Source organism: Algibacter sp., assembly GCF_039977455.1.
In the GTDB taxonomy this organism is placed as follows: domain Bacteria; phylum Bacteroidota; class Bacteroidia; order Flavobacteriales; family Flavobacteriaceae; genus Algibacter_B.
Map to the genome: position 1 here is coordinate 1 of NZ_JBDWDG010000012.1, position 115,343 is coordinate 115,343.

The following is a 115,343-nucleotide window of genomic DNA, read 5'->3' on the forward strand; positions in this document are numbered from 1 at the left end:
TCTTAGTTGCTTTGTTTTACTAGTTCGAGATCCTCCTAACGGAATATATAAATAATCTCTAAACCATGTAGAGAGCGATATGTGCCATCGCCTCCAAAACTCTGCTACATCCCTAGAGAAATAAGGATAATTAAAATTTTGCATTAAATTAAATCCAAAAAGTCTAGAAGTACCAATAGCTATATCACTATAACCGGAAAAATCGCCATAAATTTGAAAGGCAAAATAAATAGCTCCTAAGATTAAGGTTAACGTATTTAAATCCTCATAGTTATCAAAAATCACATTTACATAATTTGCACAACTATCTGCAATAACTACTTTTTTAAATAATCCCCAAATAATTAAGTGAATACCTGATTTAGCTTTTTCAAAATTAAAAACACGTGGTATTGAAAATTGCGGAAGTAAATTAGTAGCTCTTTCAATAGGCCCAGCTACAAGCTGAGGAAAGAAAGCAACAAAAGTAGCAAAATTGACAAAATCATGAGTGGGTTTTAATTTTTTACGATATACATCAATAGTATAACTTAAGGTTTGAAAGGTATAAAAAGAGATACCAACTGGTAATATAATTTGCATGGTAGATGCATGCATTTTTACACCTATAAGTTCCCAGCTATTTATCCAACTCTCAACAAAGAAATTATAGTATTTAAAAAAGCCTAACATCCCTAAATTAAATACTAAACTTATTCCTAATAAAACTTTTCGTTTTTTAAATACAGTTTCATTTTTAAGGGTAATGCCAATTACAAAATCCATAATAGTACTAAGTGCAATAAGTATTAGAAAACGATAATCCCACCAGCCATAAAAAAAATAACTTGCTACTAATAAAAGTATATTTTGAGATATAACACGTTTTTTAAGTACAAACCAATACAAAAAGAACACCGTTGGCAGAAATATTAAAAAAGCAATAGAATTAAAAAACATAAGTAGTCCTGATTATTAATGTTTTATTAATAATTTACTAATATTTTGCAAGATGCGATTGGATGCATTTTCTGGTAATTCATGGTTTATAACATTAAACCAGTCTTGAGCAGCTTTAATGGTTCTTTCAGGAGCTTTTAAAAGATTTTCAATTTTTATAGCAATCTCTTCTGGATTATTTAGCCACACCACAGCCTCCTCGGATGGTTTAGATCTAAAATGCACATAATTGTACACGTAAACTCCTTTTTCTGGTTTTTCTTCAGCATTAAAATAATTATAGTTCATATACATACATGGCTTTTTATGTATGGCATAGTCAAAAACCATTGATGACCCTAAATTAATAACAATTGCTGTATGAGCGGCCAATGTTGCCAACAATTTAGAATCTTGAACAGTTGGAAAAATGGTATTCCAAACGTGTCCTTCTTTTTTCCAAATTGGCGCTATTGGAGTAATTATATCATTAAATTCTTTAATAACTACATCATATCTTTTAGATACATCTACAGGGCATCTTCTAAAAATTAACCCTAAATTATATCCTTTTAAATTTAACAATCTTAAAGCTAAAGCTACATCTCTTAGATATAATGGGTCTTTAGGTGAGGTTGTAACATCATCTCCACTATAACATAAATATGTAATATTTAAATTTAAGTCATGGTGTTTATAAAACGTATTCTTAGACACAATGTTATTTGCTTTAAAATGAGGCTCAAATTGCGGAGTTCCAGTAACTTGCACTTGATTATCTACTACAAATGGCTGGTACTTTAAAAGTTCATTTTTCATGTATTTACTCCACACATGGTAGAAATCTGTTTGAACATCTACAGTAGCCTTAGGTAAATTATCCCAAGAATAAATAAAGCCAATAGTTGGTATTTGCAACGATTTTGCTGCTAAAATCGGTGCGATAGCCAAAGCAGAACGCTGACTTGTACAATAAACTACATCCGGCTTATAACTTTCCAATAGTGCAATACAAGATTGGTAATAGGCCGTACTAGATTCTAATTTATTTATTTGATTTCTTACAAGTTGTAATCCTTTTTCTGAATTGAATAGAAATATTAAAAGTTTAGTGATAAGGCTTTTAAAACTATTTTTTAAGCCGTTAAATGGTAACGAAAAAGAATACTTTAAATAAATAGGATCGTTAAACCTTTTCTTATAACAATTAAGTTCGATACGCTTACGTACATTTTTTAAAATGGTGGTGTATTTGTGTAATCGAGAATTAGATAATTCTATTTGGTTAATACCTAAATCATTTAAATTGAAGGATGTGTTGTTCCAAAAAACAATATCAAAATTATTCTGTTCTCCATATTTATAAAAATTTGTATAAGCAAAATTCCTTAAGCTTACACCATCGGTTAAAAGAACTAATATTTTGGTTTTTGGTTTGGTCACACTTTTATTTTTTATTGCTTTTTAAATAATTTTCTGCTTTTACCCAATCGGCCATAGTATCTATATTAACATCAACATGTAATGGAGATTGTATATATGTCAAGGTATTGCCATACAAAGAGTCTTGCTCTAAAACCACATCCGTTTTTGTTAAATAAATTATACCATCTCTATGATATGTTACTGGTAAATCTTGGCGTCTAGGAATAATATTATTTTCTCCTGTTGAAATTATTAAGTTACCAGTATCATTAACTTTAAAGGTCCAATGTGGATTATATTCGTCTGGCACTTTTTTTACAGATACTAGTGCATCTGTATCACTTTCAATAAATTTTTTAATAGCCTCATCTAAAAATCTTGTTGTTTTAAAAGGACTTGTAACTTGTAATAAACATACAGCATCAAATTGAATACCTTGCTTCTTATAAAAATTTAAAGCATGCTGTATAACTGGTAATGTAGGTGAATTATCCTGTGCTAAATCTGATGGTCTTTTAAATGGCACCTCCAAATTTAATTTCTGAGCTACTTTTATTATAGCATCATCATCTGAGCTTAAAATTAATTTGGACAGATATTCCGACTTATTTGCTACATCCACGGTATATTGCAGTAAAGGCTTTCCGTCTAAAAGTTTAATATTTTTTCCAGGAACCGTTTTAGATCCTCCACGTGCTGGTATAATTCCTAAAATCCTCATTAGTAGGTAATAGTTTTATGAAAACGAAGTTTAACTGTAGCCAAAATATCAGCAATTTTCATTCCCGAATCTCCTACTCCATAAATATCACTTTGCTTAATATTTTCAGCCTTTTCTAGTCTATTTTCAATACCTTTTAAAATACCTTCACTGTTATAAGAAACATCCATAACATTTTCTCCGCGTGCTCTTCCATTTTGCCGTGTTCCAATATTTACTACTGGCACTCCTAAAAAAGCGCACTCCCTAATACCAACACTTGAGTTACCTATTAAACATTTACTGTTTAATAATAACCTTAAAAAATCATCGGGAACCATATTCTTGAAAAAATGAATATTTTCTGGTTGGTGTTTTTCACGGTAAGAACGTATTCCGTTTGATGTTCCATCTGCACCAGCATCCACATTTGGCCAAAACCAAAATGTTGGAATACCCAATTCATGTACAACCTTCAAAGTGGTTGTAACATGGGTTCTTGCTTCATCGTACTCGGTGGTTACAGGATGTTGCATAACAACCATATAGCCGTTTTCCCAATTGATATCCTTCCCTACACCACCATATTTAATTATAGGATCAAAATTTAATTTTGGTGATTTTTGAACATTCATGGCAATATCTATTGAGGGACAACCTGTATTAAATATATAATTATCCTCTTCACCCATTTTTAGTAAACGAGCTTTAGCATCGGCCGAAGCAACTAAATGAATATCGGCTAACTTAGTATTGGCATGCCTTACTTTTTCATCAATATTACCTGTAACTTCTCCTCCCTGAATATGCACCAAAGGTATATTTTGATATGCGGCAGCAATAGAAGTTGCAATAGTTTCAAAACGATCAGCAATAGTAACTACAGCATCAGGTTTTAAGTTATAAAAAACAGTTGCCAATTCCATAACACCCAAACCGGTAGTTTTAGCCATAGAGGTTTTATTCTCTCCTTCCAATACCATAAAAACTTTGGCATCAATTTTAAATCCATCTTTTTCGATGTAATGGACAGCATTCCCATAACGGTCTAGTAATGCTGATCCTGCTATAACTAATTGCAACTCTAAATCTGCATGGTTTTTTATTGCTGTTAATGCCGTTTTTATTCTGCTGTAAGAGGGTCTTGCTGTAATTACAACACAAATTTTACGCTTTGCCATTTTTAATTTAAATATTTTCTGTACATATTAATTAGCTTTGTTTTAACTTTCTCTGTAAAACAATATACTAATTGACTATTATTTGGATTTAAAAAAAGTAATTTAATACCCCCTTGCCAATGCCCTGGTAGGCCAACACCATTAGGATTGTTTTTCCTCAAACTTATTGAGTGTACAAACTTAGCCTTAGGAAACAAGGTTTTTAGATCATTTACTTGCGTTATTCTATCGCCTTCTATTGCTATTATGGCATCAGATTCTAATTGACTTGATAAGCTTAAAATGTTATCATAACTTCCATCAACTATTACTAAATCAAACTTTTTTCTTAATTCAAACACTTTATCAATTCCTGGTAAAACCGTTAAAGTATTATAATTTTTTTCATTTAAATTTTTCTTTAAACTTTCTAAACAAAACGAGTTGTTTTCTGTACCTACATAGCACATATTCTCTGTTTTATTATTATTTAAAATAGTATCAGAAATACTACCAATACCCAAACCAACTTCTAGAATAGATAATCTTTTAAATTTCTTAGTAACTTCTAGTAACTTATAAATAGCAAATTCACTAGCAATATGTTGAGACCCCTCAAAAGCACTAAACTTTAAATGATTTTGTTTTGCTATTTCTCTTATATTCATATATCCTCTTCTTTTAAAAACTCCCACTTAGACATATTACGTTTAAGTGTTGCTCCAATAATATTTTTAAATTGTAAGGCACTAATACCTCTATTAGCAGGTTTTTTTGCTTCTAAATCCTCAAATTTAATGATATTGCCTTTTACAAGGTCTTTATTTACTGCTAATGATTTCTCGAAAATTAATTTTAATTCTGAAAACTTACTTATATCATTTTTATCAATTGGAGATTGATTGGCTACTTCAATATTTCTAACGGCTTTAACTAACTCTCTAATTTCCTCAATAGTTAGAGATGATGTGGTATCTGGCCCAAAAACCTCTTTATTTAAAACGGCATGAAATTCCAATATTTCGGCACCTAAAACTTTAGCCGCAATGCAGGTTTCAATTTTAGCAGAATGATCTGAAAAACCTACCGGAATATTATATCTTTTTTTTAGCTCTGTAATAACGTTTAACCCATACTCCTTGGGTTCAGTTGGATATGCTGTAGTACATTGCAAAACGGCTAATTCTATGCCTTTTTCAATCATAAAATTAACAGCTTTATCCAACTCAATATACGAACTCATCCCTGATGATAATATAACAGGCTTGTTAGTTCTTGAAATACGCTCTAATAGTAAAAAATTTGTTACTTCACCTGAACCAATTTTGTATCGTTTAACACCAACCTCTTCTAGTAAATCAACTGCGGCATTGCTAAACGGCGAACTCATAAACTCAATTCCAACCTCATCACAATGCTGCTTAAGTCCTTTCCATTCTGCAAGAGTAAACTCCATACGCTTCCAATAATCAAAACGTGTTGCATCTTGATCGGAAAATTTTACTCGAAAAGGCTCGTAAATACTACTTTCGGCCTCGGCTATATGTGTTTGAAACTTAATAGCATTTACACCTGTTTGTGCTATAGCATCAATATAACTATGCGCAACATCTATACTTCCATTATGTGCTTGACCAATTTCGGCTATTAAAAAACTCATAATTATAAATTCTTGTTATGAAACATGGCAATTTAATAATTAAAATGACCGTGATAAAAGGAAAACCTATTTTGTTGCATATTTTAAACTACTTAAATGGACAAACGCCCATTAAACCCACTTTAAGCTTACTAATAACACCTTGTTTTGGTAAAGCTTCTTCTTTTTGAAATAATTTACCTAGTGCATCGTTATCTAACAAAACGTCATTAGCCATAGGAATGTAAGGCGCTATTTCTACCGACTTAAAATAGTCTACAAACTTAATATTATCACCAAATAATTTATCAGAAAACTTGATCCATAAGGCCGGTATATTGTACGTATGCGATACTATAATTCCATGAAGTGACGAAGACATAATATAATTACATTGCAATATTTGATTGGTTGTTTTCTCTATATTATTCGTCATTAAATCAATTATCAACACATTATTTAAATGACCATATTTTGCTTTAACAAACTCATAATCTACATAATGTGGAATAACACCTATTTTATGAGTTTTAGTTATAACCGGATTGTAATAATCTGGTAATAACAACGCCGGATCACCAAACACTTCTGGCACCACATAACCTTGGTTTATTAAAGCATTCCTTGTTTCTGGACCTCTTACTGCCAAAAACTTTGCGGCTTTTACCTCTTGATTTTTAGTAATAATGCCACTCCCCCAAACAATACATTTTTTGTTAACATGGGCTAAAATACTCCCCGCGGTCACATATATAGGCTGCCAAAAATTGAAAACTCGAAACCTTTTAGGGTACACAAAAGATACATTCTGTTTGGAAATTTTTTCAACCAAGTATTTTCCTAAAACATCTCCATAGTTTTCTTTATCCTTCTCCATTAGCAAGGACTCACTCCACCAAAACAATTGTATTTTTTTCCTTTTACTCATTATTGTCTTAAATCTATAGTAAATTCTATGGTTTTTAAATCTTTAGCGACTTGATACTTGTAATTGTGATCCCTATAATTAAATAGAATTTTTTGTAGAATGAAATCGTTAACCTGTTTCATTGACAGATAGGGTTGCGTTTGCTTATTTAAAGCTTTTTTTAGTTTGTATTTTGATGTTGTTGAATAATGAGATTCCTTAAACACAACTTTTAGAATCATAGAATTAACAAGCGGTAATTCATAATTTAAAAAATGATTAACATGAGCCTCAATATTTTCTATTTCTATAACTTCTGAAGGTTTACTTAGCGTATTATAATCTGATGGGGTATAATATTTTCTATCTTGAACATCATTTAACTGAAATTCTTGCTTTTCTTTATGCCTTAAATAATGCCTTTGATTTATTCGCTGAATATTAGTTAATCTTGGTGAAATAGTTAATTGCTCTTTAAGTTTTTGCGGATATCTTTCATGCCATTGATGAAGCAAAACATGTAACTCACATCTATTTAATTTACAACCCGAGACTATTAATCTAAAATTTAAATCTTCATCTTCCGAACCATAAAAATGAAAAAACTCATCTAATCCACCGACTTTTTGCAATGCTTTTTTAGGAAATAAGCCTACTCCAAATGTATCGCCAAAATGCTTTGCCTTTAACTCTTTAAAATTTGAGATTTCTATAACTTTTGGACTTATATTTTCTGGCAAATATCCAATTTTAAATAAAGAGAATTGATTTGTCTTAATTAAAGATGCTATAGTTTCTGCAAAACTAGGAGCTACAATTACATCTACATCTGCAATAAAAATAGCACTTGTTTTAGCTTTGGTTAAACCATAATTAAGCGCTTTACTTTTATTCCACAATAAACCTTCATGACCAACATAATAGTAAGATACAAACTCAAAACTTTCAACAACCTCTTTTATTGGTTTTGAATAATAAGAGGTGCTTCCATAATCGATAAAAACGACTTCAAAATTCTTAGAAGTCTGGTTTTTAAGTGACAATAAAGACAACCTAATCCTATTGGGTTCTCTATTCCTGAAAGCATAAATTATTGAGAAAGTAGTAATCATTTTAAATTATAAATTGAAAAATATGGTTTATTAAAATGAATACTATCAGGCTTTTGTGTCTTATTTGCTAATGCCTTTAATATATTTTTTAAATATTGAGGCAAATATTTTTTTAAAGGTTTTCGTTTTACTTCATTTTTTAAACTAGACCTCTGCCCCTTCCATTTTAATTGTGCGTAATCCATTTGTAATGGTTGGTTATCAAACAAGGTTGTATCTTCTATTTTTTTGGCTAATACATAAATATAAACTGGTTTTGTATTTGTAAACTGAATACGTTGATGCTTTACACTAGTATCGGGCACATTATAAAAAGTCGTATCTAAATCATCTACAAAAATAACAACATCAATTAATTCGAATCCATTTTCTTTGCATAACACTCTATAAAAAAGCTCTGAACTAAATTGATAAAACCCATGACCAAAAAAATTATTACAAGGGTAAATACCCATAAAATGCCCGCCAACTTGTGTTAATTCCATACAGTTTTTAATGGCTTGAGGAAAATTAAAAACATGCTCTAAAGTGCCAGAATCCAATACAAATGTATACTTGTTTTTATAAGTATTAGGGATTGGTTTATTTAAATCTTGAATAATTGTAGCATCTTCGTAATTTGAAGCATCAATTGAATGAATATCTTTCCCTCCTATTTCCTTAAAAAAAGCATCTGCAAAGGTATTTTCTTTATTTATAAGATTAGAAATATTATCTATACAATACTCAAATTTTTCTAAACTTATGGCTAATTGATTGGGGTTTAAGTGTAGGTTTTGGCGCCCCACCATTAGTATTTTATCTAAATTAATGTATCTTTTATGCTTAGCACTTAAAATCAATTCACACATGTTTTTTGTAAGTCCCATTTATTGAATTTTTAAAGCATTCTTTTCTATTTCTACATATTTATCCAACACTCCTTTTTTTATAAATGAATAGTCTAATTTTTGCCTCAATTCCCTATTTATATAAAAAGCTTTTTCTATTTGCAAAGGATTATTTATTGCATATTTTATTTGACTTTTAATACCATTTACATCTTCACTATTATTGATTAAAGTACCGTTATACCCATCGCTTAATATTTCGGCTGTTGCGCTTCCAGGATTAGATTGAATTGGATATGCTCCCATAACTATAGCCTCGAGTAATGTATTAGGCATACCATCAGAAATTGAATTACCTATATAAATATAACTTCGTCCCATTAATTTGAGTAGGTCTTTATGTGATAGTTTTCCTGTGCAGCTAAAGTTTTCCCAGGTATTTAAACCAATAGATTCAACATGGCTTTTTACTAAGTTGTTTTCAGAAAAAACGACGATATCAAAATCAGACAAATCAACTTTCAACATTTTTATAGCATCTAAAACCAAGTTACAACGTCCAAACTTATGCTGATACCCTTTAATTATAATGGTTTTTCTTTCTTCAAAAGGTATGTTAAAAGCGTCGTACTCTGATATAAGGTAACCTCCTCCTCCAGGAAAGGCACCTAAAAACTCACCTCTAAAACCATACTTTTTAGCTATAACATAGTCTCGCTCGCAATCTGTAAATAAGTAATCAATATTAGGTAAAGTTCGTTTAATACCTTCCAAATATTTTTTTTCATTTTGATAATAAAACAAATCGTTGCCCCATGCAGAATAGATCCATTTTATATTTCTGTTTTTTTGCATAACATGCAATATAGGAACACTAGACATATACATAACGAAACTCTGAACAACATCTGGTTTTATGTCATTTAACAAACCCTCAAACACATCTGCGGCCTTACGATCATTAATTATTTGTATTTTTTTATATAATTTGGGTAATCTTTTTTTAATAAAAAATCGTCCAGGAAAATTCCATTTGCGCTTCCATCCTACAATTTGATTTACCCACGAAATAGCTTCAATAGTTCGACCTCCATCATTAATATCAAACCAATACACCTCATGACCAGCGTCTTGAAGTTGATTAGTCCATCTAAAAAAATGGATAGATGACATAGATACCATTAATATTTTCATTTAACTATTTCCTTTTTTTTCATTTAATAATATCGATTTAGAATAATCAACCGATAAATAATGTAATAAATCGGGCCTATTAAGTTTTAAATTATTGGGCTTATTTTTCCATACTTTATACAAATCTGCTATTACGTTGGATAACTTATCTACTTCATTAAAATCAATTAAATAAGGATAATCTTTTCCTAAGAGCCGCTTACATTCACTATAATATGGACCAATTAAAACTATAGGCTTATTGGCTGCTACACAATGCGGAAATTTACCTGGTAAAAACGGACTAATTTCAGATTTTGCTTCTAAAATTACATTTATACTTGTTTGCTGTTGCATGTTATACACCTTGCCAAAATCCTCATAACCATTACTAATATATAACTGAGGTATTTCATTTTGCATTTTATTTAAATACTCCTGAAAAACAGATTTTTTCCCAATAAATAATAAAGCAGAATCTTGCTTAGCTTCCGGATTAATATTTAAAAATTGCTTGTAGGCTTCAATTAAAGGAGCCGGATCTCTTAAGTTTAATAAATTACCAGCATGTAATATATTAAACTTATTTAGATCAAAATACTCTGGTATATTTTCTGGTTGGGTCTTATTAATAACTAAAGGGTGCGGAATTATAAGGCTCTTATCTTTAATTTCTACATAATAACTCTCCATCCACTCTTTAAGAAGTAAACTAGGAAAAACAACTTTATAGGCTTTTTTAGTTATATCCATAAAAAAGTAGCGCTTTTTTTTATAACCATATTCTATATAATTATATGGCCTAGGATATAAATGATGAGGGTATGGGTCATGTACAAAAGCAAACCATTTATTATGCCATTCTGGAAGTTTTAATAAGGCGGCATGCGAACGAAAACTAGAGCCTTGACTAAAGGTCCATACCATATTATAGTGATTAATATCTATATGTTTAATGGCCTTGTATATACTATTCCTGTCGTTAAAGAAACCAAATGAAAAACCAAAAACAGAGCTCGATATATTGCCTATATCTAGCTTTAGCCAACGGTGAATTAACCTATGTAACCTACTTAATAGATACATTAAGTTAAATTTAGACTCGTGGATAGCTGTATTTTTTACGTTATCAATTTCAATATTCTTTTGCGTGAAATGATATACCTCTGGGTTAAAACCAGCTGCTTTAAAGCTATGTATAAAAGCTAAGCGCCCTTTAGCTGCACTGTTAGCATTAACATCCAAAGACTCTGTAATTATTAATATTTTCGAAGATGTATTACTCATATCTTAAATAGTGTTTCTCCTCGATTTGTAAGTCTATAAATTGGAATATAGAAAAAAATAATTTTAATAAGCTTCCATTTAAAACTAGTTTTAAAAAAAACAGATAATAGGCCTAAAATTTGTTTAAATACTAAATTATCGAACTTATAATAAATAGCTTTTTTAATTGCTTGAAACATTTTATTAAGTAATGCTTTTTGATACGGTTTGCTTAGTCTATTTTTTTTCCAGAGTAAATTAAATATAATATACCTTGATGTAAAAGATGATTTAAATTTTTTTTCCGAAACCTCATTACCAATACGGTCTTGGTGCCTTCTTACATATATAGTTTTCGAATTAAAACTATCAAACCTTAACCCATCAATAACTTGCGATAAATGAAAGGTCCATTCTTGCGAACTAGATAGCTCTTCTCTAAATGGTCTTATTGGTAATGCTTCTTTTTTCCATAACACAGCTGCAGTTTGCCAACTAACTTTTGATGTTAACATATCTTCAATTAAATCATTTTTTGAAAAAATAGCAGACCAATTTTCTTCTCTGTCTCCCATAATTTTCTTAAAAGTTCCTGCAATTGATACCGATGCAATAATATGTTCATCTTTATGGTGAATGGCTAAATGTTCTTCTAGATGATTAACAGCCATTAAATCATCACTATCAAGCCAATTTACATACATTCCATTACTATTTTGTAATCCAAAATTTCGGCATGCATTAGCGCCTTTTAAACGATTACCTGGACGTTTTAAATAATGAAATTTAGAGTTTTTTAAACAAAATTGCGTAACAACATCTTGAGTATTGTCGGTAGAATGATCGTCTACAATAAAACACTCAAAATCAAGATGCGATTGTTTCTGAACACTTTTTAATGTATCCAATATAAGGTGACCTCGATTGTACGTTGGTATTATTACACTAACTAAAATACTCATGAAATATAGTGAAAACCTTTACTTTTGTTAATAAATCTACTATTCAAAATTTCTTTCTTAGTTTGCTTTGCTAAGCTAAGTTTTTTATAATATCCCTTAACCTCTTTAAAATTTAATTTTACTAAAGATTTTACAATATTTTTTAAAGCTTTAAAAAATTCTGTTCTATATTCTTTTTGTTTAAATGGCATATTAATATTAGCATATTTTAAACCTATAAACTTTTTATAAGCTGTGTAATATCTATCAGTAAATTTAATCTTGGGTTTAGATTCCCTTTCCTCTCTATCGTGACTAATAAAAGTAGAATTTATAACACCGATTTTAATATTATGAAATCGAGCGCGTTGACAATAGTTCTCATCTTCACCATAATGAAAAAACATAGGATCGAATCCTCCAACTTTACTTAAACAAGCTTTTGAAACTAACCAAGCAGCGGCATTAATAAAAAACACATCTAACACTTTTGGATTAGCTTCTTTATTAAAAAATTGATTTGTAAATAAGGGTGAATTTGTTATGTATTTTGAAAACTGAAAATCCAATTCTGTGCTCTTTCCATTGTAATGAATTGGACTTAGTAAACCATAAGTTGGATTATCTAAATTAAACGCGACTAATTCTGAAACCGTATTTGGCTGAATATAGACATCTTGATTAATTAAAAACACATGAGTTGCACCGCGTTTTAACCCTTCTGAAACTCCTAAATTATTAGCTTTACCAAACCCCAAATTAGTAGATTGCGGAAAAATCAAAACATTAGGAAAATTAGAATTCACAAAAGCGATAGTTTCATCTTTAGAATTATTATCAACCATAATAACTTCTGCTTGATTGCCTATTGCAAGCAAGCAACGTTCTATCCATGGCATAGCGTTATAAGACACAATAATGCAAAAAACTTTTATCATTAAGCTTTAACCTTTTCTTTTTCTAAAAATAAGTGTATTAAATATTACTTTCAATGCATTTTTTCTACTATACTTTAACGCTTCAAATTCACGTTTCATCTTATTCATTTTTTTTACTAGTTCTGGATAAGTTCCAATATTTTTTATAAAAAAATCAATATGCTTTTTTGAAATATACTCGTAAAGTATTTTATAATTATTAAATATGATTGAGCGATTTCTTGATTGGTTATTGATACGATAAAAGAAACATACTTTTGGTATTTGATAAACTTTAGCACCGTTTTTTAAAATATGAATCCAAAACTCCCAATCTTCTAGACCTTCTTTCATTTTTTCGTCATAGCCTCCAACTCTTTTCCAATCTTCTTTCTTAAAAAAAGCCGCATTAAAAATAATATTTGACTCTGCCATTCTTTGTAAAGAATATTCTGGTAAAATCCATTTACCTCTCTTTTCTCCAAACTTTTCCGCTTCACTATACACTAAAGATAAACTAGGATTTTGTAAAAACGCTGCTATAGCCAATTGAATATAATCTTTTGAAATTAAATCATCGGCATCCAAACACAAAACAATACTACCTTTTGATAATGTGATCCCTGTATTTCTAGCAACTGAAACTCCAAGGTTAGGCTGAGTAATATAAATAAATCTATCATCTTTTACAGCCCAATTTTTTGCAACCTCTTCAGTTTTGTCTGTGGATCCATCATTAACAATCAAACATTCCCAATGAACATAGGTCTGCTTATAAACAGACTCTAAAGTTTCGGCTAACCAAATACTTTGATTAAAACATGGAATTATTATTGATATTAATTGAGACATCTAAACTATTTTTTACTAATAAAAAATTTATTTATTTTTATTATTAACCTACGAATTAAGGAAGTCTGATACCAATTGTATAGAAATACATCTACAAAAAAGTATAAATTTTTATAAACCAGCCCTGGATAGGTTATTTTAATATTTTTATATAGTAATTTTTTATTATTAAAAACATAAGATTTACTTTCATTTTTAAGTCTCTTAGATATTTTACGCCAAATTTTAATAGCCGCCTCTGCTTTTTCAATACTGCTATAAATACTTGTTGAGTTACCATCATTTTGTTTGTAAAAAACCGAAGTATTTATTGCACAATAAAATTTATTCACATATTTGAAAATTCGAGACATAAATTCCCCATCTTGATTGACAATTAAACTTTCATCCCATCCTCCAGATTTCATAACAACGTCTCTACTCATTAAGTAGGCATGAATAGGGAAATACCCTTTAGATATTGCTAATGCATTTAAAAACCCCCTAATGTTATCAAAATCATTAAAACTAGAGTAATTCGAATATGTGATTAGTTTATTTGGATTTGTAAACCTACCCCAAATTGATGTAATTAAATTTGAAGAATCCTCTTTCATTAATAAAACCTGTTCTTCTAATTTATTTTCAGAAAGAAAATCATCACTATCCAACCATTGTATATACTTTCCTTTACTATTTTCAAATCCAAAATTCCTGCAGGCATTTGCCCCTTTCAACCTTTTTACTGGCCTTAAATAATAAGAAATTCTAGAATCTTTTTCACAATATTTGGCAAGCAAATTAAAGGTTTCATCGGTACTTCCATCATCAACAATTATACATTCCCAATTAGAGTATGTTTGAGATAATACACTGTTTAATGTTTCGCCAATTACATGAGCTCTATTAAATGTAGGAATGATAATGGAAACTAGTGGTTGCATAAATAAAAATAATTAGCTTTAATTTTTAGCGGATGCTAATATGCTTTGTAATTTATCAATATGTTTCTCCATACTAAAATTATTTTTAACAAATATTTTCCCTGTTGCTCCTAGTTTTTTAGCAAAACTAACATCATCCAAAACTTGAAGCATATTTTGGCTCATGGATAATACATCATGTTCTTTACTAAGCAAACCAGTTTTTCCATGTAAAATAACATCGGGTATGCCAGCATGATATGTAGAAATTACAGGTAACCCTGCAATACTTGCTTCTAAAACAGCAACTGGAGTACCTTCCATATCACCATCATCAGCCGTTATTGAATGTTGAACAAATGCCAATGATTCTTGAAGTAAGCACCTATATTTTTCTGATGTGATTACCCCTAATAATTTTACAGAATTTTGTAATTTAAAATGAGTAATTAAATTTTTACAAACGTTAACTAAATAGCCATCTCCAGCCATTAATAAAATAGCATCTGGGTGAGTTTTTAAAATATCCTTAAAAGCCAAAATAGTATAATATGGCGCTTTCTTATTGGTAAACCTTCCAACGGCTATAAATTGTTTCTTCGAGAATTGCGGATTTATTTTAAAAAAATCAGTTGAAGCAGCACAAGGATTATATTCAATTTTATTTTCTATACAACCTAAACATCTAAGGTTCTGTTGCATAATTTTTGAAACAGCAATTACTTTAGAAGATATTTGGAATACCTCTTTATAGCTATTACAATTTTCAATAACTTTTTTCCTGCTAGCATCATAACCATGAAAATGCACTACTACGGGTAAATTGGAAGCTTTTAAAACATTTTTCAATTTAAATGCATGATTTCCATACTCAACTAAAACGACATCTATATTGTGCTTTTTAAGCGATTTCACAATAAAGTATTCGCTAATATACTGGCTAGGTTTATTAAATAACTTAATAAATATTTTAAGTAGCACACGAGTAAATCTATTTGATAAAACGCCATGATTTTCTAACTTCATGTTAAAAACAGTACCATAATAATAAAACACTAAACCCTTAATATTATTTTTATGCGCCTGAATAAATGTTTCCGAATATGGGTTTTTACTAGGCGTAAATATAGCTATATTCAAATTATTTATTTTCATTTTCTCGCTGTACCATTTAACCCCGTTATCATTTGACCTTCTTTAAATATAACGTTTTCTGGCTTATCTAATTTATTTAAATAATTAATTACTGGCTTTACAGCATATAATAACCATTTACGTTTTGCTTTTGGCATAGGGCTTCGTTTAACCCACAACCCTAACATTTGCGCCATAGATGCATGCCAACCGCCTGATGCCTTTATCTCTATATCTTTAAATCCAGAGTTTTCTAAATGACGTTTTAATGAAAATGGTGTATACCTATATTCATCATGAGGTACTTCATGTAAATTCCATAGAAAAGGAACGGTAAAAAAAAAGATACCTTCAGGTTTCAAAATACGATGAACTTCTTTTAAAACAATTTCTGGGTCTGGGCAATGCTCTAAAACTTCAGTTCCAATAGAACAACTAAAGCTATTATTTTTAAAAGGCATCGTTATTCCATCCCATGTAAAATCAGGTTTTATTTTAGTATCATAAACCAATGCTTGTTCAATATCTAAACCTATATATTTTGAAACCTTGGAATGCTTTAAAATATAATTTTTATATGGCATTTTACCGCATCCAATATCCAATAAAGATTCATTGAAATAAGGTAAGGTTTTCTTTAAGCTTTCAAATATTGAATTTCGAATATAATATCGATCTAAATTTTTGCTATTAAGCTTTATATCAATAAAATCATCCATTAACTTACTTTTTTATAAACTACTAACACATTCCTTCCTTTTATAAATTTACACAACACTTTTTTCAAAATCTTAGGTATATACTTATTAAGAGTTTTCAAAACAGTTTTTATAAAAATATTAGAATTATGGATGTGAAAATTTAAAAAATACTTATAAGACTTCTCTAAAGGCTCAAAGACCATTTCTTCTAGTTTTAATGGGAAAATATTTTGTAAAGCAATTAATGATTCTTTATTCCAAAGACCAGCATGGTGAGGTGGTAAATTTAAGGTATGGTATTTATCACTTACAAATAAATAGGGGTTATTATTTGGAACTCCTATTATTAAGTAACCTCCTTCTTTTAATGCATCCACAGATGATTTTATAAAATAATGAACCTCAGTAATATGCTCTAAAACTTGAAAGTAACATATTATTGAATACTCACTATTATGCTCTAAAGCTTCTTGTTGAATTAACTTTTCTTCAACGTTGAATCCTTGAGATTTGCATTGTTTTACTGCATGAGGATTTAATTCCAATCCCTTAGCCTTGACATTTTTTTGCTTTAATAAATCTAAAAACAATCCAAAACCAGATCCTACTTCTAAAACAGAATCTGATTTATCAATAAATTTTAAAGCTACGTTATGTTCCCATCTATGTGAATAATAACTTTTTCTATTCTTTGATAAATCATCATAAAATCGTGCATCTCCAATTGAAAAGAATGGATAATAAAACCGATAGCCCGTTTTAACACATTTATACAGCGAAATAGAATCTTCTAAAAAAAAGCGCTGAACATCAATGTTCATTTTTTTATAGGCAGATATAATTTTTTTAGATTCAAATGTTTCAATTAACTTGGTCTGTCCAGCATTAGAATTTAAAGGGCTTTTAATCATCTATATCATTTAATTTTAAAACGTTCCAAATTGTATCATCCTCCTTATACACAGCTGTTCCAGCCCCCCAATAATACGGTCGTTTACTGGTGTTAATAATTTTAAAAGAACATACTTCGGTAAGTTTATTAATATTTATTTTGGTGAAATTATCTGCAAAATAAACATTCAATTTATAATCCCCTTGATATAGTTTAATATTTTTAATTTCCGAAACTAATTTATATACTCCTTTAGATTTTGCAAATTCTTGTTCAGAATTTAAAATTAATTCATGAATTAATGGAATATTATCCCTATTAAGAATTTGGTAAGATAATGCTGGTTGGTAAAGTGATCCGTCACTAAATAATTCAATTTCAACTTTTAAACCCTTATTGTATTCATGAATTCCTCCTTTTTCGCTTGTTAAAACTTTAACAGACTTTATAAAAGATGTATTACTGCTTGAAGTAGTATTTTCATAAGTTAACGACCTACTATTTTCTTCCTTCAAATAATTTTCTATTCCGTCATCTACACTGCCTTCAAAAACACTTCTTCCATTTTTTAATACCATTACCCTAGTACATAAACTCTTTACAGCCGCCATATTATGACTAACAAATAAAACGGTTCGACCATCTCCTTTCGCTATGTCTTGCATTTTACCAATAGCTTTCTTTTGAAACTCAGCATCACCAACCGCCAATACCTCATCAATAACTAAAATCTCAGGTTCTAAATGTGCTGCAACTGCAAACGCCAAACGTACACGCATACCCGAAGAGTATCTTTTTACAGGAGTATCTATAAAACGCTGACACCCACTAAACTCAATAATTTCTTGTTCTTTTCCCCAAATTTCTTTTTTGGTCATTCCTAAAATAGCCCCGTTAAGGTAAATATTTTCTCGACCAGTCATTTCTGGATGAAACCCAGTACCTACTTCAAGTAAGGAAGCTATACTACCTTTTGTTTTAATTTCGCCGGTGGAAGGGCTAGTAACCCTAGAAAGTATTTTTAAAAGAGTAGACTTTCCCGCTCCATTTTTACCAATAATTCCTAAAACCTCGCCGCGTTTAACTTCAAAATTAATGTCCTTCAAGGCCCAAACATAATCGCTTTTACTGGTAGTACTTCTATCGTTAGCCTCACCTACTTTTAAAAACGGATCATCTTTACCCCTTATTTTATGCCACCATCTTGTTAAATCATGACTTAGCGTACCTGAACTAACTAAACCTAATCGATATTGCTTAGAGATATTGCTAGCCTTTAATATAATATCAGACATGATTTATAGATTTTGGCTTTTTGTAAATTATGGTTTGACTTCTTGCTCCCAAACGTTGTATAACTTTTGGTGCATACTTTTCCAATTTTAACGCTGTTCTTCTATATTTTCTAAGAGTTTTAGTAGAAAACGGTAAAATACGATAAAAACGTTCTAACATTCCCATTGGAATAATTTCTGAAACATCAAAAAACTGAAGTCCCAACTGCTTAAAGTGTGTCGAACTATTATCCCTTTCTGGATGTGGATCTAAGTCTTCCCATTCCTTAAAAGCTTTTGGACTAAATAATTTAGATGGTCTATTATTCATTGGTACTGCCCAACGTAAATTATCTAAGAACGTACTATTTACGGCCGGCTCGAAAAAACGAGCTTCACCTCCAGGTTTTAATACTTGACTAATTTTTTTTACTACCTCTAGCTCATGATCCAAAGTTAAATGATGAAGAAATGCTTTACCAATAACCATATCAAAGGATTCCGTTAATATGCTATGGTTTGTAAAATCCCCCTTAACAAATGTAATTTTATGTTCAAATTTATAATTAGCATTTAAGGCTTTTATAATATCCCCGCTATAATCGGAAATATCATTTGCCACCACTTTTGCCCCCAAAGCCGCCATCACTGCTACATTTGCACAATTTCCACAACCTAATTCTAAAATTTTATTACCTTTAATAGAGTCTTTAAAATTGTTTATATACATCCCTACCCAACTAATATCTGTAGTGGTAGCATCACTTAAAAATGCATCTAAATTATTTAAAGTTTTTAAAAGCCCATTTATATTAACACCCTTATACTTTTTGTCGTAAAAGTCCCTATTCTTATTAATATTGGAAATACTCTCGTTTTTTATTGCCTTCATTACACAGTGTCTATAAAGCTTTTTTCAGTTTTATTAAAAATTATTAAGCCTATTAAAAATAAAAATGAACTTATTAAAATAACATATATAATTTTAGGTATTGAAAACTCTCCAACTCCAAGTACTATATATCTAAAAGTTTCAATAATAGTTGTCATAGGGTTATATTCTATAAATAATCCCGCAAGCTGAGGAAGCCTATCCTCTGCCACTTTAGTTTTAATTAACTCAAGAGGATACATAACCGCAGAGGCATACATTAATAATTGAACACCAAAAGTAACCAAGTAAGATAGGTCTCTATATTTGGTAGTCATTGATGATATAATCATACCAAAACCTAAACCTAATATCCCCATAAAAAACACTAATACTGGTAATAAAAGTAATTCAATTTGCGGAAAAATTTGGGTAGCTTGATTTGTAAAAAATAAAAAATAAATATAAAAACCAATCAAAACCAATAACTGGATACCAAACTTAATAAGGTTTGATACCACAACCGAAATAGGCATTATAACCCGAGGAAAATAGACTTTACCAAAAATACTTTGATTTTTTTTAAACGTATCACTAGTACCAACTAAACATTCTTTAAAATAGTTCCACAAAGTAATACCTGCCAAATTAAATAAAAATGAAGGCACACCATTTCCTGTACTTATATTCGCTAAGTTATTAAATACTAAGGTAAAAATTACAGATGTAAATAAGGGCTGAATTAAATACCACAATGGACCCAAAATAGTTTGTTTATACAATGTAACAACGTTACGTTTTACAAACAAAATCATTAAATCTTTGTACCTCCAAATTTCCTTAAAATTTAAATCAATAAATTTATGTTTTGGAGAAATTACATAAAGCCAGTTTTCATTTTTACTAATCAACGTGTATTTTAGTTTTTATTAATTTTAAAAAAGGACTTTACTCGATTCATAATTGATTTCTTTTCAGAATCATCATCATTATAACCATTACCATAACTTCCATAACCGTATCCATAACCATAACCATATCCATAGCCATAGCCGTACTTTCCTTTTTGATTATAACCATTATATACAAAACTTAAATTATCGATTTCTCCTTTAACGTATTTACTATTAATTAAGTTAAGCATACCTTTTTTGGTGTAATCTTGTCGTACAACATAAACCGTAGCATCAGCATATTCAGTTAATTCTAAAGCGTCAGCAACAAGGCCAATTGGAGGGGTATCTAACACAATATAATCATAAGTATTTTTTAAATAATTTATAATCTCATTCATTTTTTCATTCATCAATAACTCTGATGGATTTGGTGGTATTGGTCCTGAGGTAATTACATCTAAATTAGCAACTTTAGTCTTCTGGATAACTTCCTCAACCTCTTTTTGCCCAATTAAATAATTTACAACACCAACATCATTTTTAATTTCAAAATCACCAAATATCTTTGGTTTTCTTAGATCTAATCCTACCAAAATTACTTTTTTACCACTCATAGCAAAAACAGTAGCAATATTAATAGAACAAAATGTTTTTCCTTCTCCACTGACAGATGATGTTACCATAACCGTTTTTGAACCTTCTAAATTATGTTTTTTATAAAAAAACTGCAAACCCGACCTAATTGACCTAAAACCTTCAGCTATGGTAGATTTTGGTTTTAGGTGTACTACCATATTATTTTCTAAATTATTTTCACCTACTACACCTAATAACGGAATATTAGAAAGCTTTTCTAAAACTTGTGGGTTATGAAGTTTATTATCTAAAAACGTTAGTAAAAAAGCTAGTAATAAGGGTGGTAAAACACCACCTATAATAGCAAATAAATATCTTGAACTTAATCGTAAATCTATAGGAGTTGCTCCCGTATCCTTTGCAGGGTCTATTATTACAATATCTGAAACACTAGCAGATTTTATAATATCTGCCTCACCGCGCTTAGCTAAAAATACATTATACGTTTTTTCACTAAGCGCATATTGTCTTTCTATATCAAATAATTTCTGCTGTGATTTTGGAAGCTTTCTTATTTTACCATCCTCAATAGCTATTTTATTATTTAAAGCTTGTTGCTCTCTTTTTAATTCAGTTTTTGCAGAATTTATATTTTCTAAAAGAACTAATTTTAATCCTTCAATTTCTCGATTTAAATCGGCAAATATGGTAGCATCTTTTCTTACAGTTGTACTATACTTAGATTTTTGTACCGATAATGCATTAATTTTAGAAATGTTGGAAAGAATATTACTTTCATCAATACCAGAAATAGAAGGCGCAGGAACTTCTGTAAATGAATTGCTTGTTTTTAAATAGTTTTCTAAGCTGCTGTAATAGGCTAATTTTCTATTTACCTCATCTTTTTTTGTCTCAAGTGAAGTTAGTTTTGCGTTAATGGTAATACTTTCATTAGTTAAATCAAATATTCGATTTTTTTGTTTATAATTATTTAAAGAATCTGCATTAATAGTTAATTGAGACTTTACTCTATCTAATTGACTATCAATAAAGGCAATCGTATTTGTTACAAATTGATTTTTTCTATTTAATTGGTCATCACTTAATACAGCTACAGTTTCGTTTAAATAATCAACTATTTTATCTTTATTAACATCTACAATACTTAGATTTAAAGTTGGTGAATTTCTAGGGTTCTCAATAGTTAATTTTTTTCTGTACTTAGCTGTTACGCCATCAAAATCACTAAATTGTATAAAATACTCATCGTTAACAATTGGTTGCCTATTCTCAGCCAAATATATTACCCCGTTTACAAATGGAGTACTAATAGTATCGCCTAAAGTAAATTGTTCATTAAACCCTCCTAAAGGGACATCGATATTAGCTCTTTTCTTTGAATCGTAATTCTGAGCTTTTGCTAAATTCGATTCAAAATTTATAGAAAGTAAAAATTTGTTATTTTCAAGAAATGTTATTTTAATAGGATTATTTAATATTTGATTAGTATTTGGCATTAAATTAATCCTAATCGGTGAGGCCTTATAAATATCATCTTTCCTAAATCTAGCTTGCTTTAAGTAGGATATATAAAATTGTAAATTATCAACTACTTTCTCATGAATAGATCGCGATCTTAAAGAAGTCATTATAGTTTGAACCTTACCTGTAACACCTCCCCAATTAAATGTTAAACTTGTTGTTGAAGTAAATAATGGATTAGATTCTTCTTCTACCGAAATTTGGGTACTTAATCTATAAGATTGTTGTTTACGGATATTTTGTTGATAAACTATAAATATACCAAGACCTATAAATAAAACAAATAGTTTCCAATAACTTAAAACCTTTATCAAAAACGCTTTTACATCAAATGAAGGTAGCGATTGTGATTCTGAAATTTCGAATTCCTCTTCCATAGTTTAGTCTAATAAAGTTTATAGATTTCGGGTTAAGAAATACGTAGAAACAAGTACTGATAAAATTGAAGCTATAGTAGTTATATTTTGTATTGCAGTTTGTCCTGCACCCAAGGATTTACGTTTTAGAGGCTTAACCAAAATCATATCATTAGGTTGTATAAAATAAAATGGTGATTTCATAGCCTTAATATCCGTTAAATCGATATGATGTATTTTTTGCCCGCCAGGATATTGTCTTATAATCAAAATATCTTTCTTGTCTGCGGTATCAGGCAAATCCCCTGCGTTGGCCAAGGCTTCAATTATGTTAACTTGATCCTGAAATAAGGTATAAATACCACCATTAGCTTCTCCTGTAACCGTATATCTTAATCCTGCTAATTTTACTGTTACAAATAATTCGGCATTTTCTTTAAAATATTGTTTTAAAAGTTCAGATTTCACTTTCTCTTCAATCTCCTGTGTTGTAAAACCTAAAACATTAATTTCTCCTAAAATGGGAAACTCTATGTTTCCATGTACATCTATGGTAAAACCATTAAAATAAAGTCCCGTTTGATTTTGCGTCCTATCAACTCCTTCTTCACTAACAGGATTAAATATACCTACAAGTTCGGGGTCCAATGCCTTAACATTAATACTTAAAACATCACTAATTTGAACCCTATAAGGCTTAGGCATTTCCGTAATAACAAGGTCTGTATTACCAGTTCCCTCTTTATCTTGTAAATAAACAACATCTTTATTGGATATACATGATACACACAAGAGACTAAAAACCAACAAAATGACAACAAAATAGGGCTTCATATAAAGTAAATTGATATAAAGCAAATATAACTTTTCGCGTTGAAGAATAAAACTTATATCGGATTTTTTGGTTTTTTATCCGTTATTTGCAAAAAACATCAGCACTTGAATTATCTAACAGTTGAAAACATATCGAAGTCCTACGGCGAACATACACTTTTTGAAAACATTTCATTTAGCGTTCATAAGGACCAAAAAATAGCCTTTGTAGCAAAAAATGGTACAGGTAAAACATCTATTTTAAATATTCTATCGGGTGAGGATACTGCAGATTCTGGCGAAGTTATTTTTAGAAAAGATATTAAGGTTTCCTTCTTATCTCAAGACCCTAAATTTGACAATACGCTAACTGTTGAAGAAACTATTTTTGCTAGCGATAATCCTATTTTAAAAATAATAGCCAATTATGAAAAAGCACTTTTAAATCCGGAAGACACAGATTCGTACCAAGCTGCTTTTGATGCCATGGAACGCCATCAAGCTTGGGATTTTGAGACGCTATACAAACAAATACTTTTCAAGTTAAAATTAGATGACTTAAATCAAAAAGTTAGCATACTCTCAGGTGGACAAAAAAAGCGTTTAGCTTTAGCTAATGCCTTAATTAACAAACCCGATTTATTAATTCTAGATGAGCCTACCAACCATTTAGATTTAGAAATGATAGAGTGGTTGGAAGCCTTTTTTGCCAAGGAAAACATCACCTTATTTATGGTAACGCACGACCGCTATTTTTTAGAGCGTGTGTGTAATGAAATTATTGAATTAGACGAAGGTGCACTTTACAATTACAAAGGTAATTACTCTTATTATTTAGAAAAAAGAGAGGCCAGAATAGAACGAGAATCGGTGGAAACTGGTAAAGCAAAACAGCTTTTTAAAAAGGAACTCAATTGGATGCGTCGTCAACCTAAAGCGCGTACTACAAAATCAAAATCTAGAATCGATGATTTTGCAGATATTAAACACCGAGCACACCAGCGCAGAAACGATCATGAGGTACAGTTAGAATTAAATATGGAACGCCTAGGAAGTAAAATTCTAGAATTTCATAAAGTATCAAAAGCATTTAAAGATAAAACTATACTTGATGCCTTCGAATACACCTTTAAAAGAGGGGAACGTGTTGGTATTATTGGTAAAAACGGAACCGGAAAAACAACCTTTCTAAACATTTTAACCCAAACCGCACAACCAGATTCTGGTAAAGTTATTAAAGGTGACACTGTTAAATTTGGCTATTACACCCAAAGTGGAATAAACATAAAACCAGATCAAAAAGTAATTGATGTTATTCGTGAATTTGGGGATTACATACCATTAAAAAAAGGAAAAACAATTAGCGCTCAGCAATTATTAGAACGCTTTTTATTTAGCCGAAAAAAGCAATACGATTATGTTGAAAAACTTAGTGGTGGTGAACGTAAACGGCTGTATTTATGTACTATTTTAATTCAAAACCCTAATTTTTTAATATTAGATGAGCCAACAAACGATTTAGATATTGTAACGCTTAACGTATTAGAAAGTTTCCTTTTGGATTTTCCGGGTTGCATCATAGTGGTAACGCACGACAGGTATTTTATGGATAAGGTTATCGATCACCTTTTTGTTTTTAGAGGTGATGGTGTTATTGAAGATTTCCCAGGAAATTATACCGATTATAGAGTTTATGAAGATAGCCAGCCTGCCATTTCAAATACGGGATCTGCCGAGGATAAAAAGGATAATAAATCTTGGAAACAAAACGAAGCTTCAAAATTATCTTTTAATGAAGAAAAAGAATTAAGAAACATTGAAAGCAAACTGAATGCTTTAGCCTTTGACAAAAAAGAACTAGAAAGCAAATTTAATAACCCCGATTTAACACAAGATCAAATTAATAAACTCTCTGATGAACTTCAGAAAATAATAGATACTATTGAAGCCAAGGAAGAACGTTGGTTTGAGTTATCCTCTAAATTAGAAGACTAATAAAAACAACATCTTGTATCAAGTTATTCAATATATAAAATTCCTATTAAAGTCGACCAATCAACATGGGGTGCACTCCCCTTTTGTTTATAATTTGGTAACCACTTGTTTTTATGACAAATCCAAGCACAATTCTTATAAAGCGATACGAAGTTACAAGGCATTACTTTTACAAAATAAAACTAAAATTAAAGTTGAAGATTTAGGAGCTGGTTCTCAAAAAATGAAACAGCAAAAACGCCTTATTGCAAGTATTGCTAAAAATGCTGGAACAACACATAAACGTGCTAAATTAATATATAGAATTACAAATTACTTTAAACCTAATACCATATTAGAACTAGGCACCTCATTAGGCATTGCAACCCATGCTATGCATTTAGGTAACCCAAAAGCAAGCATTACTTCTATTGAAGGTTGCCCAGAAACTTCATTATGTTCTAAAAAACAATTAGAACATTTTAAAACCGAAAATATTAAATTAATTACAGGCGATTTTAATACTGAAATCACAAAATTAAAGACACAGCATTACGATCTTATTTTTTTTGATGGCGACCACAAAAAAGAAGCGACCTTACACTATTTTAAAACCTTATTACAAACGACAACAAACGATTCTGTTTTTATTTTTGATGATATTCATTGGTCTGAAGGTATGACCGAAGCTTGGGAAACTATAAAACAACATCCAAAAGTAACTGTTTCCATTGACACCTTTTTTTGGGGAATTGTTTTTTTTAGAACAGAACAAGCCAAGGAACATTTCACCATTCGTATTTAACAAAAACCATAAAAAACTCAACCTACTTCTAGATTGAGTTTTTATATTATTATTAATGTTGTTATTATTTTACTAAATTAATTTCCACTCTTCTATTCTGCAACCGTCCAGCTTTATACATATTTGTTGCAACAGGTCTTCTTTCTCCATAACCAATAGCTGATAATCGTGTGGAATCGATACCATGTTTTATTAAATAATTTTTCACCGCATTAGCTCTAGTTTCCGACAAGCTCTGGTTTAACTCGTAACTTCCAATACTATCGGTATGCCCTTCAATAACAAACTTAGCATTGGGATATGTGTTTAAAACAGAAATAATATCAGCTAAAACAATACTAGATTCTGGTTTTATCGTCGATTTCCCGTAATTAAATAAGATAACCTTAGCATAATTATTTAAAGTGTTTTGCAGCTTTTCAATAACTTCCTCGGGGCAGCCGTTGTTAACCACAGATCCTACGTCACTAATACAATCGTCATCTTTATCTAAAACCCCATCGCCATCGCTATCTTTATACGGGCAACCATTATTGGTGGCATCTCCTGCTTTATCAGGACAAGCATCAACATTATCTAAAATACCATCTTCATCACTATCCCCCCAAGGACATCCCTTATTATCTTCGGGACCAACAAGCTCAGGACATTCATCTTCATCATCTATAATGCCATCGTTGTCTTGATCTTCAATAGGGCAGCCGTTATTTGAAATAGGACCAAATTCTTTTGGGCAATCGTCCAATTTATCATAAATCCCATCACCATCTTTATCTTTAGCAGCTTGGTGATACACAGGTACTTTTAATCCGGCATAAATATCGGCTTGTCTGTTATTATCACTACTAAAAGCCGATGCAATAGAACCAGAACCTACATACAAAGGACCTGCTCGAAAACCATAACCAACCCTAAATCCATTATTTTCAATAACTGTAAGTGGTAAATAGAAACTAAACCATTTACTTTCGTAACGTGGGGTAAACGACACTAAATTAGCTACACGACTTGCCGTTACTCTACTTCTGGATATTAAAGAATAATCGGTGTTTAAGTTGAAATAAATAGTATTACTAAAACTATAATCTACATTTAAGTGTAACGCTGTTGGTAAGTCTATTACATAACCTGTTTCGGAATTAACACGCATATAGTACGTGTTTAAAAAATCCCCAAGGTCTTCTGCGGTATCCTCGTAATCATCTTGGTTTAAATCTTCAAAACTAACATCAAACGTTTCATTAATACCCTCTTTATAATCTATAAAACCAATATCTGTAATAGAAAGGCCTACTTTTAGTTTATACTTATTCTTATGATTAATATTATACGGACTAGACTTTGATGTTTTATAATCCTTATAATTTGGTCTTAATTCATAAACAAAACCCAGGTCGACACCAATACCATTAGCATTATCAGGTAATTTAAAGTTGTAGTCGTCGTTATCAAATTCGGCACTACGGGCGTATGTAACATCTCCACTAGAGCTTATACTTCCTGTGGTTTCACCACCAAAAAAAACAGTACCATCGGCATCATAGTCTACATAAACATTTGTTCCTGTGGCAAAAACACTACCTAGACCTTGTAAATATTTTAACGAAACACCACCCTTTAGAAAATGCTTGTTTTGGTTTATTAATGTTCTAGCATAAGTAATTCCTGCTTCGCCCCAAGCATGTCCTAAACCATTTACCTGCGCTTCATTTATAATAAAATCTTGTGACGAATTATCGTCTATCGCTGCTATAGAAGCCCCATCAATGTCATTTATATTAACAAATCCTCTTACTCTTGTAAAAACCGCTAACGCACTATTTTTACTTAGGTTAACCATAAAAGAAGGTCCTAAAATATCGGTATTAGCTATAGCACTATTAACGCCATTTGAGTTTATTTTCGACTCCATATCGAAATTATATCCATTTTTTGTAGCATCCCAAACATTAATACCATAATAATCGTTACCACCAAACACACTTATACCCCCAAGATTTATATCGGTTTTAAATCTAGAATCTGTAATATTTGCAGGGTTAGAAATAACGCCATGTACTCCGCTATAATTATCTGTTAGAAACCCTAAATACGATTGTGCCTCCACCATTAAAGTCGCCATTATAAACACCAGTAAAACGCTATTTTTTTTCATTACCTCTTAATTTTATTTAACTTCAAAAATAAGAGTTTACTTTTTTAATCCCCTTAAATACAAGCATTTTATAATGGCTATAAATTTTCTATTTGCTTTTAACTTTTGCATTTCTTAAAACTATTAAATTTCTGTGCTTTTAATTAAAATAGGGATGCTTGAAGTAAACCAAAATCGAAAGCTCATTTTTTTGACTATTCACTTTTTAACTTTTACCTTTATAACATGAAATGAGAAAACTAGATTTATTTCGTTAAACAAAAAAAATTTTTAACGAATTACATCTGACCTCTAAAACAATACTAATTATTAGATGAAAATTTACACTAAAACAGGCGATAAAGGTACTACAGCTTTATTTGGAGGCACACGTGTGCCTAAACATCATATAAGAATTGATAGCTACGGTACGGTTGATGAACTAAACTCGCACTTGGGTTTAATTCGCGACCAAGACATCCATGAAAACTACAAAGATTTACTAATTATAATTCAGGATAGACTTTTTACTATAGGCGCTATTTTGGCTACCGATCCTGAAAAAGCTATTTTAAAAAACGGTAAAGAGCGCCTTAATATCGAAAAAATATCAGCTGCGGATATTGTACGTTTAGAACATGAAATGGACAGCATGAATGATGCTTTACCGCCAATGACACATTTTGTATTACCTGGGGGACACCAAACCGTGTCATTCTGTCACATAGCGCGCTGTGTGTGCCGTAGAGCCGAACGTTTAGCATCGGCACTAAATGAATTGGAACCTTTTGAGGCTAATGCGCTGACGTACTTAAACCGTCTTTCTGACTACCTTTTTGTATTGGCACGAAAGTTGTCCTTTGATTTGCAAGCGAATGAAATTAAGTGGATTCCTGAGAAGAAGTAAAAAAACTTGAAGTTGAAAGACCGTATACGGAAGATAGCTGGTTTTTGGATAACAGAGCGTTTTAAAAACTTATCAATAACGGTTTTACCCGCGTTAGGGATTGAGGTTTTTGTTGAAGCTCTTTTTGTGTTGTTGCACCTATGCAACACAAAAAAGCGACTACCGAAAGCCCGACCCTTGTGGTAACGCCCACTACGCGATACAATTCCTATAAACATAGGAATTACTCGAAGTGACACAAAATTAACTTTGCTAAAACATATTAACCCGCATAAATAATTGCAAGGGTTTAAATTACAAAAGAATACGTTCTTATAATTAATGATAGAATGCGTTTAAAAAATTTTATGAAAATATTGAGATAATTCATAAACATATTTTTTTAAACGATAGCGTACTAGTTGATATTCTAAGGGTGTTTTTATTAGCTTTTTAATAATAAAAACAAAAAGAATATGAAATAATTCATTTTTTTCTTGTGTGTTTAAACTAAAAAATTATTTTTGCAAAAAAATAAACACAAAATAAATGTATTGGACATTAGAATTAGCATCTTATTTAAGTGATGCACCTTGGCCAGCAACAAAGGACGAATTGATAGATTACGCTATTAGAACGGGAGCCCCTTTAGAGGTTGTTGAAAACTTACAGTCTATTGAGGATGAGGGAGACTCTTATGACTCTATAGAAGAAATTTGGTCTGACTACCCTACCGATGAGGATTACCTCTGGAATGAAGATGAATATTAAATAAAGCATAAAGTATAGTTAAAAAAGTCTCGATTTGAGGCTTTTTTTTTGTTCTAAAATGTATCTTTGAATAGCTCTTTAAAGAGAGCTAATAAACACGAAATTAAACCTAGGACAGTCCTAGATAAAACATATAAAATTACACAAATGAGTTTTTTAAATTCGGTATTAAAAATATTTGTTGGCGATAAGGCCAAACAAGATGTAAAGGCAACATCGCCTTTGGTTAATAAAATTAAATCGTTTGAAGCAGCTTTAGAGGCTTTGAGTCATGACGAATTAAGGGCAAAAACCTGTGAGTTTAAAGCAAAAATTGCCGAGGCTAATGCCGATATAGACAAGCAAATTTCAGACTTAACTCTAGAAGCCGACAATACCGAAGATATTGATGCTCGTGAAGATATTTATGAAAAAATTGACCTTTTAAGGGATGATGCTTATAAAATTACAGAAGGGGTCTTAAACGACATTTTACCAGAAGCTTTTGCGGTGGTTAAAGAAACGGCAAAACGTTTTACCAACAATACCTCTATTACGGTTACGGCTACTGAGTTTGACAGAGCTATATCTGGAGCGAAAGAAAACGTTGTTTTAGATGGCGATAAAGCTATTTGGGCAAACTCTTGGGATGCGGCAGGAAAACCTATTACTTGGGACATGATACATTACGATGTTCAGTTAATTGGTGGTATTGCGATGCACCAAGGTAAAATTGCCGAAATGCAAACGGGTGAAGGTAAAACCTTAGTGGCTACACTACCCGTTTACTTAAATGCTTTAGCTGGAAAAGGTGTGCATTTAGTAACGGTCAACGATTATTTAGCAAAACGTGATAGCGCATGGATGGCTCCTATTTTCGAGTTTCATGGGTTGAGTATTGATTGTATTGATTACCACCAACCAAACTCTGATGCTAGAAGAAAAGCGTATAATGCCGATATTACCTACGGTACCAATAACGAATTTGGTTTTGATTACTTACGTGATAATATGGCGCACTCGCCAGACGATTTAGTACAACGTCCGCACCACTACGCTATTGTGGATGAGGTGGATTCTGTATTGGTTGATGATGCACGTACACCATTAATTATCTCTGGTCCTATCCCTAAAGGCGATCGCCATGAGTTTACAGAATTAAAACCTAAGGTTGACGATATTGTATCGGTACAACGTAAATATTTAACTGGTGTTTTGGCCGAAGCTAAAAAACTAATTAACGATGGCGATACTAAAGAAGGTGGTTTTAAACTGTTACAAGTGTACCGTGGTATTCCTAAAAACAAAGCGCTAATTAAGTTTTTATCTGAAGAAGGTGTTAAACAACTTTTACAGAAAACCGAGAACTTTTATATGCAAGATAATAACCGCGAAATGCCAAAGATTGACGCGGATTTATACTACGTTATTGAAGAAAAAAATAATCAGGTTGAATTAACCGACAAAGGTGTTGAGTATATTTCTGGAAAAGATAATCCAGATTTTTTCATCTTACCAGAAATTGGTATTGAGGTTGCTAAAATTGAAGAACAAGGCCTACCTGTTGAAGAAGAAGCTAACCTTAAAGAAGAATTATTTAAAGAATTTGGTGTAAAGTCTGAACGTATCCATACGCTAAACCAATTATTAAAAGCCTATGCTTTATTTGAAAAAGACACCCAGTATGTGGTGATGGACAATAAAGTAATGATTGTAGATGAGCAAACGGGTCGTATTATGGATGGTCGTCGTTATTCTGACGGGTTACACCAAGCTATTGAGGCCAAAGAGAATGTAAAGATTGAAGATGCTACCCAAACATTTGCAACGGTAACTTTACAAAACTATTTTAGAATGTACCGCAAACTAGCAGGTATGACGGGAACAGCATTAACAGAGGCTGGCGAGTTTTGGGAAATCTATAAATTAGATGTACTAGAAACACCAACTAACCGCCCTATTGCACGTGATGATAAAGAAGATTTAGTTTTTAAAACAAAACGAGAAAAATACAATGCGGTTATTGATGAGGTAACCAAATTATCGCAAGCTGGGCGTCCAGTATTAATTGGTACCACATCGGTAGAGATTTCTGAGTTATTAGGAAAAATGTTAAGCATTCGTAAAATACCACATAATGTATTAAATGCAAAACAACACAAACGTGAAGCCGATATTGTTGCCGAAGCAGGAAATGCAGGACAAGTAACTATTGCAACCAATATGGCTGGTCGTGGTACAGATATTAAACTTTCTGAAGAAGTTAAAAAAGCAGGTGGTTTAGCCATTGTAGGAACCGAGCGTCATGATTCGCGTCGTGTAGATAGACAGTTACGTGGTCGTGCTGGTCGTCAGGGAGATCCAGGAAGCTCACAATTTTACGTATCGTTAGAGGATAACTTAATGCGTTTATTTGGTTCTGAACGTATTGCCAAAATGATGGATAAAATGGGATTAAAAGAAGGCGAAGTAATACAGCATTCTATGATTTCAAAATCTATTGAGCGTGCACAGAAAAAAGTTGAAGAAAACCAATTTGGTGTTAGAAAGCGATTATTAGAGTATGATGATGTAATGAACGCGCAGCGTGAAGTGGTTTATAAGCGTCGTTATAATGCCTTAAACGGAGAACGTTTACGTGTCGATTTAGCAAATATGATTTTCGATACCTCGGAAGGCATTGCAGAGACTAATAAAGGTGCTAACGATTTTAAAAATTTCGAGTTTGAATTGATTCGTTATTTCTCTATGAGTTCGCCAATTACTGAAGCAGAATTCGGTAAACTATCGGCACAAGACATTACATCGAAAATTTACAAAGCTGCTTTTACGCACTATAGAGATAAAATGGCTAGAAATGCAGAACTTGCTTTTCCTGTTATTAAAAATGTATATGAAACCCAAGCTGATAAATTTAAACGTATTGTAGTACCATTTACAGATGGTGTTAAAAGTTTAAATGTAGTTACAGATCTTGAAAAAGCTTACGAAACTAACGGTAAACAATTAATTACCGATTTTGAAAAGAATATTACACTTGCCATAATAGATGATGCTTGGAAAACGCATTTACGTAAAATGGATGAGTTAAAGCAATCGGTTCAATTGGCAGTACATGAGCAAAAAGATCCGCTTTTAATTTACAAGTTTGAAGCTTTTGAATTGTTTAAAGCTATGATTGACCAAGTGAATAAAGATGTAATTTCATTCTTATTTAAAGGAGAATTACCTCAAGAAACACAAGATACTATACAAGAAGCACGAGCAAGAAAGCAAGAAAAGCTTAATATAGAAAAAGAGGAAATTCCTAATTTAGATGAACGTTCTGCACAAAACAGAGCTGCAGGGAATACACAACGCCAACAAGAAGTTGTTGAAACCGTTGTACGTGATAAACCAAAAATTGGCCGTAATGACCGTGTTACTATAAAACATGTTATGAATGGTGAAAACAAAACTTTAAAATATAAGCAAGCCGAACCTTTATTAGCAAAAGGCGAATGGGTTTTGGTTGAGGATTAAATTCTGTTGTTAAAAAACTTAATAAGCCTAAAAGATTTTAAATAGGTTTTATTAGAATAAAAAATAACAACACTTTTAATTTATATTGAAGTTTATAGTACTAAAAAGGACAAAATCATTACATAATGGTTTTGTCCTTTTGTTTTATAGCATTACTTTAAAAAGCTATTTTTAATTTTACGATATTTAATATTTTAAATTTAAGACGGCACTCCTACACTATGCCTAATAAAAATGAGCTTTCAATTTGTTCCGTTTCAAATCTAACCTAACATAAATAAACTAGGTGTTATTTTTTATTTTCAATGGTCGTCTTACTATCAATATTTCATCTGTAGAAAACTCCATCCAAGCAAAATCATAAACATAATGGTACGTTTTCCCCTGAGCATTAATATTTTGATGTGTGTGGTATTTAAATCTAAATTTCTTCTTTTCAAGCACGACGCGTTCTATTTTACATTGTAATGCCTTTTTACCCATTATTTCTAAAAGTATACTTCTATTTCTATGTAAAATGATGTCCAACTCTTTAACAACTAAGGCCGTCGCCTTTCGTAAATTAACATGGTAGTAATTTTTACATTTAATTGAACAAAATAATTTATCCCTTCTTCCTACTACATGCTTACTACATATTTTACACTTCATATAGATTGAATTTTGAAATAACCAGATAATTTAGGAACATAATTATTTGTCTATAAGGTAATTATATTTATTCGTTTCTAACGGTTAATATACATTTATTAAGAAATACTACCCCATACTAATGCCTTTTTTTACTATGTTTAGTACTCAAATGCTTCCTTATTATGCAACCAATAATTTATAAGCCACTTAAAGGTGCAAAGCGAATTAAAATTTATATTCCCTACCAATCCTTAGTTTTAAGGGAAGCTATAAAAAAACTAAATGGGAGTTTTTGGCACCCAAATCAGAAATTATGGTCTGTGATTAATACAACAGAAAATTTCGAACAACTTAAAGAGTTATGTGGAGAGGATTATAAAATTGAAAAAGGTGTCAGCTTTACCCCTATTCCTTCAGTACCTTTAAACGACAATGCCCTTGATGCTCTTTATAGCTTAGAAAAGGCTTTAGTTTTAAAACAATACAGTGCATCGAGTATACGGATTTATAAAAAAATGTTCGGTGTATTTTTAAGTAAATTCATGCAACGAAACCTTAAGGAAATTAGCAAAGATGAAATAGAAGGATTTGTTTATGAGCTTATTACAAAAAACAAAATTAGTGAAAGTTATCAAAACCAGTTAATCAACGCTATAAAATGCTATTATGAACATGCGCTGAAAATGCCTAGAGAATATTATGATATACAAAGACCTAAAAAAACTCTAAATATACCAAATGTATTAAGCAAAGAGGAGGTTCTGAAAATTATACAGAATCCAAAAAATTTAAAACATCGCGCCATACTTTATACCATTTATAGTTCGGGTTTGCGTATTTCAGAACTTATAAATTTACGTATTGTTGATGTGCACTCTAAAGATGGTTATTTATTTATAAAAGACAGCAAAGGTAAAAAAGACAGAAAAACCATTTTATCTGAGCATTTAGTTTTACTACTTCGTGATTATTACAAGAAATACAAACCTTCGTATTGGTTATTTGAAGGACGGTCTGGTGATCAATATAGTGCTGCTAGTATTCGGGCTATTTTTAGAAAATCAGTAAAAGAAACAGATTCTAACCCTTGGGCAACCGTACACACTTTAAGGCATTCATTCGCAACCCATTGTATAGAGAATAATGTAAGCATGAGACATTTGCAAAATATGTTGGGGCATAACTCGCCAAAAACAACAGAGATATATACCAAAACTATTGAAATAAATAACAAAACGATAACTAGTCCTTTGGATTCACTGTTGAAAAATAGTACATTGCATCTATAAGCGATATAACTGTAATTTTCTAAGTTGATTATGGTTATATAAGTGTTGGCACACATAAGAGACAAACTATGAGAAATATCTCAATCTTTCTGATTTTATTTTCAATTTCGTTCATTAACGGACAAAATTTGAAAACCTTAAAACCGAAATTAGGAAGTGAAAATAGTTACTCAAAAGCGGAATTTGAATATTGGAAAAAAGCAACTGATTTACTTTCTCAAATAAACAATAATGAAAACGAAATCGAATATTCTGAAATGAATTCGAAAAACCAAAAAGCAATTGATTCGCTTGAAATGGGTTATGGACCAATGACTGAAGGAGTTGGTTGTAGTTGGTATTGTGGTGGTGGACCTTATAAAATTTCGTCTTCTAGTATTTTAAAAAACAATCCGAATTATTCTGACCAAAATATACACGACTTTGACTTATTTACTGGTTGGGTTCCAAAATCGGAAAACGGAATTGGAGATTCTATTAGTTTTCACTTTAAAGCCAAATCACCTAGAATTAATGCTATCATAATTTACAATGGATATATAAAAACAAATCAACTATGGAAGAACAATTCTAGAGCGAAAAAAATAAAATTAAAAATTGACAATAAAACGATTGCAATTCTGGAATTAAATGACACAACTGCTTCTCAAAGATTTGAAATTGAACCTATACAGTCAACTATTGAAAATAAAGATTTAGTTCTGACTTTGGAAATATTAGAATCTTATGAAGGAGAAAAATATACTGATTTAGTAATCAGCGAAATTAATTTTGACGGAATTGACGTTCACTAAAAAATTACGTGTGCCAACACCGTGTATAATTAATTGCTTTTTACGTGCTTACTTGTGAAAATTCCTGCGGAATTTTCACGGGTTCGTAAATGTTTGCTAACTTAGTTGCTTAACCACGCAACTAACCATACACAACAACGTTGGTTGCAATTAAAATTGACCTTGAATCATAATGAAATTAAGCTTCTTCCTCTGGACTCTGATTCTTTTGACTCTTTTGAGTCTTGGATTTGACCTATTCGGTTTCTATTTTATAATAGAATATAATGTCGAAGCCTTTGATTTTGGAATTATTGGTGGAGGTGTCAAGTTTTTATTTTGGTTAAGCTTTTTAAGTACAATCATATTCCTTATCATAAAAAAAATCAGTTATCTAAAAGAAACGTCTCTTCGACAATAATGCTGTTAATTATTATTCTATCACTAACACTAATTGATAAAACAGCAATGATAGAAAGTTTGTTCCAAAAAATATATTTTTCCGATAACGTTATGATGGAGGATTCAACAGATCTCACTCTAAATGATATCGCAGAAATTCAGGTTATCGACCTACTACACTTAGTACAAACAGATAACAGAAAAGTTTTTTCAGAATTAATAGCTTACTCTGGTAACGATAAAGAAAGAATATTTAAGGATCATTTGGACTTAAGTGTTATTGAAGAGCAGCAAACAAACACGCTGTATTTTAATCAGTTTAGGAAAATAATTGATTATTGCTATAACCTCAAACCATCAACAGGCAATATTGACACAGAATATAACTTTGTAATGACTGACAGTCGGACCATTCAAAAAAACAAACGACAAGTCGTTAGAGTAAAAATGAATTTCTGCTTACCTAACGAAGTAAAATGTATCGAAGACGTTTATTATTTTGATTTTGTCAAATCAGATAAAACCTTATTACTGATTGACATTAACGACATGGAATTATATAAATAAGAAACTATAGTAATCTACTATTTAGGACTTGTCTCAAATTTGCTAAATGAGTGCATTTCAAATGGTCGTAGTCAGTCATAAAAAGCAGCCGGACGGATTCTGACGTAGGAAAGACTAAATGGAATAAAAAAACTGCAACCAACACCGTGTATAATTAATTGCTTTGGTAAGTGCTTATCTGGAAAATTCCTTCGGAATTTTATCTGGTTCGTATTTGTTTACTAACTTAGTTGCTTAACCACGCAACTAACCATACACAAACACGTTGGCAACAAGCTAAAAACAGAACGCAAAAAATGAAAATCTTTACTTTTATATTGACTTTTGTAATTTTATCAAGTTGCGTTGATTCTAAAAAAACAATTCACGAACAAACAAATATCGAACTTAAATTAGTAGATAATATTCATATAAAAAAAAGACTTAACGAAACCGACTCTATTCGTTTGAATAATGAACAAACTGAACTTTTTGTAAAAGAATGGAATAATGCAAAGTCTGAAGGACTTTATAAAATGGGACCTGAATTTTGGATAATAGTAAAACTCAAAAATGATTCAATAAGAAAGTTTAGAACAAATAGTAATTTAATAAAGGAAAAAAATGATTGGACTTATTCTCTATCTGATTCAACACTAATTAGTTCATTTTGGAAACCCGAATATCCATTTGCAAAACCCGAAAATTATAACCCAATTTCATTTTTAGAACAAGTTTCTTCAACCTTAAAAACGGAGAAAGATACTTTGAGAATAGGAATGACAATGATTGGAGATTTTCCAATTGATTGGGTTAAAGAAGAACATATTGAATATTTAATTAAGTTGTTGGAATCAAAAGAAATTTGTGGATGTTATCTAAATCCACTTTCTTCTTACATACCAACTGATGATTTTGCCGAAAAAGGTGGTTACGCTGGGATTTTTATTAAAGCATATAAAGAGAAACGAAAAGTTGAATTAGGATTATATTCTTGTCCGAAAGTTGACGAAAAATTAAATGCGGAATTGAGAAAATGGTGGAAAAAAAGAAAATAAAGCCAGTTGCCAACACCGTATATAATTTATTGCTGGCTTCTTGCCTACTTACGAAAGTCCTCGCGGACTTTCTTGGTCGGTAATTATTTACTAAATTAGTTGCTCGAAACACGCAACAAACCATATACAAACACGTTGTGGTACATTTACCAAAACCGACATAATAAGATGATTCAAACCAAACATTGTGATTTATGCGAACATCCGAAAAGGGATTTCAAAAATGGCTTGACTTGCAGTTTGACCAATGAAAAACCTGATTTTAAAATTACCTGTCCTGACATTTTACTGGATAAATTATTTCAAGAAAAGTTAGAAAATGTAAATATGAAACTGAAAATATTGAATGAAATGAAAAGTAGAAAATATTGGACTTTCTACTTACTCATAGCAATCGGATTTTTACTCATAATTGGAAATGAATTTTATGCTGATATTACTCTTTCTAAAAGTATAATGCGTTGGAAATTCAGAGCGAGCGCAATTGGAACTGGAATTACAATTTTGATTTTTGCATATTCCAAACTTAACAGATTTAGAACAAAACTAAAAGCATCGGAATTAGAAAAAAACAAAATAGACTCGGTATTGGAAAAATATGGAATTGAATATGAAATGAATATTGAGTATAAAGAAAAAGTTCACGGAAATCAGAATGTCAAAATCACAACCGAATATAAAAACTGGACAAAAAAACGTACCACAACACCGTGTATAATTAATTGCTAGGTTCTTCCCTACTTGCGAATATTCCTGCGGAATATTCACGGGTTCGTAATTGTTTGTTAACTTAGTTGCCTAACCACGCAACTAACCATACACAAACACGTTAGCAACAATTTAAATGAACTCATCGCTTAAATTAATATTACTGTTTTTTATTCCACTTTTTTCATTTGGACAAGAGAAGGACTTTTATGATTTAGATAATTCTTACCACGAATTATACAGTAAACTAAAAGTAAAATCCTTAAAAGTGTTAATGAAGGAATTTGATAACGGAAAATTAAAAGAAGAATATATCCAGCTAATCCAAGATTTTGCTACAAATGGAGATATTATTAGAGAACGTGAGTTCTATGATTCAGATTCTACTGACGGTTGGGACGTGAAATATAAGTATAATGACAATCATCAAACTGTAAGAACAGAATGGACTTGGTTAGACGAGAAAGACCAAGATTTAACTAAATATGAATACGATTCGGACAATAAACTAATTAAGAGCTGTGATTATTATAAAAGCACAAATGCAACCGAATTTCTTCTTGAAGAATGTCTAATTTATATTTATCGGAAAAACCGGATATTTAAGGTTAAAACCACAGAAAATGAACTTAAAAATTATTACAAGAAAAAAGGAGATTTTGTTTTTGGTTATTCAGCAGCTAAAAAATTAAAGTATAAATACAAAAACGGAGAATTTGTCTATCAAAATATGGATTCAATTATATTCAGATATGACAGAAATGATATCGGACAAATTAAAAAAACTACGAAAACAGATAATAGTGGAAATTTAATATTTAATACATTTTATGAATATTCAAACGGACTATTAACGAAAGTAGTTTCTAAAGACAAAAACGGAATTTTAAGACGAGAAGAAGATTATCAATACGAATATTACGAATAAAAACTGTTGCTAACACCGTATATAATTTATTGCTAGTTCTAGCCTACTTACGAAAATCCTCGCGGATTTTCTATTCGGTTTTTATTTATTAACTTAGTTGCTTAACCACGCAACAAACCATATACAAACACGTTGTGCACTATTTGAGAAACAAACGAAATGAAACTTAAAAAAGATAAAATAATAATTGCGAGTGATGTAAAACGTGACGGAATTGGAATTGAGGTTTATCGAGATGACAAAATGGTGGTTGAAATATTTCGCAGTGATGGTGACAAAACGAGAACCATCAAAATCTTTAAAGAAGATATATCTCTTCAATTAATGGAAGAAAGCATTGCAACTTTCAAAAAAGAAATTCCCTGGGATTTCATAGATGACTAATCCATATTAAGAAATGACTTTAACTCACGAACAATTCACAGAAGCTGGATTTATTTTCGAAAAAGCCAATGGAAATTCTCACTCGGATTTTGAAAAGAAAATTATTGCGGAATCGAAATTGACCAAATTCGACCCAACTGAATTGGAACAAATCATTGTTGACGGACTGAACTCTGGATTCTATAAAAACGAAGACGAGCGAGTTAGCGGATATTGGAATTTATCAAAAATCGGAAATCGGAATTTGATTGTGGATTTTAAAAAATGGTTACGGACTGAAGTGGAAAATGAAAATGGAATTGCAGTCTTCCAAATATTAACTGGACTTGACCGACTTGGCGAACCAGCGTTTAATGAAAACCGAAATGGACGTGGAGCGGACGAAACGGAATTGAATATTAGAGACGCTAAACAGTATCTAAAGAAATAAAAAAACAGTGCACAACACCGTGTATAATTAATTGCTTTGTTCTTCCCTACTTGCGAATATTCCTGCGGAATATTCACAGGTTCGTAAATGTTTGTTAACTTAGTTGCCTAACCACGCAACTAACCATACACAAACACGTTAGCGCCAAGCAGACACATCAACCCTTATCTAGGCAACCTAAAAGTCCGTATTTCTTATGCTGGATTGAACACTCACACGAATGACCAAATTGAGGAGTATTGAGGAACAACAACGCAGGACTTATGGCACCATAACACCTACTCTACTCTCTGTTTCTATCCAATGTGATTCTATACCATCGATTAAGAAGCACGAAATTCAATCTGACCGAAAAACTGGATGAATATAACAGAATATAAGCCTAAAACTAACGGCAATGTGATCTAGTGAAGCTGTTTAAAAATTAAATAAAGCCGGTCGCTAACATTGTGTATATTTAATTGCTTGGTATTGCTCATGTGGAAATTCCTGCGGAATTTCCCCGCGTTCGGACAATTTTTGCTAAATTAGTTCCTTAATCACGCAACTAATCATACACCGACCGTTGGCAACCATTCAAATAAAACCTATGAGTACAAAAGAAGGAGATATTTTTATAACAAAACTTGAACGTGATTTCTACGGAGCATTTAAAGTTATTAAAAAAGGTAAATCATTTTTTGATGAAATGGATGGAGATTTATTAATGATTGCTGTTCTAAATTATATTGAGAAAGAAAAACCTGAAATTTCTGACGACAGATTAAACGAAGTTCTTTGTTGTGATAGATTCTTTTCTTCGAATGAACATTGTATTAACTTTTTTACGGACAATCCAAAATACAATAGACTGAATGAATACGAATATTTGGGAAATAAGCCAATGACTGATTTTGAAAAAGAAATAGAATTTAAATTAGGAGATGGAAGAAGTGGAGAAAAAGGAGGTTTTCCATTATCTGGAGTTATTGAACCTCACATTGGAAATAATGCATTTTTAGAATGGCGTTGGAATAATGAAAAAGAAGAATTTCAAAAAGAAGTCGAAATTCAAAATGAAAAATCACGAATTGCAAGAGAGGAATATCGCAAGCGTTCAATGAAGCCTAAAAAAATGTTGGAAGATAGTTTATTTTGGGAAGTCGTTAATAAAATAGATTGGACAAAAGAGGAAGATGAAGATGAAGATGAAGATAGAATGAACTTTGCAATTGAATTTTTAAGTAAAAAAAAGGTTTCTGAAATAAAACAGTTTCAAGAAAATTTAAGCTATAAACTTTATCAGTTAGACACAAAAGAACACGCAAAAAATATCGGAGAAGACTCATACAAAGAAGATGATTCTTATTTCTCTGCCGATAACTTTCTTTATGTAAGATGTTGCGTTATTGCTAATGGTAAGGGATACTTTAAAAGCGTCTTGAAAAGCCCAAAAGAAATGCCAAAAGATGGAGACTTTGAACCTTTATTATATATCGCTGAAAAAGCCTATGAAAAACGAATGAATAGAGAACTGGAATACGAAACTGGTTGTGATTATGAGACATTTTCAAATACCAAAGGTTGGGAATAAGAACGGTTGCCAACAATGTATATAAAAAATAGGGCTTTTGTGTTAACTCCAAAGTTATGTTTTTATTTACAAAGTCCACTAAATATAAAATTTAACATTTAAACGAAAATTAAAAACAAAATATTTATATTTAGCTAAGTTATAAACCGAAAGTAAGTGTTTATCAACTGCCCTACTTTACATATACTAAACGTTGGCAGTAATATAAAACCGAGATATTGAAAGAAGAAAATAACACTGAAACAAAATTATCGGTTTATGAACTGAAGAAATTCAATTTTGAAACTTTGATTCATTCAATCAATAGATGCTATGCAAAAGAAATCCAACAAAGACTTCCAAAAGCAACTGATTTTCCAAAAACGATATTTGATTCAAACAATAATCTGAATTTACAATCTCTAATAGAATTTGCTAAATCGAAAAATGACATTTACTTCCTTTCAGTAGCCAAAAGAATCAAAGGAGTAAGATTAATTCAATTTTCAAGAGATGAAAACACTAAAATTGAATTGAAAACCGCTTGGAAATTGATATCTGAATCAATACTTGACATTCCTAGCGAATGCACAGTTTCATCTATAGGTTCACAAGGCTTCCTGTCAATTCCTATTTTCAAATACGATTCAGAAATGAACGACTTCGATTTTTTAAGGCTACATATTTGGGAGAATAGTTTATTAGAACATATTGACACAAACATTAGTGAAAGATTTTCAATTCACTCTCACTCATTCCTAGCCCAAAGTTGGATAATAGACGGAAAAATAATTAATGAAAGATATTCCGTTAATGAAACCACGGAAAAAAGCGATTCAGCACTATTTAAAATAGAATATAACAAAACACTTAACGAAGTTAACCAACATACTTCTATGGCTGTAAATACTGGCCAAAATATTGAGGTTTCAAAAACATCAAGAGAAGAATACTTTTTCGGAGAGACTTATAAAATAGATGCAGGAAAATATCATAAATCAATTTCTCAAGGAGAAAATGGGTTATCAGCAACTTTCTTTTCGTTTACAACACAAAATAATAACGTAGTTCAATCAAATGTTACAGGACCAAATTCTATGCAAACTTCTAAAATAAATCGGAAAATGCATATTGACCCTAAAAAACTGATTAAAACTATTGACCAAAAAATTAATTAATATGACTGAACCACAAAGAAAAATGATTCTTGATTGGATGAGGAAAATCCATCAATTAGAATATGCTCATCGCTTTGAGTCTTTAAAATGGGAAAAAAGAAGATATATAACTGGAATATTAGCATTTTCAATTTCAACAATTATTGCTTTTTCATTTAAATTTCCAAAAGTAGAACCTGAAACCCTTGAATTATTACCTGCATTTCTTCATCACAACTATTTTATTGCAATAGCATCATTTATCGTTGCAATGTTAACAGGTTATCAAACTTTTACTAAACCTAACGAAAAAGCGTTAACTCATAAAAATACTGGAAGTAGTTATGAGAAACTTCGTCATAGAATTGAATTTGTTCTCACAACAGAATTTCAAGAATGGGAATTAAAAAAACGAATAGAAATGATTAAAGAAGAATGGGAAGGACTTGATGCAATAAACGTTTCTAAAAAATACTTTGACGAAGGAAAAAAGAAAGTGCAGTCATTTAATAAATATCCGAAAGAACTTGATTTTCTTCAAGATGTTAAAGAATAAAATACTACTGCCAACACCGTATATAATTTATTGCTGGTTCTAGCCTACTTACGAAAATCCTCGCGGATTTTCTATTCGGTTTTTATTTGCTAAATTACGTGCTAAACCACGCAACAAACCATATACAAACACGTTATGGGCAATTAAAAAATGACAGAAAATCAAGAAGATATAAAAACACTTGAATCAGAAGTAAAAGCTTTTGTAAATGCTCAACCATATTGGGCTAAATATATCTGTTGTGAAATCCTATCAGGTAATGAAATTACAGATGAGAAAATAGAAACTACTTTTTCTTTTCTTCTTGAAGAATTGAACCTTAAAGAAGAAACAACTAAACCTGAACTTTCTATAACATACAATCCCAATGCTACAGATGATTTCAAAGAAGAATTGACCTTTGACGCATTAGTAGATGTAGAAGGTGTTAATGCACTTAAAGAAAATCAGCGAATAGAATTAACACCAAACTTAACTATCTTATATGGAGTTAATGGAGCAGGTAAATCAGGTTATATAAGACTTCTAAAAAATAGTTTTTATTCTAAAGACAAAGAACAAATTGTAGAAAACGTAAATCAAGAAAACGAAAATAAACCTATTTCCGCACAATTTCACTTTTCCTCAAATGGCACACAAATACTATTAAAATACCCAGAAGATTTAGAAAATGGCATTTTTAATCAATTCGCAGTTTTTGATGGAGAAATTGGTAAAAGGCATTTAAAAAATAGAAACGATTTTTCTTTTAGACCAGCTGGTCTAAGACTATTTAATGAATTCAATTCTGTACTTGAGAAATTAAATAATCGCCTAATTATAGAAATTAGGAGTAAAAGTACCCTAAACCCATTTGCTAATGATGATATATTTCAAGGAGAGTCAGAAATAAAAACTTTCCTTTCGTCCCTTTCGCATAACTCGAAACTCATTGATTTACAAAAGCACTTACCTTTCACAAAGGAAGAAAAAACTAAAAAACTTGAAAGTGAAAAAAAGTATGATGATTTAAAAATAGCACTTTCACAAAAAGATAAAACATTAAAAGAGCTTACGATTATAAAGCAACAATTGACAGCTCGAAAAAAGAATTTAGAGATAACAAATCAATGGTTTGCCCAAACTCAATTAGAGTCTGTAAACAATTCAATTTCTGATTGTAAGTCAAAAAAAGAAATAGCTAAGAAACAAGGAATTGAAAAGTTCAAATCAGAAAAGATAAATAACATTGGTTCTGAAGAATGGAAAGTGTTTATCCAAGCAGCAGAAAAATTTGCATTAAAACAAAAGAACAATGAAACTATCTATCCTGAAATTGGAGATAATTGTTTGTTATGCCAACAACCAATTAATGAAGACCTTCAAAAAAACCTAATTCAAAGTTATTGGGCTTATATAGAAAGCGTTTCAGAACAAGAAGCAAAAACAGCTCAAGAGAATTTAGATAAAACAAAAGAAGGTTATGAGAAATTAGATTTTAATCAATTTCCAGAATCAGATATATTATCTTCTTGGCTTAAGGAAAACAATGCAGAGGCTTTAAAGTATGGAAAACAAATATTAGAAAATCAAAATACGCTTTCATTAAATATTATAGACGCCATTAATAAAAATGAAACTCGTCAATTTACTGAAATAAAAACAGACCTTTCAATTTTTGATACAGTGCTAAATGAGCTAAATACAAGAATTAAAGCACTAGAAGAAAATGAGCAAAATAAAATCTTAGAATTACTTTTAAAAGAGAAAACCTATTTAGCTCACAAAGAAAAACTTAGTATTCGATATACAGAAATAGAGTCTCTACATAAAAATATTATTTGGGTTCACAAAGCAAATTCTTTTAATAAGCAATGGCATAAAACCCAATCTACAAATACTGAAAAAAGGCTTTCTAACGATTATTTTAATTCCGATTATATTAACGCATTCAATCAAGAGTGTGATAGTTTAAATGGGAAATTTGGAATAATCATTGATGCAAAAAGCTTTGATGCTCAATCAAATAGACAACTTTTCTTAAAAGGAAAAGACCCTTCTGCGATTTTGAGCGAGGGTGAACAAAAGGTAATAGCATTAGCAGATTTCATTGCAGAAACCAACATAACAACAATAAATAAAGGTATTGTTTTTGACGACCCTGTTACTTCCTTAGACGAAGAAAGAAAAAGTACAATTGCTAAAAGACTTGTCGACTTATCAACTCAAAAACAAGTTGTTGTTTTTACTCACGACCTTGTTTTTGTTTCGGGTTTGATAAACTTTGCAGGAGACAATAATATACCAAATGAATGTCATTGGATTGAGAATAGAAATGGAATTCCTGGACAAGTCTGGCTTAGAAATTCACCAACATATGAAAGAGTTTATCGGAATGCAGAACCCGTAAAAGCATTTTATAACATTGCAAAAAAAGATGAATGTCCACCAGCAGAAAGAGAATACCAAGTAAGAAGTGGTTTTACGGCATTACGAACTTGCTATGAAGTTTTAGTTATAAATGACCTATTCAAAAATGTTGTTCAAAGATATAATGAAAGAGTAAGCGTAGATTCTTTATCAAGCGTTTATTTTGATGAGGAATTGATAAACGAACTTTTAGATAGTTTCGCTCAATGTTGTCGATATATGGAAGGACATACTCATAGTGATAAGTATGCCTATTTAAAGCCTGAACCTCAAAACTTGAACGAAGAAATTCAGAGATATGAGGCAATACGAACTAAAATAAAAAGAAATAAAAAAAGCCCATAACAATGTATATAAAAAATAGGCGAAATAGTGCTAATGTAAAGGCTTTTGGCTCGTATCAATGTTTGTGCTTAACCGAAAGTTTCGCGATTCGAAATCGCCTACTTTTCATATACTAACCGTTATGCGCAAGCAGGATAGAATTAACCTAAATTTTGAATAAGAAGCCATACTCTAATATTAATGCCAATGATGTATTCAAGTTATGAGTAAAAATTTACAAATCAGAGCATCAAAGTTTATTGAAAAATCAATAAAAGTGCATGGTAATAAATATGATTACTCTAAAGTTGAATATATAAATACTACAACAAAAGTTTGTATTATTTGCAACAAAAAAGACAAAATAACAGGCGAAAAACATGACGAATTTTGGCAAGAACCAAGACTTCATCTTAGAGGATCAAACTGTACAAAATGCTCTGGACATTTTATGGATCAAGAATTTTTCATTAAAAGAGCAAGAGTAATTCATAATAACAAATATGACTATTCAAAAGTCGAATATAAATTTGCAAAAGAAAAAGTAAACATTATTTGTCCAGCTCATGGAGAGTTTCAACAAACTCCAGATAGTCATTTACATGGTCAGCAATGTCCTAAATGCAGTAAGGTTCATAAACCCAACACTGTTGAATGGATAGAGAAAGCGAAGAAAGTTCATGGTGAAAAATATGATTATTCCAAGGTTGTTTATAAAAATAATAGGACCAAAATTCCAATCATTTGTAAATTACATGGAGTTTTTCGGCAGAGTCCTGCAAATCACATGAAAGGTAAAAACTGCCCGAAATGTACCGGACACTATATGGATAAGGATTTTTTTATAGAAAAGGCTATAGAAATCTATAAAGATAAAAATGGTAATCCTTTATACGATTATTCATTAGTTGATTACAGAGATTCAACCACTCATGTCACTATAATATGTCATAAAAAAGACTCTACTACAGAAAAAGAACATGGCGAATTTTCTAAAACCCCTAATAAGCACTTAACTGGACAAGGATGTCCATTATGCGGTAATGAATCGGGTGGGCTAAAAAATTGTTTAAGCAATGAGGAATTTCTAAACAGAGCATTTCCAGGTGAATATGAATATCTAACTAGTTATAAAACTGCCAAAACCAAAATCCACATTAAATGCAAAAAATGCGGACATAAATTTTGGCAAGAAGCATATAGTCATTTAAGTGGTTGTGGTTGTCCAACTTGTAATGAGAGTAAGTTGGAAAAAGAAGTTACTAATTATTTAAAAAAATATAACGTTAAACATGAAAAGCAAAAAAGATTTAAATGGTTAGGGAGACAAAGTCTAGATTTTTATTTACCTGACTTCAGCATAGCTATTGAATGTCAAGGTATTCAACATTTTGAACCAAAAGCCTTCTTTGGAAGAGATAATGGGTTATCGGAAATAGTAGAAAGGGACAATAAAAAACTTAAGAAATGCTTAAACAAAAACTTAGAAATGATTTATGTTGTAGATAATGAAAAATATTTTGAAAGAAAGTATCATTTTGATACTGTTCAGCCATTCTCAGGTAATGTGAATTACAAAATTTTACAAATTAATAATTTTGAATCTCACTTAAAATATTTATTAGAAATGTCTAACTTTTTTGGATTAGTGAATTTAAAATAAACCAAATGCCAGCGCATAACAACGTATATAAAAAATAGCGGTTTAATCGTTTAATCAATAGAAAATGAATAAATTAAAGGTCTGTTATAATCCGAAAAGTTAGTGAGTAAAATCCGCTACTTTTCATGCACAAAACAGTTGTGCATAATTTAACCAAACCGCAAAATGCCATTTCCATTAGACGAAAAATATATAAAAGAAACTGAATCGGAATTGAACGTAAAATTCCCATCTGAATTTAAAACCCGGATGATTAAATCAAATGGTGGAGAATTAGTGACGGACGAATATGAATTTGAACTTTTCCCTTTTTTCGACAAATCTGACCGAAAAAGAATAAGTCGGACTTGTAATAACATTGGACTTGAAACAAAAAATGCTCGTGAATGGAATGGATTTCCAGAAAATGGAATTGCTATCGGTTCTGACGGTTTTGGAAATTTAATAATCTTAACTCATAATGGAGACGGAATTTTGACTGAAAAGATTCATTTTTGGAATCACGAAATCGGACAAACTGAAAAAATTGCGGAATCTATAATCCAATTGGATGAATAAAAAATGTTATGGCAAATAAATGGGGAATTCCGATTGAAGTGGAAAATTTTAGTGTTATCAAGAGATAAATCTTGTGTTTATTGCGGAATAACTTTTATTAAAAATGACAATTCAAGAAAAACAAAACAATCTTGGGAACATATAGTAAATGACATTAGAATAAATAGAGCTGACAATATTGCTCTTTGTTGTATGTCTTGCAATGCTAGTAAAGGTGCTAAATTATTAGAAACATGGCTTGAAAGTAAATATTGCAAAGACAAAGGAATTACAAAAGATACAGTTGCATTAGTTGTTAAAGAAGCAATAAAAAAATAAACCTGAATTGAAATAAAAACTATGCACAACAACGTGTATAATTAATTGCTTGTGACTTGCCTACGTGGAAATTCCTGCGGAATTTCCTCTCGTTCGGTTCATTTTTGCTAAATTAGTTGCTTAACCACGCAACTAACCATACACAAGACCGTTAGGTGCAATTTGAAAAAACTAATTAGTCCTCAAAAAAATCATCTGGAATATTAGCTATTGGTAGAGTAAATCCTTTGTATTGTGTTGAAGATAAATAAACTGACAACATACCTCTCGTGCCACCAATTGCAATATTTAATAGTTTACGAGCAAAACTTGAATCTAAAACATTTTTTTCTTTTCTTTTTATTAAAACATCTTTTATTTCAAACACACCAAATTCAAAAAAAGAAATTAAACTGAATAAATCTTTTTCATTTTCTTTTAGTACAACTGTTAAATCAACCTTAATACCAACTGCAGAGTTCTTTTCATCAATTTGAAACTCTGTGTTTAATGCTAAATTAATATTTTCGAATTTCAAATCGCCTTCAAATAAATTATCATTATTCACTTGAAAAGAAAGTGGCTTAGCGTTGTATATTTCAATGCTTATATCTGATTTTTTCATTGTCTATTATCTAAAATTAATCAATGTTAAATATTAACTAATGTTGGTTTTCCTACGGATAACTCATTTCCTTTACTTCGGATTTTACGAACTTCTTTAGTTCTCCATTTGAAAGTACTGACCTCTGAACCTATTAAAACTAAATCGTGAATATTTGAAGGTTCTTGTACTTCATAAACTCCGTGTGTTTCAACAACACTCCACATATTTTCTTTAACACTTATCTGTTGAGTCTTTCTTTCTAGTTCTTTAACTCTTTTTTTAAGTCTATGAATCTCTAACTTTAAATCCTTTTCTGTTTCAATTTTAAAAATATTACAATTGATATGCTCTTTAATGTTACTACTTGAAAGTCTTTTTATAATTGACATTCCAGTATGTGCTTCTATCAAACTTAAAGTTAAAATAGTAAAGTTATGGTTTCCAGAAACCCATCGAGTAACATCACTAGCAGTTTTACCCACTAATTCAGCAAAGGTCTTCTTATTCATACCTTCAACAGAACGAATATAATTATTAATCATTATACCTATTTCAGCAGAATGAGCAGTATAATTTTCAATTTCTTTTGGTATTTCAAAATCTAAATCGTTTATATTTTTCATAATTCTAAAATTTCTTCTTTATCAATTTCATCAATGGATATCGCTTGTTTTTTGTCAAGCATTTCTATGTGTTTCGAAATAATACATAATTCTTCTGCAGCATTTTCACATTCTGGAACTTCCTGATAAGTTCTAATTTCAACTCCGTTAATCATTTCTGGTTTATGACATCCTCCACCAATAATTATTGTACTACCATTTAACACCCAATAATATATTCTATATCTGCTGGTAATTTTCACTCCATCTTCATATTTACTTGGCAATGCAAATAAACCTTCTCTTCCTTTACAGACTTCATTACGTCCTTCGATTCCATATACATTTGCTGTATGAAGTATTTGAGACTTTAAAATTTGAGCATCTTGTAGTGATATTTGAGAGAGTTTTTTCAAAAAATCAAATGTTGGATTAGATATTGTATTTCCTTTTGAATCACAAACCTCATAAGTGTAAACAGCTACTACTGCAGCATCTTCAACAAATTCACCAATTTTAAAATTCATAAATACACATATATGTAAAACGCTAAACTAAATAATTTATTTGAATTATTATGCAAAAATTATCTTAAATAAAAAACTGCACCTAACACCGTATAAAATTAATTGCTGGTTTTAGCCAATTTACGAAAGTCCTCGCGGACTTTCTATCTGTGATTTATTTGCTAACTTTAGTGCTTAAACACGCAACTAATCTTATACAAACACGTTAGCCACAAGCTCTGAAAAGCCAACCGCACAGTCAAGCACATTTCATTTTGCTCGTGCCTCACAAAATAAAAAGAGCTTGCCTTTCCCAACGCTACTTCTGATAATACAATGAATATTTTCATTATTATTCAATGAACTTTTACTACATTTAACACGAATTGAAAAAAGGTTTAAAATGAACCGAATAAAAGAAGTTCTAAAAGACAAAGGGATTAGCCAAACTTGGCTTGCTGAAAAAATGGAAAAGAGTTATCCGACCATTAACGAATACGCAAGAAATAAGAGACAACCGAGTCTTGAAGATTTATATAAGATAGCTGATATTTTAAATGTGAGCGTATCTGATTTACTAATTGACAACAAGAAAGAATTGAATGAATAATTTCAAAGAAAAAGCAGATAAAATATGGGAAGTAGCCAACCTACTTCGTGGCGACTATAAACGTTCTGATTACGGAAAGGTAATTTTGCCAATGACAGTACTTAGAAGATTAGACTGCGTACTTGCACCAAAAAAACAGAAAGTATTAGATACGTTACCTAAAGTTGAAAAATTAGAAGGTGAAACGGCAAAAGACAAAGTGCTAAACGCAACTGCAGGAATGAACTTCCACAATCGTAGCAAATTTGACTTTGACAAAATTATTGCAGACCCAAACAATGTGGCTTCGAATTTAAGAAACTACATTAACGGATTTTCCACTTCGGCTCGTGAAATTATTGAATACTTCAATTTTGACGACCAAATTGATAGAATGGACGACCCAAAAGCGGATATTCTATATCGTGTTGTAAAAGCCTTTCAAGAAATTGACTTATCGGATATGAGTTCAATGGAAATGGGATATGCATTTGAACATTTGATTAGAAAATTTGCAGAGCAATCCAATGAAACAGCAGGAGAACACTTTACACCTCGTGAAGTAATCAAATTAATGGTAAATATGTTATTCAATGAGGATAGCGAAATTTTAACTAAAGAAGGAATTGTAAAAACATTGTACGACCCAGCTTGTGGAACTGGTGGAATGCTTTCCATTGGAGAACAACACGTAAAAGAATTAAATCCAAATGCGGAGTTAAAAGTATTTGGGCAAGAAATAAATCCTGAATCGTATGCGATTTGTAAATCGGATATGCTGATTAAAGGACAAAATCCAAGTAACATAAAATTTGGAAACACCTTTACTGTTGATGGTTTAGAAGATGAGCAGTTTGATTATATGTTGTCTAATCCACCTTTTGGTGTGGACTGGAAAAAGGCACAAAAAATTATAAAAGCAGAACACGACAACAAAGGAATGCAAGGTCGTTTTGGTGCTGGTTTGCCACGTATTAATGATGGTTCATTGCTTTTTTTACAGCATATGATTTCTAAAATGAAACCATCTGGAACTCGAATTGCGGTTGTTTTTAATGGTTCACCATTATTCTCTGGTTCAGCAGGAAGCGGAGAAAGTGAAATTCGTAAATGGATTATTGAAAATGATTGGCTAGAAGCCATTGTTGCAATGCCTGACCAATTATTTTACAATACAGGGATTTCAACCTATGTGTGGTTGGTTAACAACAAAAAAGAGGAAACAAGACAAGGAAAAGTTCAACTCATAAATGCTACTGGAGCAAAAGACGAAGAACTTATTGCAAATGGTAAACTAGACATAAACCGTTTTTGGAAAAAAATGGACAAGAGTTTAGGAAGCAAACGAAAAGAAATACCTGAAAATGGAAATACAAAAGGCATTGGTTTTGTGAGCCAATTGTATGGTAATTTTGAAGAAAATGAGTTTTCTAAAATTTTACCAAACGACTATTTTGGGTATTGGCGAATTACAGTAGAACAACCTGATTATTCTGATTTAATGACCAAGGTTGCTCACGATAAGCAAACACTTGTTGATTTCTTAAATAATGCTAGCATAGAGGAAATTCAAAAACAAGTAAATGAGTTTGAGTCTTTATTTAAAATGCATATTGAAGAAGGAAAATGGAAACAAGACGGAAATATTTTAACTATAGAAAAAAACAAAAAAATTAAAATAAAACCGTCATCAAGCAAAAGAGACTACGAAAACATTCCTTTTTTGCGAACAGAAAAAGATGGTAGTCTTGTACCTCAAACCATAGAGGAATACTTTGAAAGAGAAGTAACACCGCATTTATCCGATTCTTGGATAGACGAAAAGAAAACCAAGGTAGGTTATGAAATTAACTTTACAAAGTATTTCTATGAGTTCAAACCACTTCGTTCTTTAACAGATATTAAAGCTGATATTTTGGCTTTGGAAAAAACATCATTAGAAAACCAACAAACTGTACTTGATTAATGAAAACCTACGAAAAATACAAAGACAGTGGTATAAAATGGATTGGTGATATTCCTGAACATTGGGAAAGTAAAAGAATTAGACATTTAGCTGATATTTTTGGAAGAATTGGTTACCGTGGATATAAAGTAACAGACTTGGTTCAAAAAGGAGAAGGTGCAATCACCATAAGTCCATCAAATATGAAAGATTTTCATATGGACTTTAGCAACTGTACTTATCTTTCTTGGGATAAATACAATGAATCACCAGAAATAATGATTCAAGATGGTGATATCCTTTTTGTAAAAACAGGTTCAACTTATGGGAAATCATCATTTGTTAAAGATTTACCCGAGAAATCTACAATTAACCCACAGATAATTGTTTTGAAAAACATAGAATGTGACAATAAACTCTTATGGTATATTATCAAGTCTGAAAACATTCAATATCAAGTTGAACAAACTGTCGTTGGTGGAACTATACCAACAATATCTCAAGCTAGAATAAATAATTATTCTTTTCCACTTCCACCAACAAAAGAAGAGCAAACAGAATTAGCCAACTACCTTGATAAAAAAACTACAGAGATAGACCAACTCATAGCTGATAAAGAACAATTGGTAACACTTTACCGTGAAGAAAAAACAGCCATTATTGACCAAGCAGTTACCAAAGGTATTAACCAAAATGTAAAACTAAAAGATAGTGGAATTGAATGGTTAGGAGATATTCCTGAGCATTGGGATGCAGTTTCCTTAAAATGGGTTTCAAATATTTATTCTGGTGGTACACCTTCTAAAAATAAGCCTGAGTATTGGACAAACGGAACAATCCCTTGGTTAAATTCTGGAACTGTCAATCAATGGGACATTACTGAACCTTCTGAATATATTACAGAAGAAGCTTTAAATAACTCAAGTGCAAAATGGATTCCAGAAAAGGCAATTCTAATGGCTTTAGCTGGTCAAGGAAAAACCAAAGGTATGGTTGCTCAAGTTCAATTTAAATGTACTTGTAATCAGTCAATGGGAATTATTATTCCAAACAACAAAATTGACAATCGGTTTTTACTCTATTGGTTGAAAAGAAACTACCAAAATATTAGAAACTTAGGTGGTGGAGATAAGAGAGATGGTATTAATTTAGAAATGATTGGAGGTATTCCATTACCATTTTTTAAAGTTTCTGAACAAACCGAAATCGTACAACACATAGAAAGGGAATCTGCTAAAATAAATGCTAAAATAGATAAAGCGGAAAAATACATCAAACTTCTTACCGAGTACAGAACAGCTTTAATTAGTGAGGTGGTAACAGGTAAAATAAAAGTAATCGATTAAAAATGACACTTTGCACAGCACACATACGACAAGCAAATGATACTGAAGAACTAGTATTTGCTACAGATAGTTGCCTTACAGGTGGCGAAAAATGGAAACACGGAATCAAATTATTTGAATTACCAAGGAAAGACTGTTTACTCTGTTTTGCAGGAGACACATTTAGAGCTTATCCATTGGTTTTAAATATGGTGTCTTCCATTCATTTAGATAACTATTTGCAATCACCTTCGGCAACACTTGAAGAGGTCTTAGAATTTTTGTCAGAACAGTTTACAGAATTAGTTTCTAAAATAGTTTCAGAAATCCCTGGAGAAAACATCCACGAGTTAAGAGGTTCTGCACAATTTCTATTTGGTGGCTGGGATTGGCAACAAGGTGCAAATGGTGCGTTTAGGGTTTGGAAATTGTATTACAATGAAGCTGTAGAAGGATTTGTTTTTGATGAATTAACAAACAATGGAAAACGCGTGTTTTATACTTTCATTGGTAATGCATCAATAAATGTGGTTCAAGAAGCAAAAGATAGATACAACAAACTCAGGTTTGATGAAGATAAACAAGACGACAATTTGGATATGGAACCGATTCGAGTTCTCAGTGATATTTCCTTAGACAAAGCAATTAGAGAAGTTGACGGAAGTTTACAAATAGCCAAAGTGTATAAATCCAACCGCACAGAATTTTTTGGTGTGTATTGGGAATCCAGTAAAGGTATTCCTTGTTTTCAAGGTCGTGAGTATAACGAAATCAATAAACCATTAGTTCGATATTTTAATCCTGATACGTTTGAAATTATTGAATCTGATTTACCCGAAAGTTTACAAAATATAGACGAAGAAACCTATCCTGATGACTACGAATTAGTAAGAGAATGTTATGACGAAGATGGATATTTAAAAGATACGGTTTCAGAAAAACAAAAACACGTTTTACGCTTGGTTTTTAAAGATGTGGCATATCGCCAATTTATAAGTAGCCAAAAAAGTGAACCACAAATTTAGAAGAGATGAGCATAACAACTGAAAATACATTTGAAACTGCCATAGAACAAGCCTTAGTACAAAATGGTGGATATAACATTGGTGACCCAAATACGTATAGTAAAGAACTTGGATTTTTTAAAGACGAAATCTTAGCTTTTTTACAACGCTCACAGCCTAAAAGATGGGAGAAAATTTCTGCAATTCACGGAAAAGATACCGAAAATAGAGTTTTACAACGCTTGTACAAAGAACTAGATTTAAGAGGTGCTTTAGATGTTTTGCGTAAAGGTTTTGTAGATTATGGTGTACGTTTTCAAATGGCATATTTTAAACCTGCTTCTGGCTTAAATCCTGATGCTGTACAAATGTACAATAGCAATAGTTTAAAAGTATATCGCCAAATCTATTACAGCAAAAAGAATAAAAACTCAGTTGATATTGTTTTAGGTTTAAATGGTTTACCAGTTGCAACTTTAGAACTTAAAAATCAATTTACAGGACAAAATGTAAATCACGCCAAAAAACAATATAAAGATACAAGAGACTCAAAAGAACTATTGTTTTCTTTTAAAAAACGTGCTTTAGTTCACTTCTCTGTAGATTCAGACGAAGTTTATATGGCAACCAAATTAGAAGGTTCAAAAACCTTTTGGCTTCCGTTCAATCAAGGCAACGGTAACGGAAAAGGGAACCCAATTTCTAAAAATAAAGATTATCGTACGTCTTATTTATGGAATTATATTCTACAAAAGGATAGTTGGTTTCAAATACTACAACAATTTATCCATTTACAAACTGAAGAAGTAATTTCAAACGGAAAGGTTTACAAAAAGGAAAAAATGATTTTTCCTCGTTATCATCAATTGGATGCTGTTCGAGAAATAACTGATGATACTCTAGAAAATGGAGCAGGAAAAAATTATCTAGTACAACATTCAGCAGGTTCAGGAAAAAGTAATTCAATCGCTTGGTTAGCTTATCGTTTAACAAGCTTACACAATGCATCAAACGAACGTATTTTTGATTCCGTAATTGTAGTAACTGACAGACGAGTTTTAGACCAACAATTACAAAATACCATTTATCAATTTGAACACAAACAAGGTGTAGTTCAAAAAATAGATAAAGACAGTAAACAACTGGCTGATGCAATTAGTAATGGAACAAATATTATCATTACAACACTTCAAAAGTTTCCTTATGTAATTGATAAAGTTGGCGAAATCCCAAACCGTAAATATGCGGTAATTATTGATGAAGCTCATAGTTCGCAAGGTGGTGAAGCAAGTAAAAAAATGAAAGAGGTTTTAGGTGTTGTAGAAGATGAAGAAAGTACAGCACAAGAACCTTATCCAAATTATGGCGAAGGTGATGATGATGAAACTATTTTAGGACAGGATATAGTGAATAGCTGTATTGAAAAGTCAGCTCAAGCAAGAGGTCAACAAACCAACGTTTCATTCTTTGCATTTACAGCAACACCAAAATATAAAACTCTTCAAGTTTTTGGAGCTAAAGATGAAGAAGGCAAGCCAAAACCGTTTCACTTATATTCTATGCGTCAAGCCATAGAAGAAGGTTTTATTTTAGACGTTCTAAAAAACTACACAACTTATGAACTTTATTTCAAATTAACTAAAGCCATAGAAGAAGACCCACAACTGAATAAAAAGAAAACTGCAAAAGCTATTGGTAAATATGTGTCTTTGCATCCACACAATTTGGCTCAAAAAACAGAAATTATAATTGAACATTTTAGGTCTATTGTTTCTAAAAAAATTGGTGGTAAAGCAAAAGCAATGGTCGTTTGTGGTTCAAGGTTGCACGCCAAAAGATATTTTGAAGAATTTAAGAAATACATCAAGGAGAAAAAGTATCAGAATGAATTAAAAGTGATTGTAGCTTTTTCAGGAAAACTGAAAGATGACAATTACCCTGATGGCGTTTCAGAATCAGAATTGAATGGCTTTAAAGAAAAAGAATTACCTCAAATGTTTGAGAAAGAGGAATACAAAATTCTAATTGTAGCCGACAAATATCAAACAGGTTTTGACCAACCTTTATTACATACAATGTATGTTGATAAGAAACTATCAGGAGTAAAAGCAGTTCAAACACTTTCTCGATTGAACAGAATGTGTGCAGGTAAAGAAGATACTTTTGTTTTAGATTTTGCTAATGATAGAGAAACTATTTTTCAATCTTTTCAACCTTATTACGAAATAACAACGGTTACAGATGAAACAGACATCAATCATTTGTATGATTTAAAAGCTAGATTAGATGATTTTCAAGTGTATTGGCAGGAAGAAATTGATGAATTTGCAAATGTGTACTTCCACCCTAACACAAATTTGAACAATGCTAAAAATCAAAAATATCTGTATTCATTTACAGACCCATCTGTAGAACGCTTCAAAGAATTAGAAACAGAAGAAAAGCAAGACGAATTCAAAAAATCAATTCGTTCTTGGACAAACTTGTATTCTTTCTTAGCTCAAATAATGCCATTCGTAGATGCTGAATTTGAAAAATTCTATGCATTTGCCAAATTATTGCAAACACGTTTACCGAAAAGAGATTTATCAGAGACTTTCCAACTTTCGGATGAAGTAGCATTGGAATATTATCGTTTAGAAAAGATTAAAGAAGGTTCTATTGACCTTTTAAAAGGTGAAGAAGGTGAATTAAGCGGAACAACAGAAGCTGGATTAAAACGCACGAAAGAGGAAGAAGCTTTATTATCGGAAATTGTTTCTGTTTTAAATGACAGATTTGGAACTGAATTTGAAGAAGCGGACAAACTATTCTTTGACCAAATAGAAGCGGAATTAATGGAAGATGAAAAACTTCAAAAGCAGGCAAAAGCGAATAAAATGGACACGTTTAAATATGCCTTTGAGGATATGTTTATGAACAAACTAATTGGACGAATGGACCAAAATCAAGACATATTTGAGAAAATATTGGAGGATAAAATGTTTGGAGACTTGGTAAAAGAATTAATGATGAAAAAGATTTACCGAAAGATGAATGAATAAGCCAACGCTCAAAGCCATACACATTTGCAATTCGCTCAAGCCCACGCTACGCCAAAAATTTCAAAAGAGTATGTCTTCTGCCAACGCTAGCAAGTTTGCGGAATAAAGCCAGTGGCTAACAATGTATATAAAAAACAGGGCGGAAAGTGCTAAATCAAAGGCTTGTGCTTTTTTGCAAAGTCCGCCATATTTTTAATTTGTATTTTAGGAAAAAGATAAAAATAAAACAAAAAATATGGCTAAGTGTAAATCCGAAAGTAAGTGATTATCAACTGCCCTACTTTTCATATACTAGACCGTTGTGCTTCATTATCAGAAACCGCTAACCAATGATAAAATTCTTTAGAAAAATTAGACAAAAACTACTATCTGAAAACAAATTCAGCAAGTATTTAATTTATGCAGTTGGCGAAATAATACTTGTTGTTATTGGAATTTTGATTGCACTTCAAGTCAACAACCAAAATCAAATCAAAAACGAAAAAAAAGCCCTCAAGAATTACTTGGAAAAAATCGCAATAAATGTAAAAAGCGATATTAAAGTTGCAGAATTTATGATTCAGACAAGGACGCAACAATCACTATTGTGTGCACAGGCTACAGAATTGATTTCCAAAAAAGACTGGAGTGATCAACGAAAAATCACCAACGCTGTATTTGCAATGATAATAGAGCAACCTTTGAATTTTAATCGTAGTGGGTTTGAATCTTTAAAAAACTCTGGATATTTACAACACCTTGACGACTCTGAAATAGAAGAATTAATATATGATTATTACAATTCAGTTGACAATGTAATATTTGAAGAAACAAGTTTACAAGTATGGGCTAATGATTTGGACTTAGAATTACATAAAAGTGGTTTCTTTTCAAGTTGGTTAGAACTCGAAAAAAGACCAAATCAGAAAATGCGAGAAGCGTTAGGTAACTACACAGATATGTTAACCGAACACGAAGGAAATGATATAGTATTATCAATTTTATATAGAGGTTTTTTGTTCACAGCAGAACTCACAGGTTTTTATGAGGAACAAGTAACCTTTGGAAATGAATTATTAACAGCGATAGAAAATTATAATAAAAAATAACGAAAGCACAACAACGTATAACGCAAATGCCGTTGAGGGTTAAATGAATTGCGTTTCCTACTTTTTACTATCTTTAATCCCCAACCAAAAAACAAAGAACAAAACGCGCCACTAGCGTTATACAAACTCGTTGTGCCCAATTAAAAAATTCCGTTTCATTACATAATTAAGGTAAATGAATGTATCTTTGATAGTATCAAATGATAGTATCAAAATGAAACCACCATACGAAATAACATCATCTATTTTAAAATTAATAACTTCTATTTCAGAGAAAATAGGAGAAGTAAATGCTAATTTATTAAACAAACCTTCACCGAAACTCAGAAAACAAAATAGGATTAAAACTATTCATTCTTCATTAAAAATAGAAGGAAACACACTTACAGAAGAACAAATAACAGCACTTCTTGAAAATAAAAGAGTTATTGGTCCTAAAAAAGATGTTCTTGAAGTTTTAAATGCTATCAAAATCTATGAAAATTTAGTAGAATACAATCCTTCTAATGAAAAATCATTTTTAAAGGCACATCAAAACTTAATGGAAGGTCTGATTGAAAATTCTGGAAAATATAGAAATCAAAGTGTAGGAATCGTAAAAGGCTCTAAAGTTGAGCATTTAGCACCACCTTTTGAAAATGTGCCATACTTAATGAAAGACCTCTTTGAATATTTAAAAAAGTCAGATGAAATTGAGTTAATTAAAAGTTGTGTTTTTCATTACGAAATGGAATTCATACATCCTTTTTTAGATGGAAATGGCAGGATGGGACGATTATGGCAAACTTTAATTTTAATGGAAAAATATCCAATATTTGAGTTTCTACCATTTGAAACTTTAATTAGCAACGACCAAGAAAAATATTACAGAGCTTTGGCTGAAAGTGATAAATCTGGAAAATCAACTAAATTTATCGAATATATGCTAAACGTAATTGACACTTCAATAAGTCAATTATTAGATTTCAATAATAGAACCTTAAGTGAAAAAGACCGATTAGAATATTATGTTTCCTTAAATAAAACTGAATTTACAAGAAAAGATTATATGGATATTTTTAAGGATATTTCTTCTGCAACAGCTAGTAGAGATTTGAAAAAAGGAGCTGAACTAGGTTTATTTGAAAAAATAGGAGAAAAAAATAAAACAATGTATCGACTAAAATAACTGGGCACAACACTGTGTATAATTAATTGCTAGGTCACTGCCGACTTACGAAAATTCCGCTGGAATTTTCTATCTGTGATTTGTTTGTTAACTTAGTTGCTTAACCACGCAACTAACCATACACAAGACCGTTAGCTACAATGTCGAAATCGAGAATAAATTTAAGTTTTTTACTATTTTTGACAATTAGTTTTTGTCAACAAACATTGTATGCTCAAGAATTAACACCTTTCGAAAAAAATCAATTTTGGGGATATAAAAATAGTATTGGAGAAATTAAAATAAAACCTCAATATCAATATGCTAGAAAGTTCTCGGAAGATTATGCAGTTATTGTCCAAAATGATAGTTTAGGAGCGATTGACAAAGAAAACAATCTAATTATTCCAGCAAAGTATGGTTATTTAAAATACGTTGGTAACGATAAATTTATTTTTGGATATAGGCCTAAATATTATGGAGAATATAATCTCGGAATAATATCATCGGATAATGAAATCATAGTTCAACCCAAATATCATCGCATTAATTTTAAAAATAGAAAGTTCTATTTTACTAGACAAATTGCTAAAGTTATTGGACAAAGTTTAGATTTAGACACTCGTGAGATTTTATATAAATATGGGATATCGGACAGTTTAGGCAACTTCATTTTAGAACCAAAATATTCCAACATAGACTTTTTGTCAAATGGATTTATCAAAGTTCAATTGGATTTCAATGGAGATTATGCACTTTTTGACAATAATTTCAAACCACTTACTGAATATAAATATATGGTAATCGGAGAGTTTTTCGATGGTTTATCAAAAGTAAGAGAAGGAGATTATTTCGGTTACATAAATATTAATGGAGAGGAAATTATTAAATGTCAGTACGATTTGAATTATGTATTTATAGATAGTTTGGCAATTGCCCGAAAAAATGGAAAAGCTGGAATAATAAATACTAAAAATGAAACTATTCTAGACTTCAAATATCAGAGTTTAGGAATTCCCTTTAAGGAACAAGTAGCTGCTTCAGACAGTTTAAAATGGGGAATTGTTAATTTTAAGGGAGAAACTTTACTCAAATTTGAATATGACAATAAATTAAGTGAATTTAAAGGGTTAACTGCATTGCAGAAAAATAATGAATGGCAAATTTGGGATTACAGAAAAAAAGAGCTCTTGACCGAAAAGTACGATGAAATTAAATTAATAGAAGGTGATGAAAGTAAAGTTCTCGGATTTGGAAAAATTAAACAAAAAAAATATTTTCAATCAATAGCATATGCAAGGATTGGAATGAAATGGGGAATTGTAAATTATAACGGAGAATTATTAATTCCAATAGAATACGAATTGAATGATTTGTACGGGAAATTAAAAACACTGTAGCTAACAAAGTACTGTGGTAAAAAACAAGTAAAAACGCATTAACTTTTCACTAAAGTACTTCTATATGTATCATCATATACTAAACCTGATTTTGCGATAGCAAAAGCCTGTTTTAAAAGCTTATTACATACTGCTATTAAAGCCTGTTTTTTACTCTTGCCCTTTGCTACAATTCGTTCATAGATATCTCTGCATGCTTTGTTGTAATTACAGGCATTAAAACTGCACATAAATAATAAATTCCGGAGTTTTTGGTTTCCTATTTTACTTATCCTACTACGCCCATTTACACTACTTCCACTCTGTCTAATTACAGGAGTTAATCCAGCATAACTGCAGAGTTCACTACCGCTTGTAAAACGCTCAAATCCATCAGTAAGTACCACAAGCATTAGTGCTGTTTTATTTACAATTCCTGGTATACTTTTTAACCGAGTTAAAACATCTTGATGGTCTTCCTTTACTAATATAATGAGTGTATCTTCTAAGGTTTTAATTTCCTTTTGGACATGCTTCAGACTTCGTTTTAAAGAACTAACAACTGCTTTACTAGGATCTCCTAAAACAGCTTCACCATGTAGTTTATTTTTGAGCATGGTGCTCTGTTTTGTATATACAGAAAGGAGTCTAGTCATTTGAAGACATTCTGTTTGATGCTTTGAATTCCCTTTCCAAAGTTTTAATTCTACTTGTTTTGCATATTCACAGATAAGGCTAGAATCACTTTTATCGGTCTTAATTTTCGATAATTTCATCTGGATAAAGCGTTTAATTGCTAATGGATTCTCTACAGAAACTTGTATCCCAAATTCAAGTAAATAATAAGCTAATTGATAGTGTTAGTATCCCGTGGCTTCTATAACACAATGACTATCCAAATCTAAGAGTTTTGTGAATTTTTTAAAGCCAGAAATCGTGTTTTTAAATTGGTAGTAATTGCCATTTGAATCTGTTACATCAAAAACTAAATGGCTAATGTCTATTCCAAAATATTTAATATCTTTATTCATAAGAAAATGTTTTTTGAAAGGACGACTACGCGAGTTTCAACGACTTAAAATCGAGGTCCAAAAGCCTCATAGAACTGTACGAAAACTATGTAGAAATCGAAGAATGAGATTCTTGAATACCTTAGTATAGAATAAAAAATAATGAAAAAAAAAGAGAGGGGATTTTCAATGTTGACGAGATCTGTAGTCTCTCCGTGTATAATAACCTTATTCCTCTCTTTTGTTCTTTCTATTTTATAGGTCTTAATTTAATGTTTTTAATAAAATGCTAACTTAAGACGTGTATAATTCATTGCTCTGAAATTCTGATAGGAATTTCAGAGCAATGAATAAAGAGTTTCTGTTTATTTGATATCTTAGTTCTATCGCAATGAAATCATACAAAAACACGTTAAAATAAATTTGAATTACAATTCGTCTTTAATTATTAACAGTTCGGTTATTTATAAATCAATTAGTGTAAAAAAACAATTAGCTTCATATTCAATAAAACAAAATACCATGAAACTATTAGTGATTGGCGGAACAGGAAAAACAGGACGTGAAATAATAAAACAAGGCCTCTCTCAAGGTCATGTAATTACAGCTGTTGTTCGGAATCCGAGTAAAGTAAAATATAGTCATACCAATCTTAAGGTTCTGAAAGGAAATGTGCTAATTCCGAAAAGTTACGAAACGAGTTTTCAAGGTCAAGATGCAGTACTATCAGCTTTAGGTCATAAAAAATTCATTATTAAGACAACTATACTGTCACGAGGCACCAAAAACATCATAACTGCAATGGAAAGAAACAATGTAAAACGGCTTATTTGTATTACATCACTAGGTGTTAATGATAGTAAGTTTAAGCTTGGTTTATATTATACTTTGTTTACTATTCCTTTTATATTGTTTTTTTACTTCTTGGATAAATCTAAGCAAGAAAAATTAATTATGAATAGTGAATTAGAGTGGACGATCGTTCGACCTGGACAGCTTACTAACGGAAAAAAAAGAACGATATATAAACATGGTAAAAATGTTGGGCATTATCTATTAACAAAAATGATTTCTCGTGCTGATGTAGCACATTTTATGCTTAATCTTTTAAAGCAAAATACTTATTTAAAAAAAACTGTCGGACTAACTTATTAAAATGCTAACTTAAGAAGTACTGTTGCAATGGGTACACCTAGATATTGAAAGGAAAGAAAATAACTATTAGTATGACAGAAGAAAATCATTGTTATGAAATTTCAGCCTAATGAAGATTTATGAACTCATTATAAAAAATGATATACCATGAACAAAATACCATGGCAGAGCGTGTAAATAACATATTAAAAAAGGAGTTTTATCTAGACCAAACTTTTGATAACTAGGCTACACGAAAAAGGAGACACAAAAAATGCTATTAATTTATACAACGAAATAAGTTTACATTTATCTTTAGACTTTAAAACACCAAATACGGTATACCTGCCCGACCGGCAGGCGGGTAAATTATTAGCCTAAATTCAATTTTAACCTGTAGCCATATTTCAGGAGAGACATACTAATAAAAATTTCTTATATTAATATAATTTCAATAATGAAAAAGTTTATTTTTTTAATTCTACTTACTACGGTTTTATTTAAAAGTTATAGCCAAAACAAACAAAAACAAAACAGCAAAACTCCCAATGTAGTCGTTATATTTATTGATGATGAAGGTTATGGAGACGTAGGAGCCTATGGAGCAACAGGTTTTAAAACGCCACATATTGACCAAATGGCAAGCCAAGGCATGCGGTTTACAAATTATTATGCCGCCCAGGCCGTATGTACAGCTTCACGTGCTGGGATTTTAACCGGTTGTTATCCAAATAGAATTGGATTCTCGGGGGCTTTATTTCCTAAAGATTCTACTGGAATGAATGCATCAGAATTAACTATGGCCGAAATGTTTAAAGAGCAAGGTTACGCTACGGCTTGCTTTGGTAAATGGCATTTAGGCTGGCAAAAAGAGTTTCTTCCTTTGCAGCATGGTTTCGATGAATATGTAGGTTTACCATACTCCAATGACATGTGGCCACGTAGCGATGTTACGGGTAAAAAGTTACAGAAAGGTCCCGGTCGTGCAAGTTATCCAGAGCTGCCTTTGATGGTAGGAAATGAAATTTCTGAAACAATTACTAGTTTAAAAGATCAAGATAAACTTACAACGCTTTATACAGAAAAGGCGATCGATTTTATTAATAGGAACGCAGAGAACCCATTCTTTTTGTATGTTCCTCATACTATGGGGCATATTCCACTTGGCGTATCGGATAAATTTAGAGGTAAAAGTGAACAAGGCCTATATGGCGATGTCATGATGGAAATTGACTGGTCTGTTGGAGAGATAAACAAAGCATTAGAGAAAAACAATTTAACAGATAATACCATTTTTATTTTTACTACTGATAATGGACCTTGGTTGAATTATGGAAATCATGCGGGTTCAGCAGGCGGCTTACGAGAAGGAAAATTAACGATTTGGGAAGGCGGTCAACGTGTGCCTTTTATAATTCGCTGGCCAGGACAAACACCTGAAGGTACTATTTGTAATAAACTTGCTTGTGCCATCGATTTGTTACCTACATTCGCCTCTATAACAAATGGCAAGTTGTCTGATAATAAAATTGATGGTGTTGATGTAACCCCACTTTGGAAAGGTGATTTTGAATCTACACCACGTGAAACCATCCTTTATTACTTAGGAAAAAACAATTTAAATGGCGTACGAAAAGGGCAATGGAAGTTAGTTTTACCACATACTTTTAAATCATATAACGCTAAACCTGGTAGTGACGGCCGTAATGGCAGAAGACTAAAAACAACCATTGAGAAACCTGAACTTTACAATATGAGAAGAGATCCTGGTGAAAGGTTTAATGTCATTGAATATTACCCAGAAAAAGTAGAGGAATTAATGCTTGTAGTGGAAACATACAGAAAAGAACTTGGTGATTTAAACGTTGGAATTGCTAAAGGAAGTGAAAATAGAGAAATAGGTAAATTAGAAAGGTAAATTTACCATCACATCGTTAGGTATCAAGTTAGTTTTATAGCTAAAAGTATAAAAGGTATATAATTTATTGCTTGTTTTGGCCTGTTTACAAAAATATACACGGATTTTCTATTCGGTTTTTATTTGTTAAATTAGGTACTTAAACACAACACTAATTATACACAAGGCCGTAACCAATTAAACCAATAAGGTATGGACAAAGCATTACAAACTATGATTGACAATATGCCTGAAAAAACAGGTAAGTCATTAGACGAATGGAAAAAAATCCTAAAAGAACAACCTTTTGCAAAACATTCAGAAGGTGTCAAATTTCTAAAGTCTGAACATGGAGTTACTCACGGATTTGCGAACACCATAGTATCTTTAACAAAAGAAGATGATAGTCCATCGGTAGATTTAGTACAAGCCCAATATAAAGGCAAAGAAAATCTAGTTCCTATTTATAAAAAACTTATTAAATATGTTAAATCACTTGGCTCTGATGTGACTATTATTCCCAAAAAAGGAAGTGTAAGCATCATAAGGAAAAGACAATTTGTTCTTATCAAGCCAGCGACAAAAACAAGAATCGACCTGGGTTTTAAGTTAAAGGACAAACCAACCACGAACAGGCTTGAAAATTCGGGTCCGTTTGGAACAATGTGTACTCACAGAGTAAGATTATCTGATGAATCAGAAGTTGACAAAGAACTAAAAGAATGGATTTCTGAAGCTTTTGAAAAATCAATATAAAAATTAGCCAAAACAATGGCCATAAGTAATTGCTTGTCCTAATCTACTACTTAAAATCCTATCAGATTTTAAGTTTAGTGTGTACTTGCAAAATCAAGCACTAAACCAAGCAACAACTTATAGTCGAGACCGTTGTGCGTCATGTTGAGAAAGTTACTAATATAATTGATACCATGTCCTTTTTTAAATCTTCACGAGAGAAACATCTTTGGTTTTGGGCATTGGTAGTTCTTATAGGTATTTTCACCACCCTATTTATCGGGAAACCATTAGCACAATTTTTTGGAAATCAAAATGTACAAATAATTGTATTCCTAATTGGTATTTTATTAACTGGTATAGCAATTATAATTAACGCGATAAAGATAAAACCAAGTAAGATTGAATTATCTCTATGGTTTGGAATAGTTGCTGTTTATATTATGGTTTTTCTTAGATTGGGACTCCCAGAAAGGAGTCATCTATTTGAATATAGTATTTTGACAATTATCATCCACAAAGCACTTATTGAACGTAAAAACCAAGGCGTACAAATACATAAACCTGCTTTAATTTCTTTTATTATAACTTTTTTTATTGGAGTACTAGATGAAGGTATACAAATAATTTTACCTAATCGAGTATTCGACCTTCAAGATATTTTATTTAATAGTGTTGCTATTATAAGTGCTGTTATTTCAAAACTTTCTATTAATTGGATCCGTGTACGAAGTGACAAATCAAAAATAAAAAAGAAAAAACACGACTGAACTACAAATAACTGAGTTAAACAACAAGTAACTTTAAGCTAATTGTGAAAAAAGGTTTTCACCATATAACAATCTATTTTTTACAATAGCTAAAGCCTGTTCAAGCAACTTATTCGGTACGGCTATTAATCCTAGATTCTATCTTTAGCCAACCTATTTTAGGTAAGTTCACAACTTAAAAAAGAGATCTAGGTCTAACAGAACTGAACGAAGTTTACGTAGAAAAAGAGAGAGGCTTATCAATATTGTCGAAGTCAGATATTTTACCGTGTATTGTAATGTTAATTCTTTATTTTTATCGTTCTGATTAATAATTAAATTTAGTAAATTACAAACTTAAGAGGTTTAAAATTAATTGCTTAAACCCCCAAACTAACAATAGACCAAACGTTGTAAATAATACTCAAATCATCTCCAGAATTCAATAACTTAATACAACAAATCAAAACTTTAGATTTGCTTTATGAACTCAAAAAAATATAATAACCTAATACAAAGATATTTAAAGTGATAAGAACAGAACCAATTATTGCTGTTGCAAATGTGGAAAAAAGCTCAGAGTTTTACCAAAAGTTACTGGGGTGTATAAGTAAACACGGTGGGACTACTTTTGAAATTTTAACCGATGAAAATGACGAACACATTTTGTCACTACACAAATGGGGAGCTCACGAACACCCAACTTTGATCAATTCAAAAAATTCGGGTAACGGACTGATTTTATATTTTTTGGTGGATAGTATAACTCCAATTTGGGAAAATGCTATAGCAATGAATGCACAAATTGAAAGCGAACCGAAAATCAACCCAAACTCTAGACGATTAGAATTTTCAATTAGAGATTTAGATAATTATTATATTTCGGTCTGTTCCGAAAAGACTGATTAATATGTGGCTAAAAAATCATATACAGCAAACCGAACAGAAAGCACTATTTTAAAAAACGTATAAAAATAATTACTATTTTGTGCATAACTAAAGGTGGTTGGGCATTTGCTACTATCCAAATACATAAACGTTGTACGTCATATTGACCTGCCCTATATAAAGGCCACATAATTTAAAACAAAATGTTCAGACATCAAGGTAAAAGCAGAACAATAAAACACAATCTACGAATTGCCACAATCCTATCCTTTGTTGCTGGTATTGTAAATGTTACAGGTTTTTTAGCTTTTAACCAATTGACAACAAATGTAACCGGGCATTTTGCTCTATTTATCAGTGATGTTGCCAATTTTGAAGTTTGGAAAGGGACAATTTATTTCCTTTATATTTTTTCCTTTCTCTTTGGTTCTTTTTTGTCCAGTTTTCTAATAGAAAAATTCAAAGGAAATAAAAAACTTAATGTTTTTGTTAAACCAACAATAATAGAATGCCTAATATTATTATCAATTTCTATCTTAAGTAATACTGGAGCAATAAAATATCCAGACATTATTGTTTGCTTACTACTCTTCGCAATGGGACTTCAAAATTCTTTTGTTACAAAAATCTCTAATGCCGTTGTAAGAACAACACATCTTACAGGGTTGTTTACAGACTTAGGAATTGAAATATCGCAACTATTTTTCCTTAAAGACCCTCCGCATAGGGAAAAAATTAAATCGACTATTAAACTACGGATTTATATAATTTGCTTCTTTTTCCTTGGAGGAATAATAGGTGGATTTCTTTACTCAAGACTTGATTTTAAATTAAACACACTCATTATAGGAGCTATAATTTTATTAATAAGCCTGTTTTATGACGATTTAAGATATAGATTAATAAGAACTAAAAGAAAATACGAACAACGAAAAAAAATACGCACAACAACGACTATAAAAAATTGCTATTTATAGTTTAATCAAAGTGAGTTTCTTGCTAGCTCGCTTCCTTTTACAAATTACCCTCAAGGTGTGTTTTAAAAAAATTTATAAAAATTAAAAACGGAAAAAACGTCCTGTGAAGGCTATAGTATAAATATTAGTATAATGAGTAGTGCATGAGTATTGAATTGCCGAATAACCATATTTATAATGTGATAAAACTCGGATATGAAATACATAGAAATAGCGGCTAACTTAAACATCTAAATCGAGAAAAAGTCTAAACCCATACTACATAGGACGTCCCATCCATGTTTTCTACAAAGTTTAAACCAAAAGTTAACCACTCAAGAAAGACAATAGTATTCTAAAAAACTAAAACTTTAATCTAGAGAATATCTATTAAAAAGACTTAACTTTAATACTTTTTTCACCTTTTTTAAAAGTTGCTCAACTTCATTAACCGTAGTATTTCGTATTTGGGCAATTTCTTCTAAGGTGAGTTGTTGGTTTGTATATAATTCAAAAACATTTTGCAATGCCAAAGGTAAATTATGTAACACCATAGTAATATGGTTTTTAATTGCTTCAGCACCTAAATTTTTATCTATTTTTTCAATAAAATCCTTCTCATTATCCTCAACAAATACATGGTTCAGGCTATAATCATTATGGTTATAGGACATGTCATCCAGTTCCTCAATCATCAGTAAATCTCCATCTCCGTCTGTACTGTATTTTTCCTGCATTTCATCCCATTCAGGTTTGGAATACGCATCAATATTTCTCAAAAACAAGTCATCATACTCCTCCTCTACGATAACATCTTCCAACAGTTCATTGGTTTTTTTAAACAACCATAGATAAAAATATTTTTCATTTTCAACCTCTTCAATGTTTTCATAGATTTCAATAAATAATTGATCTATAAATTCATCAGCCTTATACTTCCCTTTCGAAAAACTTCCTTTTTTTATGGCTGTATTCAACCTTTCATTTACATACTGTCTTATTTGGGGTATTATTTCCAATACCAATTCATTAAAAGACGCTTGCTTCCCTTCTTTTTTTAGTTTAATAAGATTAGGAAAAGTAGTAGTTACAAATAGACGGAACTCTTTTTTTCTTTGATAATAAGAAGCCTTGATTTTCATAGTTCCTGTAGTTAAAGTGTTATTAGTAAATATATTATCATATAGATCAAAATAAAATGATATATATCAGCTAATATGATAATCAAGAAATCCATAAACGTACTAATCAATTAAAAACTTAAGCCATTTATAATTTATTGACGTGTACTTTTCTTTCAGAAAATACTTTCTAATAAACATAAGATTTCTTTCTTTTTACTAACTTAGTACTCTATGTTCAAAGAACATGAAAATAATATTAGTCAACCAAATAATACTTCAAACGACTACCAAGAAATATTATCAGACCAACTTAACATGTATCATACCTCAATCAGAAGTAAATTAAATGATATAATGAAATTTCTAACAGTTTTTTCAGTAATATTTATTCCGTTAACTTTTATTGCAAGAAATTATGGAACAAACTTTGAGTATGTTCCTAAACTTTCTTTTAAATACAGCTATTTTATAATGTGGTTTGTAATGATAGTTGTAGCAATAGGTATACTTCTTTTTTTTTTAAAATTAAAAATGGTTTTAAGTCATAAATTATCGTACAATTCTAATAAAAAGCTCACCCATAAATGAATATAAATTTTCAAAAAATTTTTAGTGATTATTTTGAGCAGGTAACCAAATTAATTCCAAATATTATTACCGGTATATTAGTATTAATTATAGCCTTGTTTTTAGGTAAAATAGTATTTAAAACTATAGTAAAAGTTACTCGAAAAAAATGGCAGGATAGTATTATTTCTAATTTTTTAGCACAAGTTATAAAATGGGTATTTTACCTATTTGGAGTCATCATGGCATTAAATGTAATGGGCTTTACGGGTTTGGCAACTACTGTTTTTGCGGGAGCAGGCGTAAGTGCAATCGTACTAGGTTTTGCTTTTAAAGATATTGGAGAAAATTTTTTGGCAGGAATAATTTTGGCTTTTAAACGACCTTTTGAAATTGGAGATATCATTGAAATTCAAGGAGACAAAGGCACTATAAAAGACTTAGATATAAGAACCACACATTTAAGAAATGCTGAAGGAAAAGATATTTATATACCTAATTCTTCAATAATTAAAAACACGCTTACTAATTACACAAAGGATGGTATTTTAAGAATTAATTTTATGATTGGTATTGCACCAGAGTGCGATATTGAGATAACTCGAAAACTTATAACAGATTATTTAAAAACGAATAAAAACATATTAAAAAAACCAATACATAATGTCGTAGTACAAGGATTAGGAGAATTCACAACAGATATTCAAGTATTCTTTTGGATAGATATTCTGGCAGTTAAAAACTTACCCGATGAATATTTGGGTCATAATATAAGAAGTAAAGCCATTACCGATATTAAAAGAATTCTAGATGAGAATAATATAGAAATGCCTTCACAAGTTATCGAACATAAAATGTATAGACAGAATAAATTATCGATTGAAGGCAAGTAATATAGAATAAAAAAAACTTTAAAACCGATGGAGAAACTGAAAGTTTATGGCTTTCTAAACATAATGAAATTACCTGAAACAAGTTCTTTTCTAATAACAAAACGGGACTTGAGTTTTAAATACATCAGACAAGAAATGAAAAAAATATTAATATGTGCCCTCTTATTTTTATTTATATTGACTAATTCCTTTAGCCAAAACGGTATTCAAGTCCATAAATGGGAAACGATTGATTTGCCGTTTACAGTAAAAGGATACATTGAGAAGCCTTTTCAGGTGGAACTAACCTGTAAATTTAAAGGTCCTGACGGTTCCCTAATAATAGTACCTGGATTTTATAATGGCAACAATGAATGGCTTGTACGTTTTACCCCAAACATAGAAGGCCTTTGGACTTCCATTAGCAACTCTTCCCATAAGGATCTAAATGCTATTAAGCACAACATTAAAGTGTCACCTGCAAAAGAAGGCCTTCATGGTGGCATAACCCTAAGTAATACGGATGCTCAAAAGCTTATTTATGAAGATGGGACGCCATATAATCTGGTTGCTAATGAGGTGGACTGGTTGTTTGCTTTAGATTATGGTAACCCAGATTTAACAAAAACAAAAAAGTTAGTAGAGGCTATTTCCGCAAATGGATTTAACCAAATAATCATGAATGTATACGCTTATGATTTGGATTGGAAACAAAGTGATAACATAGACCCAAAGTGGAATTTTGGATCAAAAAAGGAAATATTCCCGTTTTTAGGAGATAATGAAAATCCAGATTACTCAGCACTTAATGTTGAATTCTTTAAGCATTATGATCGTGTTATTGACTTACTTGAGGACCATGACATTGTTGCACATATTATGATTTATGTGTGGAACAAAATGGTAAACTGGCCAGAAGCCAACTCAGAGGCCGATAATATGTACTTCGACTATGTGGTAAAAAGATACCAGGCTAAAAGCAACGTTATTTGGGATATTTCTAAGGAAGCCCTGCGTTATGGCTATGACGATCCTAATTATATTACCGAGCGTATAGAAAGACTGAAAAAGCTAGACGCATATAAGCGATTGGTCACGGTGCATGATTTTGATTACTGCGAAGCTAACCCTGATAAAGTCGATATCATATCAGCACAGTTTTGGCATTCAGACATCTATAGCAAAATGCTTAAACTCAAAGAAGAATATCCTTTTAAACCCATCATTAACCTAGAAAATGGTGCCTATGAAAAGTGCCAGTATGATATTTTTCTCGACAGTAATTACAGCGATCCGATATCAGGAATAGAACGAAATTACAAATGTGCTTTTGCCGGTACCTATACCAGTTACTATTGGCAAGGCATGGCTTGGAATGTAGTAATTTATGATCCTTTTTCTGAAGATGTCACGATTCAACCAAAATTTGAATACTATAAATACTTTCGGGAGTTTCTAGACAAAGTAAACTTTGAAAAACTCCAACCCAGTGATCGAAATAGTTCTAGCGGCTATTGTTTGGCAAATAATGAAGACGGCACATATGTATATTACATGCCAAAAGCTAATAGTGCTATAGCCATAAAAGGATTACCTAAAGCTGAAAAATTGCAAATCGAATGGTTTAATCCCATAACGGGAGTATATACCAAGCCATACGAAGTAAACTTTAAGAATTGGCTAGTATTAAATCCTGTATTTGAAGGTGTTGACAATGTCATTATTGTCAAATTAATCAATAGAATTTAAGTTATAAAAATATCATTAGAAACCAAAACCTATGACATCTAGTTTGAAATCAATTATCTTCCCTTTTACAGTTATTCTAATGTACATTGGGCTGAGCTCCTACAATTCGAAAAAACCCACAAACCAATCTTGGGAACACCTACTAGATATGGAATTAAGTCAATGGGACGAGTTTGTTGGGGCACCACACCACACTGTAAATATTGAAGGTTTCGAAAAAGGCAACGGTATGGATGAAGGCACACCATTAGGATTAAACAATGATCCCTTAAACGTGTTTTCAGTTATTGAAATGGATGGAGCGCCTGTTTTAAATATTTCAGGAGAAATATACGGCGCAGTAACCACCAAAAAAGACTACGAAAACTACCACTTAAGCCTCAAGTTTAAATGGGGAGATAAAAAGTACGAACCTCGTTTAGACAAACCAATGGATAGCGGAATATTGTACCATGCTATCGGGAAACAAGGAGCCTTTTGGAATTGCTGGATGCAATCTCAGGAATTTCAGATTCAAGAAGAGGATTGCGGAGATTACTACACTATAGCTGGTACAGGTGCCCATATAAAAGCCATAAAGAAAGAAAACCCAGATTCGGCTTGGGATATTTTTATATATAACCCTAACAGTGCATATAAAAAATTTAAAACGGGTGAAGATGGCCGATGTAGAAAAAGCACCAACTATGGAAAATTACAAGGATGGAATCAAATTGATTTGGTTTGCATAGGCGATACAGCCTACCACATTGTAAATGGAAAAATAGCTCTCGTCCTAGAAAAATCTGTTACCTATGGTGAAAACGATATCGCTAAGCCTTTAACCAAAGGTAAAATTCAACTTCAAAGTGAAGGTGCTGAACTGTATTATAAAGATATTAAAATTAGATCGGTTAGCAAATTGCCAACTCAATTTGCTAATCAGCTTAACTAAATGAAGATATTATTTTTTATTGAGATAAATTAGATGACAATTTTGTTATAATCCTCATATAACCTTTAAAGAAATTGAAGTTCTTTTGACAATAAAAATTAGAACACCAACAACTTTACATATTAAAGTGTTTAATAAATAAAAAAACAAGCAAATAACAACCAGCTATTTTGTATATTTCTGTACGTAAACCTATTACGTTACCTTATGCCACGTGCCACCACCATCCAGAATGTTTTAATTGAGCTTGATTCCATTATTAACGAATGCATAAAGACCAATAACCGGCTAGGTTTGTTTGCATACATTTACAGACGAACCACAGCTGAAATTGCCTCTGAGATTGCTTTAGGTCGCTTTGAAGACAATACACGTTTAGAAATCTTAGATGTTGAGTTTGCCAATTTATATTTAGATGCCTATAAAGCTTATAAAAAAAACCAAAACATAAGCGCTGCTTGGGCCTTTGCCTTTAATAATGCCCAGGAACCTTTAACTGTTGTGCAGCATATTATGTTAGGCATGAATGCCCATATTAACTTAGACCTTGCCCTAGCGACATCTAAAACTATGACTGATTTAGAGATTAATGACATTCATAGCGATTTTAACAAGGTTAACGATATCCTTTTCCAAATAGTTAATGAATTGCAAGACCGTTTGAGTCGCGTTTCACCTTTAATGATACTTTTAGATTGGATTGGACAAAATGAAGATGAAAAACTAATAGATTTTAGCATGCGTAAAGCCCGAGAACAATCTTGGAATTCGGCAAACTTGTTATGGTCGTTGGGAGAAACACACAATGCAAACACAAAAAAGAATATCGACAAACTAGTTGTTAAGCTAAGTGAAATTATTAAAACACCGAAAACACGTCTAGTTCGCTTTTTACTTAGAATGATTCAAAAATTTGAAACGAAAGAGGTTGGCCGTATTATTTCTAAATTAAAAGAAGAATAAAAGTTAACCTAAAAAGGCTTCCAGCAGTAAATAAAAGCCATAAAAAAATCCAACTTAATGTTGGATTTTTTAATATCATAAAGTGTCTTTACTTAACTGTTTACAACCAAACGAAAACCTTCTCCATGTATATTTAGAATTTCTACTTTGTCGTCTAGTTTTAAATATTTACGAAGCTTAGCGATATACACATCCATACTACGTGATGTGAAATAATTATCGTCACGCCATATTTTTGTTAAAGCCAATTCACGTGGCATTAGATCGTTTTCGTGTAAAGCTAAAAGACGCAGCAACTCGTTTTCTTTTGGTGATAATTTTACAGGATCTTCACCATCAAATTTTAAGAAACGTAATTTAGAATTTAGGTCGAATCGTCCTATTTTAAACTCAAATTGCTTGCTATCTGAAATAGTTTCGGTAGCCTTACGTTGAATAATAGCTTTAATTTTCATTAAAAGCACTTCGCTATCAAACGGTTTATTTAAATAATCGTCTGCGCCTACTTTATAGCCCTTTAAAACGTCTTCTTTCATCGTTTTAGCGGTTAAAAAAATAATAGGCACATCGGTATTTTTCTCTCTTATTTCTTTTGCTAATGTAAAACCGTCCTTATAAGGCATCATAACATCAAGGATACATAAATCGAAATCGTCTTTTTTAAATTTCTCGAAACCTTCCATACCGTTTTTAGCATGTGTAACTTCATACTCATTCATCATTAAATAATCTTTAAGTACGGTCCCGAAATTTGGATCATCTTCAACTAATAATATTCTTTTTTTAAATTCTTCCATAGTTATGATATTAGTGGTAGCTTTATAATAAAAGTGCTTCCTTTGTCTTTTTCTGATTCTACTGATACATGACCTTGATGGTCTTCTACAATTCTTTTAACATAAGCCAAACCTAAACCGTGGCCTTTTACGTTATGAATATTTCCTGTATGTTCTCTATAAAATTTCTCGAACACACGTTTGGCAGCTGCTTTACTCATGCCACTACCATGATCTTTAATTTTTAATAAAATGTTTGTCCCAGCATTTTCGGTATAAACCTCAATTTTAGGGGCTTCTGGAGAATACTTAATGGCATTATCCAAAATATTTACTATTACATTAGTAAAGTGAGTTTCGTTTGCTAAAACCGAAGATTTCTCGGCATCTAGAAAGGATTTTATATAACCTTGCCTGTCCTCCACAATTAATTCTACATGCGTTAAAGCATCTTCAACTAAGTCGTGTAAATCCACTCTATCCTTACTTATGTTAAGCTCATTTTTTTCTAGTTTAGATATACGCAGTACATTTTCTACTTGTGCATGCATGCGCTTATTCTCTTCCTTAATCATCCCAAGATATCTTAAAACCTTCTCTTTATCGTCAATAATTTTAGGATTCTTAATAGAGTCTATTGCTAAATTAATGGTAGCAATAGGTGTTTTAAACTCATGCGTCATATTATTGATAAAATCTGTTTTTATTTCAGAGATTTTACGTTGTTTAACCAACTGAAACAAAGCACTTGAATATGCTAAAATTATAATGGATGTAAATGTTATGGATAACAAAATCATACCTATAACACCCGACAAAATAAACTTTCTATCATCTGGAAAGTTTACATGTAAGCGATATGGCGTTTGATTGTTTTCATCATAAAAAATTGGCACTTTAAAACTAGAATTGGGATCGTACTCAAAATTATCACTTTTTACTTTAGTTGCTAAATTGTTACTATAAATAGCAAACTCAAAGTCAATATCGATATCATCCTTTTTAAGTTTTTCGGTAAGCAATTTTTTAATTTCATTTTCTGAAACACGCTTATGGATTGGATAAGTTTTACGCATTTCCTTAAACCCACGTTCAAAACTTAAACGTTGTGCCTCATCTATACTTCCACTTCTTATTATTTTTGATATCGGACTTTTTATATCCTTATCGGAATCGCCATTACCATTATAAATTTCGGTAGTAGATTTTGTTGTAATATTCTTAATATCAATACTATCTAAACCAATGTCAAAGAGCGAAGAAGTGAGTTTATAGTTTTCTTCTAAAACATCACCTCTATAAACAAACATTTCTTTTGTGCTGTTATTTTTTTGATAAATTAACAACTGTGAAACGGCATCTTCATCTGCTTTTTTCTCGCTATCTAAGCTTAAAAACTTAGAGAAATATTGTTCCGATTCGTTTTCTTCTATCGTATTAGAAACGTAGTTAAGTGCTTTGATAACATTAAACTTAAAACGTTCCTTTTCGTTGTTAACCGAATCGTTAATATAATAAGCTTGAATTGCTATAATACCAATTAGAGATAAACTCATAAGTATTATTAACAAAATAAATAATTTTTTGCCCATCATTCAAAATTAACATTTTAACATTTAGCAATCTTATGTTTTAACCTTACATTAACAAAAATGTTAAAATTTAAGGTTTTTATTGTTTAATAAGAAGTTTCTTATGAATTTTTAATACTTGATTTACGGTATTATCAAGATTGGTGTTTTCAATTACAAAATGAGAATGTTTAACTTTTTCTTCATCTGTCCATTGATTTTTCATGATAGCTTCAATTTTTTCTTCTGAAGTATCATCGCGTTTTAGTAAACGCTCTATTCTTATTTTTTTCGGTGCCGTAACAGTAATTACAAAATCGCAAGCTTTATTACCTCCGTTCTCAAACAAAATAGCAACTTCTTTTATAACGTAAGGTGCAGTTTGTTTTAATGCCCATTTTTCAAAATGTTTCGCAACTTTAGGGTGTACAATTGCATTCATTTTTTGCAAATACGATTTATCGTTAAAAATAATATTCGCTATAAATGGTTTATTTAATTCGCCTTTTAAATAGGCATCTTCCCCAAACAAAGCTTTGAGTTTCCTTTTAATAACTTTAGACCTTCGCATTAAAGCCTTAGCCTCATTGTCTGCAATGTAAACAGGAATTCCCAATTTAGAAAACTCTTTTGCTACCGTGGTTTTGCCACTACCAATACCGCCTGTAAGACCTACAACAATCATTTTGTAATTATAAATTCTATGCGTTGTTGACTTATTTTTGCATGCTGAACCAATTCGGGAGTTATTACCAACTCAGGAATTAAAAAAGACTGCCCTTGATTGGTTTTATTAAAATCGCAAACCACTTTAAAGTCTTTTGCTTTAATAGCGTTAAAATTAGCCAAACTCACATAATATGAAACACTTACAAATTTAGGGAAATATTTAAGCTTTGCATTTGTAGGCGCATTAATTACGGTAAATGGAATTTTTACTGTGCCTTCGGTAAACTTTTCTACTTGCGCCTTAAGTTCTACCTTGGTTACTGAAAATTTTAAATCGGAGATGTTTTCAGGTAACTTAAGCTTTACTGTTTTAATAATATTGGCTCTCAACTCATTAAAAACCAAATTTTCTGTTTCTACACTAGTAATTTTTGATACCAAAATATCGGGTCCAACAACGGTTACTGAATCCGGATTTGATGTTATATCTCCTGTCATATTATAACCTGGAACAAAATTAACATCGGCATGAATTATAACCGGTACTTTTTTTACCATATTAACGCCGTATTTAAACGTTATTGGGTCTGGGGAAATATTTAGTATCTCGACATCTTTATCAAACTGGGTGTTATTTAAATATGCCTTGGATTTATTCCAAACAAAAACAGATTCTTTTTTAAAAACATCCTCATTAAAATCTATAGTAATTTTTGGTTGTGTCCAATAGTAGGTTAACCACCTAAATCCATGCGTTTTTAGTGTTATATTAATTTTAGCAGAATCGTTTAAAATAACATTTTCTTGAGGGATGTTAAGCTTTTCAACTCCAAAAGGAATGGTATTAGTGTACTGTTTTGATAGTTTGGTAAACATTAAAATTACAAACGATACAAACAGAAATATAAAGAACACATTGATTCTTTTATTTTTAAAGGCTTCTATGATGTTAGCTTTTATTTTCTTCATTATTTTAATTTGAAAAATAATTTAGGAAAATGTGTCTCGGGTGTTTTATTAAATATAGAAACAGCTAATGTAGCTTTTAAAAATCCATAACCATAACCAAAAAACTGAATTAAGATTGCTGGAATTGCTAATACTGAAACCACGATATTTTTAGTATTAAATACGGCCAAAACAAATGCTAAAGCAAAGTAACACGCATACCCTAACAAAAACCACTTAAACCCTATTAAAAACAACAAAATGGATACTATTAAACCTAAACTAAACAGCGTAGGGAACCAATAAGTTATTTTTTTTGTTGTAGGATGCCATTTGTTTAAAATAGGACGAACCAAACCAAATTTATGGACTTGTTTATAAAAGTTACTCCACGATATCCGGCGCTTATGGTACACAAAAGCTTCTGGTATAAGCTTGGTTTTATAACCTAAATTCCAGAGTCTTATTGATAAATCGGGATCCTCTCCTGGATGGATTCTTCCAAATCCTTTAGAATCTAGAAATGCTTTTTTAGAAAGACCCATGTTAAAACTTCGGGGTTGAAAGGTATCGACGCTGTTTTTATTTCCACGGATGCCACCAGTTGTAATGAAGGAGGTCATGGAAAAATTAATGGCTTTTTGAAGGTTTGAAAACGACTCGTGTGCCGCATCGGGACCTCCAAAACAATCTACATAGTCTGCTTTTAAACTTTTATCGGCTTCCAATAAATAAGTTTGGGGTAAAATACAATCGGAATCCAAAATGATAAAATAGTTGCCTTTGGCATGTTGCATACCAAAATTACGAGAATCTCCTGGCCCTGAATTTTCTTTAAAATAGTACGAAATATTTAGTTTACTATTAAAGCTATCAACCACCGCTTTTGATGTCTGAGTAGAGCCATCTTCGACAATTACAATTTCGAAATCAATAGGGCCCTTTAAAGCTTCAAAACTCTCTAAAAGCTCTTGAATTTCGTCTGGACGGTTATAAACCGGAATTATAAATGAGTATTGTAATTGCATATTACAAATGTAATTAATCCTGTTTACCTGTGTTTACATATTGATATAAATTATATGTGGTTTTATGTTTTGAAAACCCATTTTTATTGAACTGGCTTTTATAAACAAATCTTGTTTTTTTAGGATAAATACTAAGTTAGCAAATACCTGCGGGAGCGATAGTAGTGGTTAGCTTTTGGCGAGGCGCGCATCGAGCCTAAACTAATAACGGATAGCGCGGTTTTATTTTTCTTAAAACCCGCCATAATTATTAAAATATGAGGCATAAAAAAAGCCACCTTAAAAAAGATGGCCTTACTATATGTTTTTGTTTGTTATGTTCTATTCTTCGTCTACAAACTTAGCCATTACAGCGTCGCTTACGCCCATGTTGCTAAAGCCACCATCGTGAAATAAGTTTTGTAAAGTTACGCGTTTTGTTAAATCGCTAAACATTGATACGGTGTAGTTTGCACAATCTAGAGCGGTTGCATTACCAAGTGGCGACATTTTATCGGCATAGGCAATAAACCCGTCGAATCCTTTTACTCCACTACCAGCTGTTGTTGGTGTAGGTGATTGCGAAATGGTGTTTACACGAACTTTTTTATCTCTACCAAAGAAATACCCAAAACTACGGGCTACACTTTCTAAATAGGCCTTATTATCGGCCATATCGTTATAATCTGGAAAAACACGTTGCGCTGCCATATAGGTTAAGGCTACGATACTTCCCCACTCATTCATAGCATCGGCTTTAAAAAGCGTTTGCATTACTTTATGAAAAGACATTGCAGAAACGTCTGTTCCTTTTTGTGTCCATGCATAGTTTTGATCTGTATAATGTTTTCCTTTACGAACATTTATAGACATGCCGATTGAATGTAAAACGAAATCGATTTTACCACCAAGAATTTCCATAGATTGCTCTACTAAATTTTTTAAATCTTCTTCTGATGTTGCATCGGCAGGAATAATTTGAGAACCTGTTTTTTCGGCCAACTCATTTATTTGTCCCATTCTCATGGCAACTGGAGCATTTGTTAAAACAAATGTGCCACCTTCTTCATGAACACGTTCGGCAGTTTTCCAAGCGATTGAGTTTTCATCTAAAGCTCCAAAAATGATTCCTCTTTTTCCTTTTAATAAGTTATACATATGTATTGGTTTGTAAGTTGATTTTATTATTTGTTTATAGGTGTCAAATATACTAATTAATTGAGTAACTCTTTTGCATGAGCAATTGCCGATGATGACATTTCTGTACCGCCTAACATTTGTGCAATTTCTACAATACGCTCATCATGATTTAATTTAATTAAATTAGTTTGTGTTATATCGTTAATATCTTCCTTATACACCTTAAAGTGCGAATGCCCTTTGGCTGCCACTTGGGGTAAATGGGTAATAGAAAACACCTGCATCCTATTGCTCATTTGCAACATAATATCGCCCATTTTATTTGATATTTCGCCAGAAACTCCGGTATCAATTTCATCAAACATTATGGTTGGTAATTGAATATATTTGGCTAGTACCGATTTTATAGCTAGCATAATTCTAGAAAGCTCGCCGCCAGATGCTGCTTTTTTAAGTTCGTTAAAACTGCCGCCTTTGTTGGCAGAAAATAAAAATAATAATTCGTCTTTTCCGTTGGCAAAAAATGTTTTACCAAATAAGGCCTCTATTTTAAACTGTGCATTTGGCATACCTAAGTCTGCCAAAATAGTTTCTAATTGTTTTTTTAACTGCGGAATAACCTTTAAACGCTTATCGTGAATACCTTTAGCAATGGTATTTAATTGCTTTTCTTGAGAAGTAATTTCTTCTGATTTTTTAAGAATATTGGCATCTAGATTTTCGGTAACAGACACTTTTTCTTCAAGCTGATTCTTAATCTCTATTAATTCTGAAACGTTTGAAGCCACATGCTTTTGCTTTAAACTATGAAGCATTTTAAGTTTAGCATCGACTACTTCTAGCCTATTAGGATCTGCATCTATATTTTCTTGAAAGTCGTTAACTTCACTATACAAATCGTCCATTTCAATTAAACTACTGGTGGCACGATTGTATAACTCTTCATATTTAGAGGAATATGTAGACAGCTTTTGAAACACATTTTTTAAGGTTGTAAGCGCTGTTATTACACCAACTTCCTCTTCACTTAAAAGATGGTCTGCCTCGGCAAGTTTTTCTTTTATACCTTCAATATTATTTAATGTTTCATACTCTTCCTCTAAACTTAACTCTTCATCTTCAACTAAATTAGCTTCCACTAATTCGTTTAATAAAAACATATTATAGTCGTGCTCTTTAATTGCTTCGGCTTGAAATGTTTTAAGTTCTTCTAGTTCTTTTTGAAGTCTTTTATAAACCTTAAGTTCTGTTTTATAATGTAATAAAGCGTTATCGTTATTAGCCAAGGCATCAATAACTTGAAACTGAAAATCGTTACTGGTTAATTGAAGCGTTTGGTGTTGGGAATGCACATCGATTAAACGCGCGCCTAAAACTTGGAGGCTAGATAAATTAACCGGCGAATCGTTTACAAAGGCTCTTGATTTTCCTGAAGGCAATATTTCTCTACGTATAATAGTTTGTTCTTCGTAATCAAAATCCTCAGCCGTAAAAAGAGATTTTAGTTTATAATTAGAAATATTAAAAACGGCTTCGATTATACATTTTTGCGATGCATCTTTTAAGCTACTTAAATCGGCACGCTTACCTAATATTAAAGATAATCCGCCAAGTAAAATGGATTTACCTGCGCCTGTTTCTCCTGTAATTATTGAAAAACCATCATTAAAATCGACATGAAGTTTATCAATTAAAGCGTAATTTTTTATTGAAAGTTGAGTTAACATATTTCGCTATAGGTATGAAGTATTTTGTGTTAAGATGATGGTTTGTAAAACCACCTAGTGTCTTCACTCTTATTTTACAACTTAATATTTTGCCATTTGCTACTGTGCATTGGCGCCACTTTTTGAAGTGTTTCCTTTAAAGCAACAATATTTACTTGTGGTCCGTCTGAAAATATTTGTTCAATTTCTTCGGCTTTGGTATCAAAAAAGGTACGAAGTAAAAACGAATTAGGTCTACGACTATTCATGTCTTTAAACGTCTGTAAAGCAGAAGCAATTTCACTTTTTCCTGCTTTTACATTTTCGCTCATAACATCTAAACCGTTGCGGTGGTATTTGTACATGACCTGTCTAAACTCTTTAAATGTTGGCGATAAAATATTATCTATTAAGGCAAACCTACTTTGCAAACCATCTTCTAACTTCCAACCTTGAAAATTTCCTTGTTGCGAATAGTTGGTAATTATTTGAGCTTGTTTAAAATACGCATCGCCTCCCCTATCCGAAAACGAATCGGCATCTAAGCCTAAAACCATATTAATATGAAAAGCTAATACAGAAATTAAATTAGACTCAAACTGCGTTGGGTTATAGATTAAATTTTGAAATTCTAGATAACTGAAATTAAAATATTTATCATTAAAATTATAAATTGGCGTACTATAAGATGAGCCGTAAACAGGACGAGAAGATTGTATTTGTAATGTCCCTTGAAAAGACTCGCCACTATAATTTGTTATATTTAAAAACAAGTTACAGTTTATACGCTCTTGATCCTTAAATGTTTTTTTAGTCCATTTTGTATTATTAACAAACTCGGTAAGTTGTTTTTCTAAAGTTTTAAAAATAGGGAAGTTTTCGTTACCTGTCTGTTCTGCATTAACCACAACACTACAGTTTAACTCTTGCGAAAACCCTTTAAATCCTAGGCAAATTATTAATACAAGTAGAATATTACGCATCAATTTCTGATATAATTTTATTTAATAAATCTGAAGCAACTTCTGTTTTCGACTTTAACTGGAATTCTATAATATTATCTCTATCATCAATAAAAGTTACTTTATTAGTATCTGTTTTAAAACCAGCTCCTTTGTCGTTTAACGAATTTAATACAATTAAATTTAAATTCTTTCTTTTTAATTTTCCTTTTGCATTTTCAAGCTCATTGTTTGTCTCCAAAGCAAAACCAACTAAAAATTGTTCCTTTTTAATTGCGCCTAAAGAGGCCAAAATATCTTTAGTTTTTTCTAGTTCTAAGGTTAACGTATCCGACTTCTTTTTTATTTTCTGATGAGCGACTTCTTTTGGTGTAAAGTCTGCTACTGCTGCCGAAAGTATGGCAATATGGGCTGTTTCAAAGTGCTTGTGCACCTCATTATACATATCTTGAGCACTAACAACAGGAAAAACTTGAATACAAGAATGGCTTGTTTTTTGGTGGGTTGGACCAGCAACTAAAATAACCTCTGCTCCCAGATTGGCTGCAGCTTTTGCTATTTCAAATCCCATTTTACCACTGGAGTGGTTACCTATAAAACGTACCGGATCGATAGCCTCGTAAGTTGGACCTGCCGTAATTAAAACCTTTTTACCACGAAGCGGCAATTTTCCTAAAACATCATGTTCTATAAATGCAACAATATCTTCGGGTTCTGCCATACGCCCTTCACCAACCAAACCACTTGCTAGTTCTCCGCTTCCTGCCGGAATCATAATATTTCCGAAACTATTTAGCTTATTAAAAGATTCTAAAGTTGATGGATGTTTATACATATCCAAATCCATTGCAGGAGCAAAATACACTGGGCATTTAGCAGATAAATAGGTTGCCAACAATAAATTATCGCTATTTCCATTTACCATTTTAGCTAAAGTATTTGCTGTGGCTGGAGCGATTACAAATAGATCGGCCCATAAACCTAAATCTACATGGTTATTCCATATGGCATTATCATCATCTTCGTTTGTAAATGAAGAATGAACAGGATTTTTTGAAAGTGTAGATAGCGTTAAAGGTGTGATAAAATCTTTTGCCGAAGGGGTCATAACAACCTTTACCTGCGCACCAGATTTTATAAACAAACGAACAAGCGAAGCAGTTTTATAAGCAGCAATACCACCAGTTATACCCAATAATATGTTTTTTCCGCTTAATATACTCATAGTAACTTTCTTTAATAAGCAAACAAACTCCAAGACCATTTGGTAAAACGGTTTTGGAGTTTATTTAATGGTGTTTAAATTTAGAAATTATTCTTGACTATCTTGGTCTGTATTTCTAAAATAAATTTTATCAGTTAACCAATCTTGAACAGCTAACGCATGAGGTTTTGGTAATTTTTCGTAAAATTTAGAAACCTCTATTTGCTCTTTATTTTCAAAAATCTCTTCAAGACTATCATTGTAAGTAGCAAATTCTTCTAACTTATCAATAAGTTCTTTTTTAATCTCTGTGTTAATTTGTTCCGCACGTCTTGCAATGATAGAAATTGACTCGTAGATATTCTCCGTAGGCTCATCAATCTGATTTCTATCATACGTTACCGTATTAACTGGAGCATTGGTTTTTTTTAAATCCATTATTTTATAATTTAACTTTTTGTGCTGTAATTTTTTAACTCTTCGTTTATTTCAATAATCATCTTATTAACATCTTCAGTATATTTAGAATCTGTAAATGATTTTATAAAGGCTTCCGAATATTCCTTGGCACTTTCTAAACGCTGTTTTTTCAAGTAAACTAAACCTGTTTGAAGTGTTCTTTTAACTTCAATACTATTAACCGCTAATTTATAAGCTGAATCTAGTCTGTAATATAAAGCATCTTCACGCAATTTAGAACCTGGAAAATCGAAAATAAAATTATCAAATGACCTTACTGAAGCAGGAAAATCTGAAATATGATTAAATTGCTTTGCTATTTCAAAAGCTTTTTTCTCTAATTTAAAATCTAATTCTTGCACTAAAGCACTTGCTTCTGACACATGACTAGATTCTGGATACACATTAATAAACTCCTGAAGCTTTTCAATAGCCTCTTTAGTTTCTGTTTGATCTTTACTAAAAACTGGCGATAACATGTAAGCACTTTTAGCACTTAAAAAAGCTGCTTCTCCCGCTTTTTCGCTTTTTGGATAACTTGAAGCAAAACGCTCAAACTGATAGCCTGCCACATAGTAATCTCCCATCTGGTAAAATGAGTTCGAGTACAAATACATTAACTTCTCTGCCTGTGGTTTACCTCTATAACTAGGAACAATTTGAGCAAAGAGCTTATTTGCTTTCCCAAACTTACCTTCGTTATACAACTCTTCTCCCATTTTAAATTTTGTAGCAATGGCACCTTCTCCATCGGCTTTTAAGACCTTTTGATACTCGCTACAACTGCTAAAAACAGTAAGAAATACTAATATGTAAAAAAATTTGTTCATAGATTTTTAATACAGCACGCAAAAATACGCTATTTATATGGATTTTAAAAATAATATTTAAGCGCTAAAATAACAGCTAAAACACAGTAATTATAAGGTTTAAGTAATATTTAACACACTAAAATGAATTTACAAAATCTTGGATTTTTGTTTTTAGAGCATTAGATGCCGGAACTATTGGCAACCTAACAGTGTCTCTACATAAACCTAAAGCTTCAAAAACAGCCTTAATTCCTGCAGGGTTATTTTCTTCAAAAATATAACCAATAACATCCATAAGTTTATAATGCAAAGTAAAAGCCTCTTTAGCATTTCCTTTTAATCCTAATCGAATCATTTCTGAAAATTCTTTTGGGTAGGCCTGACCAATAACAGAAATAACACCGGCACCACCGGCTAAAGTAACGCTTAACACCAAATCATCATCACCAGAAATCACTAAAAATTCTTCAGGCTTATTTTTAATTAGCTCGTAATATTGTGCCATATTATTACCAGCTTCTTTTACCCCAACAATATTTTTAAAATCTTTAGCTAAACGCAAAGTGGTATCAACCTCCATGTTTTTTGCAGTTCGCCCAGGAACGTTATATAAAATAATATCAATAGGGCACGCCTTAGCAATGGCTTTAAAATGCTGATAAATTCCCTCTTGAGTTGGTTTACTATAATATGGTGAAACCGATAATATAGCATCAATCCCACTTAAATCTGTAGTTTCAATTTCCTCTATAACACCCATTGTGTTATTACCTCCAATACCTAAAACTAAAGGCAAACGCCCGTTATTCACTTTAGATATAGTTGTAACAACATCCTTTTTTTCTTGTTTAGTTAGCGTAACACTCTCTGCTGTTGTACCACAGATTACCAAATAATCTGTACCATTGTCAATATTATAATTAACAATATTGGATAGCGCCTCATGATCTATACTTAAATCTGAATTAAATGGTGTAACTAACGCAACTCCCGTTCCTACAAACTTATTATTCATTACTTATTTAATTTTTTTTAATATGGTTAAATATTTAAACACTTCTTCTCTAAAAAGATCGAACTGTTTTAAATTAGTTTTTACAATTAAATCATTTAAACGCTCGTCTGTTTGTAAAATTCCAATTTTAAATTTTGCTTTAGACTCAGCGGTAATCAACTTTAATTCTAAAATCTCTTTTTCATAATAACTTATCAATACATCAAACTCTTTATTTAAAAACGTTTGTAACTCTGTATTTTTAATTGCGCCCTTCCAGCCAAAATCCCTAGGATTATAACATTGATCCCAAGACAATAAACTTTCTTTTTTACTGGAAGAAAAGGCTATAACCTTCATTCTGTTTGGCCTAATTTTTATATAATCGGCAAGTTCCCTAAAGACCTCAAAATCATCAAACTCATCAATATTTACAATAACACCAAGACTTATAACTTGGCTATTACTAACCGTAACCTCACGGTTAGCTAACAATTTGTTTAAGTACTTTTTAATAGAATTTTCTTTAAAACCCTTTAAAATCATTTATCTTTATAACTTTGCGCAAAGGTAGCAAAAGTACATTCAAATTATAGGTTTTCATATGAGGTTTACACATTTCTTTTTTTTGTTATATTTTTTTGTTTTTCTTAATTGCAAACAAGAAAAATTACAACTTTATAAAATAGAAGGCACCCAAATTTTAATTTCAGATTCGATAAATACAGACCTGGAAATAGAAGCATTTGTAAAGCCTTATAAAGATAATATTCAAAAAGATTTAGATAGTGTTTTAGCCTATTCTGCAAATACATATTTAAAAACCGATGGTGAATACAACACCGCCTTAGGAAACTTTATGGCCGATGTTATTTATAGCGAAGCTAACCCTGTTTTTAAAAATAGAACACATAAAGATATTGATATGGTTTTATTAAACCACGGAGGTATAAGAGGCAATTTAAACAAAGGTAATGTATCTAAAAGAACAGCTTTTGAATTAATGCCCTTCGAGAACAGTATTGTGGTTGTGGCTCTTAAAAAACCTCAAATAGATAGTTTAATTCATTACCTATCCAAAGGAAAAAGAGCACACCCTATATCTCAACTAAAGTTAACACTCGACAAAAATGACAATGTAATTGAAGCCAAAATAAAAGGTGAAAATATTTCGAACAACAAAATATATAACGTCGCTACAAGTGATTACTTATTTAATGGTGGCGACAACATGAACTTTTTTAAAACTCATGATACTGTATATAGGTTAGATTATAAAATAAGAAATGCTATAATTGATAAGTTTAACAAACTTGACACTATTAAGCCTGTAACTGATAATCGTTTTACTCAAATAAAATAACACATGAAACGTAGAAATTTTATTCAAAAAGCTTCGGCAGGAACAGCATTGGTAACTTTAGGTAGTTTAGGTTTGCAATCCTTTTCAAATTCAAGTAAGACCACTAAAATCACCATTTTACACACAAACGATGTACATAGTCATATTGATACTTTTGGCCCTAATGATGCCAAATATGCCAACAAAGGTGGTGTTGGAAGACGTGCAACTATAGTAGAATCTATTCGACACGAAAACCCAAATACGTTATTACTAGATGCAGGTGATATTTTTCAAGGCACACCATACTTTAATTATTATGGAGGAGAATTAGAATTTAAACTAATGAGCAAACTAAAATATGATGCCGCCACCATAGGAAATCATGATTTTGATAATGGGATTGATGGGTTGTATGCTCAATTACCTCACGCTAAATTTCAGTTTATAACAGCTAATTACGACTTTTCGAATACCATAATGGATACGCATACTAAACCTTATAAAGTATTTATAAAAGATGGTATTAAAATAGGCGTATTTGGATTAGGTATAGAACTAGAAGGCTTGGTAGCGCCTAATATGTTTAAAGAAACCAAATATTTAGATCCAATTGAAACCGCACAAGAAATGACTCGTATTTTAAAAACCGATGAAGCTTGTGAACTTATTATATGTTTATCTCACTTAGGGTATTACTATAAAAACAATTCGAACAAAATAAGTGACTTAGTTCTTGCTAAGTCTACCAAGGACATCGATTTAATTATTGGTGGTCATACCCACACATTTTTACCAAAACCTACAATTGTTAAAAATATTGAAAATAAAAACACGCTTGTAAATCAGGTTGGCTGCTATGGTATTAACTTAGGTAGAATAGACTTTTATTTTGATGTTAACAAAAATAAATCGGCCAACGGAACATCAATTATTATATAGATGTGTAGAATTCAACATTCCTTACTAAAAAAATAACAAAAACTAGTCTTTATAAATAAAACTACTCTCTTTAGTATTAACGTTTGATAATGAAGTTTGATAATAAAACAAATTAAATGCTATAAGCGCAAATGTTGTTGACAAAAAGTTAAGAAGTTCTCTTTGACCTATATAGAGGTAAGCTATAGCCATAATTTCTGACAACACAATACTTAAAGATCCTAGGAATAGAAAAAGTGATTTTTGATTATCGCGGCAGAAAAAATTAATCATTCCTACAAAAAATAATGTTAGAATTATAACGTTATAAACACATTCAAAGTAATAATCTACCTGATAGGTTAAGTTTGGCTCAATAAAACTATTAAGTACATAAAATAAATAAACATTTAAAAACACTAAAACAATACTATAAAGTTTTAAGTTTTTAAATACATATTTAAAATTAGTTAACCTTACTATTTTAAAAATAAGAAATAAATAGGATAACATATAGAGTCCGTTACCTATAAAATAATCATAATTCTTCACTTCTTCTGGTGTAAAGAAAGGTAGTTCCCCAAACCCTATGGCTAACAAATCTGATAATGAATAACAAATTAAAAAAGCCCAAAACAAATTGTTTTTAGGGTTTACATAAAACGTATACGCTATGGCAATAAAAGGAACCATGAACGACTTGAAATAGAATGCTACAGTTCCATTACCGCTAAACTCAAACACAGCAAACAAAACGTAACAAGCTAAAACGATTCCAACCAAAAATTTGGGCTTATACATTAGAGACAATTAATATTCATATTGCAAATATATACAATTAAACGAATAAAACTAACCCTTTATCGGTTTTTTTTGAAAATCAACTTATTTTTTGTAGGAATTCAAACTCAGAAACTATTAAAACATTAAGCTTTTCTGCCTTTTCTTTTTTACTTGGCCCCATATTACTTCCTGCAACTATATAACTTGTTTTAGAGGAAATAGAGCTGCTCACCTTCCCGCCATTATCTTCTATACATTTCTTAAGTTCGCTTCTAGAAATAGACTCAAACACACCTGTAACCACAATAACATCTCCTTTAAGTAGCTCTGTTTGTCCGCTTAATTGCTCTTCTGTTAATTCAAATTTAAGTCCAAACGCTCTTAAACTATTAATGGTTTCTATATTTTCTTCAGTAGCGAAAAAAGCAACAACACTTTCTGCTATTTTAATTCCAATTTCATCTACATTAATTAATTCTTCTTGACTCGCATTAACTATCCCATCAATATTCTTATAGTGTTTTGCTAACTTTTTTGCTACGGTTTCCCCAACGTATCGTATTCCTAACGCAAAAAGAACACGCTCAAAAGGCACTTTTACGGATGCTGCAATGCCGTTAATTAAATTATCAGCACTTTTTTCAGCCATACGTTCTAAAGGTAACACCTGCTCTTTTGTTAATTTATATAAGTCTGAATAATTACTTATCAAGCCTTCATTAACTAAAAGCGCCACAGTTTCACCCCCTAAGCCATCAATATCCATGGCTTTTCTAGAAATAAAATGCTGAATTCTACCAATAATTTGCGGATTACAACCATTATAATTAGGACAATAATGCTGGGCTTCACCTTCTTGTCTTATAAGTTCTGTTTGGCATTCCGGACACGCTTTAATATACTCTGTAGGTTCTGAATTTTCTGGACGTTTAGTTAAATCTACACCCAAAATTTTTGGTATTATTTCACCACCTTTCTCCACATAAACTTCATCATTTACTCTTATATCTAATTTTGCAATTTGATCAGCATTATGCAAAGACGCCCGTTTAACAGTAGTTCCAGCCAATTCAACAGGCTCTAAATTGGCCACTGGTGTTATTGCGCCAGTTCTACCTACTTGATAAGTTATACTATTTAAACGTGTTGAAACCCGTTCGGCTTTAAATTTATAAGCCATAGCCCAACGTGGTGCTTTGGCTGTGTATCCTAACTCTTCTTGCTGTTGTAAATTATTAACTTTAATAACCACCCCATCTGTTTCGTAAGGCAAATTATGACGATGCACATCCCAATATTCAATAAACTCTAAAACCCCATCAATAGAATTAACTAATTTAGCAGCATCAGGTACTTTAAAACCCCATTGTCTAGCTTTTTCCAAACCTTCAAATTGTGTATTAACTCCTAAACCTGTCCCTGTTAAATTATATAGCAAGCACTCTAACGGACGTTTAGCAACCTCGGCACTATCCTGCAGTTTTAAACTTCCGGATGCAGTGTTCCTTGGGTTTCTATAAGGCTCCTCTCCTATTTCAATGCGCTCCTCATTCATTCTAATAAAACCTTCAAAAGGCAGCACAATTTCTCCTCGAATATCGAACTTTGGTGGATAATCGCCTTTTAATTGTAGTGGCACCGACTTAATTGTTTTAATATTAGCCGTTACATTATCACCTTGAAAACCATCTCCACGAGTTACCGCCTTTACAAGTTTACCTTCTTCATAAGTTAAACTAATAGAAGCGCCATCATACTTTAATTCGCAGGTGTAAAGAATTTCGCCATCAATCATTTTTTTAATTCGAGTTTCCCAATCTTGTAAATCTTCTTTTGAATAAGAATTCTCTAAAGAGTACATACGATGCTCATGAACCGTAGTTTCAAATTTTTTGGTTACCGCACCCCCAACCCGCTCCGTTGGCGAATTGGCATCAAAAAACTCGGGGTGCTTAGCTTCTAACCTTTGAAGCTCCTTTAATTTTACGTCAAAATCGAAATCTGAAATAGTTGCATTATCAAGAACATAATAATTATAATTATGAGTTCTTAATTCGTCTCTAAGATCTTGGATCTGTTGCTCTATTGTATTCATTAAATTTTATCACCTTTTATCATTCTATCCTTCTTGAAGATATCTTGTTTTAACTCTATATTCTTAAAATTGTTATCATTTAGCAACGCAATCATACTTTGTCCTAAATACTCATTAATTTCAAAATACAACTTGCCCTTTTCTTTTAAATTTACTTTAGCAAAATCGGTTATAGCTTTATAAAAAAGCAATGGATTTTCATCCTTTACAAATAATGCTAGATGCGGTTCATGCTCTAAAACATTTGGTTTCATTTGTAGTTTTTCCTTTTCGCGAACATAGGGTGGATTAGAAACAATAACATCAAATTTTAAATCTTCAATTACATCTGTATTTAAAATATTAGCTTTAAAAAAAGTAACATCTACTCCATTTAATTCTGCATTTCGCCTTGCCACTACTAAGGCATCCTCACTAATATCCAAGGCATAAACCTTAACAAGTTCTAAATTTTTAGCTAAAGAAATAGCAATACACCCACTTCCTGTGCCAATATCTAGAATATTTATAGTTGAGTTATTATCGGTTTGTTTTATAACACATTCTACCAATTCTTCTGTTTCGGGTCTTGGTATTAAAACATGTTCATTAACCTTAAAAGTTAAACCATAAAACTCGGTTTCACCAATAATATATTGAATGGGTTTTTGCTGTTTTAACAAGACTAAGGCTTCTAAAATCTTTTCTGTATCCTTTACCTGGAAATCAGAATCCATGGCTAATTGAATTCTAGATACATTAAAATAAAAATCGATTAGCATAAAAAAGAAACTATCCACTTCTTCTTTACCATAATCGGTACCTAAAACCTCATGAAACTTATATTGTAAATCTTTTAACTTCATAAATTTTTAATCATCCATACCCCACAAGAATAATGTCCTGTATTACCTAAAGCACCATCTAAATGACTAAACCCATAACTTTCATAAATATGAATAGCAGCCTTAAGTTGCGATGCGGATTCCAAATAACATGTATTATAACCTAACGCTTTTGCCTTTTGCATACATTTTTCAAACAAGGCACGTCCATAACCTCGACCTCTAACTTTCTTTGAAAAATACATTTTTTGAATTTCACAAATATCAACATTTGAATCCGATAATGGTTTTATGCCTCCACCGCCTTCAACCTTACCATTGCACTCAATTACAAAATAGGCTTCGTTATCATTTTGATACGACTGAAACATTTTAGTGGTTTCAGGGTCTGTATACGCTGTACCTTCCAAAGGAATATCAAACTCATGAAAACAAGATCTTATCACAGCCTCAATTTCTGCATTATCTTGAGGTTCAATTTCTCGAATAACTATAGTATCTTTACTCACTTTAAGGGTCAAATATTAAGAAGTGAAGATACGCTAAATCGAAAAAAACCGGAATGAAAAATCTAATAATCTTATCAACAATCTGTTTACTGTTTATGAATTGCTCGGTTAGCGAAAAACCACAATTTATAGGTTTAGAAAATATTCAGATTTCAGAATCCACTTCAAAACACATCACGTTTACGGCTCAAGCTAAATTTATAAACCCGAATGATATTGGAGGCGAATTACAAACCGATGAAATAAAAGTATTTATAAACAATAACGAAATGGCTTCAGTTTCTGCAGATCATTTTGAGGTTCCTCCTAAAAACGAGTTTTCAATTCCTTTAAAAACAAAAGTGCCAACCGATAGCATTTTTAGCGATAAAAATTTAAGCGGATTATTGGGTAGCCTTTTCAGTAAAAAAGTAAAAATTCAATACAAAGGAGAAATAAAATATAAAGTTTTAGGGTTTTCACATTATTACAAAGTGGACAAAACCGAAGATGTAAAAATTAAATTTTAAAATTGAACATTCACGAAACCTACATAAAACGCTGTTTAGAAATTTCTGAAAATGGTTTAGGAAACACCAGACCAAACCCCATGGTTGGTAGCGTAATTGTGCATAACAACAAAATAATTGGCGAAGGATACACTAGTGCTTACGGCGGAAATCATGCCGAGGTTAATGCCATAAATTCTGTTTTAAATAAAGAATTATTAAAAGAAGCGACCATTTACGTAACACTCGAACCTTGTTCACATTACGGAAAAACACCGCCATGTAGCGACCTTATCATAAAACATAACATACCAAATATTGTAATTGGCTGTATTGACGATAATGAAAAGGTAGCCGGAAAAGGTATTAAGAAACTAAAAGATGCTGGTTGCCATGTCACCGTTGGAGTCTTAGAATACGAATGCAAAAATCATCATAAACGTTTTTTTACTTTCCATAATAAAAAACGCCCTTATATTATTCTAAAATGGGCAGAAACCAACAATGGTTTTATTGCTCCAAAAACAAAAAACGAACAAAAACCAATTTGGATTACTAACACCTACTCCAGGCAGCTCGTACATAAATGGCGCACAGAAGAACAAGCCATTTTAGTAGGTACCAATACGGTTATAGTAGACAATCCAACGTTAAACGTTAGAGATTGGACAGGTAATAACCCAACAAGACTAGTTATCGATAAAGATGAAAAGCTACCTAAAACACTAAACATTTTTAATACAGATGCAAAAACCATTTTATTCTCAAAAAACAATATAAATTTCTCCAAAAAAATTGGACAACAAATTTGCAATGCACTTTTTAATCTAGAAATAAACTCTGTAATTATTGAAGGTGGCGCAAAAACGCTTCAAACATTTATTGATGAAAATTTATGGGATGAAGCTAGGGTTTTTATTGGTCAATCCCAGTTTAAAGATGGTATTAACGCTCCTAAGCTAAAAGGAACATTAATTTCTGAAGAAAAAATACAATCAGACAGACTTAACATATACAAAAATGATTAAAACAATAATTTTCGATTTTGGCAACGTATTTATTAATTTAAATATTGAAGCCGCTCATAAACATGCTTTGGAAGCTTTTAAAATTGAGACGCTATCAGACGAAATGCTAGGTTTTAATAGTTTTTATGAACAAGGTTTAATTTCTACAGAAGAATTTCTCGAATTTTATACCCAAAACTTTTCGAAATTATCAAAACAAGAACTTATTGATATTTGGAATTTTATGCTGAAAGATTTTCCTGAAAACCGCTTAGACTTTTTAAAGGAATTAAAAAAGTCTTCAAAATATAAATTAATCCTTTTAAGCAACACAAACGAACTTCATATTAATTTCATTAAAACTAATGTTTCATTTTATAATGAATTTAAAAAGTGCTTTGATGCTTTCTATCTATCTCACGAAATAAATTTAGTGAAACCAAATCAAGATATTTTTAATTTTGTTTTAAACGAAAACAAGCTTAAAGCTGAAGAGTGTCTTTTTATTGATGATAATAAAGATAATATAGAGGCTGCAAAAGCTTTAAACATTAAAACTTGGCTAATAAATCCGGAAAGCGAAGATGTCATCAATCTTTTTAACACTAAAAAAGAACTGTTTTAATTAATTTGATAGAAAAAGACACATATAATACAATTATAAAAGCCACCGAACCTGTTTTACACAAAGACAAAAACAGTAAGTTTTTTGGATACGCATTTCCTGTAACAAATGAAGATGACATAAAGTTACACTTAGAAAAGCTAAAAAAAGAACACCACTCGGCACGACACTGGTGTTACGCCTACCAAATAGGAACCGAAACCATATCTTACCGCGCAAACGACGATGGAGAACCTAGTAACTCTGCAGGTATGCCCATATATGGTCAAATTCAATCGTTCGATTTAACTAACATTTTAATTGTAGTTGTTAGGTACTTTGGCGGCGTTAAATTAGGCGTTGGCGGATTAATTAGTGCGTATAGAACAGCCGCAAAAATGAGTATTGATGAGGCTATGATTATTGAAAAAACTATAAATATTGATTTCCTTATAACGTTTGATTATAAAAACATGAATACCGTTATGCGGGTTATAAAAGAAAAATCAATTAATATCACCAATCAAAAACTAGAATTGGATTGCAACATCACCATATCGGTAAGAAAAAGGGAAGCTGAATCTATTTATAACATTTTTAATCGCCTCTACGAAATCAAGATAAAAAAACTATAAACTAATTTTCAATTAAATCTAAAATATACTGAGGCACTTTGGTTGGCCGTCCTGATTTCATATCAACAAATACCAAAATAGTACTTGCCGTTGTTAAAATTTCCCCTTTTTCATTCGTTATTTCATACTCAAATTCAATCTTAACATTAGTAAGGTTTTTGAGTTGAGTTTTTACATTAATTACATCATCATAACCGGCTGATTTTTTATAGTTTACATTTAATGAAACTACAGGTAGCATAATACCGTTTTCTTCCATAGATTTATATGAAACACCAAGTTTCCTTAACCACTCTATACGCCCCATTTCAAGATATAATGCATAGTTACCGTGGTAAACTACCCCCATTTGGTCGGTTTCACCGTACCTCACTCTTATTTGTATTTTATCGAATTTCATAAGCATATTTAAATATTTTTTTGTAGCTTCGGCTAGAGCTTAAACATGAGGAATTATTTCTAAAAATTCAATAGTAAATCATTTTTTTTTTAAGAATTTTGTTCACATATTTGCCACTCCTTAAATAGGGGATTATGGAAGCCTATTTTTCATAAAAATCTAACACAAAAAAGCAACAAAAATAAAAACATGAGTGTAACTGCGCAATCGGTTTGGAATAACTGTCTCGAATTTATAAAGGATAATATCCAACCGCAAGCTTACAAAACTTGGTTTGAACCAATCAAAGCAGTTAAACTTACTGACACGTCTTTAAGTATTCAAGTGCCTAGTAAATTCTTTTACGAATGGCTTGAAGAACACTATGTGAAAATCTTAAAAGTATCACTTACTAAAGAATTAGGGGAAACTGCAAAACTTGTTTACATTATTAAAATGGAAAACACTTATGGCAATAAGCAACCATTTACAGAAAAAATCCCTAGTTCTAACAGAGGTTCTTTAAAGTCGCAAGATGTAGATGTTCCTTTAAATAATAAAAGTCCAGAATTACGTAATCCATTTGTAATTCCTGGAATTAGAAATGTAAAAATAGAATCTCAACTTAATCCTAACTATAGTTTTGAAAATTTCTTAGAAGGCGATTCTAACAGATTAGCTCGTAGTGCGGGATTAGCAGTTGCTAACAAACCAGGAGGCACATCATTTAATCCATTATTAATTTTTGGTGGTGTTGGTCTAGGAAAAACACATTTAGCACACGCTATAGGTGTTGATATTAAAGATAAATACCCAGAAAAAACAGTTTTATATATTTCGGCTGAAAAGTTTACACAGCAATATATTGATGCCGTAAAAAAGAATAATAGAAATGATTTTATTCATTTTTATCAAATTATTGATGTACTAATTATTGATGATGTACAATTCTTATCTGGTAAAACAGGTACTCAAGATGTATTCTTCCATATTTTCAACCATTTACATCAAAACGGAAAGCAAGTTATTTTAACAAGTGACAAAGCACCGGTTGATATGCAAGATATTGAGCAACGTTTATTATCACGATTTAAATGGGGACTATCTGCAGAATTACAAAATCCAGATTTTGAAACTCGAGTTTCAATATTAAAAAATAAATTATATCGCGATGGCGTTGAAATGCCGGATGATATTATAGATTACGTTGCCAAAAACATTAAGTCTAATGTTAGAGAGCTTGAAGGCGCTATTATTTCTTTAATTGCACAATCATCTTTCAACAAAAAAGAAATCACTATTGATTTGGCTCGTGTTATTGTAGAAAAATTTGTTAAAAACACAAAGCGCGAAGTTTCTATAGACTACATTCAAAAAGTAGTGTCAGATTATTTCCAAATGGATATCGATACGCTTCAATCTAAAACTAGGAAACGCCATATTGTTCAGGCGCGTCAACTCGCTATGTTTTTTGCTAAAAAATTCACCAAGGCATCATTGGCAAGTATTGGTTCTCAAATTGGAAAACGTGATCATGCTACCGTTTTACACGCATGTAAAACCGTTGATAACCTATCTTCAACAGATAAACAATTTAGAAAATATGTTGAAGATATAAGTAAAAAACTTTCTGTTTAAGATAATTCAGTTATCATGACTAAAATTTTAATGGTTTGCTTAGGAAACATTTGTCGTTCTCCGTTGGCAGAAGGAATTTTAAAGTCAAAACTTTCGGAAGATTTTATAGTGGATTCTGCTGGAACCGCTAATTACCATTCTGGTAGCGCACCCGACAAACGTTCAATAGCTGTGGCAAAAAAATACGGTCTTGACATTTCAAATTTAAGTGGCCGTCAGTTTGATGTTTCAGACTTTGACACTTTTGATTTGATCTACGTTATGGATCATTCTAATTTTGATAATGTAGTTAGATTAGCCAGAACCGCCAAGGACACCTCTAAAGTAAAACTAATTTTAAACGAAGTACACCATGGTAAAAACTTTGAAGTTCCAGACCCCTATTATGGTGGTGAGCACGGTTTCGAAAATGTTTACCAGATGTTAGATGAAGCCTGTGATGCTATAGTTAAAAATCTTATCTAAATTTATCTTATTCAAACAATTACGGTCTTATTTATTAACTTTACGTAAAAAGACACGCTATGAAATCATTAATTTTTCTAATAATATATTGTTTTTATAGCACCATATTGTTGTCCCAGTCCATTAAACTTGTTTCTTTTGCTTCAGGATTTTCCCAGCCAGTAGAAATCTCCAACACCAACAACATTAATGATACAAGACTTTTTATCGTTGAAAAATCTGGTATTATAAAAATTTTAAATTCAAATGGCAGTGTAAATTCCGTTCCGTTTTTAGACATTACTAGTAGTGTTGGCTCTGGTGGAGAACGCGGATTATTAGGACTGGCCTTTGCACCAGATTATGCATCTACAGGTAGATTTTATGTTAACTACACAGACAATTCAAGTACTAACAAACCAAATACCGTAATTGCAAGATATACAGTAAGTGAAAACCCAGATATAGCTAATACCAATGGTACTAATTTATTAACGTTCCAGCAACCTTTTGGAAATCATAACGGTGGAAAAATTGCTTTTGGACAAGATGGTTTATTATATATTGCCACCGGTGACGGCGGAAGCGGTGGCGATCCTGGCGATAGAGCCCAAAACACTTCAAGCTTTTTGGGAAAACTTTTAAGAGTTGATGTTAGTGGTTTAAATTACACAATACCTAGCACAAATCCATTTTCATCATCAGCAAATGGGTCCAACGATCCTAGACCAGAAATTTATGCTTTAGGCTTAAGGAATCCATGGAAATTCTCTTTTGACAAATACAATAACGACTTATGGATTGCCGATGTTGGTCAATATTTAATTGAAGAAATAAATAGAGTTGATGGCTCTGGAATACCCGGAGACAATTATGGTTGGCGTTGTTTTGAAGGTAGCTCACCTTTTAACTCTAGCAATAATTGTCCTTCTTTAGACCTTAACCATACTATTAAGCCCATTGCAGAATACAATCATTCAGGAGCTAAATGCTCAATTACTGGAGGTTATGTTTATAGAGGCAATACCTTTCCTGGCTTTACAGGTAAATACTTTTTTGCTGATTATTGTAGTGGTGACATTGGAATACTAACTAATACGGGGTCTAGTTGGTCTATGACCTTACAAACCCCAACTAACAAACAAAACTGGACCACATTTGGTGAAGATATAAGAGGGGAATTGTATATTGCCGGCGGATCCACAATTTACAAAATACAGGATTCTTCGTTAAGTACAACACAAGCAAAACAAATGGATGGTTTTAAAGTATTTCCTAATCCTTCAGAACACTATATTAAAATAGACTTGAGCCTAAATTATAATGAGGTAAGAAACATTTCAATATTAAACATTAAAGGGCAAAATATTAAAACAATTTCTAAACCAATTCAGAAAACTATGACCCTTTCAACCAAAACATACGCAAAAGGATTATATTTCATTGAATTTACAATGAAAGACAACTCTAAAGCAATTAAAAAACTTATTATAAATTAAATGATTAACAAAATCGGCACTTTATACCTTATACCTACAACATTAGGTGATAACGAACCTTTAGAAGTTCTTCCTATTAGCGTTAAACAAGCCATAGATAAGATTGACACTTTTATTGTTGAAAACGACAAAACAGCAAGGCGTTTTATAAAACGAATCAGTCCAAATAAATCACAACCATCATTAAACATGTTTCATTTAAATAAATTTACTGATGAAGCAGATTTACCTACCTTTTTACACCCGTGTTTAAACGGTGTTGATGTTGGTTTATTATCTGAAGCCGGATGTCCTGGGGTGGCCGATCCCGGTGCTGACATTGTAAAAATTGCCCATCAAAAAAACATAAAAGTAGTGCCCTTAGTAGGGCCTTCTTCTATTTTAATGGCCATTATGAGTTCTGGAATGAATGGACAGAGTTTTACTTTTAATGGTTACTTACCTATCGATAAAGGTGAACGCAAAGCCGAAATTAAACGTTTGGAACGCTTATCGTTTGAACAAAATCAATCACAAATTTTTATTGAAACCCCCTATAGAAATAATAAGATGCTTGAAGTTCTTTCTTCAGTTTTAGAGAACAATACAGACATTTGTGTGGCTTGCGATATCACATTAAGTAGCGAATTTATAAAAACACAGACCGCAAACCAGTGGAAAAAAAATAAGGTAGACCTTCATAAAAGACCTACCATATTTATTATTCATAAAAGTTAAAACTTATTATATAGCTTTAGCTTTTCTATTTGCTTTAACAAAAGAGGTATCATAACCAGAAAAACGTTTCATATAATAATGAACTGTAGTACCATAACCGTCAGCAAAATTATCTAAACCATAACTTCTTAAGTATTTTTTCACACTACCAGGGCCCGCAAGGTGAGCAGCTGCCAGTATTCCAGATTCAGTAATAATAATACCATTAATTCGTTTTCCAACAAAATTCTTAATATCACGTCTTAAAATCCACTTGTTACGCGCCGAATTAGCAATAAATGCTTTTTCTTGCAACTTAGGACTCTTTAAAAACTTTGCAGGATTATAAATACCAATAAGTTTTAAAGTTTCAGAACCAAATTGGTATTTACCTAAGTACCCATAGGTATTTACACTAGAATAATCGCCTCCAGACTCTTTAAAAGCCAAAGCCTCTTTAAAACCAACAAAAGATTTTCCTAAGTAAGGGGAGAATTCGAAATCAGAATCTGTTAGTTCTGATTGATTTTCGTTCACAGCAGCAACATTACTAACTGTGTAATTTAAGTCTAAGCCTTCTGTAGAATACTTGCTTAAATCGATTGTTTCATTTGATTGAAACGACACATACAATAGTGTTAATATTGTAAGCGTAATAGATACGTAACTTGCAATATTCCTTATCATAATTTTTAAATTTTTTGGGTATATTTTTAATATTAAATACACCTTGAAATTTGAGCGTGCAAAAGTACGACTTTTTTCAATAACTTCAAAATTAATCGATTAAGTACACTTTCTACATGTAGAATAGATGAAATACAGGTTTATTTTTACTAAATTCTAGGGTAGGTAGAGGTATTTTTATCATGTTAAAAACTTCAAAAACAGACCTTAATAGCTTCGAATTAGTATTAATGGTCTTTAAATTTAAATCAAAACTTAAATAATATTGCCTATACCGTTTACTTGTTAGTTCTTGTTGATTATCAACATGTTCTACACCGGTTAGCATCCCTTCTGCCCCATATCCAACAGCTACATTTAGCCATTTAGGAGCGCTACTTCCTTTAAAAAAAGAATGTATGTTAGCACTGAGCCAATAGGTTTGTCCGTTGTAATCTTTCAGGGTTTGCTCTAACAAGGTCTCTCCCAGTTTATCTGGCCGTTGTTTAGCGTATTTAGTTTGATGAAAACTGTATTTTAAGGCAATTCGTTGTTCCTTCCATAGTAATTCTTGTCCAATATACAATCCTGTACCTGCTCCATTAGCCATAATATCGCCCCATGAAAACCCCCATTCTGAAGAAAATCCATCTAACATTTCAACAGCCGATAAAAAGGTAAATCCCAAAGTGGCACCATATATTAGTTGGTCGCGTTTACTAACTCCGCTCCAATGTAATAATTGCGCCCCATGTTTACCCATTTGATAGGATGTAAACACATGCCCCAATTTATCCATTTGTAACCACTGACTGTTATCGTTTGTTGTATGAAATTTTGATTGATCGAAATCAGCGTACCACAGTTGATTTAATCCCACCAATGTTAAAGCACCTAAGGATGCTTCAGAAATAACTACAGCATTTCGCCTCTGTTTATGTAATGTATCACACGGTGTTAAAAACGCATCTAATTTAGATTGAGAAAAAGAAGTCACGGGCAATAACACAAAAAGTATAATATGTTTTACCGCCCAAAAACGCACTATTTATTAATACCTTGAGAAGATAAATAACGCTGATATTCTCTAGCGTTTACATTATGTTGAGCTAAGGTTTTAGCAAACTTATGGAATCCAAAACGTTTGGCATCGGCAGCAAAATATAAATACTTATGCTTTTCATAATTTAAAACCGCATTAATGGCCGATATATCAGGCATAGCAATAAGCCCTGGAGGTAAACCTCTATTTTTATATGTATTATAAGGCGAATCAATATCTTTATGCACATTAAGCACCCGTTTTATAACTGTATTTTTATATTTTGGAAGTTGATATGCCGCAAATTTTAAAGTAGGATCTGCTTGAAGTGGCATTCCTATACGTATCCTATTCATATAAACGCCTGCAATTCTTGGTTGTTCTGAAGCCTGTTTAGATTCTTCGTAAACAATAGATGCTAAGGCAATAACTTGATCTTGAGATAAACCAATGGCATTTGCTTTTTTAATTTTAGAATCGGTCCAGAATCGCTTGTATTCTTTTAACATACGTGCTCTAAAAGCCTCGGCAGAGGTATTCCAGAAAAACTCATAACTATTAGGCAAATACATGCCCAAAGCCGTAGCCTCCTTAAAGTTATTTTCGCTTAAAAATGCGGTGTCCTTCATAGCATTTAAAAGCGCTATACTATCTGCTTCTATTTCTTTTGAAACACGACCTGCTAATTTTTCGAGTGTACTTTGATTATTAAAGGACACTTTTATTGGTAAATTTTTGCTTCTAATCGAGTTTATAATATCGTTATTGGTCATGCCCTTTTTAATTTCGAAACGACCAGGCTTTACATATTTGGTATACTCTTTACGCTCGGCCAAATCATCAAACGAATCTATATCATCCAACAACGGTTCTAACTGTGCTCGAACATCTTGATAGCTTGCTCCCGTTGGCACATAAATATATGCGCTTTCGTTATTAAAAGCTGTGTTTGGTTTTAACATGGCTTTATAAACAAAATTGGCAAAAAATGCAGCCACAATAAGGCCAATTACTACAATTGCTAAGAGGATTTTTTTTATATACATTTAATTATTAATAAGCTGATATAAGTATTCATTTTTAAAAGAACCATTTACATAATTCCATTCCTTTTTTAATCCTATTTCTTTAAAACCTTGTTTAGAAAACAGTTTTATACTGGCTTCATTGTCTTCTGAAATATTACAATATAACTGATGTAAATCTAAATGTCTAAAACTATAATTGATTAATAATTTTAAAGCCTCACGACCATAACCCTGTAATCTATCAGTAGGTTCTTTAACCAAAATACCAACACCTGCTCTTTTGTTTTTAAAATCGAAATCGAATAAATCAATCATACCCAATGCTACATCATCATAACTTGAAATAACCAATCGTAATTGTTTTACTTCAAAAATATCTTTGTGTGCATGCTCTAAATATTGTTTGATTAAAAATCTAGAATATGGAGTTTGGGTATTACTTATTTCCCATATAGACTCATCGTTTTCAATGGTATGAATAAAGTCTAAATCTTCCGGCTCTAAAGCACGTAAATATATGTTTTCGCCTTTTAGAGTAATCATATACTACCTTTAAACACCAATTTTGCAGGACCACTTAGCCATACGTTTTTATAAACGCCATTCTCAACATTAAAACTCACTTTTAGTTTTCCACCTTGAACGTTTAAATTAACTATGTTTTTTTCAGTTTCACCAATATAATGCATAGCAATAGCTACTGCTGTTACTCCTGTTCCGCAAGATAAAGTTTCGTCTTCTACCCCGCGTTCGTAAGTTCGAACTCTAAAATCTGTATCCGATTGTTTTTTTACAAAATTAACATTAGTACCAGCCTCATTATATGGTTCGCCATAACGGATATTAGCGCCTTTGGTTTTAATATTGAACTCCTCAATGTCCGTTTCAAATTGTACATGATGTGGTGACCCTGTATTTAAAAACACATGGTCTTTATCAGTTTCGATTTTAGAAACATCTAGCATCTGTAAATTTACGATATCGCCTTCTACACTCGCATGGTGCAAACCATCAATGGCTTCGAAAACGGCTTTATTTTTTATAACGCCCAATTGCTTAGCAAAAGCCACTAAACAACGCCCTCCGTTACCACACATAGTACTTTCGTTACCATCGGCATTGTAATACACCATTTTAAAATCGTGTTCTGGATGGTTTTCTAACAAAATTAGTCCGTCGGCTCCTACTCCAAATCGTCGGTCGCATAAAAAAGCAACGCGGTTGGTATTGTTTTTATCGAATGTTTGCTGACGATTATCAATCATCACAAAATCGTTTCCTGTTCCTTGGTATTTATAAAATGTCTGTTGCATAATCAAGCACAAAGATAAAGAAGTGTTTTAAATTTTTTGGGGTAATATTAAAGCTTGTTATTTTTTACTGCACATTATTAACAGGTGCGCTAGGGATAGTAATGAAAAGCCCACAGGGAGGCACGACCGCGGACTTGTAATGAATAGCCCGACCCTTGTGGTAGCGCCCAAAATATTGATTTTTTTGATTGTTAAATGAGCGTTAAAATTGGCGTTAAAAAAAGTTAAAACGAATTTATATATTCAATAATTAATTAATTTTAATCGTTAAATAGATTGAAATAATTTTAAAACATACAAGATTAACCTATATGAAAAAGATTTTAACATTAGTATTTGTATCGGCATTAGGTGGTATAATCACCTTAGGAACGTATAAGCTTTTTTTAGAAGAAAAGCAACCTGTTGTTATTGCTGCGGCTGAAACGGAATCCCCTACTTTTTTACCAACAAGCAATACGCGACCTTTATTTAGCGCGGAGGATAAAATAGATTTTACTATAGCTGCCGAAAACACTGTAAATGCGGTTGTACATGTTAAGAATGTAACAATAAGTAAAGGCGCATACACCATGCAAGATTTGTTTTCTGGAAGATCTTCTGAACGTGCCCAAACAGGGACAGGCTCTGGTGTTATTATTAACGCCGATGGTTATATAATTACAAATAATCATGTTATTAAAAATGCCCACGAACTGTCGGTTACTTTAAATAACAACAAAACGTATACTGCTGAACTGGTTGGTGCAGACGAAAAAACAGACATTGCACTTTTAAAAATTGATGCCGATGAGGAGTTGCCGTATGTAACTTTTGCAGATTCTGATAACGCTAAAATTGGCGAGTGGGTATTGGCCGTTGGTAATCCTTTTAATTTAACATCGACCGTTACAGCAGGTATTATTAGTGCAAAATCTAGAGATTTATCGGGCACAAGCAGACAGTCCTTTATTCAAACAGATGCTGCTGTTAACCCAGGTAATTCTGGTGGTGCTTTGGTGAATACCAATGGGGAGTTGGTAGGCATAAATACAGCTATAACATCGCAAACAGGATCGTACGTTGGATATTCCTTTGCAGTGCCTAGTAACATTGCTAGAAAAGTGATTGAAGATATTATGGAGTTTGGAAACGTCCAAAACGGTATTTTAGGAATTCAAGGAGGCGCCTTAAATAGTATTAATGCTGAAAAAATTGGCGTTACAGATACCGAAGGTGTTTATATTGATGATGTAGTTGAAGATTCTGGTGCTGAAAAAGCGGGTATTAAAAAAGGTGATATTATTAAGGAAATTGACAATATTAAAGTATCTAAATTCTCTGATTTAACAGGGCATTTAAGTGCTAAACGACCTAATGATGTAGTAAACTTAATAGTTTCTAGAAATGGTGATTTAAAATCCATTCCTGTTACACTAGCAAAAAATGACACATTTACAATGCCACTAGTTGGAAGAATTAAAGATGCCAAGGCTAAAGACCTCAAGAAATTTAATGTTACCTATGGGGTTAAGATCACAGAACTTAATGAGCAATATGCTGATTACTGGAAAAAGAATGGTATTGAGCAGGGTTGTATTATTACCTCGATTAACGATATAAAAGTTAAAAATGTTGAAGATGTGCAACGGGCTTTAAAAAATCAATCGCGTTATGAAACTTTAAGACTAGAAGTAATTAACTCGAATGGCGATTTAGAACGCTATAATTTTAGATAAATCTTAAATTATGATTTAAATTCTGAAATCAAGTTCCAATATATTTTATTTAACCCTTCAAATTAAGTTATTATTTGAAGGGTTATTTTATTCGTTAAACTGCTTTACGAAAACGTTTGAAATATGGTATTTTAGCTAAAACACCACAAACTAAACTGAATATAATATGGGTTCTAATAAAACTTATGAAAAAGAAATAGCATTTCAGGCTGATCGTAGAAAAGCAACCGTAGAATTTATAAAAGCCGTAAGCGATTTATGGTATGACAAATCAATTGAATTGGTACTCTTTAGAAATCAACTTATAGATAGAAATGTGAGTCAGATTTTAAACCTGCACGAATACGCCGGTAAATTTGTACAAAAACCAATTTCTATTTTTGATTCGGTAGAAATTGCGCAGGCAATAAAAGCGCTTAACATCCCTCCTGCCAAATTAGATATTGGAAAACTAACTTACGAATATCATTTGGACGATAACAAACGTAATAATGCCAAGGCCTTTGTTTCTCACAAACTAAAAGATGCGAGTAAAAACGGAGGCATTGAACCAAAAGACGTTATTCTTTATGGCTTTGGTAGAATTGGTAGATTGGTTGCTAGAGAACTTATGACACGCACCGGAAAGGGAAGTCAATTACGCCTTAGAGCCATTGTTACTCGTGGTGTTATTAATGCCAAAATACTAGAAAAAAGAGCTTCGCTTTTGAGAAACGATTCGGTACATGGCGATTTTTCAGGTACGGTTACAATAGATACGAAACAAAACGCATTAATTATAAATGGAACAACAGTGCACATAATTTCGGCAAATACTCCAGAGGATATCGATTACAATAGGTTTAATATCAATAATGCCTTAGTTATTGATAATACTGGTGCCTTTAGAGATTATGAAACTTTGAGTAAACATTTAAAATCTAAAGGCGTTGAAAAGGTGCTACTAACCGCCCCAGGAAAAGGCATTCCAAATATTGTTCATGGCGTAAACCACAAGGCACACACCCCCGATAAAGTGAATATATTTTCGGCAGCGTCTTGCACAACAAATGCTATAACCCCTGTGTTAAAAGTTATTGAAGATAATTTTGGAGTAAAAAGCGGCCATTTAGAAACAATTCATGCCTATACAAATGACCAAAACTTAGTAGATAATTTTCATGCTAAATACCGCCGAGGAAGAGCAGCAGCCCTTAATATGGTAATTACCGAAACTGGAGCTGGAAGTGCCGTAGCCAAGGCGTTACCAAGTTTGGAAGGCAAACTAACGTCCAACGCCATTCGGGTTCCTGTACCAAACGGATCGTTAGCCATTTTAAATCTAGAGTTAGAAAAAGAAACATCGCTTGAGGGTGTAAATTCTATTTTAAAAAAATATGCCTTAGAAGGCGATTTAGTAGAACAAATTAAATTTGAATTGAGCGACGAGCTTGTTTCCAGCGATATTGTTGGGAGCTCTGCTCCATCAATTTACGATAGCAAAGCTACCATTGTTCGAAAAGATGGAAAAAACATCATTTTATATATATGGTATGATAACGAATATGGTTACAGTCATCAAGTTATACGGTTAGCAAAATATATTGCTAAAGTTAGACGTTTTACTTATTATTAATACCCATATAATTTAAATGCATTTCTTATAATCTTTTTTAGGATTTGAATCGTATATAAACTAGCCTCATTTTTATGAGGCTTTTTATTGATTTTTAATCAATTAATAAAGTATATTTTTTAAATTCGCAAACCACATACAACCAAAAACATTTAAAATGAATCCTATCAAAACTTTATGTTTACTATTATTTAGCTGTTTAATAAGCTTTCATTCATTTTCTCAAACCAATACTGAAGACGACGACCAATTATCCTTATATAAAGGCACAATTGATAATCAATTTGAATATATTCTTAAAAAATCTGGTAACTTTAAAGGCACTAACGGTCAACCTTACGAAGCCGTAAAACGTAGTATGTTACTTGCATTACGTGCTCATACTATGGACTCTTTAAAAACGGTACATAAAAATTTAGCTGAAACTAAAGCGGTAGTTTCGTCACAAGCAAAAGAAATTTCGGCATTAAAAGAGAATCTTTCAAACACCCAAAAAGATTTAGAAACAACTAATTCTGAAAAAAACAATATGGCACTTTTTGGAATGCAAATGAGTAAAACAAACTACAATGTGCTAATGTGGTCTATTATTGGTGCTTTATTAGCTTTACTCATTTTATTTATTTATAAATTTAAAAATAGTAATGCTATTACTAGAAAAGCAAATCATAATTTAGCTGAAATTGAAGAAGAATTTGATGAGCACCGCAGAACAGCTTTAGAGCGCGAACAAAAAGTGAGACGCCAATTACAAGACGAAATTAATAAACAGAAAAAAGGAAAATAATTTCTTATTTCTATAATTATATTAAAATCTGTAATTTAAAATTACAGATTTTTTTGTTTAAAACGTATCTAATAACTCTGAAATCTCTAAGAAACTAGGTCGCGATTTAACACCTAGTTTAGTACAATCGTCAATGAGGTTTACCCATTTATTTCGTAAGGATTCATTGATAGTATTCTCATTAACAAGGTTAAAAACATCTTCTAATAAACACCCATAAGCTCTAACTTCTACACGTTCTATATTATGTGCTATTTCAGAATTTACATTATAAAAACTAGCTGCACCAAAATCGCCTAAAAAACAATCTGCTGTTTTATTAACTAAGATGTTATGGGCATAAAAATCGCCATGGTTAATACCTTTTCCGTGTAACTGTGTACTTACCGAAGCCATACCTTTAGCTATTTTTAGTAATTCGGTAGCTGTAAAACTTGCTGATTCATCAAACACATCTCGTGTACATGTTTCTAAACTTGGAGGATTACCTAAATTATTATAATTAGAGGCTATAAGCTCCATTATTAAGGCACTCTTAGCTTCCGGATGATTTTTAATTTTACCTAAAACAGGTATTAAATTATTATGGTTTCCTGCGGCAATTGAGGCGTCCATTTCATCTTCGGGTAAACCATCGCTAGTAACATCGCCTTTAAACACTTTTATAGCAACATCCTTTTGTTTTTGTTCCCATCTCGCCTTAGAAATTACCCCAGAAGCGCCTTCGCCAATTAATGTTTTAATAGTGAAGTCCTCCCAATTAAAAGATTCTAAATCGTTGTTAAATGGAATGGAGGATGCGGCAGGGTTTCCTCCAAAAGCCACCCACGCCAATTTAGGCAATTGGAATAACCAATTAGGAATAACCTTTAGATGGTTTGCCGAAATACGTAAAAGTTCTAAATTTAGGCAGTTTACCATTTCTGCTGGTAATGTTTCAATTTCATTACCGGATAATGCACATTTCCGTAGTTCTATTACATTACCAATACTTTTTGGTAATTCTTTAATTTTGTTATCTGTTAAAATAAGCCAACTTAGTTTAGGAGGAAATGCATTCTCCGGAACTGTTGTAATTTGATTAAATTTAAAACCGATCATATATAACTCAGGACAACGTGATAATACCGAAGGAAAAGCAGTAAACTTATTATTTGCAAAAAATAAAATTCTTAATTTCTTAAGTTTGGCAAAACTATCTGGTAAGGTCGTTAGGTCATTATCAGATAAATCTAAAACTTCTAAGGTATCGGCTAGGGTTATAATTTCTTCCGGAAATGTTTTTAAACCACAGGCTAATTTTAATCTTTTAACTCCAATTAACCGTCCAGATTTTAAGGCTTCTAAGGTATGTGTCATGAATATAAGTTCTGAGTGTAAATCTAACTTAATGGTCTTGATTTTACCAGGATCATCGCTATTGTAGATTTAATTAATTGGCTTAAGTTTAAGATGTTTTTTTTGTATTAACAGGACTAAATATCCTAGTTACACACTCTTTAAAATGAATAGTAAGACTGTTACCACAGCTTACTTTTTTGTTCTCAGATAAATCCTAAAACAGGTTTTAGACTTTTATAGAAACAAAAAAAGTCTGCCAAAGCAGACTTTTTTTGTTAAGTGGGGAGAGCAGGATTCGAACCTGCGAAGACGTAGTCAGCAGATTTACAGTCTGCCCTCGTTGGCCGCTTGAGTATCTCCCCAAAACTGACCGCAAATATATTATTGTTTCTTAATTCTGCAAAGATAAAATGAAAAATTTAATATATTTTTTTGTTTTTTTCTTGCTACGCATATTTCAGAATTAAAAGACTAAGAAACATTCAGTCTTTAAAATGACACCCCGAATAGTAACTCAGGGTGTCTAACTCATTATATTACAACTCGTAACGCACTCTAAGTGTTATAAATCGAGGTTGAATAAAAGTCTCTGAACTAAAAACCGATAAATTTGTAGCACTATTTTTCACTCTAGAATCTATATCTAATAAATTAGTGGCTTTTAAGACATATTCCCATTTTGAGTCTTCACTTTTTCTATAAGCTAAAGAAGCATCCCATGTTTTAAAAGATTGAGATGGATTTACACCATCGTCTTGATTACTATAGGTAAAATCGGTATCGAAGGTGAGCGACTTCCAAATGTAAGCATCAAAATTTATGGAGGGCGCATTAGTAACAAACTTAGTAGAACTAGATCCTTGATTATTATTTGAAATACTATAACGGTATCTTAACCTTACATTTGGAGCTTCTCTAAAATTAGTTCTTAACTCTGGTGTATAGCTTTGTGTAAATTGCTCGTTTAATGACTGCTGCCCTTGAATAAACTGATTAATTTTACTAAAGTTTAAACTCGTTGAAATTCCCGCTTGTAATTTCCCAAAGGTACGTTGCACGCGTCCGCTTGCCGACACACTTTCATCTGCAAAATTAGAATTGAAAAAGGTACTTGTTCTAATTACATTTTCAAAATCTGTAAGTCCTCGTATTTGGTCGATATTTTTATTATAAGAAAGTCGTGCATACACATTGGTATAATTAAACAAGTTAAAGCTACGGTAAAACAAACTCACGTTATGAGATAAGGCATTTTGCAATTCTGGTTCTCCAAATTGAATACTGCTAAAGCTATTAAACACTAGGCCTTGTGCCAAACTTGTAACATCGGTAAACTGATTTTGCATTTGATAGCGCAAAGTTAAACTTTCGCTTTTTTTAAGCTGAATTCGAGTTTCAAAATCTGGTAATAACTTAAAGAAGTTATCGTCATACGTTTCACCAAACTGCGTATTCTTATTTCCGTAGGCATGTAAAGAAAACCCAGGTGTAATTGTAAATTTCCCAGCTTTTAAAGTATAATGGGCTCCTAAATACACATCGGTAAAATTATATTCGGTATCATTTGTTGCCAAACCATCATTAAAAGTTGGCGTTGGCACAAACTGCGAATCGTCTTCTAAAAATTGAAAGATATTTGAGTTAAATTCTTGTCTGCTATAAATAGTTCCTAATGTAAAATTGATATTACTTTTAGCATTAAGAATATTGTAATAATCTATTTTAGCATCAACTTGATTGGACTTAATACGTTTATTTTGACCTATATCGTAATAATCTAAATTAGTTAAAAATCCTATAGCTTCAGCAGTTGTATCAAAAGCATCATTATCTTCATCCTCGTTATTATCAGGATCATTTACCAACAAGGCATTATAAAACGGGTCTTCGTTTTTAATTAAATGCTGACCTTCAAATGCAAAAATATTAGTTTCGTTCAATGTGTAATAATAATTTAAACTTTGACTAATGCTAAAAGGTGTAGCTTCATCTAACTGCGTGGTGCTACCTAGCACAGAAGAAAACAAATTTTGATTTTGAGAATCTTTTGAGAATCGCCCTAAAATATCATAATCTAATTGATTATTAACATTAGGTTTATAAGCGGCACTAAGTTTAATTAAACCTTGGTTAGAACGCTCTTCGCTATTTTGCTCGGTAGCTTCGTCTGGAATCCCTAAATCGGAATCGGTATACTGCACAAAACTTTTTTCTTTTGATAAAATATAACTGCTGTTAAAAATAGCAAAACCACTAAGGTCTAAATTTTGGTTGGGTGAATAACTAAAATTTGTTGCTGCCAATTTATTTTTAACCTCTAACGCATTGTTTTGGGAAGTTAAAAAATTAAGACTATTATTTCCTAAACTAATACTGGTTCCGCTGCTTCTACTTGGTGCTCTAAAACCACCACCAAAACCACGAAGATCTTCTCGTGTTAAAGCCAAATCGCCTGTATTATTTAAATCGCCAATAAAATTCAAGCTAAACTTTGGGCTATAATAAAACAATTTTGGTTGAAGGATATAAAGTTCATCGTCGGTAGAGGTTCCTCCTCCTGCGGTAATATTACCAAACCAAAAATTCTCCTTTCCTTCCTTAAGTTTTATATTAATGGCAACATTATCTTGATTATTAGTAACGCTACTTAATTGTCCAACCTCTGAAAAATTACGGAGTACTTGAATTTTATCAACTGCATTTGAAGGTATATTTTTAATACCTAATTTGGTATCGCCATCAAAAAAGTCTTTTCCATTTACCATTAATTTACTAACAACATTCCCTTCCACTTCAACTTGCCCGCTATCATTAATTTCAACACCTGGGAGTTTTTCTAAAACATCTTCAAGTTTTCTTTCGGTACCGTTTTTAAAAGAATCTGCATTGTAAATTAAGGTATCACCCTTTACCGTAACAGGCATTTCGTAAGTTAACTCTATCGCATCTAAGGCATTGTCTGCCTCTAAAACAATATCTTTAATGACATCATTATTAGCGGTAGTAATGGTTTCGGTATAGGTACTCATTCCAATATAACTTACTTGAATATTATAGGTACCATTTTTAGACAAATTTATTCTGTAAAGCCCTGCCTGATCGGTAATACCATAAGACTGTAACGTTTTTGTTTCTTGATTAATAGCTATAACATTGGCCAATTCTAATGGCGCGCCAATACTATCCCTTACAATGCCTTCTAATTTAATTTGAGCCATTGCACTATTAGCGAAGCCAATTAAAACTATTATTATGAGTTTTTTTATCATTATTGATTGATTGTAAATATTAAAAAAATTAACGTCTTCCGCCGCCTTGTCTTCCGTTTCCTCCACCACGATTGGCTCTAAACTCTTCCATTTTTTTAGTCAC

At 31.6% G+C, this 115,343-nt stretch carries 108 protein-coding genes, 1 tRNA gene and 1 pseudogene (1 of these 110 running past the window's edge); 53 read left to right on the forward strand and 57 right to left on the reverse strand.

All coding sequences use genetic code 11. The features are described from left to right. From ABJM36_RS03030 to ABJM36_RS03140, 23 genes are all read right to left on the reverse strand, one after another. The coding region (locus ABJM36_RS03030; protein ID WP_348449043.1) for an MBOAT family O-acyltransferase at positions 1 to 939 on the reverse strand (939 nt) is incomplete at its 3' end. A gap of 15 nt (positions 940 to 954) precedes the next feature. Continuing rightward, positions 955 to 2,361 (reverse strand): UDP-glycosyltransferase, encoded by a 1,407-nt coding sequence (locus ABJM36_RS03035; RefSeq protein WP_348449045.1) that lies wholly within the window; start codon positions 2,359 to 2,361, stop codon positions 955 to 957. Between the two features lie 4 nt (positions 2,362 to 2,365). Continuing rightward, positions 2,366 to 3,064: an acylneuraminate cytidylyltransferase family protein gene (locus tag ABJM36_RS03040; RefSeq protein WP_348449047.1), complete on the reverse strand. Its 699-nt coding sequence runs from the start codon at positions 3,062 to 3,064 to the stop codon at positions 2,366 to 2,368. Next, positions 3,064 to 4,224: a UDP-N-acetylglucosamine 2-epimerase gene (gene neuC / locus ABJM36_RS03045; RefSeq protein ID WP_348449049.1), complete on the reverse strand. Its 1,161-nt coding sequence runs from the start codon at positions 4,222 to 4,224 to the stop codon at positions 3,064 to 3,066. Before neuC ends, ABJM36_RS03040 begins: the two co-directional genes overlap by 1 nt. Positions 4,225 to 4,226: 2 nt before the next feature. Continuing rightward, complete coding sequence (locus ABJM36_RS03050) at positions 4,227 to 4,871, reverse strand: hypothetical protein (protein ID WP_348449051.1); 645 nt, start codon at positions 4,869 to 4,871, stop codon at positions 4,227 to 4,229. Next, a complete protein-coding gene (locus ABJM36_RS03055) occupies positions 4,868 to 5,863 on the reverse strand; it encodes an N-acetylneuraminate synthase family protein (RefSeq protein WP_348449053.1) in 996 nt (331 codons plus the stop codon). The genes ABJM36_RS03050 and ABJM36_RS03055 overlap by 4 nt, the downstream gene beginning before the upstream one ends. Positions 5,864 to 5,951: 88 nt before the next feature. Continuing rightward, positions 5,952 to 6,770: a polysaccharide pyruvyl transferase family protein gene (locus ABJM36_RS03060; protein ID WP_348449055.1), complete on the reverse strand. Its 819-nt coding sequence runs from the start codon at positions 6,768 to 6,770 to the stop codon at positions 5,952 to 5,954. Beyond that, complete coding sequence (locus ABJM36_RS03065) at positions 6,770 to 7,861, reverse strand: glycosyltransferase (RefSeq protein WP_348449057.1); 1,092 nt, start codon at positions 7,859 to 7,861, stop codon at positions 6,770 to 6,772. Before ABJM36_RS03065 ends, ABJM36_RS03060 begins: the two co-directional genes overlap by 1 nt. Beyond that, positions 7,858 to 8,730 carry a hypothetical protein gene (locus ABJM36_RS03070; RefSeq protein WP_348449059.1) on the reverse strand — a complete coding sequence of 291 codons (873 nt, stop codon included), beginning with the start codon at positions 8,728 to 8,730 and terminating at the stop codon, positions 7,858 to 7,860. Before ABJM36_RS03070 ends, ABJM36_RS03065 begins: the two co-directional genes overlap by 4 nt. Continuing rightward, positions 8,731 to 9,885, reverse strand: coding sequence for a glycosyltransferase (locus ABJM36_RS03075; protein WP_348449061.1), 1,155 nt, complete (start codon positions 9,883 to 9,885; stop codon positions 8,731 to 8,733). Beyond that, positions 9,886 to 11,151 carry a UDP-glycosyltransferase gene (locus ABJM36_RS03080; RefSeq protein WP_348449063.1) on the reverse strand — a complete coding sequence of 422 codons (1,266 nt, stop codon included), beginning with the start codon at positions 11,149 to 11,151 and terminating at the stop codon, positions 9,886 to 9,888. After that, positions 11,148 to 12,092, reverse strand: coding sequence for a glycosyltransferase family 2 protein (locus tag ABJM36_RS03085; protein ID WP_348449065.1), 945 nt, complete (start codon positions 12,090 to 12,092; stop codon positions 11,148 to 11,150). Before ABJM36_RS03085 ends, ABJM36_RS03080 begins: the two co-directional genes overlap by 4 nt. Beyond that, entirely contained in the window at positions 12,089 to 13,009 is a 921-nt protein-coding gene (locus ABJM36_RS03090; RefSeq protein WP_348449067.1) for a glycosyltransferase family 2 protein, read from the reverse strand. The genes ABJM36_RS03085 and ABJM36_RS03090 overlap by 4 nt, the downstream gene beginning before the upstream one ends. Before the next feature lie 6 nt (positions 13,010 to 13,015). Beyond that, positions 13,016 to 13,840 carry a glycosyltransferase gene (locus ABJM36_RS03095; RefSeq protein ID WP_348449069.1) on the reverse strand — a complete coding sequence of 275 codons (825 nt, stop codon included), beginning with the start codon at positions 13,838 to 13,840 and terminating at the stop codon, positions 13,016 to 13,018. 5 nt (positions 13,841 to 13,845) lie between these two features. Then, complete coding sequence (locus ABJM36_RS03100) at positions 13,846 to 14,763, reverse strand: glycosyltransferase family 2 protein (RefSeq protein ID WP_348449071.1); 918 nt, start codon at positions 14,761 to 14,763, stop codon at positions 13,846 to 13,848. A gap of 18 nt (positions 14,764 to 14,781) precedes the next feature. Beyond that, positions 14,782 to 15,897, reverse strand: a complete 1,116-nt coding sequence (locus ABJM36_RS03105) for a glycosyltransferase (RefSeq protein ID WP_348449073.1) — start codon at positions 15,895 to 15,897, stop codon at positions 14,782 to 14,784. Continuing rightward, positions 15,894 to 16,595 (reverse strand): class I SAM-dependent methyltransferase, encoded by a 702-nt coding sequence (locus ABJM36_RS03110; RefSeq protein WP_348449075.1) that lies wholly within the window; start codon positions 16,593 to 16,595, stop codon positions 15,894 to 15,896. The genes ABJM36_RS03105 and ABJM36_RS03110 overlap by 4 nt, the downstream gene beginning before the upstream one ends. After that, positions 16,595 to 17,488: a class I SAM-dependent methyltransferase gene (locus ABJM36_RS03115; RefSeq protein WP_348449077.1), complete on the reverse strand. Its 894-nt coding sequence runs from the start codon at positions 17,486 to 17,488 to the stop codon at positions 16,595 to 16,597. Before ABJM36_RS03115 ends, ABJM36_RS03110 begins: the two co-directional genes overlap by 1 nt. Next, positions 17,481 to 18,764, reverse strand: a complete 1,284-nt coding sequence (locus tag ABJM36_RS03120; protein WP_348449079.1) for a polysaccharide ABC transporter ATP-binding protein — start codon at positions 18,762 to 18,764, stop codon at positions 17,481 to 17,483. The genes ABJM36_RS03115 and ABJM36_RS03120 overlap by 8 nt, the downstream gene beginning before the upstream one ends. Beyond that, positions 18,757 to 19,635 carry a class I SAM-dependent methyltransferase gene (locus ABJM36_RS03125; protein ID WP_348449081.1) on the reverse strand — a complete coding sequence of 293 codons (879 nt, stop codon included), beginning with the start codon at positions 19,633 to 19,635 and terminating at the stop codon, positions 18,757 to 18,759. The genes ABJM36_RS03120 and ABJM36_RS03125 overlap by 8 nt, the downstream gene beginning before the upstream one ends. Continuing rightward, positions 19,635 to 20,525: an ABC transporter permease gene (locus ABJM36_RS03130; RefSeq protein ID WP_348449083.1), complete on the reverse strand. Its 891-nt coding sequence runs from the start codon at positions 20,523 to 20,525 to the stop codon at positions 19,635 to 19,637. The genes ABJM36_RS03125 and ABJM36_RS03130 overlap by 1 nt, the downstream gene beginning before the upstream one ends. Positions 20,526 to 20,533: 8 nt before the next feature. Further along, positions 20,534 to 23,005: a polysaccharide biosynthesis tyrosine autokinase gene (locus ABJM36_RS03135; protein WP_348449085.1), complete on the reverse strand. Its 2,472-nt coding sequence runs from the start codon at positions 23,003 to 23,005 to the stop codon at positions 20,534 to 20,536. Between the two features lie 18 nt (positions 23,006 to 23,023). Continuing rightward, on the reverse strand, positions 23,024 to 23,818 hold the full coding sequence (locus ABJM36_RS03140) for a polysaccharide biosynthesis/export family protein (RefSeq protein WP_348449087.1): 795 nt from the start codon (positions 23,816 to 23,818) through the stop codon (positions 23,024 to 23,026). A 105-nt stretch (positions 23,819 to 23,923) separates the two neighbouring features. On the opposite strand from ABJM36_RS03140, the gene ABJM36_RS03145 reads away from it, so the two are divergent. Next, entirely contained in the window at positions 23,924 to 25,792 is a 1,869-nt protein-coding gene (locus ABJM36_RS03145) for an ABC-F family ATP-binding cassette domain-containing protein (RefSeq protein WP_348449089.1), read from the forward strand. Positions 25,793 to 25,805: 13 nt separating this feature from the next. After that, the gene (locus tag ABJM36_RS03150; RefSeq protein ID WP_348449091.1) at positions 25,806 to 26,576 is read left to right on the forward strand and encodes a class I SAM-dependent methyltransferase; all 771 of its coding nucleotides are present in this window, start codon (positions 25,806 to 25,808) and stop codon (positions 26,574 to 26,576) included. Between the two features lie 64 nt (positions 26,577 to 26,640). Here ABJM36_RS03150 and ABJM36_RS03155 read toward each other — a convergent pair whose 3' ends face one another. Next, positions 26,641 to 28,731, reverse strand: a complete 2,091-nt coding sequence (locus ABJM36_RS03155; RefSeq protein WP_348449093.1) for a DUF5723 family protein — start codon at positions 28,729 to 28,731, stop codon at positions 26,641 to 26,643. Between the two features lie 313 nt (positions 28,732 to 29,044). Here ABJM36_RS03155 and ABJM36_RS03160 point away from each other — a divergent pair, with 313 nt between their 5' ends. The 3 genes from ABJM36_RS03160 to secA all read left to right on the forward strand — a co-directional run bounded on the left by ABJM36_RS03160 (position 29,045) and on the right by secA (position 33,868). Beyond that, entirely contained in the window at positions 29,045 to 29,617 is a 573-nt protein-coding gene (locus tag ABJM36_RS03160; RefSeq protein ID WP_348449095.1) for a cob(I)yrinic acid a,c-diamide adenosyltransferase, read from the forward strand. A 528-nt stretch (positions 29,618 to 30,145) separates the two neighbouring features. Then, on the forward strand, positions 30,146 to 30,367 hold the full coding sequence (locus ABJM36_RS03165) for a DUF2795 domain-containing protein (RefSeq protein ID WP_019387375.1): 222 nt from the start codon (positions 30,146 to 30,148) through the stop codon (positions 30,365 to 30,367). Between the two features lie 147 nt (positions 30,368 to 30,514). Next, the gene (gene secA / locus ABJM36_RS03170; protein WP_348449098.1) at positions 30,515 to 33,868 is read left to right on the forward strand and encodes a preprotein translocase subunit SecA; all 3,354 of its coding nucleotides are present in this window, start codon (positions 30,515 to 30,517) and stop codon (positions 33,866 to 33,868) included. 282 nt (positions 33,869 to 34,150) lie between these two features. Here secA and ABJM36_RS03175 read toward each other — a convergent pair whose 3' ends face one another. After that, entirely contained in the window at positions 34,151 to 34,519 is a 369-nt protein-coding gene (locus ABJM36_RS03175; RefSeq protein ID WP_348449100.1) for a hypothetical protein, read from the reverse strand. Between the two features lie 164 nt (positions 34,520 to 34,683). Here ABJM36_RS03175 and ABJM36_RS03180 point away from each other — a divergent pair, with 164 nt between their 5' ends. From ABJM36_RS03180 to ABJM36_RS03255, 16 genes are all read left to right on the forward strand, one after another. Beyond that, positions 34,684 to 35,790, forward strand: coding sequence for a tyrosine-type recombinase/integrase (locus tag ABJM36_RS03180; protein WP_348449102.1), 1,107 nt, complete (start codon positions 34,684 to 34,686; stop codon positions 35,788 to 35,790). A 128-nt stretch (positions 35,791 to 35,918) separates the two neighbouring features. Beyond that, the gene (locus ABJM36_RS03185) at positions 35,919 to 36,584 is read left to right on the forward strand and encodes a hypothetical protein (RefSeq protein WP_348449104.1); all 666 of its coding nucleotides are present in this window, start codon (positions 35,919 to 35,921) and stop codon (positions 36,582 to 36,584) included. A 447-nt stretch (positions 36,585 to 37,031) separates the two neighbouring features. Beyond that, complete coding sequence (locus tag ABJM36_RS03190; protein ID WP_348449106.1) at positions 37,032 to 37,532, forward strand: hypothetical protein; 501 nt, start codon at positions 37,032 to 37,034, stop codon at positions 37,530 to 37,532. Between the two features lie 296 nt (positions 37,533 to 37,828). Then, a complete protein-coding gene (locus tag ABJM36_RS03195) occupies positions 37,829 to 38,569 on the forward strand; it encodes a hypothetical protein (RefSeq protein ID WP_348449108.1) in 741 nt (246 codons plus the stop codon). A 168-nt stretch (positions 38,570 to 38,737) separates the two neighbouring features. Then, complete coding sequence (locus ABJM36_RS03200; RefSeq protein WP_348449110.1) at positions 38,738 to 39,298, forward strand: hypothetical protein; 561 nt, start codon at positions 38,738 to 38,740, stop codon at positions 39,296 to 39,298. Between the two features lie 115 nt (positions 39,299 to 39,413). Continuing rightward, entirely contained in the window at positions 39,414 to 40,205 is a 792-nt protein-coding gene (locus ABJM36_RS03205) for a hypothetical protein (RefSeq protein ID WP_348449112.1), read from the forward strand. Positions 40,206 to 40,364: 159 nt separating this feature from the next. Beyond that, entirely contained in the window at positions 40,365 to 40,589 is a 225-nt protein-coding gene (locus ABJM36_RS03210; protein ID WP_348449114.1) for a hypothetical protein, read from the forward strand. 13 nt (positions 40,590 to 40,602) lie between these two features. Continuing rightward, on the forward strand, positions 40,603 to 41,019 hold the full coding sequence (locus ABJM36_RS03215; RefSeq protein ID WP_348449116.1) for a hypothetical protein: 417 nt from the start codon (positions 40,603 to 40,605) through the stop codon (positions 41,017 to 41,019). A 220-nt stretch (positions 41,020 to 41,239) separates the two neighbouring features. After that, positions 41,240 to 41,383 carry a hypothetical protein gene (locus ABJM36_RS03220; RefSeq protein WP_348449118.1) on the forward strand — a complete coding sequence of 48 codons (144 nt, stop codon included), beginning with the start codon at positions 41,240 to 41,242 and terminating at the stop codon, positions 41,381 to 41,383. 225 nt (positions 41,384 to 41,608) lie between these two features. Beyond that, positions 41,609 to 42,592 carry a DUF4240 domain-containing protein gene (locus tag ABJM36_RS03225; RefSeq protein WP_348449120.1) on the forward strand — a complete coding sequence of 328 codons (984 nt, stop codon included), beginning with the start codon at positions 41,609 to 41,611 and terminating at the stop codon, positions 42,590 to 42,592. A 218-nt stretch (positions 42,593 to 42,810) separates the two neighbouring features. Beyond that, positions 42,811 to 43,749 carry a hypothetical protein gene (locus ABJM36_RS03230; RefSeq protein ID WP_348449122.1) on the forward strand — a complete coding sequence of 313 codons (939 nt, stop codon included), beginning with the start codon at positions 42,811 to 42,813 and terminating at the stop codon, positions 43,747 to 43,749. A gap of 1 nt (position 43,750) precedes the next feature. Further along, the gene (locus ABJM36_RS03235) at positions 43,751 to 44,284 is read left to right on the forward strand and encodes an SLATT domain-containing protein (protein WP_348449124.1); all 534 of its coding nucleotides are present in this window, start codon (positions 43,751 to 43,753) and stop codon (positions 44,282 to 44,284) included. A gap of 150 nt (positions 44,285 to 44,434) precedes the next feature. Further along, positions 44,435 to 47,038 (forward strand): hypothetical protein, encoded by a 2,604-nt coding sequence (locus ABJM36_RS03240; RefSeq protein WP_348449126.1) that lies wholly within the window; start codon positions 44,435 to 44,437, stop codon positions 47,036 to 47,038. Positions 47,039 to 47,240: 202 nt separating this feature from the next. Further along, on the forward strand, positions 47,241 to 48,680 hold the full coding sequence (locus ABJM36_RS03245; protein WP_348449128.1) for a hypothetical protein: 1,440 nt from the start codon (positions 47,241 to 47,243) through the stop codon (positions 48,678 to 48,680). A 165-nt stretch (positions 48,681 to 48,845) separates the two neighbouring features. Next, on the forward strand, positions 48,846 to 49,238 hold the full coding sequence (locus ABJM36_RS03250) for an SMI1/KNR4 family protein (RefSeq protein WP_348449130.1): 393 nt from the start codon (positions 48,846 to 48,848) through the stop codon (positions 49,236 to 49,238). Between the two features lie 33 nt (positions 49,239 to 49,271). Continuing rightward, positions 49,272 to 49,556, forward strand: coding sequence for an HNH endonuclease (locus tag ABJM36_RS03255; RefSeq protein WP_348449132.1), 285 nt, complete (start codon positions 49,272 to 49,274; stop codon positions 49,554 to 49,556). A gap of 175 nt (positions 49,557 to 49,731) precedes the next feature. On the opposite strand, the gene ABJM36_RS03260 is transcribed toward ABJM36_RS03255, so the two are convergent. Genes ABJM36_RS03260 through ABJM36_RS03270 form a run of 3 tightly spaced genes read right to left on the reverse strand, consistent with a single transcriptional unit; the run spans position 49,732 to position 51,271 of the window. Continuing rightward, positions 49,732 to 50,160, reverse strand: coding sequence for a hypothetical protein (locus ABJM36_RS03260; RefSeq protein WP_348449134.1), 429 nt, complete (start codon positions 50,158 to 50,160; stop codon positions 49,732 to 49,734). 26 nt (positions 50,161 to 50,186) lie between these two features. Continuing rightward, entirely contained in the window at positions 50,187 to 50,765 is a 579-nt protein-coding gene (locus tag ABJM36_RS03265; protein WP_348449136.1) for a hypothetical protein, read from the reverse strand. Further along, positions 50,762 to 51,271, reverse strand: a complete 510-nt coding sequence (locus tag ABJM36_RS03270; protein ID WP_348449138.1) for a hypothetical protein — start codon at positions 51,269 to 51,271, stop codon at positions 50,762 to 50,764. The genes ABJM36_RS03265 and ABJM36_RS03270 overlap by 4 nt, the downstream gene beginning before the upstream one ends. 382 nt (positions 51,272 to 51,653) lie before the next feature. Between ABJM36_RS03270 and ABJM36_RS03275 the strand changes: the two genes are divergently transcribed. From ABJM36_RS03275 to ABJM36_RS03310, 8 genes are all read left to right on the forward strand, one after another. Then, positions 51,654 to 51,860 (forward strand): helix-turn-helix transcriptional regulator, encoded by a 207-nt coding sequence (locus ABJM36_RS03275; RefSeq protein WP_348449140.1) that lies wholly within the window; start codon positions 51,654 to 51,656, stop codon positions 51,858 to 51,860. Further along, positions 51,853 to 53,805, forward strand: coding sequence for a class I SAM-dependent DNA methyltransferase (locus tag ABJM36_RS03280; protein ID WP_348449142.1), 1,953 nt, complete (start codon positions 51,853 to 51,855; stop codon positions 53,803 to 53,805). Before ABJM36_RS03275 ends, ABJM36_RS03280 begins: the two co-directional genes overlap by 8 nt. Next, positions 53,805 to 55,130, forward strand: a complete 1,326-nt coding sequence (locus ABJM36_RS03285; protein ID WP_348449144.1) for a restriction endonuclease subunit S — start codon at positions 53,805 to 53,807, stop codon at positions 55,128 to 55,130. Before ABJM36_RS03280 ends, ABJM36_RS03285 begins: the two co-directional genes overlap by 1 nt. 2 nt (positions 55,131 to 55,132) lie before the next feature. Then, entirely contained in the window at positions 55,133 to 56,134 is a 1,002-nt protein-coding gene (locus ABJM36_RS03290) for a hypothetical protein (RefSeq protein ID WP_348449146.1), read from the forward strand. A gap of 5 nt (positions 56,135 to 56,139) precedes the next feature. After that, entirely contained in the window at positions 56,140 to 59,157 is a 3,018-nt protein-coding gene (locus ABJM36_RS03295; RefSeq protein WP_348449148.1) for a DEAD/DEAH box helicase family protein, read from the forward strand. 329 nt (positions 59,158 to 59,486) lie between these two features. Beyond that, positions 59,487 to 60,245, forward strand: a complete 759-nt coding sequence (locus ABJM36_RS03300) for a hypothetical protein (RefSeq protein WP_348449150.1) — start codon at positions 59,487 to 59,489, stop codon at positions 60,243 to 60,245. 214 nt (positions 60,246 to 60,459) lie between these two features. Next, positions 60,460 to 61,413: a Fic family protein gene (locus ABJM36_RS03305; RefSeq protein WP_348449152.1), complete on the forward strand. Its 954-nt coding sequence runs from the start codon at positions 60,460 to 60,462 to the stop codon at positions 61,411 to 61,413. 140 nt (positions 61,414 to 61,553) lie between these two features. After that, positions 61,554 to 62,792: a WG repeat-containing protein gene (locus ABJM36_RS03310; RefSeq protein ID WP_348449154.1), complete on the forward strand. Its 1,239-nt coding sequence runs from the start codon at positions 61,554 to 61,556 to the stop codon at positions 62,790 to 62,792. 38 nt (positions 62,793 to 62,830) lie between these two features. Here ABJM36_RS03310 and ABJM36_RS03315 read toward each other — a convergent pair. Further along, positions 62,831 to 63,802, reverse strand: a pseudogene (locus ABJM36_RS03315) (IS110 family transposase). 501 nt (positions 63,803 to 64,303) lie between these two features. On the opposite strand from ABJM36_RS03315, the gene ABJM36_RS03320 reads away from it, so the two are divergent. The 6 genes from ABJM36_RS03320 to ABJM36_RS03345 all read left to right on the forward strand — a co-directional run bounded on the left by ABJM36_RS03320 (position 64,304) and on the right by ABJM36_RS03345 (position 70,161). Beyond that, on the forward strand, positions 64,304 to 64,936 hold the full coding sequence (locus ABJM36_RS03320; protein WP_348449156.1) for an SDR family oxidoreductase: 633 nt from the start codon (positions 64,304 to 64,306) through the stop codon (positions 64,934 to 64,936). A 436-nt stretch (positions 64,937 to 65,372) separates the two neighbouring features. Then, positions 65,373 to 66,833, forward strand: a complete 1,461-nt coding sequence (locus ABJM36_RS03325; protein ID WP_348449158.1) for a sulfatase — start codon at positions 65,373 to 65,375, stop codon at positions 66,831 to 66,833. Positions 66,834 to 67,025: 192 nt separating this feature from the next. Continuing rightward, positions 67,026 to 67,568 carry a DUF4287 domain-containing protein gene (locus tag ABJM36_RS03330; RefSeq protein ID WP_348449160.1) on the forward strand — a complete coding sequence of 181 codons (543 nt, stop codon included), beginning with the start codon at positions 67,026 to 67,028 and terminating at the stop codon, positions 67,566 to 67,568. Between the two features lie 173 nt (positions 67,569 to 67,741). Next, on the forward strand, positions 67,742 to 68,317 hold the full coding sequence (locus ABJM36_RS03335) for a VanZ family protein (protein WP_348449162.1): 576 nt from the start codon (positions 67,742 to 67,744) through the stop codon (positions 68,315 to 68,317). A 507-nt stretch (positions 68,318 to 68,824) separates the two neighbouring features. Further along, entirely contained in the window at positions 68,825 to 69,205 is a 381-nt protein-coding gene (locus ABJM36_RS03340; protein WP_348449164.1) for a VOC family protein, read from the forward strand. 182 nt (positions 69,206 to 69,387) lie between these two features. Continuing rightward, positions 69,388 to 70,161 carry a YoaK family protein gene (locus ABJM36_RS03345; RefSeq protein ID WP_348449166.1) on the forward strand — a complete coding sequence of 258 codons (774 nt, stop codon included), beginning with the start codon at positions 69,388 to 69,390 and terminating at the stop codon, positions 70,159 to 70,161. 350 nt (positions 70,162 to 70,511) lie between these two features. On the opposite strand, the gene ABJM36_RS03350 is transcribed toward ABJM36_RS03345, so the two are convergent. Beyond that, positions 70,512 to 71,282: a sigma-70 family RNA polymerase sigma factor gene (locus tag ABJM36_RS03350; RefSeq protein ID WP_348449168.1), complete on the reverse strand. Its 771-nt coding sequence runs from the start codon at positions 71,280 to 71,282 to the stop codon at positions 70,512 to 70,514. Between the two features lie 213 nt (positions 71,283 to 71,495). Here ABJM36_RS03350 and ABJM36_RS03355 point away from each other — a divergent pair, with 213 nt between their 5' ends. The 5 genes from ABJM36_RS03355 to ABJM36_RS03375 all read left to right on the forward strand — a co-directional run bounded on the left by ABJM36_RS03355 (position 71,496) and on the right by ABJM36_RS03375 (position 76,349). Then, positions 71,496 to 71,852: a CorA family divalent cation transporter gene (locus tag ABJM36_RS03355; RefSeq protein WP_348449170.1), complete on the forward strand. Its 357-nt coding sequence runs from the start codon at positions 71,496 to 71,498 to the stop codon at positions 71,850 to 71,852. Next, positions 71,849 to 72,724 carry a mechanosensitive ion channel family protein gene (locus tag ABJM36_RS03360; protein WP_348449172.1) on the forward strand — a complete coding sequence of 292 codons (876 nt, stop codon included), beginning with the start codon at positions 71,849 to 71,851 and terminating at the stop codon, positions 72,722 to 72,724. Before ABJM36_RS03355 ends, ABJM36_RS03360 begins: the two co-directional genes overlap by 4 nt. 135 nt (positions 72,725 to 72,859) lie before the next feature. After that, the gene (locus ABJM36_RS03365; protein ID WP_348449174.1) at positions 72,860 to 74,452 is read left to right on the forward strand and encodes a DUF5060 domain-containing protein; all 1,593 of its coding nucleotides are present in this window, start codon (positions 72,860 to 72,862) and stop codon (positions 74,450 to 74,452) included. 43 nt (positions 74,453 to 74,495) lie between these two features. Next, positions 74,496 to 75,386 carry a DUF1080 domain-containing protein gene (locus tag ABJM36_RS03370; protein WP_348449176.1) on the forward strand — a complete coding sequence of 297 codons (891 nt, stop codon included), beginning with the start codon at positions 74,496 to 74,498 and terminating at the stop codon, positions 75,384 to 75,386. Positions 75,387 to 75,593: 207 nt separating this feature from the next. Then, positions 75,594 to 76,349 (forward strand): DUF5995 family protein, encoded by a 756-nt coding sequence (locus ABJM36_RS03375; protein ID WP_348449178.1) that lies wholly within the window; start codon positions 75,594 to 75,596, stop codon positions 76,347 to 76,349. A 92-nt stretch (positions 76,350 to 76,441) separates the two neighbouring features. Here ABJM36_RS03375 and ABJM36_RS03380 read toward each other — a convergent pair whose 3' ends face one another. The 13 genes from ABJM36_RS03380 to ABJM36_RS03440 form a co-directional block, all read right to left on the reverse strand. Next, positions 76,442 to 77,146 (reverse strand): response regulator transcription factor, encoded by a 705-nt coding sequence (locus ABJM36_RS03380; protein WP_348449180.1) that lies wholly within the window; start codon positions 77,144 to 77,146, stop codon positions 76,442 to 76,444. Positions 77,147 to 77,148: 2 nt separating this feature from the next. Continuing rightward, positions 77,149 to 78,681, reverse strand: coding sequence for a HAMP domain-containing sensor histidine kinase (locus ABJM36_RS03385; RefSeq protein WP_348449182.1), 1,533 nt, complete (start codon positions 78,679 to 78,681; stop codon positions 77,149 to 77,151). A gap of 115 nt (positions 78,682 to 78,796) precedes the next feature. After that, a complete protein-coding gene (gene coaE / locus ABJM36_RS03390; RefSeq protein WP_348449184.1) occupies positions 78,797 to 79,381 on the reverse strand; it encodes a dephospho-CoA kinase in 585 nt (194 codons plus the stop codon). Beyond that, a complete protein-coding gene (locus tag ABJM36_RS03395; RefSeq protein WP_348449186.1) occupies positions 79,378 to 80,334 on the reverse strand; it encodes a YbbR-like domain-containing protein in 957 nt (318 codons plus the stop codon). The genes coaE and ABJM36_RS03395 overlap by 4 nt, the downstream gene beginning before the upstream one ends. Beyond that, positions 80,334 to 81,341, reverse strand: coding sequence for a glycosyltransferase (locus ABJM36_RS03400; protein ID WP_348449188.1), 1,008 nt, complete (start codon positions 81,339 to 81,341; stop codon positions 80,334 to 80,336). Before ABJM36_RS03400 ends, ABJM36_RS03395 begins: the two co-directional genes overlap by 1 nt. A 321-nt stretch (positions 81,342 to 81,662) precedes the next feature. Beyond that, positions 81,663 to 82,478, reverse strand: a complete 816-nt coding sequence (locus ABJM36_RS03405) for an SDR family oxidoreductase (protein ID WP_348449190.1) — start codon at positions 82,476 to 82,478, stop codon at positions 81,663 to 81,665. 56 nt (positions 82,479 to 82,534) lie between these two features. Next, a complete protein-coding gene (recN, locus tag ABJM36_RS03410; protein WP_348449192.1) occupies positions 82,535 to 84,187 on the reverse strand; it encodes a DNA repair protein RecN in 1,653 nt (550 codons plus the stop codon). Positions 84,188 to 84,261: 74 nt separating this feature from the next. Beyond that, positions 84,262 to 85,149, reverse strand: a complete 888-nt coding sequence (locus ABJM36_RS03415; RefSeq protein WP_348449194.1) for a DUF4835 family protein — start codon at positions 85,147 to 85,149, stop codon at positions 84,262 to 84,264. Beyond that, positions 85,142 to 86,353, reverse strand: a complete 1,212-nt coding sequence (coaBC, locus tag ABJM36_RS03420; RefSeq protein ID WP_348449196.1) for a bifunctional phosphopantothenoylcysteine decarboxylase/phosphopantothenate--cysteine ligase CoaBC — start codon at positions 86,351 to 86,353, stop codon at positions 85,142 to 85,144. Before coaBC ends, ABJM36_RS03415 begins: the two co-directional genes overlap by 8 nt. Before the next feature lie 87 nt (positions 86,354 to 86,440). Then, the gene (locus tag ABJM36_RS03425) at positions 86,441 to 86,770 is read right to left on the reverse strand and encodes a DNA-directed RNA polymerase subunit omega (RefSeq protein WP_348449198.1); all 330 of its coding nucleotides are present in this window, start codon (positions 86,768 to 86,770) and stop codon (positions 86,441 to 86,443) included. 11 nt (positions 86,771 to 86,781) lie between these two features. Then, on the reverse strand, positions 86,782 to 87,621 hold the full coding sequence (bamD, locus tag ABJM36_RS03430; protein ID WP_348449200.1) for an outer membrane protein assembly factor BamD: 840 nt from the start codon (positions 87,619 to 87,621) through the stop codon (positions 86,782 to 86,784). A gap of 118 nt (positions 87,622 to 87,739) precedes the next feature. After that, complete coding sequence (gene dapA / locus ABJM36_RS03435) at positions 87,740 to 88,618, reverse strand: 4-hydroxy-tetrahydrodipicolinate synthase (protein WP_348449202.1); 879 nt, start codon at positions 88,616 to 88,618, stop codon at positions 87,740 to 87,742. 3 nt (positions 88,619 to 88,621) lie between these two features. Then, a complete protein-coding gene (locus tag ABJM36_RS03440; RefSeq protein WP_348449204.1) occupies positions 88,622 to 89,143 on the reverse strand; it encodes a hypothetical protein in 522 nt (173 codons plus the stop codon). 82 nt (positions 89,144 to 89,225) lie between these two features. Here ABJM36_RS03440 and ABJM36_RS03445 point away from each other — a divergent pair, with 82 nt between their 5' ends. Together ABJM36_RS03445 and ABJM36_RS03450 are read left to right on the forward strand one after the other, a co-directional pair. After that, positions 89,226 to 89,960: a 5'-nucleotidase gene (locus ABJM36_RS03445; RefSeq protein WP_348449206.1), complete on the forward strand. Its 735-nt coding sequence runs from the start codon at positions 89,226 to 89,228 to the stop codon at positions 89,958 to 89,960. A gap of 3 nt (positions 89,961 to 89,963) precedes the next feature. Continuing rightward, positions 89,964 to 90,881, forward strand: coding sequence for a metallophosphatase (locus ABJM36_RS03450; protein WP_348449208.1), 918 nt, complete (start codon positions 89,964 to 89,966; stop codon positions 90,879 to 90,881). Positions 90,882 to 90,923: 42 nt separating this feature from the next. On the opposite strand, the gene ABJM36_RS03455 is transcribed toward ABJM36_RS03450, so the two are convergent. The 4 genes from ABJM36_RS03455 to ABJM36_RS03470 form a co-directional block, all read right to left on the reverse strand. Beyond that, positions 90,924 to 91,661: a hypothetical protein gene (locus ABJM36_RS03455; protein ID WP_348449210.1), complete on the reverse strand. Its 738-nt coding sequence runs from the start codon at positions 91,659 to 91,661 to the stop codon at positions 90,924 to 90,926. Between the two features lie 79 nt (positions 91,662 to 91,740). Then, positions 91,741 to 93,738, reverse strand: a complete 1,998-nt coding sequence (gene ligA, locus ABJM36_RS03460) for an NAD-dependent DNA ligase LigA (protein ID WP_348449213.1) — start codon at positions 93,736 to 93,738, stop codon at positions 91,741 to 91,743. Next, positions 93,738 to 94,583, reverse strand: a complete 846-nt coding sequence (prmC, locus tag ABJM36_RS03465; RefSeq protein ID WP_348449215.1) for a peptide chain release factor N(5)-glutamine methyltransferase — start codon at positions 94,581 to 94,583, stop codon at positions 93,738 to 93,740. Before prmC ends, ligA begins: the two co-directional genes overlap by 1 nt. Then, a complete protein-coding gene (locus ABJM36_RS03470) occupies positions 94,580 to 95,071 on the reverse strand; it encodes a GNAT family N-acetyltransferase (RefSeq protein ID WP_348449217.1) in 492 nt (163 codons plus the stop codon). Before ABJM36_RS03470 ends, prmC begins: the two co-directional genes overlap by 4 nt. Positions 95,072 to 95,124: 53 nt before the next feature. On the opposite strand from ABJM36_RS03470, the gene ABJM36_RS03475 reads away from it, so the two are divergent. Genes ABJM36_RS03475 through ABJM36_RS03490 form a run of 4 tightly spaced genes read left to right on the forward strand, consistent with a single transcriptional unit; the run spans position 95,125 to position 97,805 of the window. After that, a complete protein-coding gene (locus tag ABJM36_RS03475; protein WP_348449219.1) occupies positions 95,125 to 95,580 on the forward strand; it encodes an LEA type 2 family protein in 456 nt (151 codons plus the stop codon). A gap of 2 nt (positions 95,581 to 95,582) precedes the next feature. Then, a complete protein-coding gene (gene ribD, locus ABJM36_RS03480) occupies positions 95,583 to 96,587 on the forward strand; it encodes a bifunctional diaminohydroxyphosphoribosylaminopyrimidine deaminase/5-amino-6-(5-phosphoribosylamino)uracil reductase RibD (RefSeq protein WP_348449221.1) in 1,005 nt (334 codons plus the stop codon). Then, on the forward strand, positions 96,580 to 97,191 hold the full coding sequence (locus ABJM36_RS03485) for an HAD family phosphatase (RefSeq protein ID WP_348449223.1): 612 nt from the start codon (positions 96,580 to 96,582) through the stop codon (positions 97,189 to 97,191). The genes ribD and ABJM36_RS03485 overlap by 8 nt, the downstream gene beginning before the upstream one ends. A 5-nt stretch (positions 97,192 to 97,196) precedes the next feature. Continuing rightward, on the forward strand, positions 97,197 to 97,805 hold the full coding sequence (locus tag ABJM36_RS03490; RefSeq protein ID WP_348449225.1) for a YigZ family protein: 609 nt from the start codon (positions 97,197 to 97,199) through the stop codon (positions 97,803 to 97,805). A 1-nt stretch (position 97,806) separates the two neighbouring features. On the opposite strand, the gene ABJM36_RS03495 is transcribed toward ABJM36_RS03490, so the two are convergent. Continuing rightward, on the reverse strand, positions 97,807 to 98,205 hold the full coding sequence (locus ABJM36_RS03495) for a thioesterase family protein (protein WP_348449227.1): 399 nt from the start codon (positions 98,203 to 98,205) through the stop codon (positions 97,807 to 97,809). A gap of 189 nt (positions 98,206 to 98,394) precedes the next feature. Between ABJM36_RS03495 and dnaA the strand changes: the two genes are divergently transcribed. Genes dnaA through ABJM36_RS03515 form a run of 4 tightly spaced genes read left to right on the forward strand, consistent with a single transcriptional unit; the run spans position 98,395 to position 102,482 of the window. After that, on the forward strand, positions 98,395 to 99,822 hold the full coding sequence (gene dnaA, locus ABJM36_RS03500) for a chromosomal replication initiator protein DnaA (RefSeq protein WP_348449229.1): 1,428 nt from the start codon (positions 98,395 to 98,397) through the stop codon (positions 99,820 to 99,822). 15 nt (positions 99,823 to 99,837) lie between these two features. Then, the gene (locus ABJM36_RS03505) at positions 99,838 to 100,287 is read left to right on the forward strand and encodes a low molecular weight protein-tyrosine-phosphatase (protein WP_348449231.1); all 450 of its coding nucleotides are present in this window, start codon (positions 99,838 to 99,840) and stop codon (positions 100,285 to 100,287) included. A gap of 59 nt (positions 100,288 to 100,346) precedes the next feature. Next, positions 100,347 to 101,765, forward strand: a complete 1,419-nt coding sequence (locus tag ABJM36_RS03510) for a PQQ-dependent sugar dehydrogenase (protein WP_348449233.1) — start codon at positions 100,347 to 100,349, stop codon at positions 101,763 to 101,765. Next, positions 101,766 to 102,482, forward strand: a complete 717-nt coding sequence (locus tag ABJM36_RS03515; protein WP_348449235.1) for an SAM-dependent methyltransferase — start codon at positions 101,766 to 101,768, stop codon at positions 102,480 to 102,482. Between the two features lie 6 nt (positions 102,483 to 102,488). Here the strand turns inward: ABJM36_RS03515 and ABJM36_RS03520 are convergent, their stop codons facing one another. The 5 genes from ABJM36_RS03520 to dapF all read right to left on the reverse strand — a co-directional run bounded on the left by ABJM36_RS03520 (position 102,489) and on the right by dapF (position 106,510). Beyond that, positions 102,489 to 103,148: a peptidoglycan-binding protein LysM gene (locus tag ABJM36_RS03520; RefSeq protein ID WP_348449237.1), complete on the reverse strand. Its 660-nt coding sequence runs from the start codon at positions 103,146 to 103,148 to the stop codon at positions 102,489 to 102,491. 112 nt (positions 103,149 to 103,260) lie between these two features. Beyond that, positions 103,261 to 104,130: a DUF2279 domain-containing protein gene (locus tag ABJM36_RS03525; protein WP_348449239.1), complete on the reverse strand. Its 870-nt coding sequence runs from the start codon at positions 104,128 to 104,130 to the stop codon at positions 103,261 to 103,263. A gap of 41 nt (positions 104,131 to 104,171) precedes the next feature. Continuing rightward, positions 104,172 to 105,215: an endolytic transglycosylase MltG gene (gene mltG, locus ABJM36_RS03530; protein ID WP_348449241.1), complete on the reverse strand. Its 1,044-nt coding sequence runs from the start codon at positions 105,213 to 105,215 to the stop codon at positions 104,172 to 104,174. Further along, complete coding sequence (locus tag ABJM36_RS03535; protein WP_348449243.1) at positions 105,216 to 105,740, reverse strand: GNAT family N-acetyltransferase; 525 nt, start codon at positions 105,738 to 105,740, stop codon at positions 105,216 to 105,218. Beyond that, complete coding sequence (gene dapF / locus ABJM36_RS03540; protein WP_348449245.1) at positions 105,737 to 106,510, reverse strand: diaminopimelate epimerase; 774 nt, start codon at positions 106,508 to 106,510, stop codon at positions 105,737 to 105,739. Before dapF ends, ABJM36_RS03535 begins: the two co-directional genes overlap by 4 nt. A 311-nt stretch (positions 106,511 to 106,821) precedes the next feature. On the opposite strand from dapF, the gene ABJM36_RS03545 reads away from it, so the two are divergent. The 3 genes from ABJM36_RS03545 to ABJM36_RS03555 all read left to right on the forward strand — a co-directional run bounded on the left by ABJM36_RS03545 (position 106,822) and on the right by ABJM36_RS03555 (position 110,630). Beyond that, positions 106,822 to 108,228 carry a trypsin-like peptidase domain-containing protein gene (locus ABJM36_RS03545; RefSeq protein WP_348449247.1) on the forward strand — a complete coding sequence of 469 codons (1,407 nt, stop codon included), beginning with the start codon at positions 106,822 to 106,824 and terminating at the stop codon, positions 108,226 to 108,228. Positions 108,229 to 108,394: 166 nt separating this feature from the next. Then, positions 108,395 to 109,843, forward strand: coding sequence for a glyceraldehyde-3-phosphate dehydrogenase (locus ABJM36_RS03550; RefSeq protein WP_348449249.1), 1,449 nt, complete (start codon positions 108,395 to 108,397; stop codon positions 109,841 to 109,843). 157 nt (positions 109,844 to 110,000) lie between these two features. Next, positions 110,001 to 110,630 (forward strand): tRNA (guanine-N1)-methyltransferase, encoded by a 630-nt coding sequence (locus ABJM36_RS03555; RefSeq protein ID WP_348449251.1) that lies wholly within the window; start codon positions 110,001 to 110,003, stop codon positions 110,628 to 110,630. Between the two features lie 57 nt (positions 110,631 to 110,687). On the opposite strand, the gene ABJM36_RS03560 is transcribed toward ABJM36_RS03555, so the two are convergent. From ABJM36_RS03560 to ABJM36_RS03575, 4 genes are all read right to left on the reverse strand, one after another. Continuing rightward, on the reverse strand, positions 110,688 to 111,989 hold the full coding sequence (locus tag ABJM36_RS03560) for a leucine-rich repeat-containing protein kinase family protein (protein WP_348449253.1): 1,302 nt from the start codon (positions 111,987 to 111,989) through the stop codon (positions 110,688 to 110,690). A gap of 262 nt (positions 111,990 to 112,251) precedes the next feature. Further along, positions 112,252 to 112,333 (reverse strand) — tRNA-Tyr (locus tag ABJM36_RS03565). 174 nt (positions 112,334 to 112,507) lie between these two features. Next, positions 112,508 to 115,240, reverse strand: coding sequence for a TonB-dependent receptor (locus tag ABJM36_RS03570; protein ID WP_348449255.1), 2,733 nt, complete (start codon positions 115,238 to 115,240; stop codon positions 112,508 to 112,510). 28 nt (positions 115,241 to 115,268) lie between these two features. Beyond that, positions 115,269 to 115,343: the 3' portion of a GLPGLI family protein gene (locus ABJM36_RS03575; protein WP_348449257.1), read on the reverse strand. It continues 792 nt past the right edge of the window; the window shows 75 of its 867 coding nt (coding positions 793-867); its start codon lies off the right edge, out of view; the stop codon is at positions 115,269 to 115,271.

Excerpts from the sequence above, each read along its gene's own strand:
- ABJM36_RS03040 (WP_348449047.1), bottom strand. The coding sequence starts at position 3,064 with ATGAGGATTTTAGGAATTATACCAGCACGTGGAGGATCTAAAACGGTT.
- neuC (WP_348449049.1), bottom strand. The coding sequence starts at position 4,224 with ATGGCAAAGCGTAAAATTTGTGTTGTAATTACAGCAAGACCCTCTTAC.
- ABJM36_RS03050 (WP_348449051.1), bottom strand. The coding sequence starts at position 4,871 with ATGAATATAAGAGAAATAGCAAAACAAAATCATTTAAAGTTTAGTGCT.
- ABJM36_RS03055 (WP_348449053.1), bottom strand. The coding sequence starts at position 5,863 with ATGAGTTTTTTAATAGCCGAAATTGGTCAAGCACATAATGGAAGTATA.
- ABJM36_RS03060 (WP_348449055.1), bottom strand. The coding sequence starts at position 6,770 with ATGAGTAAAAGGAAAAAAATACAATTGTTTTGGTGGAGTGAGTCCTTG.
- ABJM36_RS03065 (WP_348449057.1), bottom strand. The coding sequence starts at position 7,861 with ATGATTACTACTTTCTCAATAATTTATGCTTTCAGGAATAGAGAACCC.
- ABJM36_RS03070 (WP_348449059.1), bottom strand. The coding sequence starts at position 8,730 with ATGGGACTTACAAAAAACATGTGTGAATTGATTTTAAGTGCTAAGCAT.
- ABJM36_RS03075 (WP_348449061.1), bottom strand. The coding sequence starts at position 9,885 with ATGAAAATATTAATGGTATCTATGTCATCTATCCATTTTTTTAGATGG.
- ABJM36_RS03080 (WP_348449063.1), bottom strand. The coding sequence starts at position 11,151 with ATGAGTAATACATCTTCGAAAATATTAATAATTACAGAGTCTTTGGAT.
- ABJM36_RS03085 (WP_348449065.1), bottom strand. The coding sequence starts at position 12,092 with ATGAGTATTTTAGTTAGTGTAATAATACCAACGTACAATCGAGGTCAC.
- ABJM36_RS03090 (WP_348449067.1), bottom strand. The coding sequence starts at position 13,009 with ATGATAAAAGTTTTTTGCATTATTGTGTCTTATAACGCTATGCCATGG.
- ABJM36_RS03095 (WP_348449069.1), bottom strand. The coding sequence starts at position 13,840 with ATGTCTCAATTAATATCAATAATAATTCCATGTTTTAATCAAAGTATT.
- ABJM36_RS03100 (WP_348449071.1), bottom strand. The coding sequence starts at position 14,763 with ATGCAACCACTAGTTTCCATTATCATTCCTACATTTAATAGAGCTCAT.
- ABJM36_RS03105 (WP_348449073.1), bottom strand. The coding sequence starts at position 15,897 with ATGAAAATAAATAATTTGAATATAGCTATATTTACGCCTAGTAAAAAC.
- ABJM36_RS03110 (WP_348449075.1), bottom strand. The coding sequence starts at position 16,595 with ATGGATGATTTTATTGATATAAAGCTTAATAGCAAAAATTTAGATCGA.
- ABJM36_RS03115 (WP_348449077.1), bottom strand. The coding sequence starts at position 17,488 with ATGATTAAAAGCCCTTTAAATTCTAATGCTGGACAGACCAAGTTAATT.
- ABJM36_RS03120 (WP_348449079.1), bottom strand. The coding sequence starts at position 18,764 with ATGTCTGATATTATATTAAAGGCTAGCAATATCTCTAAGCAATATCGA.
- ABJM36_RS03125 (WP_348449081.1), bottom strand. The coding sequence starts at position 19,635 with ATGAAGGCAATAAAAAACGAGAGTATTTCCAATATTAATAAGAATAGG.
- ABJM36_RS03135 (WP_348449085.1), bottom strand. The coding sequence starts at position 23,005 with ATGGAAGAGGAATTCGAAATTTCAGAATCACAATCGCTACCTTCATTT.
- ABJM36_RS03140 (WP_348449087.1), bottom strand. The coding sequence starts at position 23,818 with ATGAAGCCCTATTTTGTTGTCATTTTGTTGGTTTTTAGTCTCTTGTGT.
- ABJM36_RS03155 (WP_348449093.1), bottom strand. The coding sequence starts at position 28,731 with ATGAAAAAAAATAGCGTTTTACTGGTGTTTATAATGGCGACTTTAATG.
- ABJM36_RS03160 (WP_348449095.1), top strand. The coding sequence starts at position 29,045 with ATGAAAATTTACACTAAAACAGGCGATAAAGGTACTACAGCTTTATTT.
- ABJM36_RS03165 (WP_019387375.1), top strand. The coding sequence starts at position 30,146 with ATGTATTGGACATTAGAATTAGCATCTTATTTAAGTGATGCACCTTGG.
- secA (WP_348449098.1), top strand. The coding sequence starts at position 30,515 with ATGAGTTTTTTAAATTCGGTATTAAAAATATTTGTTGGCGATAAGGCC.
- ABJM36_RS03175 (WP_348449100.1), bottom strand. The coding sequence starts at position 34,519 with ATGAAGTGTAAAATATGTAGTAAGCATGTAGTAGGAAGAAGGGATAAA.
- ABJM36_RS03180 (WP_348449102.1), top strand. The coding sequence starts at position 34,684 with ATGCAACCAATAATTTATAAGCCACTTAAAGGTGCAAAGCGAATTAAA.
- ABJM36_RS03190 (WP_348449106.1), top strand. The coding sequence starts at position 37,032 with ATGATAGAAAGTTTGTTCCAAAAAATATATTTTTCCGATAACGTTATG.
- ABJM36_RS03195 (WP_348449108.1), top strand. The coding sequence starts at position 37,829 with ATGAAAATCTTTACTTTTATATTGACTTTTGTAATTTTATCAAGTTGC.
- ABJM36_RS03200 (WP_348449110.1), top strand. The coding sequence starts at position 38,738 with ATGATTCAAACCAAACATTGTGATTTATGCGAACATCCGAAAAGGGAT.
- ABJM36_RS03205 (WP_348449112.1), top strand. The coding sequence starts at position 39,414 with ATGAACTCATCGCTTAAATTAATATTACTGTTTTTTATTCCACTTTTT.
- ABJM36_RS03210 (WP_348449114.1), top strand. The coding sequence starts at position 40,365 with ATGAAACTTAAAAAAGATAAAATAATAATTGCGAGTGATGTAAAACGT.
- ABJM36_RS03215 (WP_348449116.1), top strand. The coding sequence starts at position 40,603 with ATGACTTTAACTCACGAACAATTCACAGAAGCTGGATTTATTTTCGAA.
- ABJM36_RS03220 (WP_348449118.1), top strand. The coding sequence starts at position 41,240 with ATGACCAAATTGAGGAGTATTGAGGAACAACAACGCAGGACTTATGGC.
- ABJM36_RS03225 (WP_348449120.1), top strand. The coding sequence starts at position 41,609 with ATGAGTACAAAAGAAGGAGATATTTTTATAACAAAACTTGAACGTGAT.
- ABJM36_RS03235 (WP_348449124.1), top strand. The coding sequence starts at position 43,751 with ATGACTGAACCACAAAGAAAAATGATTCTTGATTGGATGAGGAAAATC.
- ABJM36_RS03240 (WP_348449126.1), top strand. The coding sequence starts at position 44,435 with ATGACAGAAAATCAAGAAGATATAAAAACACTTGAATCAGAAGTAAAA.
- ABJM36_RS03245 (WP_348449128.1), top strand. The coding sequence starts at position 47,241 with ATGAGTAAAAATTTACAAATCAGAGCATCAAAGTTTATTGAAAAATCA.
- ABJM36_RS03250 (WP_348449130.1), top strand. The coding sequence starts at position 48,846 with ATGCCATTTCCATTAGACGAAAAATATATAAAAGAAACTGAATCGGAA.
- ABJM36_RS03260 (WP_348449134.1), bottom strand. The coding sequence starts at position 50,160 with ATGAAAAAATCAGATATAAGCATTGAAATATACAACGCTAAGCCACTT.
- ABJM36_RS03265 (WP_348449136.1), bottom strand. The coding sequence starts at position 50,765 with ATGAAAAATATAAACGATTTAGATTTTGAAATACCAAAAGAAATTGAA.
- ABJM36_RS03270 (WP_348449138.1), bottom strand. The coding sequence starts at position 51,271 with ATGAATTTTAAAATTGGTGAATTTGTTGAAGATGCTGCAGTAGTAGCT.
- ABJM36_RS03275 (WP_348449140.1), top strand. The coding sequence starts at position 51,654 with ATGAACCGAATAAAAGAAGTTCTAAAAGACAAAGGGATTAGCCAAACT.
- ABJM36_RS03280 (WP_348449142.1), top strand. The coding sequence starts at position 51,853 with ATGAATAATTTCAAAGAAAAAGCAGATAAAATATGGGAAGTAGCCAAC.
- ABJM36_RS03285 (WP_348449144.1), top strand. The coding sequence starts at position 53,805 with ATGAAAACCTACGAAAAATACAAAGACAGTGGTATAAAATGGATTGGT.
- ABJM36_RS03290 (WP_348449146.1), top strand. The coding sequence starts at position 55,133 with ATGACACTTTGCACAGCACACATACGACAAGCAAATGATACTGAAGAA.
- ABJM36_RS03295 (WP_348449148.1), top strand. The coding sequence starts at position 56,140 with ATGAGCATAACAACTGAAAATACATTTGAAACTGCCATAGAACAAGCC.
- ABJM36_RS03300 (WP_348449150.1), top strand. The coding sequence starts at position 59,487 with ATGATAAAATTCTTTAGAAAAATTAGACAAAAACTACTATCTGAAAAC.
- ABJM36_RS03305 (WP_348449152.1), top strand. The coding sequence starts at position 60,460 with ATGAAACCACCATACGAAATAACATCATCTATTTTAAAATTAATAACT.
- ABJM36_RS03310 (WP_348449154.1), top strand. The coding sequence starts at position 61,554 with ATGTCGAAATCGAGAATAAATTTAAGTTTTTTACTATTTTTGACAATT.
- ABJM36_RS03320 (WP_348449156.1), top strand. The coding sequence starts at position 64,304 with ATGAAACTATTAGTGATTGGCGGAACAGGAAAAACAGGACGTGAAATA.
- ABJM36_RS03325 (WP_348449158.1), top strand. The coding sequence starts at position 65,373 with ATGAAAAAGTTTATTTTTTTAATTCTACTTACTACGGTTTTATTTAAA.
- ABJM36_RS03330 (WP_348449160.1), top strand. The coding sequence starts at position 67,026 with ATGGACAAAGCATTACAAACTATGATTGACAATATGCCTGAAAAAACA.
- ABJM36_RS03335 (WP_348449162.1), top strand. The coding sequence starts at position 67,742 with ATGTCCTTTTTTAAATCTTCACGAGAGAAACATCTTTGGTTTTGGGCA.
- ABJM36_RS03345 (WP_348449166.1), top strand. The coding sequence starts at position 69,388 with ATGTTCAGACATCAAGGTAAAAGCAGAACAATAAAACACAATCTACGA.
- ABJM36_RS03350 (WP_348449168.1), bottom strand. The coding sequence starts at position 71,282 with ATGAAAATCAAGGCTTCTTATTATCAAAGAAAAAAAGAGTTCCGTCTA.
- ABJM36_RS03355 (WP_348449170.1), top strand. The coding sequence starts at position 71,496 with ATGTTCAAAGAACATGAAAATAATATTAGTCAACCAAATAATACTTCA.
- ABJM36_RS03360 (WP_348449172.1), top strand. The coding sequence starts at position 71,849 with ATGAATATAAATTTTCAAAAAATTTTTAGTGATTATTTTGAGCAGGTA.
- ABJM36_RS03365 (WP_348449174.1), top strand. The coding sequence starts at position 72,860 with ATGAAAAAAATATTAATATGTGCCCTCTTATTTTTATTTATATTGACT.
- ABJM36_RS03375 (WP_348449178.1), top strand. The coding sequence starts at position 75,594 with ATGCCACGTGCCACCACCATCCAGAATGTTTTAATTGAGCTTGATTCC.
- ABJM36_RS03380 (WP_348449180.1), bottom strand. The coding sequence starts at position 77,146 with ATGGAAGAATTTAAAAAAAGAATATTATTAGTTGAAGATGATCCAAAT.
- ABJM36_RS03385 (WP_348449182.1), bottom strand. The coding sequence starts at position 78,681 with ATGAGTTTATCTCTAATTGGTATTATAGCAATTCAAGCTTATTATATT.
- coaE (WP_348449184.1), bottom strand. The coding sequence starts at position 79,381 with ATGATTGTTGTAGGTCTTACAGGCGGTATTGGTAGTGGCAAAACCACG.
- ABJM36_RS03395 (WP_348449186.1), bottom strand. The coding sequence starts at position 80,334 with ATGAAGAAAATAAAAGCTAACATCATAGAAGCCTTTAAAAATAAAAGA.
- ABJM36_RS03400 (WP_348449188.1), bottom strand. The coding sequence starts at position 81,341 with ATGCAATTACAATACTCATTTATAATTCCGGTTTATAACCGTCCAGAC.
- ABJM36_RS03405 (WP_348449190.1), bottom strand. The coding sequence starts at position 82,478 with ATGTATAACTTATTAAAAGGAAAAAGAGGAATCATTTTTGGAGCTTTA.
- recN (WP_348449192.1), bottom strand. The coding sequence starts at position 84,187 with ATGTTAACTCAACTTTCAATAAAAAATTACGCTTTAATTGATAAACTT.
- ABJM36_RS03415 (WP_348449194.1), bottom strand. The coding sequence starts at position 85,149 with ATGCGTAATATTCTACTTGTATTAATAATTTGCCTAGGATTTAAAGGG.
- coaBC (WP_348449196.1), bottom strand. The coding sequence starts at position 86,353 with ATGAGTATATTAAGCGGAAAAAACATATTATTGGGTATAACTGGTGGT.
- ABJM36_RS03425 (WP_348449198.1), bottom strand. The coding sequence starts at position 86,770 with ATGGATTTAAAAAAAACCAATGCTCCAGTTAATACGGTAACGTATGAT.
- bamD (WP_348449200.1), bottom strand. The coding sequence starts at position 87,621 with ATGAACAAATTTTTTTACATATTAGTATTTCTTACTGTTTTTAGCAGT.
- dapA (WP_348449202.1), bottom strand. The coding sequence starts at position 88,618 with ATGAATAATAAGTTTGTAGGAACGGGAGTTGCGTTAGTTACACCATTT.
- ABJM36_RS03440 (WP_348449204.1), bottom strand. The coding sequence starts at position 89,143 with ATGATTTTAAAGGGTTTTAAAGAAAATTCTATTAAAAAGTACTTAAAC.
- ABJM36_RS03450 (WP_348449208.1), top strand. The coding sequence starts at position 89,964 with ATGAAACGTAGAAATTTTATTCAAAAAGCTTCGGCAGGAACAGCATTG.
- ABJM36_RS03455 (WP_348449210.1), bottom strand. The coding sequence starts at position 91,661 with ATGTATAAGCCCAAATTTTTGGTTGGAATCGTTTTAGCTTGTTACGTT.
- ligA (WP_348449213.1), bottom strand. The coding sequence starts at position 93,738 with ATGAATACAATAGAGCAACAGATCCAAGATCTTAGAGACGAATTAAGA.
- prmC (WP_348449215.1), bottom strand. The coding sequence starts at position 94,583 with ATGAAGTTAAAAGATTTACAATATAAGTTTCATGAGGTTTTAGGTACC.
- ABJM36_RS03475 (WP_348449219.1), top strand. The coding sequence starts at position 95,125 with ATGAAAAATCTAATAATCTTATCAACAATCTGTTTACTGTTTATGAAT.
- ABJM36_RS03485 (WP_348449223.1), top strand. The coding sequence starts at position 96,580 with ATGATTAAAACAATAATTTTCGATTTTGGCAACGTATTTATTAATTTA.
- ABJM36_RS03495 (WP_348449227.1), bottom strand. The coding sequence starts at position 98,205 with ATGAAATTCGATAAAATACAAATAAGAGTGAGGTACGGTGAAACCGAC.
- dnaA (WP_348449229.1), top strand. The coding sequence starts at position 98,395 with ATGAGTGTAACTGCGCAATCGGTTTGGAATAACTGTCTCGAATTTATA.
- ABJM36_RS03505 (WP_348449231.1), top strand. The coding sequence starts at position 99,838 with ATGACTAAAATTTTAATGGTTTGCTTAGGAAACATTTGTCGTTCTCCG.
- ABJM36_RS03510 (WP_348449233.1), top strand. The coding sequence starts at position 100,347 with ATGAAATCATTAATTTTTCTAATAATATATTGTTTTTATAGCACCATA.
- ABJM36_RS03515 (WP_348449235.1), top strand. The coding sequence starts at position 101,766 with ATGATTAACAAAATCGGCACTTTATACCTTATACCTACAACATTAGGT.
- ABJM36_RS03520 (WP_348449237.1), bottom strand. The coding sequence starts at position 103,148 with ATGATAAGGAATATTGCAAGTTACGTATCTATTACGCTTACAATATTA.
- mltG (WP_348449241.1), bottom strand. The coding sequence starts at position 105,215 with ATGTATATAAAAAAAATCCTCTTAGCAATTGTAGTAATTGGCCTTATT.
- ABJM36_RS03535 (WP_348449243.1), bottom strand. The coding sequence starts at position 105,740 with ATGATTACTCTAAAAGGCGAAAACATATATTTACGTGCTTTAGAGCCG.
- dapF (WP_348449245.1), bottom strand. The coding sequence starts at position 106,510 with ATGCAACAGACATTTTATAAATACCAAGGAACAGGAAACGATTTTGTG.
- ABJM36_RS03545 (WP_348449247.1), top strand. The coding sequence starts at position 106,822 with ATGAAAAAGATTTTAACATTAGTATTTGTATCGGCATTAGGTGGTATA.
- ABJM36_RS03550 (WP_348449249.1), top strand. The coding sequence starts at position 108,395 with ATGGGTTCTAATAAAACTTATGAAAAAGAAATAGCATTTCAGGCTGAT.
- ABJM36_RS03555 (WP_348449251.1), top strand. The coding sequence starts at position 110,001 with ATGAATCCTATCAAAACTTTATGTTTACTATTATTTAGCTGTTTAATA.
- ABJM36_RS03560 (WP_348449253.1), bottom strand. The coding sequence starts at position 111,989 with ATGACACATACCTTAGAAGCCTTAAAATCTGGACGGTTAATTGGAGTT.
- ABJM36_RS03570 (WP_348449255.1), bottom strand. The coding sequence starts at position 115,240 with ATGATAAAAAAACTCATAATAATAGTTTTAATTGGCTTCGCTAATAGT.